Origin of the sequence: Prevotella sp. RM4, from assembly GCF_000701965.1 — a bacterium.
GTDB classification, from domain to species: Bacteria; Bacteroidota; Bacteroidia; order Bacteroidales; family Bacteroidaceae; genus Prevotella; species Prevotella ruminicola.
This window is the reverse complement of record NZ_JNKG01000007.1, coordinates 749,728-865,070: the sequence shown is the minus strand read 5'-3', so window position 1 is coordinate 865,070 and position 115,343 is coordinate 749,728. Positions and strand designations below refer to the sequence as shown.

At 50.3% G+C, this 115,343-nt stretch carries 88 protein-coding genes, 1 tRNA gene and 4 pseudogenes (2 of these 93 only partly in view); 54 read left to right on the top strand and 39 right to left on the bottom strand.

The genetic code is table 11. The features are described 5' to 3' along the window. From T499_RS0104690 to T499_RS0104650, 9 genes are all read left to right on the top strand, one after another. Positions 1 to 847: the 3' portion of an anthranilate synthase component I family protein gene (locus T499_RS0104690; protein WP_033149906.1), read on the top strand. It extends 545 nt beyond the left edge of the window; the window shows 847 of its 1,392 coding nt (coding positions 546-1,392); its start codon lies beyond the left edge, outside the window; the stop codon is at positions 845 to 847. A gap of 33 nt (positions 848 to 880) precedes the next feature. Continuing rightward, entirely contained in the window at positions 881 to 1,444 is a 564-nt protein-coding gene (locus tag T499_RS0104685; RefSeq protein ID WP_033149905.1) for an anthranilate synthase component II, read from the top strand. 46 nt (positions 1,445 to 1,490) lie between these two features. After that, the gene (gene trpD, locus T499_RS0104680; RefSeq protein WP_033150216.1) at positions 1,491 to 2,489 is read left to right on the top strand and encodes an anthranilate phosphoribosyltransferase; all 999 of its coding nucleotides are present in this window, start codon (positions 1,491 to 1,493) and stop codon (positions 2,487 to 2,489) included. Positions 2,490 to 2,551: 62 nt separating this feature from the next. After that, a complete protein-coding gene (trpC, locus tag T499_RS0104675) occupies positions 2,552 to 3,337 on the top strand; it encodes an indole-3-glycerol phosphate synthase TrpC (protein ID WP_033149904.1) in 786 nt (261 codons plus the stop codon). Next, positions 3,334 to 3,972: a phosphoribosylanthranilate isomerase gene (locus T499_RS0104670; protein ID WP_033149903.1), complete on the top strand. Its 639-nt coding sequence runs from the start codon at positions 3,334 to 3,336 to the stop codon at positions 3,970 to 3,972. The genes trpC and T499_RS0104670 overlap by 4 nt, the downstream gene beginning before the upstream one ends. A gap of 28 nt (positions 3,973 to 4,000) precedes the next feature. Then, a complete protein-coding gene (gene trpA, locus T499_RS0104665) occupies positions 4,001 to 4,777 on the top strand; it encodes a tryptophan synthase subunit alpha (RefSeq protein ID WP_033149902.1) in 777 nt (258 codons plus the stop codon). Positions 4,778 to 4,884: 107 nt separating this feature from the next. Next, positions 4,885 to 9,675 carry a glycoside hydrolase family 88 protein gene (locus T499_RS15125; RefSeq protein WP_198021239.1) on the top strand — a complete coding sequence of 1,597 codons (4,791 nt, stop codon included), beginning with the start codon at positions 4,885 to 4,887 and terminating at the stop codon, positions 9,673 to 9,675. Between the two features lie 205 nt (positions 9,676 to 9,880). Further along, the gene (locus T499_RS0104655) at positions 9,881 to 12,901 is read left to right on the top strand and encodes a SusC/RagA family TonB-linked outer membrane protein (protein ID WP_033149901.1); all 3,021 of its coding nucleotides are present in this window, start codon (positions 9,881 to 9,883) and stop codon (positions 12,899 to 12,901) included. A gap of 21 nt (positions 12,902 to 12,922) precedes the next feature. Further along, on the top strand, positions 12,923 to 15,037 hold the full coding sequence (locus T499_RS0104650) for a RagB/SusD family nutrient uptake outer membrane protein (protein ID WP_033150214.1): 2,115 nt from the start codon (positions 12,923 to 12,925) through the stop codon (positions 15,035 to 15,037). 100 nt (positions 15,038 to 15,137) lie between these two features. On the opposite strand, the gene T499_RS0104645 is transcribed toward T499_RS0104650, so the two are convergent. From T499_RS0104645 to T499_RS0104600, 10 genes are all read right to left on the bottom strand, one after another. After that, positions 15,138 to 17,951 (bottom strand): lipoprotein, encoded by a 2,814-nt coding sequence (locus T499_RS0104645; RefSeq protein ID WP_033149900.1) that lies wholly within the window; start codon positions 17,949 to 17,951, stop codon positions 15,138 to 15,140. Beyond that, positions 17,951 to 18,784, bottom strand: a complete 834-nt coding sequence (gene rhaD, locus T499_RS0104640) for a rhamnulose-1-phosphate aldolase (protein WP_033149899.1) — start codon at positions 18,782 to 18,784, stop codon at positions 17,951 to 17,953. Before rhaD ends, T499_RS0104645 begins: the two co-directional genes overlap by 1 nt. Beyond that, positions 18,768 to 20,099 carry an MFS transporter gene (locus T499_RS0104635; protein WP_033149898.1) on the bottom strand — a complete coding sequence of 444 codons (1,332 nt, stop codon included), beginning with the start codon at positions 20,097 to 20,099 and terminating at the stop codon, positions 18,768 to 18,770. Before T499_RS0104635 ends, rhaD begins: the two co-directional genes overlap by 17 nt. Before the next feature lie 4 nt (positions 20,100 to 20,103). Further along, positions 20,104 to 21,354: an L-rhamnose isomerase gene (locus T499_RS0104630; protein ID WP_033149897.1), complete on the bottom strand. Its 1,251-nt coding sequence runs from the start codon at positions 21,352 to 21,354 to the stop codon at positions 20,104 to 20,106. A gap of 6 nt (positions 21,355 to 21,360) precedes the next feature. After that, positions 21,361 to 22,845, bottom strand: coding sequence for a rhamnulokinase (locus T499_RS0104625; protein WP_033149896.1), 1,485 nt, complete (start codon positions 22,843 to 22,845; stop codon positions 21,361 to 21,363). After that, on the bottom strand, positions 22,838 to 24,157 hold the full coding sequence (locus tag T499_RS0104620; protein WP_033149895.1) for a glycoside hydrolase family 28 protein: 1,320 nt from the start codon (positions 24,155 to 24,157) through the stop codon (positions 22,838 to 22,840). Before T499_RS0104620 ends, T499_RS0104625 begins: the two co-directional genes overlap by 8 nt. A gap of 122 nt (positions 24,158 to 24,279) precedes the next feature. Then, positions 24,280 to 26,985, bottom strand: coding sequence for a sugar-binding domain-containing protein (locus T499_RS0104615; RefSeq protein ID WP_033149894.1), 2,706 nt, complete (start codon positions 26,983 to 26,985; stop codon positions 24,280 to 24,282). A gap of 1 nt (position 26,986) precedes the next feature. Beyond that, positions 26,987 to 27,304 (bottom strand): L-rhamnose mutarotase, encoded by a 318-nt coding sequence (rhaM, locus tag T499_RS0104610; RefSeq protein WP_033149893.1) that lies wholly within the window; start codon positions 27,302 to 27,304, stop codon positions 26,987 to 26,989. 14 nt (positions 27,305 to 27,318) lie between these two features. Next, a complete protein-coding gene (locus T499_RS0104605) occupies positions 27,319 to 28,935 on the bottom strand; it encodes a rhamnogalacturonan acetylesterase (protein ID WP_369793354.1) in 1,617 nt (538 codons plus the stop codon). Position 28,936: 1 nt separating this feature from the next. Further along, entirely contained in the window at positions 28,937 to 29,908 is a 972-nt protein-coding gene (locus T499_RS0104600; RefSeq protein WP_033149891.1) for an aldo/keto reductase, read from the bottom strand. Between the two features lie 170 nt (positions 29,909 to 30,078). Between T499_RS0104600 and T499_RS0104595 the strand changes: the two genes are divergently transcribed. From T499_RS0104595 to T499_RS0104575, 6 genes and pseudogenes are all read left to right on the top strand, one after another. Next, the gene (locus T499_RS0104595) at positions 30,079 to 32,370 is read left to right on the top strand and encodes a glycosyl hydrolase 115 family protein (RefSeq protein ID WP_084162891.1); all 2,292 of its coding nucleotides are present in this window, start codon (positions 30,079 to 30,081) and stop codon (positions 32,368 to 32,370) included. A gap of 114 nt (positions 32,371 to 32,484) precedes the next feature. Then, a pseudogene (locus tag T499_RS14955) lies at positions 32,485 to 32,571 on the top strand (RagB/SusD family nutrient uptake outer membrane protein); the annotation flags it as partial. Between the two features lie 136 nt (positions 32,572 to 32,707). Continuing rightward, positions 32,708 to 36,565 (top strand): hybrid sensor histidine kinase/response regulator transcription factor, encoded by a 3,858-nt coding sequence (locus T499_RS0104590; protein ID WP_033149890.1) that lies wholly within the window; start codon positions 32,708 to 32,710, stop codon positions 36,563 to 36,565. 198 nt (positions 36,566 to 36,763) lie between these two features. Next, positions 36,764 to 39,778, top strand: a complete 3,015-nt coding sequence (locus tag T499_RS0104585; protein ID WP_052173395.1) for a SusC/RagA family TonB-linked outer membrane protein — start codon at positions 36,764 to 36,766, stop codon at positions 39,776 to 39,778. 12 nt (positions 39,779 to 39,790) lie between these two features. Further along, on the top strand, positions 39,791 to 41,557 hold the full coding sequence (locus T499_RS0104580) for a RagB/SusD family nutrient uptake outer membrane protein (RefSeq protein WP_033149888.1): 1,767 nt from the start codon (positions 39,791 to 39,793) through the stop codon (positions 41,555 to 41,557). 113 nt (positions 41,558 to 41,670) lie between these two features. Beyond that, positions 41,671 to 44,073: a glycosyl hydrolase 115 family protein gene (locus T499_RS0104575; protein ID WP_052173393.1), complete on the top strand. Its 2,403-nt coding sequence runs from the start codon at positions 41,671 to 41,673 to the stop codon at positions 44,071 to 44,073. 80 nt (positions 44,074 to 44,153) lie between these two features. Here the strand turns inward: T499_RS0104575 and T499_RS0104570 are convergent, their stop codons facing one another. Further along, on the bottom strand, positions 44,154 to 44,705 hold the full coding sequence (locus T499_RS0104570) for a porin family protein (RefSeq protein ID WP_033149887.1): 552 nt from the start codon (positions 44,703 to 44,705) through the stop codon (positions 44,154 to 44,156). Between the two features lie 197 nt (positions 44,706 to 44,902). On the opposite strand from T499_RS0104570, the gene T499_RS0104565 reads away from it, so the two are divergent. Genes T499_RS0104565 through T499_RS0104550 form a run of 4 tightly spaced genes read left to right on the top strand, consistent with a single transcriptional unit; the run spans position 44,903 to position 50,666 of the window. Next, positions 44,903 to 45,958, top strand: coding sequence for a hypothetical protein (locus T499_RS0104565; protein WP_033149886.1), 1,056 nt, complete (start codon positions 44,903 to 44,905; stop codon positions 45,956 to 45,958). Next, the gene (locus T499_RS0104560; RefSeq protein ID WP_033149885.1) at positions 45,945 to 48,296 is read left to right on the top strand and encodes a C13 family peptidase; all 2,352 of its coding nucleotides are present in this window, start codon (positions 45,945 to 45,947) and stop codon (positions 48,294 to 48,296) included. Before T499_RS0104565 ends, T499_RS0104560 begins: the two co-directional genes overlap by 14 nt. 9 nt (positions 48,297 to 48,305) lie before the next feature. Further along, positions 48,306 to 49,007, top strand: a complete 702-nt coding sequence (locus T499_RS0104555; RefSeq protein ID WP_084162890.1) for a hypothetical protein — start codon at positions 48,306 to 48,308, stop codon at positions 49,005 to 49,007. An 18-nt stretch (positions 49,008 to 49,025) separates the two neighbouring features. Beyond that, on the top strand, positions 49,026 to 50,666 hold the full coding sequence (locus T499_RS0104550; RefSeq protein ID WP_157054510.1) for a hypothetical protein: 1,641 nt from the start codon (positions 49,026 to 49,028) through the stop codon (positions 50,664 to 50,666). Between the two features lie 64 nt (positions 50,667 to 50,730). On the opposite strand, the gene T499_RS0104545 is transcribed toward T499_RS0104550, so the two are convergent. Next, entirely contained in the window at positions 50,731 to 51,207 is a 477-nt protein-coding gene (locus T499_RS0104545; RefSeq protein WP_084162889.1) for a D-Ala-D-Ala carboxypeptidase family metallohydrolase, read from the bottom strand. 26 nt (positions 51,208 to 51,233) lie between these two features. Continuing rightward, on the bottom strand, positions 51,234 to 51,671 hold the full coding sequence (locus T499_RS14075; protein WP_084162888.1) for a BRO-N domain-containing protein: 438 nt from the start codon (positions 51,669 to 51,671) through the stop codon (positions 51,234 to 51,236). A 372-nt stretch (positions 51,672 to 52,043) separates the two neighbouring features. Here T499_RS14075 and T499_RS0104535 point away from each other — a divergent pair, with 372 nt between their 5' ends. Together T499_RS0104535 and T499_RS14625 are read left to right on the top strand one after the other, a co-directional pair. After that, positions 52,044 to 52,571 carry an HU family DNA-binding protein gene (locus T499_RS0104535; RefSeq protein ID WP_033149882.1) on the top strand — a complete coding sequence of 176 codons (528 nt, stop codon included), beginning with the start codon at positions 52,044 to 52,046 and terminating at the stop codon, positions 52,569 to 52,571. Between the two features lie 131 nt (positions 52,572 to 52,702). Then, complete coding sequence (locus tag T499_RS14625) at positions 52,703 to 52,807, top strand: smalltalk protein (protein WP_157054508.1); 105 nt, start codon at positions 52,703 to 52,705, stop codon at positions 52,805 to 52,807. A gap of 90 nt (positions 52,808 to 52,897) precedes the next feature. Here T499_RS14625 and T499_RS0104530 read toward each other — a convergent pair whose 3' ends face one another. Then, a complete protein-coding gene (locus tag T499_RS0104530) occupies positions 52,898 to 54,049 on the bottom strand; it encodes a GDSL-type esterase/lipase family protein (protein ID WP_033150209.1) in 1,152 nt (383 codons plus the stop codon). Between the two features lie 21 nt (positions 54,050 to 54,070). Then, positions 54,071 to 54,445 (bottom strand): thioesterase family protein, encoded by a 375-nt coding sequence (locus T499_RS0104525; protein ID WP_013063810.1) that lies wholly within the window; start codon positions 54,443 to 54,445, stop codon positions 54,071 to 54,073. Positions 54,446 to 54,563: 118 nt separating this feature from the next. On the opposite strand from T499_RS0104525, the gene T499_RS0104520 reads away from it, so the two are divergent. Next, positions 54,564 to 54,866, top strand: coding sequence for a nitrous oxide-stimulated promoter family protein (locus tag T499_RS0104520; RefSeq protein ID WP_013063220.1), 303 nt, complete (start codon positions 54,564 to 54,566; stop codon positions 54,864 to 54,866). A gap of 14 nt (positions 54,867 to 54,880) precedes the next feature. Here the strand turns inward: T499_RS0104520 and T499_RS0104515 are convergent, their stop codons facing one another. Further along, on the bottom strand, positions 54,881 to 55,174 hold the full coding sequence (locus T499_RS0104515) for a hypothetical protein (RefSeq protein WP_013065437.1): 294 nt from the start codon (positions 55,172 to 55,174) through the stop codon (positions 54,881 to 54,883). 59 nt (positions 55,175 to 55,233) lie between these two features. Further along, positions 55,234 to 55,869: a lactate utilization protein gene (locus T499_RS0104510; RefSeq protein ID WP_033149881.1), complete on the bottom strand. Its 636-nt coding sequence runs from the start codon at positions 55,867 to 55,869 to the stop codon at positions 55,234 to 55,236. Positions 55,870 to 55,979: 110 nt separating this feature from the next. Here T499_RS0104510 and T499_RS0104505 point away from each other — a divergent pair, with 110 nt between their 5' ends. After that, positions 55,980 to 56,456: a GNAT family N-acetyltransferase gene (locus T499_RS0104505; RefSeq protein WP_033149880.1), complete on the top strand. Its 477-nt coding sequence runs from the start codon at positions 55,980 to 55,982 to the stop codon at positions 56,454 to 56,456. A gap of 18 nt (positions 56,457 to 56,474) precedes the next feature. Here the strand turns inward: T499_RS0104505 and T499_RS0104500 are convergent, their stop codons facing one another. Further along, positions 56,475 to 57,377, bottom strand: a complete 903-nt coding sequence (locus T499_RS0104500; RefSeq protein WP_033149879.1) for a helix-turn-helix transcriptional regulator — start codon at positions 57,375 to 57,377, stop codon at positions 56,475 to 56,477. A 158-nt stretch (positions 57,378 to 57,535) separates the two neighbouring features. On the opposite strand from T499_RS0104500, the gene T499_RS0104495 reads away from it, so the two are divergent. The 10 genes and pseudogenes from T499_RS0104495 to T499_RS0104450 all read left to right on the top strand — a co-directional run bounded on the left by T499_RS0104495 (position 57,536) and on the right by T499_RS0104450 (position 65,524). Next, positions 57,536 to 58,471 (top strand): EFR1 family ferrodoxin, encoded by a 936-nt coding sequence (locus tag T499_RS0104495; protein ID WP_052173386.1) that lies wholly within the window; start codon positions 57,536 to 57,538, stop codon positions 58,469 to 58,471. A 32-nt stretch (positions 58,472 to 58,503) separates the two neighbouring features. Then, a complete protein-coding gene (locus T499_RS0104490) occupies positions 58,504 to 58,950 on the top strand; it encodes a putative quinol monooxygenase (protein WP_232221047.1) in 447 nt (148 codons plus the stop codon). A 2-nt stretch (positions 58,951 to 58,952) separates the two neighbouring features. Next, positions 58,953 to 59,528: a cyclophilin-like fold protein gene (locus T499_RS0104485; protein ID WP_157054507.1), complete on the top strand. Its 576-nt coding sequence runs from the start codon at positions 58,953 to 58,955 to the stop codon at positions 59,526 to 59,528. Between the two features lie 32 nt (positions 59,529 to 59,560). Beyond that, on the top strand, positions 59,561 to 60,664 hold the full coding sequence (locus T499_RS0104480) for an alpha/beta hydrolase (RefSeq protein ID WP_084162923.1): 1,104 nt from the start codon (positions 59,561 to 59,563) through the stop codon (positions 60,662 to 60,664). Between the two features lie 238 nt (positions 60,665 to 60,902). Beyond that, on the top strand, positions 60,903 to 61,811 hold the full coding sequence (locus tag T499_RS0104475) for a hypothetical protein (RefSeq protein WP_033149878.1): 909 nt from the start codon (positions 60,903 to 60,905) through the stop codon (positions 61,809 to 61,811). Next, on the top strand, positions 61,808 to 62,485 hold the full coding sequence (locus T499_RS0104470; RefSeq protein ID WP_052173383.1) for an ABC transporter ATP-binding protein: 678 nt from the start codon (positions 61,808 to 61,810) through the stop codon (positions 62,483 to 62,485). Before T499_RS0104475 ends, T499_RS0104470 begins: the two co-directional genes overlap by 4 nt. 98 nt (positions 62,486 to 62,583) lie before the next feature. Next, positions 62,584 to 63,126 (top strand): beta-class carbonic anhydrase, encoded by a 543-nt coding sequence (locus T499_RS0104465; protein WP_033150203.1) that lies wholly within the window; start codon positions 62,584 to 62,586, stop codon positions 63,124 to 63,126. Between the two features lie 259 nt (positions 63,127 to 63,385). Next, positions 63,386 to 63,610: pseudogene (locus T499_RS14950) on the top strand (hypothetical protein); the annotation flags it as partial. 21 nt (positions 63,611 to 63,631) lie between these two features. Continuing rightward, on the top strand, positions 63,632 to 63,892 hold the full coding sequence (locus T499_RS14945; RefSeq protein ID WP_232221065.1) for a DUF4298 domain-containing protein: 261 nt from the start codon (positions 63,632 to 63,634) through the stop codon (positions 63,890 to 63,892). A gap of 363 nt (positions 63,893 to 64,255) precedes the next feature. Next, on the top strand, positions 64,256 to 65,524 hold the full coding sequence (locus tag T499_RS0104450; protein ID WP_369793366.1) for an ATP-binding protein: 1,269 nt from the start codon (positions 64,256 to 64,258) through the stop codon (positions 65,522 to 65,524). Positions 65,525 to 65,598: 74 nt separating this feature from the next. Here the strand turns inward: T499_RS0104450 and ppdK are convergent, their stop codons facing one another. Continuing rightward, on the bottom strand, positions 65,599 to 68,319 hold the full coding sequence (gene ppdK / locus T499_RS0104445; RefSeq protein WP_033149875.1) for a pyruvate, phosphate dikinase: 2,721 nt from the start codon (positions 68,317 to 68,319) through the stop codon (positions 65,599 to 65,601). 201 nt (positions 68,320 to 68,520) lie between these two features. On the opposite strand from ppdK, the gene rlmD reads away from it, so the two are divergent. Together rlmD and T499_RS0104435 are read left to right on the top strand one after the other, a co-directional pair. Further along, positions 68,521 to 69,972 (top strand): 23S rRNA (uracil(1939)-C(5))-methyltransferase RlmD, encoded by a 1,452-nt coding sequence (rlmD, locus tag T499_RS0104440; RefSeq protein ID WP_033149874.1) that lies wholly within the window; start codon positions 68,521 to 68,523, stop codon positions 69,970 to 69,972. A 116-nt stretch (positions 69,973 to 70,088) separates the two neighbouring features. Beyond that, a complete protein-coding gene (locus T499_RS0104435; protein WP_013063537.1) occupies positions 70,089 to 71,267 on the top strand; it encodes a porin in 1,179 nt (392 codons plus the stop codon). Here the strand turns inward: T499_RS0104435 and T499_RS0104430 are convergent. Next, entirely contained in the window at positions 71,228 to 72,685 is a 1,458-nt protein-coding gene (locus tag T499_RS0104430; RefSeq protein WP_033149873.1) for an oligosaccharide flippase family protein, read from the bottom strand. The two genes, T499_RS0104435 and T499_RS0104430, sit on opposite strands and share 40 nt — an antisense overlap. A 95-nt stretch (positions 72,686 to 72,780) precedes the next feature. On the opposite strand from T499_RS0104430, the gene T499_RS0104425 reads away from it, so the two are divergent. Both T499_RS0104425 and T499_RS0104420 read left to right on the top strand, forming a co-directional pair. Next, on the top strand, positions 72,781 to 73,731 hold the full coding sequence (locus T499_RS0104425) for a glycosyltransferase family 2 protein (RefSeq protein ID WP_033149872.1): 951 nt from the start codon (positions 72,781 to 72,783) through the stop codon (positions 73,729 to 73,731). Next, entirely contained in the window at positions 73,728 to 74,843 is a 1,116-nt protein-coding gene (locus T499_RS0104420) for a glycosyltransferase family protein (RefSeq protein ID WP_033149871.1), read from the top strand. The genes T499_RS0104425 and T499_RS0104420 overlap by 4 nt, the downstream gene beginning before the upstream one ends. Here the strand turns inward: T499_RS0104420 and T499_RS0104415 are convergent. Together T499_RS0104415 and T499_RS0104410 are read right to left on the bottom strand one after the other, a co-directional pair. Continuing rightward, the gene (locus T499_RS0104415; RefSeq protein WP_033149870.1) at positions 74,791 to 75,963 is read right to left on the bottom strand and encodes a glycosyltransferase; all 1,173 of its coding nucleotides are present in this window, start codon (positions 75,961 to 75,963) and stop codon (positions 74,791 to 74,793) included. The genes T499_RS0104420 and T499_RS0104415 overlap by 53 nt on opposite strands. A 9-nt stretch (positions 75,964 to 75,972) precedes the next feature. Next, the gene (locus T499_RS0104410; protein WP_013063861.1) at positions 75,973 to 76,515 is read right to left on the bottom strand and encodes a 30S ribosomal protein S16; all 543 of its coding nucleotides are present in this window, start codon (positions 76,513 to 76,515) and stop codon (positions 75,973 to 75,975) included. A gap of 132 nt (positions 76,516 to 76,647) precedes the next feature. Between T499_RS0104410 and T499_RS0104405 the strand changes: the two genes are divergently transcribed. Next, on the top strand, positions 76,648 to 77,559 hold the full coding sequence (locus T499_RS0104405) for a glycosyltransferase family 2 protein (protein ID WP_033149869.1): 912 nt from the start codon (positions 76,648 to 76,650) through the stop codon (positions 77,557 to 77,559). Here the strand turns inward: T499_RS0104405 and T499_RS0104400 are convergent. The 3 genes from T499_RS0104400 to rsmA all read right to left on the bottom strand — a co-directional run bounded on the left by T499_RS0104400 (position 77,536) and on the right by rsmA (position 82,490). Beyond that, entirely contained in the window at positions 77,536 to 77,994 is a 459-nt protein-coding gene (locus T499_RS0104400; RefSeq protein WP_198021238.1) for a hypothetical protein, read from the bottom strand. The two genes, T499_RS0104405 and T499_RS0104400, sit on opposite strands and share 24 nt — an antisense overlap. A 172-nt stretch (positions 77,995 to 78,166) precedes the next feature. After that, positions 78,167 to 81,337 (bottom strand): glycoside hydrolase family 2 TIM barrel-domain containing protein, encoded by a 3,171-nt coding sequence (locus T499_RS0104395; protein WP_369793365.1) that lies wholly within the window; start codon positions 81,335 to 81,337, stop codon positions 78,167 to 78,169. Positions 81,338 to 81,695: 358 nt separating this feature from the next. Beyond that, entirely contained in the window at positions 81,696 to 82,490 is a 795-nt protein-coding gene (gene rsmA / locus T499_RS0104390; RefSeq protein ID WP_033149866.1) for a 16S rRNA (adenine(1518)-N(6)/adenine(1519)-N(6))-dimethyltransferase RsmA, read from the bottom strand. A 411-nt stretch (positions 82,491 to 82,901) separates the two neighbouring features. On the opposite strand from rsmA, the gene T499_RS0104380 reads away from it, so the two are divergent. From T499_RS0104380 to T499_RS0104360, 5 genes are all read left to right on the top strand, one after another. Next, complete coding sequence (locus T499_RS0104380) at positions 82,902 to 83,903, top strand: lysylphosphatidylglycerol synthase transmembrane domain-containing protein (protein WP_033149864.1); 1,002 nt, start codon at positions 82,902 to 82,904, stop codon at positions 83,901 to 83,903. Positions 83,904 to 83,906: 3 nt separating this feature from the next. Continuing rightward, on the top strand, positions 83,907 to 85,364 hold the full coding sequence (locus T499_RS0104375) for an aminoacyl-histidine dipeptidase (protein WP_033149863.1): 1,458 nt from the start codon (positions 83,907 to 83,909) through the stop codon (positions 85,362 to 85,364). A gap of 287 nt (positions 85,365 to 85,651) precedes the next feature. Continuing rightward, a complete protein-coding gene (locus T499_RS0104370) occupies positions 85,652 to 86,578 on the top strand; it encodes a magnesium transporter CorA family protein (protein WP_013064835.1) in 927 nt (308 codons plus the stop codon). Between the two features lie 114 nt (positions 86,579 to 86,692). Next, positions 86,693 to 88,531, top strand: coding sequence for a DUF349 domain-containing protein (locus T499_RS0104365; protein ID WP_033149862.1), 1,839 nt, complete (start codon positions 86,693 to 86,695; stop codon positions 88,529 to 88,531). Between the two features lie 6 nt (positions 88,532 to 88,537). Next, positions 88,538 to 89,014, top strand: coding sequence for a nucleoside deaminase (locus T499_RS0104360; RefSeq protein WP_013063926.1), 477 nt, complete (start codon positions 88,538 to 88,540; stop codon positions 89,012 to 89,014). A gap of 39 nt (positions 89,015 to 89,053) precedes the next feature. Here the strand turns inward: T499_RS0104360 and T499_RS0104355 are convergent. From T499_RS0104355 to rlmN, 8 genes are all read right to left on the bottom strand, one after another. Beyond that, positions 89,054 to 89,136: transfer RNA gene (locus tag T499_RS0104355), tRNA-Tyr, on the bottom strand. Positions 89,137 to 89,294: 158 nt separating this feature from the next. Further along, entirely contained in the window at positions 89,295 to 89,675 is a 381-nt protein-coding gene (gene secG, locus T499_RS0104350; protein WP_013064528.1) for a preprotein translocase subunit SecG, read from the bottom strand. A gap of 4 nt (positions 89,676 to 89,679) precedes the next feature. Next, the gene (locus tag T499_RS0104345; RefSeq protein ID WP_033149861.1) at positions 89,680 to 90,456 is read right to left on the bottom strand and encodes a hypothetical protein; all 777 of its coding nucleotides are present in this window, start codon (positions 90,454 to 90,456) and stop codon (positions 89,680 to 89,682) included. A gap of 23 nt (positions 90,457 to 90,479) precedes the next feature. Then, entirely contained in the window at positions 90,480 to 90,998 is a 519-nt protein-coding gene (gene lptE / locus T499_RS0104340; RefSeq protein ID WP_013063325.1) for an LPS assembly lipoprotein LptE, read from the bottom strand. Then, positions 90,982 to 92,223 carry a sigma-54 interaction domain-containing protein gene (locus tag T499_RS0104335; RefSeq protein ID WP_033149860.1) on the bottom strand — a complete coding sequence of 414 codons (1,242 nt, stop codon included), beginning with the start codon at positions 92,221 to 92,223 and terminating at the stop codon, positions 90,982 to 90,984. Before T499_RS0104335 ends, lptE begins: the two co-directional genes overlap by 17 nt. Positions 92,224 to 92,287: 64 nt before the next feature. After that, a complete protein-coding gene (locus T499_RS0104330) occupies positions 92,288 to 93,292 on the bottom strand; it encodes a lysylphosphatidylglycerol synthase transmembrane domain-containing protein (protein WP_033149859.1) in 1,005 nt (334 codons plus the stop codon). 21 nt (positions 93,293 to 93,313) lie between these two features. Further along, the gene (locus T499_RS0104325) at positions 93,314 to 94,348 is read right to left on the bottom strand and encodes a PdxA family dehydrogenase (RefSeq protein ID WP_198021237.1); all 1,035 of its coding nucleotides are present in this window, start codon (positions 94,346 to 94,348) and stop codon (positions 93,314 to 93,316) included. 17 nt (positions 94,349 to 94,365) lie between these two features. Beyond that, positions 94,366 to 95,406, bottom strand: coding sequence for a dual-specificity RNA methyltransferase RlmN (rlmN, locus tag T499_RS0104320; protein WP_033149858.1), 1,041 nt, complete (start codon positions 95,404 to 95,406; stop codon positions 94,366 to 94,368). 102 nt (positions 95,407 to 95,508) lie between these two features. Between rlmN and T499_RS14410 the strand changes: the two genes are divergently transcribed. Together T499_RS14410 and T499_RS0104310 are read left to right on the top strand one after the other, a co-directional pair. Further along, on the top strand, positions 95,509 to 99,183 hold the full coding sequence (locus T499_RS14410) for a DUF4922 domain-containing protein (RefSeq protein ID WP_084162885.1): 3,675 nt from the start codon (positions 95,509 to 95,511) through the stop codon (positions 99,181 to 99,183). Positions 99,184 to 99,214: 31 nt separating this feature from the next. Further along, entirely contained in the window at positions 99,215 to 100,489 is a 1,275-nt protein-coding gene (locus T499_RS0104310; protein WP_033149857.1) for an MFS transporter, read from the top strand. A 127-nt stretch (positions 100,490 to 100,616) separates the two neighbouring features. On the opposite strand, the gene T499_RS0104305 is transcribed toward T499_RS0104310, so the two are convergent. Both T499_RS0104305 and T499_RS0104300 read right to left on the bottom strand, forming a co-directional pair. Then, positions 100,617 to 101,537, bottom strand: coding sequence for a serine O-acetyltransferase (locus tag T499_RS0104305; protein WP_013063536.1), 921 nt, complete (start codon positions 101,535 to 101,537; stop codon positions 100,617 to 100,619). A 104-nt stretch (positions 101,538 to 101,641) separates the two neighbouring features. Continuing rightward, positions 101,642 to 102,568, bottom strand: coding sequence for a LysR family transcriptional regulator (locus tag T499_RS0104300; RefSeq protein ID WP_033149856.1), 927 nt, complete (start codon positions 102,566 to 102,568; stop codon positions 101,642 to 101,644). Positions 102,569 to 102,706: 138 nt separating this feature from the next. Between T499_RS0104300 and T499_RS0104295 the strand changes: the two genes are divergently transcribed. From T499_RS0104295 to T499_RS14935, 9 genes and pseudogenes are all read left to right on the top strand, one after another. Further along, positions 102,707 to 103,402: a 4Fe-4S binding protein gene (locus T499_RS0104295; protein ID WP_052173379.1), complete on the top strand. Its 696-nt coding sequence runs from the start codon at positions 102,707 to 102,709 to the stop codon at positions 103,400 to 103,402. A 19-nt stretch (positions 103,403 to 103,421) separates the two neighbouring features. After that, positions 103,422 to 103,745 carry a thioredoxin gene (trxA, locus tag T499_RS0104290; RefSeq protein WP_052173377.1) on the top strand — a complete coding sequence of 108 codons (324 nt, stop codon included), beginning with the start codon at positions 103,422 to 103,424 and terminating at the stop codon, positions 103,743 to 103,745. Between the two features lie 107 nt (positions 103,746 to 103,852). Further along, positions 103,853 to 104,479, top strand: coding sequence for a Crp/Fnr family transcriptional regulator (locus T499_RS0104285; RefSeq protein ID WP_033149855.1), 627 nt, complete (start codon positions 103,853 to 103,855; stop codon positions 104,477 to 104,479). Positions 104,480 to 104,568: 89 nt separating this feature from the next. Continuing rightward, on the top strand, positions 104,569 to 105,114 hold the full coding sequence (locus T499_RS14065) for a hemerythrin domain-containing protein (protein ID WP_052173376.1): 546 nt from the start codon (positions 104,569 to 104,571) through the stop codon (positions 105,112 to 105,114). A gap of 7 nt (positions 105,115 to 105,121) precedes the next feature. Beyond that, on the top strand, positions 105,122 to 105,637 hold the full coding sequence (locus T499_RS0104275; protein ID WP_033149854.1) for a pyridoxamine 5'-phosphate oxidase family protein: 516 nt from the start codon (positions 105,122 to 105,124) through the stop codon (positions 105,635 to 105,637). A 99-nt stretch (positions 105,638 to 105,736) separates the two neighbouring features. Next, complete coding sequence (gene nrfH, locus T499_RS0104270; RefSeq protein ID WP_033149853.1) at positions 105,737 to 106,354, top strand: cytochrome c nitrite reductase small subunit; 618 nt, start codon at positions 105,737 to 105,739, stop codon at positions 106,352 to 106,354. Positions 106,355 to 106,397: 43 nt separating this feature from the next. Further along, a complete protein-coding gene (gene nrfA, locus T499_RS0104265; protein WP_033149852.1) occupies positions 106,398 to 107,957 on the top strand; it encodes an ammonia-forming cytochrome c nitrite reductase in 1,560 nt (519 codons plus the stop codon). Positions 107,958 to 107,959: 2 nt separating this feature from the next. Beyond that, positions 107,960 to 108,709, top strand: a pseudogene (locus T499_RS15120) (cytochrome c biogenesis protein ResB); the annotation flags it as partial. Between the two features lie 138 nt (positions 108,710 to 108,847). Then, positions 108,848 to 109,354: pseudogene (locus T499_RS14935) on the top strand (cytochrome c biogenesis protein); the annotation flags it as partial. Here the strand turns inward: T499_RS14935 and T499_RS14055 are convergent. From T499_RS14055 to T499_RS0104235, 4 genes are all read right to left on the bottom strand, one after another. Then, positions 109,355 to 110,974 (bottom strand): alpha/beta hydrolase, encoded by a 1,620-nt coding sequence (locus tag T499_RS14055; protein ID WP_052173372.1) that lies wholly within the window; start codon positions 110,972 to 110,974, stop codon positions 109,355 to 109,357. Beyond that, positions 110,971 to 113,313 carry a beta-galactosidase gene (locus T499_RS0104245; protein WP_033149851.1) on the bottom strand — a complete coding sequence of 781 codons (2,343 nt, stop codon included), beginning with the start codon at positions 113,311 to 113,313 and terminating at the stop codon, positions 110,971 to 110,973. The genes T499_RS14055 and T499_RS0104245 overlap by 4 nt, the downstream gene beginning before the upstream one ends. Before the next feature lie 183 nt (positions 113,314 to 113,496). Beyond that, positions 113,497 to 115,113 carry a RagB/SusD family nutrient uptake outer membrane protein gene (locus T499_RS0104240; protein ID WP_033149850.1) on the bottom strand — a complete coding sequence of 539 codons (1,617 nt, stop codon included), beginning with the start codon at positions 115,111 to 115,113 and terminating at the stop codon, positions 113,497 to 113,499. 14 nt (positions 115,114 to 115,127) lie between these two features. After that, positions 115,128 to 115,343, bottom strand: the 3' portion of a protein-coding gene (locus tag T499_RS0104235) for a SusC/RagA family TonB-linked outer membrane protein (RefSeq protein WP_232221046.1). Its footprint extends 2,892 nt past the window's final position; 216 of the gene's 3,108 nt are visible here — the last part of the coding sequence; the start codon falls outside the window, past its right edge — the gene reads right to left on this strand; it ends in the stop codon at positions 115,128 to 115,130.

The following is a 115,343-nucleotide window of genomic DNA, read 5'->3' as shown; positions in this document are numbered from 1 at the left end:
AGCATACGATTTCCACCCTGTAGGCAATGTGCGCTCTACCTTGACAGATGATGAGCATCGTGAGAACATCCGTCGAGGCATTAAGCACTGTCTGCGTGGCGATGTGTTCCAGATTGTGCTGAGCCGCCGATTCATCCAGCAATACGAGGGCGACGATTTCAAACTGTATCGTGCCCTGCGTTCAATCAACCCAAGCCCCTATCTGTTCTACTTCGACTTTGGCGGTTTCCGTATCTTCGGTTCAAGTCCCGAAACCCACTGTCGTATCGAAGGCCATAAAGCCTATATCGATCCGATTGCCGGTACCACCAAACGTACAGGCGATGCCGAGGCCGACCGCAAGGGTGCAGAGTACCTGCGCAACGATCCTAAGGAGAATGCCGAGCACGTGATGCTGGTTGACCTGGCACGTAACGACCTGAGCCGCAACTGTCATGGTGTAAAGGTAGATTTCTATAAGGATTTGCAGTATTACAGTCATGTCATCCACTTGGTATCGCGTGTATCAGGCGAGCTCGATAACAACGCTGATCCTATCAAGGCTTTCATCGACACCTTCCCTGCAGGTACCCTTTCAGGTGCACCCAAGGTACGCGCCATGCAGCTTATCAGCGAGTACGAGCCACATAACCGCGGTGCATACGGCGGTTGCATCGGCTACATCGGACTGGATGGCAGTTTGAATCAGGCCATCACCATCCGTACCTTTGTATCGCGTAATGGTGAGTTGTGGTTCCAGGCAGGTGGTGGCATCGTTGCTAAGAGCGATGTAGAGTACGAACTGCAGGAGGTGAACAACAAGCTTGGCGCCCTGCGCAAGGCCATACTGATGGCGGAGAAAATGTAAGGCACGGATTACACGGATTAACACGGATTTATTATGAAAATAGTCATTATTGATAACTACGACTCGTTTACATATAATCTGAGTCATTTGGTAAAGGAACTGGGCGCAGAGGTAACGGTGCTGCGTAACGACCAGTTTAAGCTTGAGGATTTGGAACCATATAGCAAGATTATCCTGAGTCCGGGTCCAGGAATCCCTAGCGAGGCAGGTCTGCTGCTCGACGTGATTAAGACCTATGCCGGCAAGAAGCCTATACTGGGTGTGTGTCTGGGACATCAAGCCATCGGCGAGGCATTCGGTGGTAAGCTGGAAAACCTGAGCGACGTGTTCCACGGCGTAGCAACACCTTGTCATATTACCGTAGAAGACCCCATCTTCAGTGGCATCGAGCGAAATATTACCATCGGTCGCTACCACTCGTGGGTGGTATCAAAAGAGAACCTGCCCGACTGCTTAGAGGTAATCGCCGAGAGCGACGAAGGACAGATTATGGCCCTGCGCCACAAAACGATGAACATCCGCGGCATACAGTTCCACCCAGAGAGCGTACTGACACCCGACGGCAAGAAAATGCTGCAAAACTGGATGTTCTTGTAAAATGTAAAAATTAGAAAATGTAAAAATTAGAGATATGGCACAGACAATGAAGGACATCCTGAACAGGATGCTGAACCACGAGGAACTGTCTCGTGAAGAAATGAAAGAAATTCTGATTGGTATCACCCAGAGCGAGTATCCCAACGAGCAGATTACTGCTCTGCTCACCGCGCTGCAGATGCGTGGCGTAACAGTCGACGAACTGTTGGGTTTCCGCGATGGTATCTTGGAAACAGGCGTGCCAGCCATTCTGAATGCCGATCGCTACATCGACGTGGTAGGTACAGGTGGCGACCGCAAGAATACTTTTAATATTTCGACTACGAGTTGTTTTGTGATTGCCGGTGCTGGCTACAAGGTAGCAAAGCATGGTAACTACGCAGCCACATCGGTATCGGGTGCATCTAATGTGATTCAGCACCACGGCATTAAGTTTACCGATGATATAGACAAACTGAACCGCAGCTTGAACGAGGCTGGCATCGTATATCTGCACGCCCAGCTGTTTGCCAAGGCCATGAAGTTTGTAGGCCCCATCCGCAAGGCCCTACAATTCCCTACCATCTTCAATCTATTAGGTCCGCTGGTTAACCCCTCACAGCCACAGTGCCAGTTGTTGGGTGTAGCCAACCTCGACCAGATGCGCCTGTACAACCAGGTATACCAGAAGATTGGTATCGACTACGGTATCGTGAACTCTATCGATGGTTACGACGAGATCTCGCTGACAGGCGACTTCAAGGTAACCACCAAGCATTACGAGCGTATCTTTAAGCCCAGCGACCTTGGCTTTGAAATTGCCAAGCCCGAAGAGTTGGTTGGCGGTGCTACCGAAGAAGAGGCAGCACAGATCTTCGACAGCGTACTGGAGAACCGTGCCCTGCCCGCTCAGAAGAATATCGTACTGGCCAATGCAGCCTTCGGTATCCAGGTTCTGGAGAAGGGTGAGAAGAGCATCGAGGAGTGCATAGAGATTGCCCGCAAGAGTATCGACAGCGGTGCCGCCCTCCGCACCTTCAAGAAGTTCGTTGAGTTGAACAGTTAATTTTGGGCAACGGACTACAGGACCTAAAGATTATGCACTACCTATTGTAAATATAAATAACAATGGATATATTAGAAGAGATAGTAGCGAACAAGCGCGTGGAAGTTGAAGCAGCCAAGATGGCTGTAGCACCAGCAGTGCTGCACAAACAGGTGGAGGCGATTCTCGACTTTAGCGTGGCTTCGATGAAAAATGCCCTCACCGCATCCGACTCAGGCATCATCGCTGAGTTCAAACGCAAGTCACCTTCAAAGGGTTGGATCAAAGAGGAGGGCCAACCCGACATCATCCCATTGAGCTACCAAAAGAATGGCGCTGCTGCACTGAGCATACTTACCGACCATAAGTATTTTGGCGGTTGCGACGACTTTATTCGCACGGCCCGTCACAGCGGTGTAAACATCCCCATCCTTTACAAGAACTTTGTGATAGATGAGTACCAGCTGTTCCAGGCACGCTTGTGCGGGGCTTCGGCTGTACTGCTGATTGCCGCCGACTTGTCGATAGCCGAGTGTAAAAGTCTGCTGAACACCGCCCACCAGTTAGGTCTGGAAGTTCTTTTAGAGATGCACTCCAACAAAGAATTGGAATACGCTGGGTTAGAGCCAGATATGTACGGTATCAACAACCGTAATTTAGGTTCGTTTGTGACCGACGTAGAGAACTCATTCCGCTTGGCAGAGCTATTACCAAAGGATGCCGTAAAGGTGAGCGAGAGTGGTATTTCGAACCCTGATACGGTGAAGGCTTTACGTGAGGTTGGTTTCCGTGGTTTCCTGATTGGCGAGAACTTTATGAAGACAGCCGATTCAGGATCAGCATTACGTGAATTTATTGAGAAGCTATGATAATCAAGGTTTGTGGTATGAGAGAGGCGGAGAACATCCGCGAGGTTGAACAATGTTCAATGTTAAATGATCAATGTTCAATTGATTGGATGGGCTTCATCTTCTGGCCTAAGTCGAGTAGGTTTGTGAGCCAAGTGCCAGCTTACTTGCCAAAGCACTGCCAGCGCGTGGGTGTGTTTGTTGATGCCAGCATCGGCGACATCATGTCGGCCGTTGATAGCTTTGCACTCAACTATATCCAGTTGCATGGTCAGGAGTCGCCTAGCTACATCATTCAGTTGAAGCCACATCTACCCGCCGATGTAAAAATAATTAAAGCCTTCAACATCGCCACTACCAACGACCTGGCGCAGACCAAACCCTACGAAGGATTGGCAGATATCTTTCTCTTCGATACGAAAGGAAAGTGCGTGGGTGGCAACGGTGAGAAGTTCGACTGGACGGTACTCGACGCCTACATAGGCAACACACCTTTCTTGCTGAGTGGTGGTATCGGTCCCGATGATGCTGAGCGTGTTCGCAACTTCCATCACGACAAATGTATCGGCATCGATTTGAACTCACGTTTCGAGTCAGCCCCTGCTCTCAAGGATGCCGAAAAACTCAAGGCATTCTTTCAGAATGTAAAAAAGTAAAAATGAGATAATGTAAAAATGTAACAAGATGAATAAGATCAATCAACTTTTCGCAAACAGTCAGGACCAGAAACTCCTGTCGCTGTACTTTTGCGCAGGCTGCCCCACACTCGAGGGCACAGGCGATGTGATTCTCGCCATGCAGCGTCGTGGTATTGCCATGATTGAAGTTGGCATTCCGTTCAGCGATCCGCTGGCCGACGGTCCTGTTATTCAGACTGCCGCCACCCAGGCCCTGAAAAACGGTATGAACCTGCATATCCTTTTCGATCAGCTGAAAGCCATCAAGGATCAGGTGCAGATTCCACTGGTACTGATGGGCTATCTGAACCCTATTCTGCACTACGGTATCGAGGCTTTCTGTCAGAGTTGTGTAGAGGCTGGCGTGAGTGGTGCCATCATCCCCGACCTGCCATTCAAGGATTATCAGGAAGTAATAAAACCCATTGCCGATAAGTACGACCTGCGCATCATCATGTTGATTACCCCCGAGACCAGCGAGGAGCGTATTCGCTTTATCGATGATAATACCGACGGCTTTGTATATATGGTATCGAGTGCTGCCATCACTGGTGCCCAGCAGAGTTTCGACGATGCCAAGCAGGAGTACTTCCGTCGTATCAACGCCATGAATCTGCGCAATCCACGCATGATTGGTTTCGGCATCAGCAACAAGCAGACGCTCGAAGCCGCCCAGCAGAATGCCGCAGGTGCCATCATCGGTTCGAAGTTTGTAACCTTGCTTAACGAGAGCAAGAACGCCGACGAGGCCCTCGACAAGCTTTTCGATGCCCTCGAAAGATAACGTTTACGTAGATTTTTACGTTGCTATTAGTTTGTAGTTTAGCGCTTTTGTTGTATATTTGCAGCAAAATTGCGAGACTGCAAACTAATAAACGTTACTAAATACAGATGATTAAAAGAATTTTTCAGATTGCGATGCTCTGCGTGCTGACACCCCTGTTAGCAGCAGCTCAGCAGTGGGACGAGGCTCAGTACCGACAGATTGAGCAGAGTATCCGCACACCGCATTTTGCCGACAAGGCTTATGTGATTACCCAGTATGGCGCAAAGACAACCAACACAGCCGCCAAGAACCAGAAGGCTATCCAGAAAGCCATCGACCTCTGCTCGAAGAAGGGCGGCGGTCGCGTAGTAATTCCCGCAAATCAGAAGTTCCTGACAGGTGCCATCCAGCTGAAGAGTGGTGTAAACCTGGAGGTGCAGGAAGGTGCCGTACTCGAGTTTGCCTTCCAGCCCGAGCTCTACCCCATCGTAGAAACCTCATGGGAGGGTTTGGAGTGCTTCAACCTCTCGCCTTGTGTATATGCTTTCAAGGCTAAGGATATTGCTATTACCGGTAAGGGAACCATCGACGGTGGCGGTAGCAACGACACTTGGTGGCCTTGGAATGGTAATCCCCGTTTTGGATGGAAAGAGGGCACCATCAGTCAGCGTGGCGGTTCTCGCGCGCGCCTGTTAAAGAATGGTGAAGACGGTGTACCTATGTATAATGAGAAAGGTGAGCGTAGCCCCGAGCGCGTGTTTACAGCTCAGGATGGTCTGCGCCCACAGCTGGTTAGCTTTAACAAGTGCGAAGGCATTCTGTTGGAGGATGTAACGCTGTTGCGTTCGCCTTTCTGGGTGATCCATCCTCTGCACTCCACCGATATCACCGTTCGTCGCGTAAAAATGATTAACGACGGACCTAACGGCGACGGCTGCGACCCAGAGTGCTGCGACCGCGTGCTGATTGAGGACTGTTTCTTTAACACCGGCGACGACTGTATCGCCATCAAGAGCGGACGTAACCGCGACGGACGTGAGCGCAACATGCCTTCCAAGAACATCATCATCCGCAATTGCGAGATGAAGAACGGTCATGGCGGTGTGGTAGTAGGCTCAGAGATTTCGGGCGGTTGCCAGAATGTGTATGCTCACGATTGTGTGATGGATTCGCCAGAGCTGGAGCGCGTGCTGCGTATCAAGACCAACAGCTGCCGTGGTGGTATCATCGAGAATATCAACATGCGTAACATTACCGTTGGCAAGTGTAAGGAGAGCGTACTGAAGATTAACCTCGACTACGAGCACAACGAGATATGCTGCCGTGGCTACTACCCCATCGTTCGCAACGTTTATATGGAGAATGTTACCAGTCAGCAGTCGCAGTATGGTGTGCAGATTATCGGTCTCGACGAAGATACATTTGTTTACGACATCAACGTTAAGAACTGTCACTTCAACGGCGTAAAGAGCGGCAACTTTATGAGCGGCAAGACCCGTAACGTCAACTTCGACCGCTTGTTTATCAATGGTTCGCTGGCACTGCTCAAGGCTCCTTACCAGAACTATTCAGAGTGGATGACCTACAGTGAGATGCAGCGCAACCCCAAGAGCTACCTGCTCGACTTCTCACAGAAACCCAAGTGGAGCTACGTGATGGGCATTGAACTGGAAGGCATGCTTGACACCTATCTTAAATATGGTGGCGACAACATCCGCAAGTACTGTCAGGAATATACCGACACGATGATTAACGCCAAGGGCGGCATTCGCAACTATGACATCCTGGAGTACAACCTCGATAACGTGCGTACCGGTCATTTCGTTACCCGTATGTACCAGCAGTGGCCCGAGGCAAAGAACCTGGCTGCCATGAAGACCATGATGAAGCAGTTGCAGAACCAGCCCCGTACCATCGCCGACAAGGTGTTCTGGCACAAGGCCATCTATGCCTACCAGGTATGGCTCGATGGTATTTTCATGGGTCTGCCCTTCCGCACACTCACTGCCCCCATCACCACCACCGCCAAGGAGGCTAAGAAAGGTGCTATCAACAAGATTTACGACGATGCTGTAAACCAGCTGAAGATAACCTACGAGCGTACACTCGACCCCAAGACAGGTTTGAACCGTCATGCCTACGACGAGACCCGTAACACCTTCTGGGCCGATAAGACGACAGGACTTTCACAGCACTGCTGGGGCCGCGCGCAGGGTTGGTTCTCGATGGCACTCATCGAGGTGCTCGATGCCCTGCCCGAGGATTACGCCCGTCGCCAGGAGGTGATCGACCTGCTGAAAAAGGATCTGGACGCTGTTATCAAATGGCAGGACAAGAAAACAGGTGTTTGGTATCAGGTGATGGATCAGCCTGGTCGCGAAGGCAACTACTTAGAGTCAACCTGCTCGTCGATGTTTGCCTACGTGCTGCTCAAGGCTTACAACAAAGGTTACCTGGGCACCAAATATCGCGATGCCGGTATCAAAGCCTATAAAGGTATCATCAACAACTTTATCCGCGTCAACGAGGATCAAACCATCTCGCTCACCCAGTGTTGTTCGGTAGCAGGACTCGGTCCGGCAGCCACACCCGAGGTACAGGCGGCCTTGAAGAAGATAAACCCCAAGGCAACGGTAAATGAGAATACCCGACGTGATGGCGGTTTCAACTACTATCTGTCGGAACCTATTCGCGACAACGATGCCAAAGGTGTTGGCCCGTTTATCTGGGCCTCGCTCGAAATGGAACAATTAGGATACAATATCAACAACGTGACGGCCTCTATAGACCGTCACGCTGTTGTTAATCGCAATAACCCAATTATCACCAAAGCCGATGCCCTGTCGTCGTTATCAGTGGGCAACGGCCACTTTGTAACTACCGTGGATGTAACCGGTTTGCAGTCGTACCCCGAGGCTTACAAACAAGGTGTATCCCTCTGTGCCATGAGCGATTGGGGCTGGCACCAGTTTCCTAACATCAAAGGATTGAAACCTTCGGAATCGGAAAAAGCCTACGACTTTGGGCATGGGCATCCTGAGGTATATGCCGTAGAATACAAGAAAGCAGAGGACGGTCGCCACAAAGAGGCAACCGATTTTTTTCGTATTAGCCCCCACCGCTTAAACTTAGGCGCTCTGGGCCTGCACCTTACCGATGCCAACGGCACACCTATCGCCTTGAATCAGCTTACCAACATTCGTCAGGAACAGAAACTGCTGGATGGCGAGATTGAATCGGTGTTTATAGCCGATGGTCAGAAGGTTGAGGTGACAACAGGCGTTCACCCTGCCAAGGATGCGGTGTATGCCCGTATCGTAAGCAAGTTGCTCAAAAAACAGCAAGCCACCATCCGCCTGCGCTTTCCCTACCCCACCGGTAAGCATGCCGATGATGCCAGCGACTGGACCAAGCCCGAGAAGCACCAGTCGGAGATTATAGAGCAAGGTGCACAGAAAGCCTTGATTAAGCGCACCCTCGACAGCACTACCTATTATGTGCTGTTGCAGTGGGAAGGTCAGGCCACACTCAGCAGATGCGATAGCCATGAGTTTGAGCTGGCAGCCAACGAGGATGTGCTCACCGTATCAGCCGAATATCTGAGCAGTCTGCCCACCAGTCAGGCTTTGGCTTTTGAGTACGACCAGTACCATAAAGCCACGTTGCGCCATTGGAATGCCTGGTGGAAAGCAGGTGCCATCGTGGATTTCTCGCAGTGTACCGATCAGCGCGCCAAGGAGTTGGAGCGCCGCGTGGTACTCTCACAATACCTCACCCAGATTAACTGTGCCAACAACATGCCGCCACAGGAAACAGGACTTACTTACAACTCCTGGTTCGGTCGCCCACACTTAGAGATGACCTGGTGGCATGCCGTAGATTTTACTCTTTGGAACCGTCCGGAGGTGGTTGCACAGATGCTACAGTGGTACAATACGGTAGCCTATCCCGTGGCCCGACAGATTGCCGAGCGACAAGGCTTTAAGGGTGTGCGCTGGATGAAGATGACCGACCCATGGGCTGGCGAGGCTCCATCTAACACCGGCTCGTTCCTCATCTGGCAGCAGCCCCACTACATCTATCTGGCCGAGGAGATGTATCGCGCCAATCCTACTGCCGAGACACTGAAAACCTACGGTGAACAGGTAGAAGCCACCGCCGAGTTTATGGCCGATTACGTTACCTACGATGCCCAGCAGAAGCGTTACATCCTGAAAGGTGCCACCGCTATGCAGGAGTGCATGACCAAGGACATCTCGTACAATCAGCCCTTTGAGTTGGCCTACTGGCAGTACGGTTTGAAGGTGGCACAGCAGTGGCGCGAACGCCAAGGCAAGGCACGTATCGCCAAATGGGATGATATCATTGCCAAGCTGTCGCCCCTGCCTGAGACCGATGGCATCTATACCGCCGGCATACAGATAGGTAGCGACAAGAACCACGAGGCATTCGACCCCTTTGATGCTACCAGCAAGAAAGTTGAGACCTTTGCCGATAAGTGCCGTAACGACCACCCTGCCGTGCTGGGTGCCTGCGGCATGCTGCCATACACCTCTTTATATAATAAGGAGCAGATGCAGCGCACACTCAACTGGGTGATGCAGAACTGGAACTGGCAAACCACCTGGGGATGGGATTACGGTATGATTGCCATGACCGCCGCCCGCTTAGGCGAACCCGAGACAGCCCTCAATGCCCTGCTCATCGATACCCAGAAGAATACCTATCTGCCTAGCGGTCATAATTTCCAGACCGCCGACCGCTTGCGCATCTATCTGCCAGGTAATGGCGCCTTGCTTACAGCCGTGGCCATGATGTGCGCCGGATGGGATGGTTGCAGCCAGCCGCTGAACCCAGGATTCCCCCAAGATGGCCGTTGGAACGTACGTTGGGAAGGACTACAAAAAATGCAATAATTGCGTAATTTAACAGCGCCATTTTGCTGTGTGCGATAACACCCCTGCATAACGTAAACGTTTGCAGGGGATTTCTTATAAAAAAGTATACATTGTTTCACAATTAATAATACTTTTGCACCCGTAAAGTTCTGCAAGGAGCTTAAAATGCTAAATATTTAACTCTATAAAAATAATATTAAGTACAACTAAAACTAACGTTCGTATGAATCATCAAATCAAAAGAGCCTCTATGGCTTTGCTTTTGTCTGTGTTCTGCTTCGTGGCCTATGCCCAGAAGACTATCACAGGTACAGTGAAGGATGCATCAGGTGAACCTATGATTGGTGTAAGCGTAGTTGTCGATGGTACCACTATCGGTGGTGTAACCGACTTCGACGGTAATTTCACCATTCAGAACGTATCTGAAAAGGCCGTCCTGAAGATTTCTTACATCGGTTTCAAGGAGCAGAAGATTTCTGTAGCCGGTAAGAACAGTTTTAACGTTACCATGCAGGAAGATGCTGCTGCACTCGACGAGGTGGTAGTAGTAGGTTATGGTACGATGAAGAAGAAGGACCTGACCGGTTCGGTTGCTTCGGTTAAGACCGAAGATCTGGCTAAGGTGGCAGGTGCCAACGCCCTTTCGGCCATGCAGGCCAAGGTGCCAGGAGTTGACCTCCAGCAGAGTGGCGGTGGTGAGGCCGGTGCCGGTGTGAGCATGACCCTGCGCGGTAACCGCTCACTGTTGGCAGGTAACGGACCACTGGTTATCGTGGATGGTGTAGAGTATGGTTCTACCCTCGACATTCCAGCTACCGATATCGAGTCGATGGATATTCTGAAGGATGCTGCTTCAACAGCTATCTATGGTACCAAGGGTGCTAACGGTGTTATCCTGATTACCACCAAGCGTGGTTCGGCCGGTAAGACCAAGGTTAGCTTCAATGGCTACCTCTCATTCAATGGTGCTACAGGTATTGTTAAGCCTATGTATGGCGACAAGGAAGTACAGCGCCTGATTGACAAGAAGAACTACGAGACAGCCGCTGCCAATGGCTGGGCCTTCAGCAACACAGCTACTGCTGCCGACGTGCTGACCTTCAAACTGGATGATGGTACAGAGACCCTGTCTATCTACAATGACAAGTCATATACCGACTGGCTCGATATGATTCTTGACAACAGCGTATCTCAGAACTATGAAGTATCTGTTCAGGGTGGTAACGAGAAGACCAACTTCAATGTGTCGATGGCCGCTATGGATGATAAAGGTTTGATGAAGGGTGATGAGTTCAATCGTTACACCGGCCGCATCAACCTGGATCACAATATCAACCGCATCGTGAAGATTGGTGCCAGCCTCTCTTACGCTTACAAGAGCAACGACAAGCGTAACGGCGGTGTTTATAACCAGGCTCAGAAGATGACCACCATCACTCACGCCTATCTGAATGACGGTTCTATCAACGCTACTCCTAACCCATGGTATGCAGCTCACTGCTCACCTCTGCTCGACGAGGATGGCGCTTACCAGCGCAATATCGAGAGCAGCCGTTTCTTCGGCAGTGGTTATCTGCAGCTCAATCCTATCAAGGGTCTGATCGTGAAGTCGCAGTTCACACTCGACCGCAGCACCTCGCGCACAGGTACCTATCAGGACTACCACAGCCAGGCACGCTATCAGTCGCCTACCACTACTTATATTGCCAACGACCGCAGCACTGGTACCAAGTATGTATGGCAGAACACTGCTAACTACAACAAGACCATTGCTAAGCACGATATGACCTTCCTGCTGGGTCATGAGATGTCGCAGTACGTATCTGAGAGCAGCAGCATCTCTGGTGTTGCCGGTTCTGAGAGCTACAAGAAGAGCGGCTTCTACGATGTCAGCAAGATTCAGTCACCTCTTGTAAGCACAGGCTACACCAAGAGCTCTATGCTTTCATTCTTTGCCCGTGCCAACTACTCATACGATGGCAAGTACCTGTTGCAGGCATCGGTTCGTGCCGATGGTTCTTCAGTACTCGCCGAAGGTCACAAGTGGGGTTACTTCCCATCAGTAAGTGCCGGTTGGCGTATCTCCGAGGAGAAGTTCATGCAGGGCACCAAGTCATGGCTCGACAACCTGAAGTTCCGCGTATCTTGGGGTCTCTCTGGCAACTCAGCCATCTCTGCCTACCAGACACTGGCCACCATCCAGAGCATCGTGCCTAACTCTACCGACAAGGCTCCTATGACCATGGCTAATCCTAACCTGACATGGGAGAAGACCGCTGCCCTCGACTTTGGTCTCGACTTCTCGTTCCTCAATGGTCGCATCTATGGAGGTATCGACTACTATAACAGCAAGACCTACGACCTGCTGTACTACAAGACCGCTCCTGCCTCATCGGTATTCACCAGCACTATCTCTAACGTTGGTAAGACCAAGGGCCACGGTCTCGAGATTTCACTCGGTGCAGTACCCGTTAAGACCAACGACTTTACTTGGGATCTGAGCGCATCTGCCACCTTCGCCCGCGACGAGGTTTCTGAGCTGGCCGACGGTATCGAGCAGGTAGTATCAGGCACCAGCATCCTGAAGATTGGCGAGCCTGTTTCAGCTTTCTACAGCTACGACATGGACGGCTGCTGGGGCATTGGCGAGTTCGACAAGTATCTGGCTGCTCACCCCAACTTCGAGAAGCCACAGGCCGACTACGGTAATCCTGGTACACCAAAGGTGATTGACGTAAACGGCGACGACAAAATTGACGATAGCGATAAGATTATCTACAACCGCTCGCCCAAGGCTATTCTTGGTTTGAACACCACCTTCACTTACAAGGACTTCTCACTGAGCGTTCAGACCATGGCCCGCTTGGGTGGCTACCTGAACTACAGCGGTTACGGACTCTATCTGTACGACAACGCCAACTGGGGCGACCTGAGCTACTGGACACCAGAGAACCAGGGTGCCGACATCCCATCTCCAGGTGCCACAGGTGCTACTCCTACATTCTACAAGAGCGCCATTCAGATTCAGAAGGCCGACTACTTCAAGATTAAGGACATCACCCTGTCGTACAACCTTCCCAAGAACCTCATCAAGAAGGTTTACATGAGCAATGTTCGCATTTACGGTTCACTCAAGAACTACTTCACATTCAGTCACTTCGACAACTACGACCCAGAGCGTGGCGGTTCAGTCAACTTCCCACTGATGAAGCAGGTTGTAGTAGGTCTTAACGTAACTTTCTAAATCAAATAATTGATTATCGATATGAAAAAGATATATAGTATGTTATTTGCTGCCGCTGCCATCAGCTTCGGCGCAACCTCCTGCTCCGACTTCCTGGACGAGGACAACAAGACCGGTGAGACTGCCGACCTGGCCTACAACACCGTTTCGGGTATCGACGGACTCATCCAGTCGGCTTATACCTACACACACGGTTGGTGGGGTAAGGAGCCATCACTGGGTCTTGCAGAAATGGGCTCAGACCTGTTCTACTTTGGCTACGACAACAAGCAGAAGTCGATGCTGAAATACGATATCTCTGCCGAGGCTCTTGGTAGCAACGTAGCCGACAACCCTTGTCTGGACGAGTATTGGGAGATGTTCTACGCTGGCGTAGATGTATGTAACAACGCCCTGAAATATGTCCCCGAGTGCAGCGTGATTGATGACAACAAGAAGGCTGCCTACCTGGGCGATGCTTACTTCCTGCGCGCTCTGTACTACTCTCAGATGGTAGCTATGTGGGGACCAATCCCTTACAATGCCGAGCCCATCAACGCGATTAACAACAACCCTGTTCGTGTGCCCGAGGCTGAGGTTTATGGTAACATCCTGAACGACCTGAAGCAGGCCATGGACAACTATAAGAAGGCAAACATCATGGATGGCAAGTCGGCCACTGCCGATGGTCGTGCCTACTACTATTCTGCCGAGGCCCTCTATGCCCGCGTAGCCCTCTACGCTGCATCTTGGTTGGGTGCCAATGCCGTCAGCGGTTATGGCAATCTCTATACCGAGGCTCTGAATGCTGCCAATGATGTGATCAACAACTCTGGCGCGAAGTTCTACAGCCGTTTCAGCGACACTTGGAATATGAACAATGAAGAGGCAACCACCAATACCGAGAACCTCTTTGCCGTTCACTACTCTAACGATCTGAACGCCGGTCGCGACAACTGCGTGCCTTACCGTTTCTCAAGCGAGGGTACTGGCAATTTCAACTCACTCATCACCCGTACCGGTTATGGTCGTAACGGTGGTAGTGCCTCACTGCTGATGTTCGTATCACTCTGGAACAACGGTTGCGACGATATCGGTCCTAACGGACAGAAGAACAACTCTATCTTCTTCCGTATGGCAGCCGGTAAGACCACCATCAAGAGCAAGAGCACAGGTAAGGATGTTGAGGTTGGTAAGTACTACTCTCCTTACGGCCGTGGCTTCACCCGCTACCTGCCTTCACTCTATCTCTGGCAGATTCTGGATGAGATCAAGGGTACCGACCAGCGTTACAATGGCACCCTGCTCACCGAATATCGCGTACATCCCGACCTGGCTGGCAATGCTGCCAACTATCCTAAGATGGCCGATCAGACTTACAAGACCTACGACGAGGCTTACGCCGAGGATGGTAACTACTTCAACGGTGGTGTGATTGGTATCCAGTACGCCCTGATGGATGGTAACTCAGCCGAGGGTCAGGCTCTGCAGGCCGAGGCCAAGGACAAGTATCGCTTGCAGTTCGCATTCGGTGGCGACATTCCTGTTTACACCTCTGGCGATCCTGCTACAGCCCTGCCTACCGAGGGTGGAAAGGCTAAGAGCGATGTATATGGCGACGCCCGCTACAAGAGCGAGAAGATTGAGGGTCGCCGTTCGTTCCCTGGCATCAAGAAGTTCCTTGATGATCAGTACGAAGAGGATTATCCTACCTTCGATATCTCACACCGCGACATCATGGTACTGCGCTTAGCCGAGATGTACCTGATTAAGGCCGAGGCTGAGCTGGCAACAGGCGGCGATGCCCTGAAGACCATCAACCAGCTGCGCGCAGCCCGCGCCATCGCTGGCAAGGACAACAGCATCAGCGGTACTGTAACCATCGAGACTATCCTGAAGGAGCGCGCCATCGAGCTGTGCGGTGAGTACCAGCGCTGGTTCGACCTGAAGCGTACCCACACCCTCATCGACCACGTGAAGAAGTACAACGCCCAGGCCAGTGGCAACATTGCCCTGAAGCACTACTACCGTCCTATTCCACTCTCTGAGCTGGAGTCGGTTACCAACCGTGGCGACGCAGCTGTGACACAGGATGCAGGTGGTGTACTGCAGTACGCCTCTACTCAGGAAACCATGTGGCAGAACCCTGGTTATTAATCCTATAATAACCATACAAATAAAAAGTAGCTTTCCGTCTATCGGGAAGCTACTTTTCGTTTATCAATAAGTTACTTTTTACTGATCAAAAAGCTACTTTTCAGGGCTGCAGGGTTACGGCCATCAATCCGATGATCACATCGTTGGATAGCGTTCGGATGGTGAGCGACTGCAAGCGTTTCTGCTGATCGAGCGGCATCTCTAACATCTGACCAGCACCACCGGGGATTTCTCTACCGTACTCACCACCAAGCTGGATGATGCTACCTAAGTTACGGCTCACATCGCCCGTGCTGAAGCAGACACGATACGGACGGGGCTGCGGCGCGTTAAACGCCATGCCGTCCACATAGTAGTCCTGCTCGATGGGGCACCAGTTATCAGGATTACGCAAAGCGAGCGTGTCGGTCGTACCGTCGGTATAGGTCACAATCACCAAGCCGTTGTCAATCCTGCTCTGCATGTGGTTAGTAGAACCAGCCATCAGCAGATAAGCCTTCTGGGCCTTACCCTTCAAGGGGACGGTAACGGCATCGGGGTAGTTATCCCACAAACTGGTGTAGATGATGTTCTCACCCTTTTGCGGGGTACTGAAGGGGATGCCAACCATGTTAAACACACCGTTCACGATTTTGGTACGGAACACCGAGTCGTTAATCTCAGCAGTCTTCTTAGGATGGCACCACTCACCAATGCCCTGCACGGGTATCTGCAACGTGGTGGTTTGTGGACGCGGACTGAGATATTGGTTCTTGAAGATATCAGTTACATTGGCATTGTAATACTTCGCAAGCTTAACGGGATTCAAGTCCACATCATATTCAAGAACCTGCGTTTTGGCTGTTGAACCAACCACATCCTTAAACGCGCCACCACCTAAGTTCTGACGGAAGATAATTTGCAGAGGCTGACGGAAGTTCTGGGTGATTTCAACACGCACCTTACCATTCTTACGCACGAATTGGTAAGACAGATAGGGCGTTTTTACGCTGGCACTATCCCACTCTGCGGGGAACCCCGGACGGATGATGCACTTGCCATCGAGCGCCTGGGGGATGATGCCAAACAAGCCTTGCAACAGCGTACGACTGCTGATGCCGATACAATCACCAAAGTCGCGATAACACTCTCCACGGGCCGCATCGTAATGACTAATCTGACCGAAGTTGGCCGGACTCTGTCCGTAGTACATCTGATCCATGATGTTGGCTTTCATCAGCTGGTAGCCCTCGTCGGCACGCCCGGCCTCAAAGTAAGCCAACGCCGTGTGCATCACTTCGGCAGCCGCCACGTTGTTAATGCTCCAGCTGTAGGGCATCCAGTTGCTGGTTGAGATGGTTTGTAAACCCGACTGCTCCACGGGGATGTGCGGAATGTTACGGGTTACCCAGTTAGTAGCCTGGTAAGCCTGTTCGGTGATGCAGGCACCACAGTCAATCGGGGTATAGATGCTCCACACGGCAGGATTATCGTGGGTGCGTTTCAAGCCCATGCCATCCTGATACTCGGCCCACACGCCTGCTTTCGACAGCCACAAACGCTGGTTCATGGCCTGCAGGATAGCTTCGGCCTCATCACGATAGGGCTGCGCATCCTCGCCAATGATTTCGGCGATACGGGCAGCCAACTTGTTGCCGCGATAGTTGTAGGCCGAACTATGAGTAACGGCACCACCACTGTAGTAGAGTGCATCGCTGGCCCAGATGCAGCAGTAGGCATCGTACAGATGGTCGCCATCGGCATCGTAGTTGCGTTTCTCCCATGCCAGATGCGACTTGAGTACAGGCCACATCTTACGCATATAAGCGGTATCGGCATCGTATTGGAAGTGCCACAGCAGCTCGTCGATGTAGTTCAGGTTCATATCGTAATGGTGCATCTGATCATTACGCTCTGGATTTCGACAGATGTAACCATCGCTGTACATCTGCGTGCCCCAACGCTTCTCGGCACGCGCCATGTTTAACGTTGAATCCTGCGAGGGATGCGGGATGGTGGCAGGCACATGGGTTACCTGACTCTTGGCGTAGGCATCGAAATGACTCACTGCCCTATCCTGCCAACCCAACACATCGCCCAAGTAACCGGCACGCCAACCAGCCAGCGGCATACGCCAACCAATACAACCGTGCAACCACGTTTGTCCGTCCCAATCGCCATCAGCAGCCAGCACCAGGGCACCACCTAAGGTATTGATGTAGGCATCGGGCGTAGTAAACTGTATGCGCGCAGCCAACTGCTCGTAATACTGCTGGGCAGCGGCAAACTGCTTGGCACCATCGGCAGCCGCCAACGGTTTCATCACGTTCACATTCACCAGCATGTAAGCCGTGTTGCCATCCAGCGCCACTTCGGCGGTTTGCAGCACCTCGCCTTTGGGTTCCAGCACGCCTGGCTTGTCGGCACCGATATCGCCATTGCGACTGAGCTTAGGCTGAGCTATCTCGCACACCAAAGCCTTGATACGAGCCTTGCCAGCCAATGCGGGCGACGAGAACTGCCAGATGGCCGCCTCGCTATCGGGCAAGGCGATAACACGAATGGTTAGCTGCACCCCACCCCAGCCCGTAAGCTGATAGGTACGCTGGCCATCCACGTAGCTGGCCGTACAAGGACTCACCTGCTCTAGCGGATAGTCGATGCCATCCACCTGAGCCACCAGTCGGATGTTACGATGATAGCCTTTCTTTACCACGGCAAATATGGGGCGGTCGCTGGTTTCCAAGCGCCAGTCGGTATGACTGCCGTAGAGAGCACGCGTGTAACGGTTGTTACCATCTGCACAAACAAAAGCGCCCCCCGCACCTGGCTGGTATTGCAAGGTGCGAGGAGCGGGTGTGCCATGGGTTTGGCACATAGCGGATAGCGGGACCATGCCCACTAGTCCGACTATAGCTATCTGTAGCTTATTCATTAGCAGGGGCGCTTCTTGGGCAGATTGAATGCGTCCTGCACTTCCTTCATCTGTGCGTCGGTCATGCCATCGGGCTCCGAACCCATCGACTTGGCACACATATAGATGTTGGCTGCCTTACAGAGCACGTCGGTCTGGTCGAAGGCATCCATGATATCGGTACCAACAGCCACGGTGCCATGCTTCTCCCACAGCACCACGTCGTGGGTCTTAATCTGCTCGAGTGTAGCCTCGGCCAGTGCTACCGATGATGGCATAGCGTAAGGTACGATACCGATGCCGAGTGGTGCGAATGCCAGTGTCTCGGGAATCATCGACCACAGCACGCGTGTCATCTCATCGCCCTTCAGGAAACGCTGGATATGACTCATAGCCACCAGCTCGATGGGGTGCGTATGCAGGGTAGCCTTGTAGGTAGAACCTGTCTCCAACAGATAGTTGTGCAGAGCCAGGTGTGTGGGCAGCTCCGATGTGGGTGCCACGGCCTCGTCAGCAATAATCTCGTAGCTGGCGCAGTCGTCGCAGATACGGATGATACTACCGTTCTGCATGGGCTGCTTAGCCAGATCGCGCATACGCTTGCCTGTACCCTTGCAATAAAAATACTTTCCCTTAAGCTGAGGCAGCGTCATACCAATCTGCTTCACAGGAGCGATGGCAGGCATCTGCTTGCAAGCATCGTCCATATACTCGGTTACGTTCACGGTAATGTTACCACCGTTACGCTCAGCCCAACCTTTCTGCCAAAGATAACCTGTTACCTCGGCTATCTGGTCAACAACCGCTTTCAAACCTTCGCGGCCGTCCAAAATGCTATTAAACTGTTTCTCCATATCTTTCTTTTGTTATTTGTTCCAATGATTTACCACGGGTGTTAGGCATGCCGATAAGACCAACCACGAGCGATGCCAGCAGCAGGGCCACCATGCAGTAGGCTGCCAGTGTAAAGCCCTCGCCATTGTCGCCATAGATAAAGGTGAACACCAGTCCCCATACAGCCGACAGGCCACGAACGATGAAGAACATCAGTCCCTGCGCACCGGCACGGAACTTGGCAGGGAACAGCTCCGAGCCCCACAAGGCGTAGAACACCTGTACCGAGCTACCGTTGTTAACACCCCACAGGATGGTGAACACCCAGATACCAGCGATGGTTGACACGCCACCACCGATGATAAGAATCCACGCGGTGAGCGCTGCTGCCAAACCGAACACATAGAAGAAGCGGTGTGCCACCTTATCAACCATAAACGAGATGATAAACGTGGTTACCACTACAAACACCCAACTAATGCAGCTCAGCATGTTGGCTGCCTCGTTGCTCAGTCCGCCAGCGGTCTCGTAAATGTGTGGCATAAAGAATCCCATCACACTGGCCACCAGGTTCCAGGTAAGGTAGATGGCTGCCAGGAAAGCAACTGTCTTCACAGCAATCTTATTGGTAAAAAGCAGCTTGATGTTATCTACTATACTGCTCTGGTCCTTCTCCTTGTTGGCGGTAAACTCGGCGCTCTCCTCCAGCTGGCGCTGCAGGTTCCAGGCAATGAAAGCCACCACAAACAGGGTAGCGAACACCACACGCGAAGAGAATACCTCGACAGCAGCCTGAGCCGCATCGGCACCGATGATATCGTGGGCGATGGCCTCAACAGGACCGTACAGATAACCGCCCGGCGCAAACAGCATACCGAACAGCAGGATGCACATCGGACCTACGCCCCACGACATCTGCGAGATACAGATGTTACGACCGCGGTTGTTCACCTCCGAACTCTCAGAGATATAGGTCCACGAGGCGGGAACACCGATACCTACCGAGATACCTGTTACCAGGAATCCAGCCAGCAGCATGGGGAAGTTCATCGACAGCATGATGATGAGCACACCCGTCATATACACCAGCAGGTTGTAGGTAAAGATGAACTTACGACCGAACTTATCGGCCAGGAAACCACCGATGATAGCACCGATGGCGGCACCCAGCGCATTGGCACTGAGTGCGTTCAGCCAACCTAAGTGCATCTCGCTCAAACCTAAGTAGTTCTGCCACAGCGTTACGCCACTGGCACCAGCAACGATGGCGCCTGCATCCAGGTAGTTATTGAGAGACACGGCCAGCGTGCTCTTCAGCGAACTCGACTTAGCCATCGTCTTAGCGTTTTGAAGTCACATCCTGCTCGTACTGCTGGATGGCAGCGATAAACTCCTCGCCTACAGGCACGTTGTTCTTCAGGTTGAAGTAGTCGAACACAGCACCGAAAGGCAGACTCTTAGCCTCTTCCATCAGGGCCAGACGCTCAAAGTTCTGTCCGTTGTCCTCGTACTTACGCAGCAGCTCCTTGGGCTCCAACAGGGCCTGCAGGATGCACTTCTGAGTGGCACGGGCACCGATGATATAAGCACCGATACGATTGATTGAGGCATCGAAGTAGTCGAGACCCACGTGGGCGCGATCGAGTGCATCGCTACGTACCAGCTCCTTGAACAGGTCGAGTGTCTGGTCGTTCATGATGGTTACGTGGTCAGAGTCCCAACGTACTGGGCGACTTACGTGCAGCATCAGCTCGGGCACATACATCAGCAGGGTTGATACAAAGTCGGATACGTTCTCGGTCTGCTCGTAGTGACCGGTATCGATGGTGTACATCTGCTTGCGGGTAGCACAGTAGGCGGTGTAGAAATCATGACTGCCCACGGTGTAGCTCTCCAGTCCGATACCAAAAAGTTTGGCCTCGAAGCAGTTCTTTACGCCATCCAGCTTCTCCTCCATAATCTCATCGAGCGAGGCAGCCAAGATTTCGCGGTACTTCTTGCGCTGTACGGGCATGTCCTTGCTTCCATCGTGTACCCAGATGTTCATGATACAGGGATCGTTCTGCGCCTTACCCATGGCATCGGCGATACGACGGCAACGCTTGGTGTGCTCAATCCAGAAGTCGCGGATGGCCTTATCGGGGTTAGAAAGAGTGAGACAGCCGCTCTTGGGGTGCGAGAAGCTCGACGAGTTGAAGTCGAGTTTCATGTTCTGCTCCTTAGCCCAGTCGATCCAGCTCTGGAAGTGCTCCACGCCACACTGGTCGCGATCTACGAACTTTCCACCAAAGTCGCCATATATCTCGTGCAGGTTCAGGCGGTGGTTACCAGCCAACAGGGTCTTTACAAATTCGATATCCTGGCGCACCTCGTCGATATTACGGGCACGTCCGGGGTAGTTACCAGTGGTTTGGATACCACCACTCAGGGCCTCGTTACGCTCAAAGCCCACTACATCGTCAGTCTGCCAGCAGTGCAGCGAAATCTGCTGTGCCTGCAGTTGGTTCAACACGGCGTCGGTATCAACGCCTACGGCAGCGTAGCGCTCTTTGGCTACGGCATACGCTTTTTCAATTAGTTCTGTTTTCATTGTTTTCTATTTATTATTAGTTATGTTCAGATATGTCTCGTAAGCCTTATCCCAAGCAGCCTGGTCGGTGGGTTCGTACTTCACCAGATCAAGACTGTTGGCAATAATGCGGCGCATCTCCCAGATATCTTTTACCAGTCCGGCAGCCTGGGCCTGCAGCATGATGTTGCCGATGGCGGTACCCTCTTGCGGACCGGCCAGTACGGTTGCACCGGTGGCGTTGGCGGTAAACTGGTTCAGATACTTGTTCAAACTGCCACCACCAATCACGTGCAGTGTCTTTAATTCGAATGGAGCAAACTCCTGCAGCCACTGGAACACCTGCTTGTAGCGCAGAGCCAGCGAGTCGAAGATACAACGACAGATTTCGGCCGGTGTTTCGGGCACAGGCTGATGGGTGTCGCGACAGTACTGCTGGATGGCACCAATCATGGATTTGGGCGATGCAAACAGCTGGTCGTCGGGGTTGATAATTGAGCGGAATGGCTCAACCTGCATGGCCGAACCCTGCAGCTCGGGATGCGACAACTTACGCACCTCGTCGGGCCACTCCAGTCGGCAGCGCTCATACAGCCACATGCCACAGATATTCTTCAGGAAACGGGTGGTACCCTCTACGCCACCCTCGTTGGTAAAGTTGCGATCGTACGAGAGGTCGTTGATGATAGCATCCTTGGTTTCGATACCCATCAGGCTCCAGGTGCCACTGCTCAGGTAGGCAAACTGCTCGTTCTTGGCAGGCACGGCGGCCACAGCCGAACCGGTATCGTGACCAGCCACAGCTATCACGGGCACGGCGCCCAGTCCTGTCAGTTGCTGCACCTCTTCGGTCAGTACACCAATCTGGGTACCAGGCATCACCATCTTGCCAAACTTACTGCGGTCTAATCCTACCGATGCCAGCAGGCGCTCGTCAAGCTGCTTGGTACGTGGGTCGAGCAACTGCGAGGTAGATGCGATGGTATATTCGCACACGGCCTCGCCCGTCAGCATCCAACTCAGTGCATCGGGCACAAACAGTATCTGCTTGGCGTGCTTCAGCGCGCTGTTATCCTCCTTGCGCATGGCGTAGAGCTGGAACAGCGAGTTAAAGAACATAAACTGTATGCCTGTTACATCATACACCTCTTTCTTAGTAACAACATTCTGCAGATAATCGTCCATCGCCTCGAAGGTGATGGGGTCGCGGTAGGCACGCGGATTACGCAGGATGGCGTTGTCCTCGCCTATCATCACAAAGTCCACACCCCAGGTATCGATACCGATGCTCACTATATCCAGTCCGCGGCGTGCCACCTCTTTCAGGCCCTTGATAATCTCGAAATACAGGGCGTAGATATCCCAGTAGTAATGACCGCCCTGCACAATCAGGTTATTGGGAAAGCGGGTCACCTCTTCCAGTTCGAATTTGTTATCGTTGATACGGCCGATGATGGTTCGACCGCTGGTAGCACCAAGGTCTACCGAAAAAAAGTATTTTTGATTATTCATATATCATATGTTGTAGTTGTTCTTTCGAAACGGGGTTCTTGGCAAAGGCCAATGGCTTGCCGTCGATGGTAAAATCTACCAGCTCGTACTTATCCGATGTCTTCACGTCGTAAGGCGTCGGGGTTTCCACCTGGATGTTACGCATCACGATGTTGTTGCATCTCGACAGCGGCATGTCGTCGCGCTGCTCGGGCTTGAAGAACTGTGTCCAGGGGTGGATAAACAAAAAGCGCTTGCAGTGACCGGTGATGTTCTCAACCAGCACATACTCGTAGTGCTGCGGCGTGTCGGGACGCATTTTCAACCACAGCACACGGTCGGCGCGCTCGGTGTAGCAGTTACGCAGAATCACGTTGCGGTCGTGCAGCGACTCCGAACCCAGCGTCAGGCAGCCGTGTACCTTTCCGTAGTGACAGTTCTGAATCAGTATGCGCTCGCAATCGCCGTTGGTCTCGTCCTTGTCGGCCCAGGTTCCCTTACCGCCTTTCAGCACCACGGCATCATCGTTCACGTGCATATAGCAGCCGTTGATGAGCACATCGGTGCAGGCGTCGATATCGATGGCATCGCTCGATGGCGCGCCACGTGTGGGGTCGGGCTCCCAGATATTCTCGGTGGGGGCATAGATGTAGCAATCCAGATAGCGCACGTGGTTGCTCTTGTACACATGGTTGGTCCAGAAGGGCGAGTTAACCAGATGCACATCCTGAATGGTGACGTTTGTTGAGTTCGACACATAGGTGAGTCGTGGGCGCTGCGCATCCTTGTTGGTACACTGGGGGTTCCACTTGCGACGAATCCAGAACTCCTGCCAGTAGTTCAGTCCGTTACCATCGATGGTACCCTTACCACTGATGGTAAAACCGTCCAGTCCGTCGGCATTCACCAGGGCACAGAAGTAGGTGCAGGTTTCGCCCTCGATACGGGTCTTGATATAGGGGAAATCGATGATGCGATCGGAGCCCTTCAATCGTCCGATTACATGCAGGTGCGTACCCTGCTTAAAGAACAAGGCGCCTGTAAGGAAAGTGCCCTCGGGGATAACCACCACGCCACCACCCTCTTGGGCAGCACGGTCGATGACAGCCTGGATGGCCTTGGTCTGCACCACGGTAGAATCGCGACGCACACCAAAGTCGGTAATCACATACTGCTTACCCAGCTTAGCCACATCAACTTTAGTAGTATCCTTAAACCACGCGTCCATCACGGTCTGGTCGGGCCAAACCTCAACGGCGGTTTTCTTCTTGGGTTTTGCAACTCCCGTAGCAACCAGCGCCACGGCAAGCAACAAGAGCACTATTCTTCTCATTTTTCAGTTATTTGTTTTAATCGCCTACAAAATTACGGATTATTTCCGAATTAGCAGCGATACAAATTGTACTAATTGCTATCTTATCGTACGGATTTAGTTATTTTTGGCGTACAATACGCTTAATTTAACTTAGGTTTCAGCTCGTCGGGACTCTCTTTCGTAAACATATCCACTCTGGGTGCCTCGCGCTCAAACAGGTGCTGAATCACCTCGGGTGCCACACGGATGGCGGGTTTGAAATCGTCCGATGCCATGTAGCGCAGTATGCTGTAACGCAACTGTCGGGCCACGGGTCGGCGGTCCAGATTGCGGGTAATGTCCATCGTGGTCATCAGCAGGCGGCCGTTCAGTACGCGCGCCTCTAACAGCATACCCAGTTTACGACTTACGTGCCAGGTATCGATGGGCTGCACGATGGGCTGATAATCGGCGGGGAACTCGGCCATGTTGATTACCTGCGCACGGTTGGTCAACTCCCACCAGTTCAGGTTCTGCCAATCGTCGGTTGGGAAATAGCCGAACACGGGATGGTTGCTCTGGATATAGGCGCCGGTGGTGTGCGGCGGGCGCATCTTAAACCACGACGTGTTCCAGAACACAGGCAGGAACGTGTGCTTTACATCGTTGCCGTAACGTATCTTGCCAGCGGCCGTCAGCAGCACATCGCCACCATCAGCCAGCACTTGCAGGGCCTTGGCATCGAGGGTATCAGCGAAAAACAAACTGTCACACTGTATTTTGTCACAATTCAAATCGTTGGGGTACACCCAGAAATCCCACTGATTGCTGGCCTTACCGTTAATGGCCACCTGCAGCGTAAGTTTGGTGGGCTGCTGATAAGCGGCCAAATCCAACTGCACCTTACCTAACTGGATGTTCTTACCAAGGGGGATGGTGGTTACAGGCAGCGTGCCAGTGTGGCCGGCTACGCGCCATGTTACCTGGGCACCACGCAACGCAGCAGCCGAGGCATTATACACCTCGATGGGCACCTCCAGGCGTTCGTTGTTGGTATATACAAACTTGGGGAACTTGGCCAGGGGCACTATGGGCGAACAGAACTGCGCCCACTCCTGCTGACTGCAGTAGCCTTTCTCCAGCCAATGCACATTGAGCACACCCACCAGCGCGGTTCCCTGACCCGAATAGTCGTTCAGGCCCAACAGCTGGAAACCGGCATAATCCTTGGTACGCAGGTTGCGCTCAATCTCGTATTTATAACACAGCGTCTGCAGTCGTCCACTGGCCTGCAGGAATTTCTCAGCCTGACTGGCCATGCCGTTATCGGCCAGCAAATCGCGGAATATCTCAAAGTTCCTGGCTTTGTAGGCACCGGTGTATTGCGGTATCTCCTTGAAATCGGGGAAGGCGCACCACTGTCCCTGCTCGTGGGCAATGATGGGCGAGTTATTAGGTTCGCTTGACTTGTAATTGCGAGGGAATAGCAGCTGCTGATAATAATCATCATCGCTGCTGGGTGCATGCTTGTCCCAATCCAGTCCGCGGGCACCTGCTTTTACGTGATACTCCGAACCATCGTCCCAAGCCCAGCCGCCACCTACCGATGCACCGCAGTACAGTCGGGTTGGGTCGTAGGCTTTCATCTGCTGCACCCACTCGTTGGTGTAAGGCACCCAGTTGCCAGCGGGCTCGTTGCCAGCCGCCATCATGCAGAACGAGGGATGATGACCATACTCATCAATCATCCTCCGGCCCTCGTCCATCAGGTACTGATCGATGGCCATACCACTGCGCAGTTTTACGCCATGGTTGGGCCACGACGGACCCTCGGGTTGCAGATACAATCCCAGTCGGTCGGCCACGGCAAAGGCGGCTTCGGGTGGACAATACGAGTGGAATCGGATGTGGTTGATGCCCCATGCCTTGCACTGCCCCAGCACACGCTCCCACGAGGCCTCGTCGGTTGGTGGATAACCCGTTTCGGGGAAACAGCAGTTGCCCACCGTACCACGCAGGTACATGGGGTGGTTGTTAATCAGCATGCGGGCGCCGTCAATCTTCAACTCGCGCAGACCGAACGTTACGTTCACAGAGGTGCCCTGATAGTTTACGGTGCGGGTGTATAGCTGCGGATGGAACTCGTCCCAGCGCACGGTATCGCTACCCAACGGCAGGCGATAGGTAGTCTCGTTGATGGTGATGTCCACCATGCCGTTCTGCATATCGGGCACCACGCGTTTGCGCCAGATGTGCGGCCCCTGGCGCAGTTCTATCTTACCCACAATACCGTTCCAGTTGCCTTGCGTCTGGTCGGTTACGCTATGCGAATCCTGACCCACGCACACGTTCTCGATGCCATTGTACACCTGGATGGTAAGCTGGTTGGGCTTGCCGTATTTTATATAAGGTGTAACATCGTAAACATGCGGCACCGACAGCGACTGCTGATGCCCTACCCGCTGACCATTCACCATTACCGTGGTCTCGATATGCGGGCGCTCCAGGTACAGCATCACCGGCTTCCCTTTCCATTGTTTGGGCACCATCACCGTGCGCTCGTACCAGGCATTACCCACGTAATGCTTGTCGGGGGTTAGGAAGAACGGAAACTTCATCTGCCCTGCCTGGCGATAACGCGCCATGTAGGGGTTAAAATAGTAGGATGAGTCGTAGAGCGAGCTGGTCCACTTGGTGTTCACGGTTACCTCGTCGCCCTTGCCGTTTGTCAGCATCGAGCCGGGCAATCGCACCACTCCTGTTTCGCGTTCACTACTGAACTGCCACTCGCCACTCAGGTCGATATGCTGCTGGGCCAGTGCGGGAAGCACCAGCATCAACAAGCAGCCCATTAACTTCAGTTTCATATCAATCGAGATGGAACACCTCCTGCAGAGGCTTGGTTACAGGCGAGTTGTCGGGGTTCACGTCCATAATGTCGGCCATCATGTCCCACCATTTCTGGGTGATGGGATCCACGTTGTCGGTATCCTGCGAGTTGCCCTCGCCCGAACACTCCTGATAGCCAAACAGTATGTTGGTTTCTTTGTCCCAATAAATGCTGTAGTTGCTCACGCCGCCATCCTTAATCATTTTTACTAATTCGGGCCAGATGGCAGCATGCCTACGCTCGTATTCCTTTTCGCAACCGGGTTTCAGTTGCATCTTAAATGCAAATCGTTTCATTTGGTTTTACGTTATTATTTCTTCTTTAGGTACTTTGCTAATGCACTATGGTTGGCGCGCAAACCCTTGGCCACACACTGGGCGCTGGTTTTGGCACCCAGCAGCGATGTGTGGGTGTGGTCCTGCTTAAAGTATTTCTCGGCTTTGGCCTTGCTGCCACATTTCTGGTCGTAGAAGTCGGCAGCCAGATTGTGCAGATCCACAAACTCTACGCCCGTTTCGTTCACCACCTGATGGTACCAGGCACCATACGAGTCGTTGCGACGCTCTATCTTACCGCTCTCCCACTCGTTGCGCGGGGTGAGTGATACCAGAATAGGTGTAGCACCTTTTTCGCGTACGTCCTGAATAAACTTTTTCAGATACCAACCAAAGCTGTAAACCACCTCGTACGAACCATTCTGAAGGTGATATACATGACAGCTGTCCTTGCCTGTGGCGATGGCTGCACGATATTTGGGTGCATCGATGGCGCCCGTATCGTTATGACCAAACTGGATGAGCACGAAATCGCCGGGTTGCAAGCTGTTATACACCTGCTCCCAACGGCCCTCGTTCAGATAGGTACGACAGCTACGACCTGCCTTGGCGGCATTCACAATACTAATTTTGTTTTCATCAAACACCGTATTGGCCACGGCGCCCCAGCCCCACATGCCGTCCTTATCCTTATCGGCATTCTTCACGGTGCTGTCGCCAGTGATAAACACCACGGGCTTGTCATCGGTACGGTCCACCTGCCAGGTGTTCAGTTCCACGTTCTGCATCATCGCCTTCAGCGGGTTCAGCGCAGGGTTGCGGCTGGCCATCAGGCCCTCGGCAGCCGAACGGGCATTCATCATCGCACCAAAACGACTGGTATGAATCTTATCCAGGAAGAAGTGGTAATCGGTTTTCCAGGCACCATAGCTATCCAGCTTTCGGCCCGATATCTCGTTCAGGTCGATAAAGGGCACGCCCTCTTCGGCAGCCACCTGCATCAGCCATTGAGTGTGGGGTTTGCGCACGATCTTGCCGTTCTCGTCGTAGGCATTACGCGGGGTGAGCGACATCAGGATGGGGTTGCCGCCCTGCGCACGTACATCATTAATATACTTACGCATGTAGCCGCCGTAGGTATATACGGTTTCGTGTTCGCCCGTTTCCTTAATCACCACGTTCAGCGAATCGTCGCCCACGCCAGGGATACTGGCACGCGCGCGGCCCTCGTCGTAGGGTCCGTTATCGTTATGGCCGATACTGATAATCACCCAGTCGCCCGGACGGATGGCCTGCTTGATGGGCTGCCACAACTTGTTGTAGAAGGTACGACTACTCATACCGCCAAGTGCCTGATTCTCAACGGTTATCTTATCGGCATTAAAGTATTCGTGTGCATAGTAGCCCCAGCCCCACTGACCGTTGTTACCATTACCCAAGGTACCCGTACGCATGGTTGAGTTACCTATCAGAAACAGCACGGGATTGTTACCTTTTCTACTCGAACCGGGCACGGGGCGTGCCGTCATCGCCTTGGCTATACTGTCGGGCGTGTTGTCCACCACCCCATTCACATCCTTTGGTGCCTCGGCCACCTGTGCCTGCGCGCCCAGCGCGCAAGCCATCATGCATAGTGCAAACAGTCGTTTCATCTTACAACACATCATCAAACGGAGCAGCACTTACACACTTCAGGTTCTTCTCTAACTGTGCGGTTGAGCTGGCACCTACCAATACCGATGTCACACCCTTCTGGTGCAGCACCCATGCCAGGGCCATCTCGGCCAATGTCTCATCGCGACTGGTAGCTATCTCGTTATATCTCTTCAGCTTGGCCAGCAGCTCGGGTGTCAGCATCTCCTGCTTCAGGAACTTACCCTTCGACATACGGCTGTCGGCAGGCACACCATTCAGGTAGCGGTCGGTGAGCAATCCCTGCGCCAATGGCGAGAAAGCGATAAAGCCCACACCCTTCTCGGCACAGAAATCCAGAATGCCCGTTTCCATCGGCTTACGGTCCAGCATGCTCAGTCGGCCCTGATAAATCAGCAGGGGCACGTCGTGTGCCTTCAGGTACTCGTAACCAAACTTCAGCGGCTCCAAAGGCCAGTTCGAGATACCCACATAGAGCGCCTTACCCTGACGCACGATATCCACCAGCGCCTGCAGGGTTTCCTCGAGCGGGGTCTCGGGGTCGTAACGGTGACTGTAGAACAAATCCACGTAATCTATCTTCATGCGTTTCAGACTCTGGTCCAGGCTCGCCATCAGATATTTGCGACTGCCCCAGTTGCCATAAGGTCCAGGCCACATATCGTAACCTGCCTTGCTCGATATAAACAGTTCATCGCGATAAGGACGGAAGTCCTCATCCATCAGGCGTCCCATTGTTTCTTCGGCCGAGCCGTAAACAGGACCGTAGTTGTTAGCCAAGTCGAAATGGGTGATACCATGATCAAAGGCATAGTGCGTTATCTCACGACTGCGCTCATAGGGGTCAACACTACCAAAGTTATGCCAGAATCCTAAGCTCACCTTTGGCAGCAACACACCCGAGCGTCCGCAACGCTCAAACTCCATCCCATTATCGTAGCGGTTCTTATCCGCAAAGTAATTTTCCTTCATAGATAGTTAATGTTTTAGTAATTTTGCTGCAAAGATAGCGAATTTTGGCTATACCTAATAAGAATATCGTTCATTTTTGTACAAATTTGTATCTTTTCGGATAGTTTTCGAACTATACTACCATGTTTATATCTAAATTTGCAGCAGGATTATCACTCATACGAAGGAATATGAAGAGAATTATCATAACATTATGCCTACTAACGGTCATAACGACCATAGAAGCCCAGCGTAAATATGAGTTGGGCGAGCCCCATCAGGTGACATGGTTCGACGGACAACATCCGATAACGTATCAGATACCCAAGAAGGTAGAACCCGTGGTGAAGACAGCCCTCGATATGTGGATGGGCGACATGCAACAAGTAACGGGCATGCGCCCTCAGGCTTCGGCAAGCGGAATCATTAAAGTTTCCCATAACGCTTCGTTACCTCATGACGGTTTTCGAATTCAGGTAAAGAAAGGAAGGATTCTGATTGAAGGCGGTAATGGTCGTGGCATGGCCTATGGTCTGCTGGAGCTATCTCGTCTGGCAGGTGTATCACCTTGGGTATGGTGGGGCGACGTAGTGCCTGAGCAGAAGAATCATCTGGCTCTAAGTGATGATTTCAAAACAGAGCAACAGCCCAGCGTAGCCTATCGCGGTATATTCTTGAACGACGAGGACTGGAGTCTGCGCCCTTGGAGCCACAAAACCTATGAGCCATCAGAAAAAAAGCAGATCGGCCCGAAAACCTATCGGAAAATATTCGAACTGATGCTACGCCTGCGCGCCAACACCATCTGGCCAGCTATGCATCCTGGCACCATAGCCTTTTTCAATATTCCAGGCGCTAAAGCCATAGCCGATTCGTGCGGCATCGTGATTGGAACTTCGCATTGTGAGCCACTGTTACGCAATAATGTTGATGAGTGGAATACAACCGAGCGTGGCGCCTTTAACTATCGCACCAATCGGCAACAAGTGCACCAATATTGGACAGAGCGCCTACAAGAGGTTAAAAAGTCGAAAGACAATATGTTCACCATTGGTATGCGCGGCATACACGACAGCTCGATGGAAGGCTACAAAACCGAAGAAGAGAAATTCGAAGCCCTGCAGCAGGTTATCAACGACCAGCAGGAACTACTACGCAAACATATTGGCGACCCATCAAAACTCATGCAGGTATTCGTACCTTATAAAGAAGTATTACAGCTATACGAGAAGGGATTGCAAGTACCCGATAATGTGACGCTAATGTGGTGCGACGATAACTATGGCTACATGACGCGCCTGTCGGATGCCAACGAGCAGCAGCGCCCAGGCGGTGCAGGTGTGTATTACCACCTGAGCTATTGGGGCCGCCCTCACGATTACCTGTGGCTAACCACTACGCAGCCAGGGCTCATCTATCACGAAATGTGCGAAGCCTACCATCACAACGTACGCATACTTTGGATAGCCAACGTACACGATCCGAAGGTGGCTGCCTACGATTTGGAGTTGTTTCTCGATCTGGCCTGGAACATCAACTGTGTTGAAGGTCATACACTCACCAAACATCTGGAGTCTTGGCTATGCCGACAGTTTGGTCAAGAAGCCGGAAAGCGCCTCCTACCCGTGATGCACGAGTTTTACCGCCTTTGTGGTGAGCGCCGACCTGAGTTTATGGGCTACACACAAGTGGAACTCGACAAGAAGAAATACCCTCGCGGACTCTCTACTGTTGGCGATATTCCCCTTTCAGCTATCGAGGCAGCCCAGCGTCTGTCAGCATTCCAACACCTCAAGGCCGAAATTATGGCCATTCGTATGCTCGTTCGTTCTGAATTAAACGATGCATTCTTTGCAGCTATCGAGTATCCTGTATCTGCAGCCGCAGCTATGAGCACCAAGATTCTAAGTGATTCCATAGAAAGCCATCGCGCTTACGAAGAGATACAAGCACTTACCAAGCGATACAACGATATGAACGGTGGCAAGTGGCGCCATCTGATGGATGCCGCCCCACGCAAACTGCCGGTATTTGATAACGTACATGCCCAACTTACTGGTGCCGACCAACCTTGCATCATGATGCTTAAAGCCGCTGATTACCAATCAGCCTCCAATGGCACACGCATCATCCAGATGTTAGGGCATACTATGAATGCAGTAGCCATGCCAAAGGATGGGCATATGACATACGACATTATGATTGAAGATGAGGGAGATTACATATTGCAAACAGCCCTCATCCCTACCCAACCAAACGATGATGGCGACTTGCGATTCTGCGTAAGCGTTGATGATAGACAATCTGTGGTCTATTCATTCAAAGAGCCTTTCCGTTCTGAACGATGGAAGCAGAATGTTTTGAGCGGACAAGCTGTACGCAATACGAAAGTACATCTGCATCAAGGGCATCACACCATTACGTTGCGTGCCCTCGATAACCATATTGTTTTCGATCAACTACGTATATTCAAATCATTCTAACTTATGATAAAAAAGGAAACGATACTATTTCTATTGATGATAGCAGGTCTGACTTAAAGGAATATACCAACAAGCAGCTTACTCATACGCCACCACAGATTGGATGCTACTACCTTCTGGACCAAGCTGCAGAACTAGCGCTTTGTTGAGTTAGCTTTCGAGGGTCATCGTTTCTGGGATGTACGCCGTTGGAAAGAGGCCGCAACAGAGCAGAACAAGCTTTTTTTACGTATTGACTTGCACTCATGGCTGTTCGAAACATTTTTCCATGTCTATGAAACAAAAACCTATGGTAGTTCCAGGAATTTTGTTTAATTTTGCAGCAAAATGATACGATATGAGACAAATATTACTATCTTTGCTACTAATCGTCATGCCATTGATGGCGCATGGACAGGCAGGCCAATTCTTCCCGTCAGAACGTTTTTCAAGCGGTCTGATTAACGATGTGTGCCAGGACAAATATGGCTACATCTGGATTGCGACCGAGAACGGACTCAACAAGTTCGACGGCTATCGGTTCACCACCTATCTGTCGCTTCCCGACGATTCTACCACATTGAGCAGTAATATCGTTACCAGACTCTATTGCGACAAAAAGGGGCAGCTCTGGGTGGGGACAAGAACCGGCCTCTCGCGTTACGACTACGCCAGCAATCGTTTCATCCAATACACATTTCCTACGCCAAACAAACCACGCATCATATCCGTCCTTGAACGTAAGAACGGCGAATTTCTGTTTGGCACATCAGGAATGGGACTTTATGATCTGAAAGACAACACCCTGCACAAAGTGCCGGATGGGCATACCACCCAAAGTGGCAACTGGTATTTCAATCAGATGATGGAAGATAGTCACGGCCGTTTCTGGAAGTGTGGCTATGGCGAAGAAATCACGATGAAGGATCAGCATCAAGTACATCAGTTCTTTGTCCAACAAGGCATTGTGGTCAAGATGGTGGAGATCAATGGCGACATTCTCGTTATTTGTCAGCATGGCATCAATCGCTATCACCAAGGCAAAATGACTAAGGCTGATATCGACCTCACAGCCCTTGGAGGCGACAATGTGGGTATCAGTAGTGCATTCCAAAGTAGGAATGGCAACATATATATTGGTACGCGAGGCGACGGTCTGTTCATACTGAAGAAAGGCAGTAAGAAGCTGGAGCGCGTTGAATGCCAACTAAACGGTTTGGATCTGAACACGGCCAAGATCTGGTGTATCTACGAAGACCGCATTGGCAACATTTGGTTAGGCTGCCAGTCAAAAGGTCTGGTCATGATACCTCGCATCCAGCCCCAGTTCTCGTCATGGAGTTTTTCGTCGCAAGGCTATCGCATCAGTTCCACCATTACCTCCATCTGCAAAGGCGATCAGGACATGGTTTGGGCTGTTGTACAAGGCAACGGCGTGTACGGATTCGACAAGCGTGGGCATATTGTGTCACACCCTGCCTCACCGCCATCGGCCGAGTTAATCTACCGCGACCGAAAGAAACGCTACTGGATAGGCACCGACAAAGCGCTTTATTCGTACGACCCGCTGACAGGCAGATCGCAATATCAGGCATCCTTTGTTTGCGACAAGCTGAACGACATGACGGATTTAGGCGATGGGCGATTGTTTATTTCCCTATACTCGCGTGGTTTCTGTATTTACAACCCAGAAGACCACTCCGTACGCAAATTTCTGGCCACAGATTACGACGCTGTACGAGGACAACTTCATAACAACTGGATTATGGCGATGATGCCCGACAGGAATGGCTATATCTGGATGGCCACATCTGCTGGTATCTCATGCTACGCCCCACAAGACGACAATTTCCATCCTTACGGTTGGAATAGTCTACTTGAAGGCACCATGTGCTATTCGCTTTGTGAGACCCAAAACGGCGATATACTCATCGGCACCGACCAGGGGCTTTTCACCTACCATCTTGGCGACCAGCAAGTATCCCGATTCGGTTATGGCGAGGGTCTGTCCAACAAAGTAGTGGGTTATATTGTAAAAGCCAACAATGGCGACATCTGGTGCGCCACCTCAATGGGTATCTGGCAGTTCGATCAACAAAGAAAGAACTTCATTGGCCATGTTATCGGTAACGGACTTACCACCAAGGAATACATTAACTGCGTTGGCATGCATACCAGCGACGACATGATATACTTTGCCAACAACGACGGTTTAACGGTGTTCAACTCCACACGTGCAACCGGCTGCCACAAAGATCTGCCCCCCATCAAGCTAACAGGTTTCTTCGTTGCAGGCAACCCCATGACCAACGGCCCCGTGATTGAAACCGACGCCTATCAGGTATCGTATCTTGACAACAGCATTACACTCGAGTTCTCGCTGCTTGATTTCGTAAGTCCCTACAATATTATTTACGAATATCAAATCAACGGTTCGAAATGGATACAGAAAGCCGAGGGCGAGAACAGTATCCAGCTAAACCATCTGCAGCCAGGCATATACAAGATTGAGGTAAGAGCCCTCTCAGCGGGTGTTTACTCTGAGATAAAAACCATAACGGTTAAGGTAACCCCTCCCTGGTATCAGTCAACCTGGGCCCATATCTTCTATCTGTTAGTTGGTGTGTTATTATTGGTAGCCCTGGTGTTGAGCCTTCGCCGCAAGGCCCATCAGCGAATGGACGAGGAGAAGATGAAGTTCCTGATGAATGCCACTCACGACATCCGCTCGCCGCTCACACTGATTATGGGTCCTCTGGCCAAGTTAAAAAGCATTGCCACAAACAGCGAAGAGCAGGTTTATATCGACACGATCGACCGTAATGCCCAGCGCCTGATGGTACTGGTGAACCAGATTCTGGACGAGCGACGTATCGACAAGAACCAGATGCAGCTGCACTGCAGGGAGACTAATCTCGTGGAGTTTATCAGCGGCATCTGTAAGCTATACCAATACAACGCCAACCAGCGTAACATCACCTTCCTGTTCGAACACGAGAAAAACCATGTATTGGCATGGGTAGATCGCATCAACTTCGACAAGGTTATCTCTAACCTACTCTCAAACGCCTTCAAATACACCTTCGACGGCGGCGAGGTAAAAGTGGTTCTGCGCGAAACGGAGAAAGAAATCGAGATACAGGTGATCGACTCTGGTGTGGGCATCAAAGAAGAAGAGGCCGAAAGACTGTTCGACCGCTTCTATCAGGGACGTAATGCCGACGACCTTGGCATGCAGGGCACAGGAATTGGACTGAATCTCAGTCGCTCCATCACCCAAATGCACGGCGGCAAGATAAAAGCCACCAATCGTAAGGATGGCGAGCGAGGTGCCTGCTTCACGGTAACCATTCCAAAGGGATATGGCCATCTGAAACCTGAACAGATTATCACCGACGCCCCTGCCCGCGAGATTCTGTCTAGAGGTGCAAGCGCCCGACAAGCATTCCACCAGTTCCATATCCTTGTGGTTGACGACGATCAGGAGATTGCCGACTACATCAACAACGAACTGGGCAACCACTACAAATTCGACCATGCCCCGAATGGAAAAGAGGCGCTTAAAATCCTTCTCACCCAACAGTACGACCTGGTTATCAGCGATGTGATGATGCCCGAGATGGACGGACTCACCTTACTGAAACGTATCAAAGATAATCCTCAGATTTCGCAGATTCCAGTAATCATGCTCACCTCGAAAGCCGAAGTAGAGCACAAGCTCGAAGGTCTGAAGTCGGGTGCCGACGCCTATATTGCCAAGCCGTTCAGTATGGAGGAGCTTCATATCCAGATTGACAATCTGATTGACAACGTCCGCCGCCTGCGTGGTAAATTCAGCGGAGCCATGCAACAGGAGGAGCGCGTGGAGAAAATTCAGGTTAAAGGCAACGACGATGCGCTGATGGAACGTGTGATGCACTCAATCAATGCCAACCTGTCGGATCCCGAATTCAATATCGACACGCTGGCTGCCGACGTGGGTATCAGTCGTGCACAACTGCATCGCAAGATGAAGGAGATTACCGGCATCTCCAGTGGTAAGTTCCTGCGCAACCTGCGCATGGAGCAAGCCGCCCGCCTGCTGCGCGAAAGCAAGGTAAACGTTTCACAGGTTGCCTTCAAGGTAGGTTATGCCGATCAGGCCCATTTCTCGACCGCATTTAAGACACATTTCGGCATGTCGCCCTCGGAATACATCGAGACACATAAGGAGTAGCATCCTGCAAGAACAGGGACATTTGTATCGGTATTTTGCGATTTTGTTGCAAAATACCGATATATTATATATTGCACAATAATCGCAGGGCTATGCAACAAATTCCTTGCAACAAAAACATATTTTTGCCTTACCTTTGCGGCAGATTTACCCAAATTTACTAATAATTAAAATCATTTGTGTATGAAAGAAAAAACAATGAGAAGAATCTTAATGATGCTCACGCTGCTGGCAGCTCCTATGCTGCTTTCGGCCCAAAGCATCATTAAAGGTGTTGTGAAAGACGATGCGGGCGAGCCCGTTATCGGTGCCACTGTAAGAGAAGTTGGTACATCGAATGGTACCGTGACCGACTTCGACGGAAAATTTGAACTGAAAAACATCACAAAAGGTGAGATTCAGATTTCTTTTGTAGGCTTTCTTACTCAGAAAGTATCGGTAAAAGGCAAGAGCTTTTTGGAGATTAAGATGGAGAACGACCAGAAGCTGCTCGACGAGGTTGTTGTAGTAGGTTATGGTACCATGCGAAAGAGCGATGTTACCGGTGCAGTGAGCCGTGCCAACATCCAGGCCTTCGAAAAGAGTCCTAACACTAACCTTCTGCAGTCGTTACAGGGAACAGTACCTGGCTTGAATGTAGGTCAGGCCAGTTCTGCCGGTTCAAGTCCCGAGCTTTCTATCCGTGGTGCCAATACCATCTCGGGTAACACCAGCGTACTGATCATCCTCGATGGTATCATCTTCACAGGTAATCTGTCGAGCATCAACCCTGCCGATATCGAAAGCGTAGACGTACTGAAGGACGCTTCGGCTACAGCCGTTTACGGTGCACAGGCAGCCAATGGTGTACTGCTCATCACCAGTAAGAAGGGTGCCAAGGGCAAGGCCAAGGTATCGTTCTCGAGCAGTTACAGCTTCCAGACACCTACCAAAAAGATGCACACCATGAACCGCAGCGAAATGCTGAACTTCGACAATGAGTGTTTGTGGCAGTACTCTAAGACGGCAGAGTCGGGCTACACCCAGCAGAATCCCAACTTCAAGCTCTCTGAGCGCATGCCGGATGCCTGGATGACCGACGACCAGGGCAACATTGTTCCTGGCGACTACGATTGGTGGAGCGACTTTACCCGCAATGGTTCTATCTGGGAGAACAAGATGAATATTTCGGGTGGTAGCGATGCCATGTCGTACCTGATCTCACTGGGTAATACCAAGCAGAAGAACTATCTGCTTAACGACGACTACAGCCGTAACTCAATCCGCGTTAACTTAGACATCCAGCCAGTAAAATGGCTGAAGGCAGGTGTACAGGCATTCGGTTCGTTCGAGAACCGCGATGGCCAGGAAACCTATCTGCCATTCCTCATCGAGTGCAGCCCACTTACCAAGCCTTACGATGAGAACGGCGATATGATTCACTATCCCGCTCACGATGCCCGCGAGAATCCATACCATGGCTCGCTGGTTGACGACTACGATCGTTCTAACTCATTCTTTGCCAACCTCTACACCGAGGTGCAGCTGCCTCTGAAGGGCCTCACCTATCGCCTTAACTTCGGTAACAACTACCGCATTGGCGAGCATAACTATGCCAGCGAGTTTGCCGAGAACAACAATGGTCAGGCTTACAAGCACCACACTACCTATTATGATTATACGCTTGATAACATTCTGAATTATATGAACGACTTTGGCAAGCACAGTGTTGGTGCCACATTGGTTTACGGTGCTTCACGCCGCAAGTACAGCTACACTGGTGCCGATGCCAAGCTGTTCCCACGTATGACGCTGGGTTACAACTCACTGGAGCTGGCTTCTACTCAGAATACAAATTCGGATGCCTGGCTGGAGACATTGCTCTACCAGATGGCTCGCGTAAACTACTCTTACGACGGCCGTTATCTGCTGACCGCCACCGTACGTCGTGATGGTTACTCAGGCTTCTCGGCCAACAACAAGAGTGCCGTATTCCCATCAGTAGCTCTGGGTTGGGTTCTCACCAACGAGGAGTGGTTCAAGGTGCCACAGCTGGATTACCTGAAACTGCGCGCCGGTTGGGGTATGAGCGGAAACCAGACCTCACGCTACTCTTCACTGGCCCGTGTTAACTCTTCTATCGGCTACATCTTTGGCGATGGCGTTAGCGGATCTATGCGCCAGGAGCTGGCTTCGATGGAGAATGCCAACCTGAAATGGGAGAAGACTGCAGGTTTCAACTTTGGTATCGACTTTGCCCTGCTGAACAACCGCATTTCGGGTAATATCGAGTACTACACCACCAAGACCAAGGATCTGCTCTATGCTGTACAGATTCCTTCAATCACCGGTTTCACATCTATCATGTCGAATGTAGGTGAGATTCAGAACAACGGTTTCGAGATTACCATCAACTCTCGCAACATTGTGACCAAGGACTTTGAGTGGACATCAATGTTCAACCTCTCAACCAACAGCAACAAAATCAACAAGCTGGCAGGTCTTGACACCAACGGCGACGGTAAGGAAGACGACCTCACCTCATCATCACTGTTCATCGGCGAGTCGCTCTCGGCTATCTACGACTACACCATCGATGGCATCTGGCAGGTAGGCGACAATATCCCCGAGGGCTATCACCCAGGTAACTACCGCATTGTAGATATCAACGATGATGGCGAGATTAACGAGAAGGACCGCAGCATCATCGGTAAGACCGATCCATCGGTACGCATGGGCTTGCTCAACTCGTTCAAGTACAAGGACCTTACACTGAGCTTCTTCCTCAACGCCGTTCTGGGTGGCAGCAAGAGCTTTATGGGTAAGAACTCGTTTGCCGAGCTCGTCAACGATAACACGCTGCGTCACAACCGCTTGACCCAACAGGTGGACAATTTCTGGACACCAAGCAATCCTGGTGGTATCTACGCGCTCTACAATGCCAACCCTGCCATCAATCCTTATCGCTACGAGAACCGCTCGTTCTTGCGCCTGCAGGATATCACCCTCTCTTACGACCTGCCCAAGCAGTGGATGCGCACCATCGGTATCGACGGCATCAATGTTTACATGAGCTGCAAGAACCTGCTCACCATCACCGGCTGGCATGGTTGGGATCCCGAGCCTAACATGACCTATCAGGACATCAACGGCCAGAACCGTACAACCGGTAGCTGCTACGACAACCGTCCGGTTATGAAGAGTGTGACATTTGGTCTCAATATCAATCTTTAATTGCCATTACACATGAAAAAGATATTATTATTCACAGTTATCTCAGCTTTGACGCTGACAGGATGCAACGAAGACAAGTTCCTGGAGGAGAAAGCCCTTGACTTTAATTCGGCATCCAACTCATACAATACGAAAGCAGACTTTGATGCTGCTACCACCGAACTCTATTACCTTACACGTGAGGAGTTCTACACCACATACGACCGCACCACCGACCTTTCGAAGTTTGCAGATATGTGGATTACTGCCGACCCGCTCAAGTCGAACATAACTGCCGACCTCTCTCCCTCGGGCGCCATTGCCAAGTTCTACTGGGACGAGAACTACAAACTGATTGCCCAGGCCAACACCGTTATCAGCCGTGTGCCTAACGCAACCGCTCTGACCGACGATCAGAAGAAAGAGTTCGAAGCCAAAGGCCGTTTCTTCCGCGCATTAGGTTATCGCACGCTGGTTCTGCTCTATGGCAATGTGCCCCTACAGATTGAGGAGGTAACAGCCCCCAAGACCGATTTTACACGCGAGTCGAAAGACAAGGTATGGGCTCAGGTGATCGAAGACCTGGAGTATGCCGCAGCCAATCTGCCCGAGATCAACGCCGTAAAGGATGGTGAGATCAGCAAACCAGCCGCCAACATGCTGCTGGCCGAGGCCTACCTGGCAACAGGCGCTAACGACAAGGCTGTGAATGCCGCTTCGGCTGTTATCAACAACACCAACCTGGCCCTGATGACCCAGCGTTTCGGTTCGCAGGCCAAGGAGGATGGCGACGTGTTCTACGATCTGTTCCGCCCCAACAATCAGAACCGTTCGGCAGGTAATACCGAGGGTATCTGGGTGATTCAGTTCGAGACCAACGTTGATGGTGGTGGTAACAACACCAGTCATTTCTTCTGGAATCCCGGTAGCTTCTGGGGCGAGCGTTTCTTTGCTCCTCAGGTCGACAAGTTCCAGCTCATTGCCCCCGACGGCACCAACGTGCAGCTGTTCAACTGGCCTATCGGCGATATGACCGGTGGCCGTGGTATCGGTACACACTATGCTGTAGATCATCTGTATAACGGCATCTGGGCCGACGACTTCAACGATATGCGTAACTCAGAGTTCAACTGGCCTCGCCGTTTCAAGATTCATCGCACCAACGTGCTGGCCGACCGTCCTGAGCTGGCAGCTGCCATGCCTGATGGCTATTTCGACCTTGAGCACACCGTACTGCCCGCTGGCTACTCGATGACCACAGGTTTCGACGGCGGTGTAAATGCCACCAACCAGCTGCCTAACCGCTTTATGTGCGGCTACTCTACCAAGATGACCACACCATTCCACTATCCCGATGCCCAGTATCAGGACAAGGCCACCTACCAGCTGGCAGGAACCGGTGGTAAGACTTTCACCGATCAGTATTTCTTCCGTCTGGCCGAAGCCTATCTGCTGCGTGCCGAGGCATATGTAAATCTGGGTAAGAAGGCCGAGGCTGCAGCCGACATCAACGTGCTGCGCACCCGTGCCAAGGCCAAGGCTGTAACTGCCGACCAGATGGACATCGACTTCATTCTGGATGAGCGCCTCCGCGAGCTGGTTTGCGAGGAGAAGCGCCGCCTCACCCTGTCGCGTGTAGGCAAGCTGGCCGAGCGCATCAAGAAGTACAATCCTTACTTCAACGCAGCCAACAGCGCCGACAAGAAGGATTACGATGCCCACTTCGACCTGTTCCCCATCCCACTGTCGGCCATCCAAGCCAACAAGGACGCTGTACTCGAACAGAATCCTGGCTATTAATTTGAATAATTAATATAATTAGTTAGTAATTGATAAAAAAAGCCTAGGCTTGTGAAAGTCTGGGCTTTACTTTTAATTTTTTTCTATCTTTGCACTCAAATACTAGATTTGTTATGAAAAGATTTTTATGGTTATTACTACTTGTTCCGCTCTGCATACAAGGCAGAACATTCAAAGTTGCAAACGCAACTGTAAGTTACGACAAGACTGAATCACCACAGGTAATACGTGCCATCGGCGACCTGAAGCACGATATAGCCATGGTTACAGGTTCTGCCGGTAGCGGAGCGTCGCAAATCATCGTAGGCACCTATGGCAGTAAGACCATCAAGCAGCTTATTGCCAAGGGCGTACTGAAGGATAAGGACCTGAGAGGCAGATGGGAAAGCTACGTTATCAGCATCACAAACGAGAAACAGCCGCGCCTGGTGATAGCAGGCAGCGATAAGCGTGGCACCATCTACGGCATCTACGACGTGTCGCAACGCATCGGCGTATCGCCCTGGTACTGGTGGGCCGATGTGCCTGTAGCCCAGAACCCCGATGCTGCCGTAGAATGCGATTACTATGCCTCGGGCGAGCCTTCGGTGAAATACCGTGGTATCTTTATTAACGACGAAGACTGGGGCCTGAAGCCCTGGGCCGCCAAAACTTTCGAGAAGGAGCTGGGCGATATAGGTCCCAAGACCTATGCCAAGGTTTGCGAGCTGCTGCTGCGCCTCAAGGCCAACATGCTGGCCCCGGCCATGCACTCATGCACGGGTGCCTTCTACAGCCATCCCGAGAGTCAGCAGGTGGCCGATGCCTACGGCATTATGATCACCACCAGCCACTGCGAGCCCCTGCTGTTCAACAACGCCGCGGAATCGGAGTGGAACAAGCAGCGCGATGGCGAGTGGAACTACGAAACCAACAGTGCCACTATCCTGAAGAAACTCGACGACCGCATTCGCGATACCAAGGCCTTCGACAACATCTACACCATGGGCTTGCGCGGATTGCACGACGAGGCGATGAAAGGCAGTACCAATCCCAAGGATCGCGCCCGCACGCTCGAGCAGGTGTTTGCCAAGCAGCGCGAGATTCTCGAGAAATATAAGGAAAAGAAAGCCACACAGCTACCGCAGATATTCGTGCCCTACAAGGAAACGCTCGACATCTACGATGCCGGACTGCGCGTACCCGACGACATCACCCTGGTATGGCCCGACGACAACTACGGCTATATGAAACGCGTGAGCAACAGCCGCGAACAGCAGCGCAGCGGTGGCAGCGGCGTGTACTACCACCTGAGCTACTGTGGCGTGCCCCACGACAATCTGTGGATTTTCTCAACAGCCCCCATGCTGATGTACGAGGAGCTGCTGAAGGCCTATACCGCTGGTGCCGACCGCTACTGGCTGCTGAACGTGGGCGATATCAAGCCCATGGAGATCGAGACACAGATGTTTATGGACATGGCCTACAACTTCAAGCAGTTCAGCTACGCAAACGCCAACGCCTATCAGGCCGAGTGGCTGGCCAAAGTGTTCGGCCAGCAGCATCAGGAGGCGTTCCAGTACATCCTCGACAACTACTACCGCCTGGCGTGGGACCGCAAGCCTGAGTTTATGGGCTATGAGATGGAATGGGACACCCCCGAGTATGCCCGACTCTACGATACCGACTTCAGTTTCGAAACCGGTACAGCCCAGAAACGATTGGTCGACTATCAGAACATCTGCTTTGCCTACGATGCCATCGAGCAGGCGCTCGCACCCGAGCAACGCCCTGCCCTGTTCGAGATGCTGGGCTATGCCGTACATTCGGCCTACCAGATGAACCGTAAGTTCCTGTACGCACAGGCCAACCACGAAACAGGCAACGTGCTGTATGCCGAGCAATGCAGGGATGCCAACCGCCAGATAAACCTGCTGTTGGAGCGCTACAACACACAATTAGGCGGCAAGTGGAACCAGATGATGTCGGAGGTTACACCTGGCTATACCGCACTCTACCATCAGATGCCCACACTTACCAACCGCCCAACCACGGCCTATCGCCTGCCCGACAACCAGCGCCATCCCGAGTTCGAGCATCAAATCAACTTGGGCGGTCTCGATGTCAAAGCACCCTTCAGGTTGCTCACCGGTATGGGTACCGACTGGCAGGTGCTGCAGATGGGACAGCCGCTCGACCAGAAAGCATCGGGCAGCATCAATATCCCTATCCCATCGCTGCCAGCCAGTGCCGACTCCATCCAGCTGTGCATCTCGGTGGTACCCATGTGGCCCGTTTCTACCGATCGCAGCAACCGTTTGGCCGTGAGCATCGACCAAGGTAAGGCCGCCACCTTAGAGAATAAATTCAAGGAATGGGGGCGCGAATGGAAGATACAGATTCTTGAGAACCGCAAGGATTTCGTACTTACGTTGCCGCTTGACAAGGCCCGAGGGCAGCATGTCATCACGCTCTCGATAGTAGATCCAGGACAGATAGTACAAAAAATCACCTATCAACCTGTGCTGAAACAGTAAAAAATAACAGAGGCTTGCAATCGCTGCAGGCCTCTGCCGAATTTATTTACATTATTCTCTTCTAAAAAAATGAATGCTTTTTAGAATGGGATCTTGTATCCCAGAGTCAGCATAATCACGCTGTTCTTGTTGCTGCTGGGAGTGTACTCCTTCTTACCTACATTAGTAAGACCGAGGTTGTAGCGAGCGTCGATGACAAAGTCGCTAAACTCGTACGAAGCTCCCAGAGGAATTGAGAAATCAGTCTTGTTGCAGAGCTCCTTAAAGTCAAGACCTTCAGCCTTGGCCTTGGTCAGGAAACCAACCTGTACACCAGCCTTGAGGGCCAAACCGGGAGCTACATAAACGTTGGCCAGAACAGGCACGTTGATATACTCCAGATTGTTTTTCGTGCCGTCGGCCTTAGCACCCTGCTGGGTGTAGAGCAGACCGGCTGTCAGTCCGAAGTTATCGGTGCACATATAACCCACCTCGGCACCGGCCACCAGACCAAACTTCATGTCGTTGTCGTTGTTAGTCACAGTAGCCAGTGTAGCACCTACCATAGGCTTCAAGTATGCCTTACCAGCCACCTGGGCGTTAACAGTAACAGCTGCAATCATCATAGCAGCAATCATCATAAGCTTTTTCATAATCTTTCCTTGTTTGTTAATAAATAATATTGTTAATAGGATTGTTTCATCACCTTTTTAAGTTTCGTTTGCAAATTTAGACATTTCTTCGACACAATTGAACAATATTTGTGTTAATAAATATTAATCACCCCAAAATTCTTATATTTATGTCAAAAACTTTGTATATTTGCAGCATTATTACTAACGATGGAACAATGACGAGAAACAATCTTTTGACACTATTACTGGGTATTTTTATCATTTTAACAGGCTGTACGAAAGACGGCGATACGATATACCAGATAAATCCTGACGAGGAGAAGCCAAGCACGGCGCCGCTCGTGACGGTGATCTACGGGCCAAACAGTCTGGGCGACCGCTCGTATTGCGACAAGATATACAGGGGTATTGAGGCTTCGGCCAACAAACACGGCATCAGAACCCTGCAGTTGATGCCTGAGAGCATGGAGCAGGGCCTGGCCTATCTCGAGATGATGTTCCAGCAGATGGAGAATGCGAAGGACAGCGTGCGCCGATTGTTTATCACGCCCAGTCCAGTTTACGATGCCTATATCCGTGCCAATAACAAGCGCTTGGAGAACAACCCTAATGCCGACCTGCTGTATATGGAGACCACTACACCCCTTGAGGGCAAGGGCTCCACGCTCTACATCGACTATTATGGTGCGATGTATATGGCAGGATGCTTCAGCAAATATACGTTCAATTTTGATCTGTTGCTTTTGATACTGGCCAATCCTTACACGCAATCGGTGGTAGAGGCTGGAGAGGGCTTTGTGGATGGTTATAACGATACTACCGATTCTAAATGGGAAAAAATACTCAAGATAAAGTATTTGAGCGACGAACCCGGTGGCGGATTCCAACTGGCTGACACCACTGCACTGCGCATATACCAAGAGGCTGCTAACGAAGATGAAGATATTTGTGTGGTGCCCGTCTGCGGCGGTGCCATGAATGCCTTCTACCGCATCCTACCTCTTTTAAGTAAATATATATGCATTGATGATTATATCTCCCTGAATGGTCCATTTAACTACGCTAACGTCATCAAGCATATAGACAGGGTGCTGGACGACTATATAGAGAAATGGTTAAACGCCACGATGCCCAAACACCAGACGTTTGGACTGGCTGATGGTGGCACGGAGTTCAATTTTGGCGAAGATTTCGGTTTCATAGATCGAGTAGTGGACAGTGTGCGCCAAGTAGCCATCAGAAAGGAGGGGGAACGGTATGAAAAGAAGTAAGAAGATATTATCATGGCTGCTGGCTGCAGCCATCATCATACCAACAGGCTGTAAGACCGAGGATGATGTAATCGTATATAAGGACTCGCGGCGATGGGTGGAGAAGACGGTGGCTGTGGTGGCGCCGTTGAACGATCCCATCATGAAGGCCCGTCTGGAGCGCACGGCTGAGTGGATGCTCAGCAGTCTGCACAACGCCCAGTTGCACGACACGCTCTGCATCGACCTCAAACTGGAGTGGTACGATGAATACGGCAACGACCTGAAAGCGTTAGGCGAACGGTTGGCTAACCGCGATGACCTGATGGCCGTGATAGGCCCCTTCGACAGCGACAACGTGGACATTCTGGCTCCCTACTGCCAGCAGACCTTGAAGCCGCTCATCCTGCCCACTGCCACCTGCGAAACCGTGATACGCCGCTTTGCCATTACCAGCACGGGCGATGGGCAGCAGCCCTTCCTGTGGTCGCTCACTGAGACCGATGTGTCGCTCTCGGAGGTGATGTTGAGTATGTATGCAGCCAACATCCAAAGGGGCAAAATGTATGCTAAGTTTTCTGATTATTCCGCACTGTTCACGCCCGACGGCAAATTCGGTCAGACATTCTTTGAATGGGGACCTTTCTCGGCTACCGAACTGGGCATAGGCTTCAAGTATAACGAGCAATATTCCAGCCCGGACATGCTCATACAGAAAATGAAAGCGTATTACGATGATATCAGCGAAACGTTCGGCCTCTTGACTATACCTGCCTTTGTGGTTTTGGAGAAACCAGAGCCTCTTCCACAGATCAGGAGAATCCAAGCTCAACGTTGGGGGGGGATGGATATTATCGAAGAAATAAAGGAGTGGGAAGCTGATGGCGAGGATATCTTCGAATACAGCAAATCTTCTCTGTATAAATTAACAAACATGTTCTCACCCGTCTATTTTGTATTATCGAATCTTACTGATGAAGCGATAGCGGCATTCGATATTTACGACAGGACCATTATAGAACTCTATGAGGGCTTCTCGCCCTATGCCGACCCGATGACAGGCTTTGAGATGAGCTACGAGGCGCGCTACAAGACGAAGCCTACCTTTGCCGAGTGTAAATTCTACGATGCCCTGCTGCTCTCGGCCTTTGCCGCCAACTATATGGAGCACCATCAGGAGGTGGATAACCTCAACGACGCCATCATCGCCATCACCACCACCGACAACTTCCTGTCGGGCTATGCGTGGAGCGAAACGGGTATGGAACTATACCTTGCAGCCTTGGAGCAGGGACAACTGATTGGCTTTAAGGGTGCTTCAGGGCCTGTGCAGTTCGACAAGGAGTGCTACACCGCAGCCCTCAACACCACCTATGTGAACTGGATAATTAGAAACGGGCATGTGTATCACTCGGGCTATTACAGCCGAACAGGCAATGCTCAGACGGCGAAGACGCTGGCCTCGTGGAACTGGCTGGTGGAAAATGCCGAGGAGAAGTTCGACAGTACCTACGGCAAGAACGTGAACCCCATCAACTATCCCGCGCTTACCGACCAGTATGCCGTGCTTGTGCAGGGCAGTAATGGCTGGTTGGACTATCGCCACGAGGCCGATGTGCTGAACATTTACCAGATGCTGAAGGCTGGCGGCTACGACGACGACCATATCATACTGGTGAGTGCCGACGATGTAGCTAATGCCTCGGAGAATACCGACCGCGGTGCCGTGCGTACCGATCCTAATGGGGGCAATCTGCGCGAGGGCGCTGTGATAGACTATAAGAATGCCGACCTGACACCGGCCGACATCGTGAATATTCTGAAGGGCAACAAGACCGACCGCACGCCTGTGGTACTGCCTAATGACGAGGGGCAGAACGTGTTCTTCTTCTGGAGCGGCCACGGGCGCAGCAAGGCCACCAACGGTGTGAACGAGATGGCGTGGCGCGACGAGACGGCAGGCAACGGCATGACAGCAGACCTGCTGAGCCAGACACTGCAACAGATGGCCGACCAGAAGCAGTTCCGACAGATGCTTGTCTGCCTGGAGCCCTGCTACTCGGCCAATATGGGCAAGGCCCTTGAGGGCATCCCCGGCGTACTGGCCATCTGCTCGGCAGGTGCCTACGAGCAGTCGTTTGCCGACTCGTGGAGCAACGACCTGGGCATCTGGATGTGCGACCGCTTCAGCCGCAACCTCGTGGGCCATGCCTCGGCCAACCCCAACGGCACCTACCGCGACCTCTACCTCTACTGCGCCCAGCACACGCTCGGCTCGCATGTGGGCATCTACAACTACACCAACTTCGGCAACCTCTACACTACGAGCCCGAAGGATTTTTTTGTAAAACGTAAATAATGTAACGATATGAGAAAAAAATTATTATGGGTGCTGGTCATCCTTATTTGCGGATTGGCTACAGCAATTTTAACCGGCTGCTCGAGCGACGACGGCGGTGTAAAGCCTGAGCCCCAACCCGAGGCTAAGACCGAAGTAACAATGATGTACTATCTGAAGGTAAGCAGCGATGTGCTGCAGGTGGCCGACGTAGAGGTGAACTACGTGGACCAGACGGGCGCCAAGAAGAAGGAAGCGCTGACATCGGCCGAGTGGAAGAAAACTTTTAGTGCCAACGCACTACCACTTACCGAGGGCCTCTGGGCCAAGATAACGCCTAAAGCATCGATAGCCGAAGGCTCTTATCAGCTTAACCTCACTACAGCTGCTGGCTACGAGGCCAAACTACCTACTGGTAAGACCATCGCCGACGCCTTTGGCAGCAGCGCCAGCAAAACACCCAGCACCGCCAAAACGGCCGACAACGTAGCCACCTGGTGCGCCCAGAGCACCGCCATCGCCTTTACGGTAGGAGCCGAAGGCTATGCCAAAACCACCACCGTGGATTTCGGAGGCAATACCTACACTGATACCTCATCGCTGTTTCCCGAGTGCTTTACTCTCTCGAGTATATTTAATTTCAGTTCAGCAAACTGCAACGAAGAAACAAACAACGAGAAAGCAGGTACTTTGAACGATTACGACGTTAACGACAACCGCCTATGGTGGTAACATAAAAACCCAAACGATATGAAACATATAAGCATAACCGCACTCGCAATAGCAGCTATCATGATGGCTGGCTGCACTAACGGCTACGACGATATGATGCCGCAACAGCCCGGACAGCAGGCACAATCAGCCAACCGGGTAGTAACGCTTACCACCACCGTTGGTTTCGACGGCAGTGCACAAACGCGCAGCCTGTACGACGACGGACTGAAGATATTTGCCATAGGCGACAAGATAGCCGTGGCTTACCAGAACACCAGCGGCGAGATGGTGAAACAGGAAGTAACCCTTGCGCTGGCCGACATTAAGAACAACGGCAAGTACGCCCGACTGACGATAACAGCCACCAACCCACAGAGCGATGGCAAACTAAGGATAGTGTACCCTGCCAGCATGGCCAACGACGACGGCACGGTGGATATGAACCAGATATACAACGAGCAGGACGGCACACTGGCCACATTCGGCAATAAATACGACGTGGCCGCTTACGATGGTAAGCTGGATGGCGCGGCACTGCCCAAAAACGCACCACTAACCAACCAGCTAGCCGTTTGTAACTTTACCATCAAGGACGATGGTAATGCATTCATAACCAATAGCATTACCAAACTTACCATCAAGAACGGAAAGGATGTGTATCACGTTGTCACCTCGAACTTAAACAACATCTGGGTGGGTATAAAGCCCATCACCTCGGGTGATATCGAAGTCTATGCAGCCAAGCGCAACGAGCTGTACCGCAAAAAGGTTACCAGCAACACCAGCCTTGCTGCCAACACCATCACCCCCATCAACATTAAAGTATCGCTGATTGAGGGTGCCACATCGGGCTTGTTCACCGCTAACGAAGATGGCGACCTGATTTATTTCTCACGGGGTAACCTGACAACGATGTACACCAGCCACTGGAACAATTGGAGCTTTGCCGATAAGCAGTACGGCTATATAGGCCAAGCCCCGGGCAACACCTGTATCGACATCGACGACCGCTATTATGGCTGCGTGGTCGACCTTTTTGGCTGGAGTACAAACGCCAACACCAACTATTTTGGCGTTAACGTGAGCGATGAAGACGAAACTTACATGGGCGACTTTTACGATTGGGGAATAGCCGACATTCGTAATGGCGGCGGCAGGAACAAGTGGCGAACACCCAGCGCTACGGAGTTTACCCACATGCTGTTTCAGCGCTCGGGCACAACTATCAACGGCGTAAGCAACGCCCGCTTTGTAAGGGCCTACATCGGCGATCGCAAAACAGGTGGTCTGATTCTATTCCCCGATCACTATGTGCATCCTGACGAGCTGAAGTTGCCCGGATCGCAATTTATCAACAACAAAGCACACAGCGAGGCAGATGGCGCCGGAACATACGACTTGTATACGACTTACGAATGGTTGCAAATGGAGGCCGCAGGTGCGGTGTTCCTGCCCGCTGCAGGATTGCGCGTGGGTTCCGAAGTGGCCGTGAGATACTACGGGCAGCGACAAGGCTACCATACATCATCCATATACGCTGGCGTCTACGTTTGGACCATGGGCACCGACCTGCGACGCTTAGGTTCCAGCACCGAGTGCAGTTTCGAAACCGGTATATGGGAAAAGAACCGCCACGTAGGCTGCTCGGTACGCTTGATAGGCCCTGTTGAGCAGTAAGCATTGCGCTTTTTCTTGCTCACGTTGAGAGCCGTGCCGCTGGGGCATGGCTCTCTGATTGTTTCTAGGCTTGGATAAACGCAACCTTGCGGCGATTGCTGAATGGGCGCACGGCGAAGTGCAGCCACACGGCACCATAGCGATTGCGTTCGATTAGCAATTCATCGAAATCCTGACGGCTCTCATCTGCATAATCCAGCAGGATGGTGGCATAGCGTATCAGCTGTTCCATCCCCAGCACGCGGATATCCACCGCGCATCCAGTGAGGTGGTTGCTCCCCGCCGCTCCACCAATCTTCTTATTTAATTGCGGGCTGCGATACCCCGAGTTAATACGGATGGGTTCCTCACCCACTCCATATTTATCGTTATAACGCTTGCGCAGCACTTCCAGCCATGTGCATAGGCGTTTTAGATTTGCTATCGCCTCATGACTAGGGATGTTATACACTTCGGGATGACTACTACTCTTTGTCATCTCACCTAGAGTGAAGTGATCACTCAACTTAGCTTCACTGTTTAATTGTATGATTGGTTCCATATTGTTTAATGTTTAATGTTTAATGTTTAATTTACCTTTCTCTTCTTGTTCACGTTCAGTGGTGTACTATGGGGGAAGGCCTCGCTGTAGGCGGCATCGAGAACTTTCAGATTTATTTTCCAAAAGCTGATGCCTGTACGTACAGCTACAATAGCGCGCAGCAGTTCGCGGTGCTTGCGCGGATAGAGACTGGGCAGAGGCAACTCGTTCCAACCTTCCTGCTCGCACAGGTGGCATACCTCCCAAATCATATCATCGGTAGCCTGTGGCAGCTTAGAGCTGAGCACCAAAGAGTAAAGACCGCTCTCGTTGATAAACAACGTGTTTGTCTTATAGTTAGAACCAGATACCTGAATCAGGTATGAGGTTTTGTCCTCCGAATCTACGTGTGCCTGAAGTGCGTTAGATGGATTCTTATACCCAAGTGCACTAGCCACATCCTTACCTACAAAGAAAGTCTCCAGTCCATTAAACTCGCACAGTGATACAGTGTGACAGTTAGAAAAACAAGGGTGTTATGGCACAAAAATATATCTATATATTTATATATATAAATATATATAAATATATAGCAGTACAGGCGGTAGTGGAAGGGCGAGAATTTTAACTGTCACACTGTATTTTTGTGCGGATGATTCGTGAACCGCAATCAAAATATCGTACCTTTGCAGTGTTGAAATGAATGAGACAGATGGCGGCCGCGCGCGGCAAAATAATTTCCCACGTGCACTAAGAAATTCTCCCACACGAGGGCGCAAGAAGCTCATTAAACATGAAACATTAAACATTAAACATTAACTATTAAAATTATTTTTACAAACTTAAAATTTAGCATTATGGCACTGAAAGTTAAAGCACAGGAAAAGTTGCAGAAGATTGGCAAGTATGAGGGCACTTATCGCTACATCATGATGCCGGAGTTGTACACCTCACTCTCGCAGGACAAGGTGATTAAGGAGGCTGCTCTGCGCAGCGGAGTTAGCAAGGGTATTATGCAGGCCTGCTGGGATGCGGCTGGCGAGGTGATTAAGGCTTGGGCCACAGAAGGTCACTCGGTTGCGCTGCCAGGTTTGGGAACCATGCGATTCGGTATCCGCGCCAAGAGTGTAGCCAAGGTGGACGAGGTGAAAGCCGGACTGGTAACCAGTCGCCGCATTATCTTCACCCCTGCGGTGGATCTGAAGGAGGAGCTGGCAGGCACAGCCATCCAGATTACCTGCTACGACCGCGATGGCAAGGAGGTGAAGCGTGTGACCAGCACCGACCCAGGTACGGTTGAAGACAACGAGAACACCCAGCCAAGCACTGGCGGCAATACCGGTGGCGGAAACCAGGGCGGCGGCCACGAACCTATCGGAGACTAAGTTTTAGGCACGGATTAACACGGCCTTTTTAAAAAAGGACACGGCTGTTATCATCGAAAAAGAGCAGCGTTTCTCTAAAAGAGAGCCGTGTTAATCCGTGCCAAATTATTAACCATCAAAAATTAAACATTATGAGTAAGAAAGAAACATTAAAGTTTATCGTACAGATGATTGCAAGTATCGCAACGGCGATAGTAACGGCGCTGGGCGCGACATCGTGCATGGGCGCCATGTAAATAGCCGAGGACCTGCACTTGCGCGGCCCGCCACGCATACTGCAGCAGGCTCTATTACCCCCAGGTTTCAAATCGAAGCCTGGGGGGATTTTAGTACTGCTCCTCGTGATCGTAGGTGGATGGGATGTGGCGGATGAGCTTGTGGGCTGCGGCCTGGGCCATGGCCTCGTAGGCGCGCTCGCTGGGGTGCAGATGGTCGCCACTATCAAAACCGTCGGCAAAGGCCTTGGGGTTAGTGGCACAGCGCACGGCGGCATCGAAATCGATACAGCCATCGAACACAGGCGAGGTGCGCAGCCACTCGTTAAACTCGCTGCGCATGGCGTCGCGCTTCTCGTTATAGGTACGCCAGCCGTAGATGGGCAGCAGGGTACCACTCCACACCTTGAGGCCCATGGCCTTGGCGGGCTTTACGTAGATATCCTCTACGCCACGCTGCATCTCCTCGACGGTAGGCAGGTCGCTCCAGGGGCGGAAAGGATTCACATCCTCGCCCACGGGGTGGATGATGTCGTTGATGCCGTGCTGGATAATCACATCGGTGGCACCGGCCACACGCATCTCGATGGGGAAACGGGTGGCGCCTTTTAAGCCATAAGCCTGATAGGTAATACAATCGTACTGGCGCAGAATGCGGGTACCGCTAACGGCGCGGCGGATGATGGACACGTTGGTGCCAAAGGCGAGCTGTGCCAGATAATCGGGCCACGACTGGGCGGTGATAGAGTCGCCATAGCACACTACGGCGTGGTTATCGGGCGATGTAAGTACATCGATGGTGTTGAGGAAATAGAACCAGTTGGTATGGCGGGTAAGGTCGAGGGGCAGCTCGTCGGCCTCGGCAAAATCGCCATAGGCATAGAAGCCTTTCGACAGCGGACCGGTGATGAGTGTGCCGCTATTCATCTGGGTGTAATCGGCCAGATACATGCTTACATCCACGGTATCGCCACGATGAACGGCGTAGCTGATGGCATCGCTCTCAACCTCGTTACCAGGCTGCAGCGTAACGCTGATGGCACCACCAAAGGTAATGGGGGTGTGACCTACAAACACCTTCGAAAGGGTTACGGGTTCGGTGCCTGTGAGATTGGAGAAACGGAAACGCAAGGCGCTACCTGCAAACGGCATGCGTACAGGATAACGCAAGGTGAGATTCTTGGCATATACGGCCTCGCGACGGTCGGTAATTGAGGTGGCATTACCCCAACAGGCCACCCACTTTAAATCGGTATTATTCATATCAGTATGATTTGTAATCACTTAACCAAGTTTCGACATAAAACGCTCGCGATCCACCACGAATCGCAGATGACTACCCTCGCCTATCAGCACATCGCCCTGATAGGCCGAAACCTTGAACTCTATCTTCTTGCCATCCACTTTCACCACTTCGGCAGTAGCGGTAACTGTGTCGCCCACCTTAGAGGGTTTGAGGTGCGACGAGGCGATATGGCCGCCAACGGTGGTACTACCCTCGGGCAGGGCATCGGCCACAGCCAGCATGGCCGCATTCTCCATCAACGCCATCATAGCGGGGGTGGCCAGCACAGCCATATCGCCCGAACCAATCTTAACGGCGGTAACATCATCGGTTACCACCAAAGTGCTTGTATGTTTTAATCCTACTTCGATCATTACAACTAAACTTTTGTTAATCTTTGGTGCAAAAGTAGTAAAATTACATTAGAATAATGTATCTTTGCAGTCCATTTTAATAAGAATTGTGAATTAGACTTAGAAGGAAACTACAAACATGAGTAAAATTGAAAGAGAAAAGCAGACCGTAAGAAAGATGATTGAACTTTATTGTCGCCATCATCTGCATCAGGAAACAATGACAGAAGAATACCAGCATCTGGCCGACTATGCGTGCCAACGACTGGACCACTGCCGATTTGGCGAGAAGAAAACGGTTTGCAAGCGATGCCCGATACACTGCTATGCCCCACAGGAGCGCGAAGCCATACGTAAGGTGATGCGCTGGACGGGCCCCAGAATGATGATATATGCACCGAAAGCTGCTATCATACATACTTATTATATGTTGAAAAGATAATAAAATGGAACCGACTACGTCCAGAACTCTTTTTCGCCAGTCGGTTCCATTTCACCATTACATTTGGGGCAGGTGTGCTTATCCCACACCCTGATTTTATCACTGCCGCATTGCAGGCACAGGCGCCCCACCTCACTGCGGTACGACGGAGCCACATCGGCTATGATGCCACCCACCACCAGGTTCTGGATAGTGTGGCAGTCGGGGCATGATACGGCCGTAATTTCCTGACGGAAGAGTCCGCGCCCCTCGTACACCTCGGCCTCGTAGCCGCATTGCTTACAGCGATATTTCAGTTTCCAAGCCATAATTTCATGGCAAAAAACACGAATGTAAAAACAGTGTACTTCATCTTATATCAAAACAATTAATACCCGAGGGTTTCGCCTACCAATACTACTACATGGCGGCCTTGGGGTGAGTTACGGAGAAAATGAACGTAGTTGCAGATACACTCCGGCGAGTTGCAGTTATGGCACACGCCATCCGTATGGCAAGGCGTATGAATATCGAAACGGGCCGCATTGATGGGCGATGCCGTGCTACGCGCCCTTGCGAGGGCAGCCTCTACATTCTGAGCCACTTTATTCAGACCGATAACGAAGATTACCTTCTTAGGTCCCCAGGTGATGGCAGCCACACGGTTTCCGTTGCCATCGATATTCACGATAACACCGTCTTCCGAGATAGCGTTGGCACTCGACAGGTAAACATCGGCCGAAAAAGCCTTGAGATAAACGGATTGTTTCTCTTCAGGCGTTTCTGCCAGGTCGCGATCCAGAACCTCCAGTGTCCCACGATCTTTCAGATATTGCGGGATACCCAGGTCGCGTACGGTCATCGTACCGCCCCAAGTCACACTACTTCCGTCGGCGATAAGGTCCGAAACTTTCTTCACGGCCTCTTCTGTCGTCGCACAATAGAAACCCTCTATGTGGCGACGCTTCAGATTCTTGATAATCGTCTGAGCCAGGAGCTCATTTCTTTGCTTTTGTGGTGTCATAACTTAACTCTTTATTTCACAAAACATACTGATTTCATGGCAAAGATACATATTTCTCCACTTTTTTTCGTACTTTTGCAACCAAGTTTACAATACTTTAAGATAAGGAAATGGTACAATTAGAACCGATACTGCATAAGAAAACGTTTCAGGAGCTGACCACGGATGAGCTGTACGAATTACTTAGAGTGCGTAGCGAAGTATTCGTGGTTGAACAGAACTGCGTTTATCAAGATATGGACGGAGATGACCAGAAATCCATTCACTTGTGGCTGACAGTAGCCGACAAGATTGTAGCTTTGGCTCGTGTATGCCCCGCCGGTACTCACATGAAGGAGATATCTATTGGCAGAGTGATCACCACCGAGCGTGGTAAAGGCTATGGCAAACAAATCATGCTTCATGCCATCGAAGCAGCTGTAAACCATTTCGGCGCAACACTTATCGACATAGAGGCACAGGAATATGCCAAGGGATTCTACGAAAACGTAGGATTCGAGCAGTCGTCCAACACCTTCATGCTCGACGGCATTCCTCACATCAAAATGACTTGGACTAAAGATCTGGCCGCCGTCTCACGGGGATGACACCTGGAGAGTATAAAACTACAGTTGATTTTTCCCTAAGAACTCGCTGGGAGTAAGCCCCGTGATGCGCTTGAAGAGACGAGTAAAATGGTGGGGGAAATCGAATCCGAGCAGGCGGGAGGTCTCGCTGATGTTGTGACCCTGCATCAACAGACTTTTCGCCTGATTGATAATGTAGTTGTGGATGTAGCCAATAGCTGTGCCACCAGTGGCCTTGTGGACAATATCGCCAAAATAACGAGGCGAATAAGCCAGTTCGGAGGCACACCAAGCGACGGTAGGCAAACCCAGCATCAGCTGACGGTTCTCACGAAAATAGGTCTGAAGTAAGTTGTGAAAGCGCTTCAGCAGGTCAGCCTCTCCCCTGTCCTCTTCGAAAAGCTGGCGCTGATAGATACGATTACAGTATTCCAGTATCAGGCGCAGATAAGCCAGCAGCACGCTTCGGAGTGAAGGTGAATCCTCGTGCGTCTGCAACTCTTGTCGCATCTGTGCCACCAACTGCGTGATGCAGAGCCATTCGTCGGGCTCCATGCGCAGCGAACCATCAAAGAAATACGAGAAGAACTGATAGCGGTCTATCTGGCGTTCCAGTTCAGTGCCGTGCAACAGTTCAGGCGACCACAGCAATACCCAACCACATAACGAGATACGCTCGCCATTGTCTTCCAATCCGCCTATCTGTCCTGGTTCTACAGCTATGATGGAGGCATCGCTTACCTGCAGCGTCTTCATGCCGTAAGAGAGCGTATTGGGAAACTGTCGCTGGATAAACAGACCATACACGCCATAGTTGTTCAGGCTATGACGGAAAGGTGGCAACTCGTCATAATGAATGATGCTCACTAACGGGTGCAACACCGGAGCATCCACAAAACGAGCATAGTCGTTGGGGCTGTCTACCTTCAAAATATTCCTCATATCGGGAACAAAGATACACAAAATAATCTAATAATGGTAGAAATTTAATGGTTTTTTAGCACTTTCTGCGAAATTGGTATATAATCAGCCAATTTGTGTAATAGCTATATAATATATAATGTGTACCTTTGCACCCAGAAACTTAAAACAGTTATCCTATGAACATCAACAAACCTATCAGTCGAAGAAAAGCACTCAAGGTCATGGGCCTTGGAATGTTTGCAGCCTGCGTTCCGACGCTTCCGTCGTTTGGAGAGTCCCCAAAGGAAAATGAGAAGAAGACCAAACGTCTGATCTTCTATTTCTCTGCAACCGGCAATAGCCTTTATATAGCCAGGCAGTTGGGCGGAGATGAAGCGACCTTGCTGAGCATCTCACAGGAAATTCACAACGAGCATCCTGATTATGAGGCAGAAGAAATAGGATTCGTGTGTCCCGTCTACTGTTTCATTCCTCCTGCCATTGTCCAGGATTTCATTGCTCGTTCATCTTTCAAGGCCGATTATTTCTTTACAGTGGGCACTTATGGAGCCCATAGCACGATATTCCCAGAGTTCGTTGATGACCTTGCCAAGAAGCACGGTTTTCAGATGAATTATATCTCCACCATCCAGATGGTCGATACTTACCTGCCGTATTTCGACATGGAAAGGGAATTGGCCGACCCCAAGCTTCAGCGTATTCCCGAAAGAGTTGCCACAGTTCTTGCTTCTATCAACAATCGCGAAAACTATATTCAGGAGGTTACAGAGCAGGACAGGATGATATGTGACGGATATTACCGCATGTCGGGACGCGACCGCCAGCGCCCGACTGTGACAAGATCGGAGAAGATTGTCTTTGCCACGGATGACTGCATCGGATGTGGAGTTTGTACTTCGGTTTGTCCGCATGGCTCCTGGAAAGTGATTGATGGTCATTCGGTTGCCAATGGGGAATGCGAAAATTGTCTGGCATGTGTTCACAACTGCCCGAAGAAAGCAATTTCAATCATTCCCACGCCTCCAGAACCCGAAGAGGCAAACAGGAATGCACGATATCGTAATCCGAATGTCAGCTTAGCTGATCTCATCAAGGCCAATAGTCAACAATAATATGAAAGTAATTTCTTTAAAGAGAATCTGAAATGAAGAGATTGAAGATAATGATTATCTCAATGACTTTAGCTACAACAGCAATCGCTCAGGGCGTGATGGATGTGCACTCACACCTAGGAGACAAGCCATCAGCAGCCATCGCCACAGCAAACATGATTGTCCGCATTGCTGAGATTGAGGTCTATCCGCAGTATATGAAGGAATATCTCGCCTTTGCTAACGAGGTGGATCGCCTGAGTATAGAGCGCGAGCCTGGTGTCATCTGCCTGTATCCCATGCAGAGTGCCGAAGACTCATGCCAGATTCGCATCCTCGAAATCTATGCCTCCGATGAAGCCTATCAGCAGCATCTCAAGACCGACCACTTCCAGAAGTACAAGCAGGGTACACTCCACATGGTGAAAGACCTGAAACTGCCCACCATGAAGCCACTCGACCCAGAGACAATGAAACTGATATTCAAAAAACAGAGATAACGATGTATAAGTATTTATTATTTTTAGCCGCCATGCTGTTCTGCAGCTATTCTGCAGACAACGAAGCGAAAGCAGAAACACCTACTATGAATAAAATTTATATCACTATCGGTGGACAAACGCAAAGCGCGACACTTGTGGACAATGATGCCACACGCGAGTTGGTTGCTGCTCTGCAGGATGCGCCCATAACAGTGACTCTCAACGACAACGATTTTGAGATATGGGGTTCTTTAGGCAAATCGCTGACAACGAAAAACGAGCAGATGACAGCCCAACCCGGAGACATCGTTCTTTATAACGGCAGCAACATATGCATCTTCTACGAGTCAAACTCCTGGAGCTATACTCGTTTAGGACATATCGACGGACTGTCAGAGAGTGAGCTTCGCACATTCCTCAAAGCAGGCGAAAGCAACATCAGTGTGACACTTTCGCTTACTTCAAGTACGACCGCCATCAAGAGCGTCAATGGTAATCGTTTGAAAAATGGAGATTATTATTCTCTGAATGGCGTGAAAGTGGAGAACCCTTCAAAAGGTATCTATATCAAGAACGGTAAAAAAGTTATATTATGAGAACAATAATCATCACAATGCTGCTGGGCGGAATGCTCGTGGCGTGCAACAACAAACAAACTATTAATAACGATATGGAACAGAAGTTAGAATTGACGCAGGAGTGGGATAAGGTGTTCCCGCTGAGCGAGAAAGTGAACCACCACAAGGTGACGTTTAAAACACAGTATGGACTGACGCTGGCAGCAGACCTTTATACGCCTGCGGCGAGTGAAAAGTTAAAAGTTAAAAGTGAAAAGTTGCCTGCCATCGCTGTCTCTGGTCCTTTCGGAGCCGTGAAGGAGCAGTGCAGCGGACTCTATGCCATGAAGATGGCAGAGCGTGGTTTCGTAGCACTCGCTTTCGACCCTTCATATACGGGTGAGAGCAGCGGTGAACCGCGTCGTACAGCTTCGCCCGACATCAATACCGAGGACTTTATGGCTGCGGTCGATTTTCTGTCGAAACAGGACAATGTGGATGCCGAACGTATTGGCATTATCGGTATCTGCGGTTGGGGTGGCATCGCACTGAATGCTGCCGCCGCTGACACTCGCATCAAGGCAACCGTAGCCTCTACGATGTATGATATGACTCGTGTCAGTGGCAACGACTACAACGATGCTTTCGACAACGAGCAGTGGCGTCACAGAAACCGCGAGAATCTTTCAAAGCAACGCCTCACCGACCCCAACGCGATGGCTGGAGGTGTGCTGGACACCGTTCCCCCACAAGCGCCTAACTTCGTGCACGACTACTACGACTATTACAAGACCCCACGCGGCTACCACAAGCGCTCCGGCAACTCTAACGACGGCTGGCGCGTCATCGGTACACAGGCCTACGCCAACAGCCGCTTCCTCTACTACATCAACGAGATCCGCTCTGCTGTTCTTGTGATGCACGGTGCCGATGCACACTCACGCTACTTTGGCGAGGCTGCCTATCACTATATGGTGGATGGCAAAGCCGATGGTTATAAGTTTGTTGGCGAGCCAAATCCCAACCCCGAGAACAAGCAACTGCTCATCATACCAGATGCCTCTCACTGCGACCTCTACGATGGCGGCTACGAGGAAAAGGCAGGTCAGGGTCAACCCAAGAACATGATTCCGTGGGATAAACTGGAGGAGTTTTTCAAAACGTATTTGAGATAGGCTTAGGCACAAGCCACACCAATAAGCATCTCCCAAATCTTTTCGATTTGGGAGATGTTTCGATAAATCTCATTGCCACAAAATAACATAATGATAACATACGCTTAACCAATCTTTTTCTTGAGAGTACCTATCTTTGCACCATCAAATAAACAACTAATAAAAGACATAAGCAGAATATAACATGTACGACATATTGAGGCTATATGGGGGACTTAGAATCAGATGCCTGTGGCGGATGATTAGGGAGCTGAAACTCGCGGCTATTTCCGCCCTGTTGCTCCTTATGTTATTGGGAGTAATAACATGGAAAGAATTGGGGACGGCTCCCGTCTATTATAGCATGCTGGTTGATGTAACCCTGCTATTGGCCTGGCACCTCACGCGCAGCGATAGCGTGTTTCTCTGCTCCATCTTTTGCGAAAGATGTACGAAGATGTTGTTCTTCGCGGAATACACGCTTCTGTCCGCCCCTTTCCTGTGTTTCTTCCTCTATCGTAGCGCACCTTGGGCTGTAGCCATCGTTCTACTGGCATTGGTGATCGTGTGCTTCTTGCCTTGCGGAGGCATCTCCTTGCGCCTGCCCACATGCCCGTGTCTGGCCTCCGGCAGTTACGAATATCATCGGGCAGCGCGCCTCACGCTCCCCCTACTCTTGCCACTCATGGCGGCAGGAGCCATTGGTGCCTACATCGGCAACCGCCATCTGGTCATCGGTGTCAGTATGATAGCCGTTTCTGTCTTCAGCATGTTGATGATGCGCGAGTGGCATATGGAGTATCTGTTTCATTACAAGAGTGCTGCAAGGTTTCTCCGGCTGAAATTGCTGTTTGCCCTGAGAAATGCGTGCATCATCTTTCTGCCTTTTATCGTATGTCTGCTACTTGTTGCCCCCAGTTGGTCGCAGTTGCTTTTAGGCGAATCCTACTGCCTTGGTGCAAGTCTTCTGCTGTTTCAAGTAGAAATGCTTTGCTTCGTAAGCGGCGGAACCAACAGTGGCAACGATCTCATATCAGCCCTTGTGTATGTGGCCTTGAATGTCATTTTCTGCGTGTCGGCACTGGTGCCACAGGCCTTAGTGCTCTCCGTCATCGTGTCCGTCATACTGGCTTATCATGCCTATTTAGTAATCAAGAAATATAAATGATGATTGAAATCAGGAACTTAACAAAGAAATATCGTGAGCTCACGGTCATCGACAACTTCTGCCACTCGTTTGATGGCGGCAAGGTGTATGGCATCATGGGCGAGAACGGCGCAGGCAAGAGCACGCTGTTCAGATGTATTGCCGGAATCGAGTCGTACGACGGTTCAGTCGTCGTCAACGAGAACAAGCAGATTGGTTACATGAACGATACGCCCTTCTACTACTCTTACGTCACAGGCATGGAACACATCGAGTTCTGTCTGCGTGCCAAGGGTAAGACCATCAGCCGAGACGAGATTGAGCAGTTGAATGAGAAGTTCGCCCTGCCGCTCCAGAGATACGCCAGCAGATACTCCTTAGGCATGAAAAAGCGCCTGATGCTGCTGACGTTGATGCTGCAGGACAACGACATCGTCATCATGGACGAACCCTTCAACGGCATCGATCTTGCCGGAACAATCATCCTAAGACAGTGGCTCAAGGACCTAAAGGCCCAGGGCCGTTGCGTCATCCTTTCCTCACATATCGTTGCTGCCATCGCTGACATCTGCGACGAGATGACCTACATCCACCAGGGTAAGGCCGTCTGCGACTTCTCAGGTATGTCAGCAGCATCTATCGAGCAATATATCATGGAAGAAATCCTATCATCGCATGCACCAGGTCAGGTTTGATTATAAAACTATCATAAATATCGGCACAAATATAGCAAAAAGTCAGCAACAATTCGTATTTTTGCCAGCAGTTTTAAATGTATTTAGGCATTATGTGTATGATAGACCAGATTATTGATTTCAATAAGGAGTTTGTGGCTCAAAAAGGCTACGAAAAGTATCTGACAGACAAGTACCCCGATAAGAAACTGGCGGTACTTTCATGCATGGATACCCGACTGACAGAACTACTCCCTGCGGCTCTCGGTCTGAAGAACGGTGATGCGAAGATTATCAAGAATGCAGGTGGCCTGGTTATCTCTGCTTTCGACTCAGCCATGCGTAGTTTGATTGTCGCCATATATGAGCTTGGTGTGCAGGAGATCATGGTGGTTGCACACTCTCACTGTGGAGCCTGCCACATGAGCTATGACCACTTCCACCACGAGATGATTGCCCGTGGCGTGACAGATGAAACGCTCGACACCATACGTAAGTGTGGGATCGACCTCAATCAGTGGTTGGAAGGTTTTAAAGACACACCTACCTCTATTCGTAAGACCGTTGAGACCATCAAAACTCATCCGCTTGTACCGAAGGACATAATGGTTCGTGGTTTTATCATTGACTCAGAAACAGGAGCATTGGAGGAAATACAATGAAGAAACGAAAAATCAAGTTTTCTGCTATATTTTCTCTTTGCTGGTTTGCCCTTTTAGTCTTGCTGGTTGATGGAATCATAAAATTCCAAACACTGGTAGATTATTTCGGGTCGTACGTATTGGTAGAGATTGCATTATTGCTATTAGTTATTCTGCCAACAATGGGCGTTTACGCATTTACAAAGGAAAAACAGTAAAGTATTCTAATCTTGAGAGCAAAAACATGATATAACAGAGAGAATACGTTTGATTGAGTATGATAACCATCGATACTATAAACATGTGCTCGCACCTGCAACGCAAGCTATTCGAAAAGGATGGCCAATATCATTCTCTATGGATAGCCATACAGGATGATTCAGAACTGACTGCCGTAGTCCGTTCTCGCCAGCTACATATTTATCGCAATGGCAAGAAAGTGCTTGTACTGGCAGGAAAGTCTGCACCAAAGATTATCAGAGAGGACCCGATTTGCAAGCTGTTACAAATTGAGCGTATCAAGTGGATGGAGCAACGTTTTAATTATGCCTTGGCTGCCATCAAGGATGGGACTGTAGATTCGCAGAAGGCTATCAAAGATGATATTGCCGAACTCAGCAAATACTATGGTAGTGAGTTGTGGAAATTGGACTTTGCTGCTGATGAAGCAGGAAAACTTCCCCCAGACCTCAAACGCGGAGTTCTATCAGAAGACGGCATTTGGAACCTGCTCGCAGACTATCATGAGACTCAAAAGAAAATCGTAAAGCCGTACAGTCAGCCGTAGTGCTCATCATTTTACTAATACTTATTGCTCTAATGATATGGGCTTTGGCAAGTTTTGGTAGTTACTTTTATTCACTAATCACCTAATAGTCAAGCATTTAGAATTAAATTAAAATTTTACTCAGTGGTGTGAGTAATTTTACTCAGTGCAAATAAACTACACTTTTCAATGAGTTTTAGCACCCAAAAACTACACTTTTCAATAAAAATCCCCATACAAAATTACAAACAACCGAACCAAACTTTCACAAACGACCGAACAAAATCACCACAAACAACCGAAAAATCAAAAAAAATTTGGACAATTCAATATAAATCTGTAACTTTGCGCACAAAATCAACAACGAATAAAATGATGGATAATATGTATAAACCAAGAATTGTTGACAGACTTTTGGCTCGCAAGCTGGCAGGTAAGGGTGCAGTGTTGATTGAAGGACCAAAATGGTGCGGCAAGACAACGACAGCGCGCCAGCAAGCTAAGAGTCTGCTTGATTTAGGAGACACAGAAGTTTTAAAACAGAGCAAGCTGATGATGGAAATCAGTTCAAAGACGCTCCTTCAAGGCGAAACACCCAGACTGATTGACGAATGGCAGACGATAACAGAACTATGGGATACTATCAGAAATGAAGTGGATAAGCGAAATGCGTTTTCTCAATTCATCCTGACTGGTTCTACAGTTGCACCACAGGCTGAAGATACAGTTCATAGTGGGACGGGGCGTATTGGCAGAGTCAAGATGCGTCCGATGAGTCTATATGAGTCTGGAGAATCTACGGGTAGCGTCAGCCTAACAAATCTCTTTGATGGCGAGACGTTTGCTCCCCAACCCAATAGCATCGATTTGGAGCGCATTGCCTATCTGACTTGTCGTGGCGGTTGGCCTCAAGCAACAATGCTAGAAGGTGATATTGCACTGGATCAGGCTTTTGGCTATGTTGATGACATAGCAGAAAGAGATATACAACGAGTAGATGGTGTAAAACGCAGCCCAGAACGTACGCGTCTGTTGCTTCGTTCTTATGCCCGTAATATTTCTCAGCAAGTGCCCTATAGTACCATTAAGGCCGATATGCTATCAAACGACGCAAAAACACTTGACGAGGATACCGTCGCTGACTATATCAAAGCTCTAAGAAAGCTTTTTGTGATTGAAGACCTCGATGCATGGAATCCTAACATCCGCAGTAAGGCTGCGATTCGTACTAGCGATACTCGTCATTTCGTTGACCCAAGCATTGGTACGGCATCATTAGGTTTAGGTCCAAAAGACCTGATAAACGATTTGGACTCATTTGGTCTTATCTTCGAAGATATGGCTGTACGCGACCTACGTGTATTTGCTGAAGCACTTGATGGGAAGCTCTATCATTATCGCGACAGTTCAGGGCTTGAGTGCGACACCGTGCTACATCGCCGTAATGGAACATATGGACTGATAGAGGTAAAACTTGGCGGCGAAAAGCTGATAAACGATGGTGCTGATGCATTGAATACGCTTGCAAACACCATTGATACAACGAAAATGAAAAAGCCTTCATTTAAGATGGTTCTTACAGCAGTTGGGCCTTATGCATACCAAAGGCCAGACGGCATATTTGTGGTTCCCATTGGTTGTTTAAAAGATTAATATAAACAAGACAAACAAAAAATCCCCGCCAAGGTAAAACTTGACGGGGTTCTTTTTTATAGTGATTGAAGGGATTACTCCTCAACTGCTGCCTGTGCGGCGGCGAGGCGGGCGATGGGCACGCGGAATGGAGAACAAGATGCGTAGTTCATGCCAATCTTAGCGCAGAACTTAACTGAGCTGGGCTCACCACCATGCTCACCACAGATACCGCAACGCAGGTCAGGACGAACCTCACGACCCTCATTAACGGCAAACTTGATGAGACGGCCAACACCCTTCTGGTCGAGTACCTGGAATGGGTCAACCTTCAGAATCTTCTTATCGAGGTAAACAGGCAGGAACGATGCGATATCGTCGCGGCTGTAACCGAAGGTCATCTGAGTAAGGTCGTTAGTACCGAATGAGAAGTACTGAGCCTCTGAAGCAATCAGATCGGCTGTGAGGGCAGCACGTGGAATCTCAATCATTGTACCAATCTCGAACTCAACCTCGATACCATACTCAGCGAATACCTCCTTAGCGGCATACTGGATAACCTCCTTCTGCTGCTTGAGCTCGTTGATAGTACCAATCAGCGGAACCATGATCTCAGGCATTGGGTTCTTACCCTCCTTCTTCAGCTCACAAGCTGCAGAGAGGATAGCCTTGGTCTGCATAGCGGTAATCTCAGGGAATGTGATACCCAAACGGCAACCACGGTGACCCAGCATTGGGTTGTTCTCAGCGAGTGAGTCGACACGGCGCTGGATTTCCTCCAAGCTTACGCCCATCTCCTTAGCCATGGTCTGCTGACCAGCCAGATCGTGGGGAACGAACTCGTGGAGAGGGGGATCGAGCAGACGGATGTTAACGGGCAGACCGTCCATAGCCTCGAGGATACCCTTGAAGTCAGCCTTCTGGTAAGGCAGCAGCTTAGCAAGAGCCTTCTCACGTCCGGCAACGCTGTCGGCCAGAATCATCTCGCGCATAGCAACAATCTTCTGGTCTTCGAAGAACATGTGCTCGGTACGTGTAAGACCGATACCCTTAGCACCGAAAGCGCGAGCTACCTGTGCATCGTGTGGAGTATCAGCATTGGTACGAACCTGCAGCTTGGTGTACTTGTCGCACAGGTCCATCAGCTCCTTGAAGTCGCCAGAAAGCTCGGCAGCCTTGGTTGGAACCTCGCCAGCATATACCTGACCAGTTGTACCGTTCAGAGAGATGAAGTCGCCCTCCTTATATGTTACACCGTCGATCTCAACAGTCTTATCCTTATAGCTTACATTCAGAGCACCAACACCCGATACGCAGCACTTACCCATACCACGAGCCACAACGGCAGCGTGAGATGTCATACCACCACGAGCGGTGAGGATACCTTCAGCAGCAGCCATACCAGCCAGATCCTCAGGAGAGGTCTCGATACGTACGAGTACTACCTTGTGGCCATTCTCGTGCCACTCCTTAGCGTCGTCAGCGTGGAATACAATCTGACCGCAAGCAGCACCTGGAGAAGCAGGCAGACCCTGAGCGATAACCTTAGCCGAAGCCAAAGCCTTCTTATCGAATACGGGGTGCAACAGCTCGTCGAGCTTCTGAGGCTCGCAGCGCAGGATAGCAGTCTTCTCATCAATCATACCCTCGTGCAGCAGGTCGATAGCAATCTTAACCATAGCAGCACCAGTACGCTTACCGTTACGTGTCTGGAGGAACCAGAGCTTGCCCTCCTGTACGGTGAACTCCATATCCTGCATATCGTGATAGTGATGCTCCAGCTTATCCTGGATACCATTCAGCTCGGCATAGATCTCAGGCATAGCCTCCTCCATCGAAGGATACTTGGCAACGCGCTCCTCCTCAGAGATACCAGCGCGCTCAGCCCAACGCTGAGAACCAATCTTGGTAATCTGCTGTGGTGTGCGGATACCGGCAACAACGTCCTCACCCTGAGCGTTAACCAGATACTCACCGTTGAACAGGTTTTCACCGTTAGCAGCATCGCGGCTGAAGCATACACCAGTAGCTGATGTATCGCCCATATTACCGAATACCATGGCCATTACTGATACGGCTGTACCCCACTCGTCGGGGATTCCCTCCATCTTACGATACAGGATAGCGCGCTCGTTCATCCAAGAACGGAACACAGCGCAGATAGCACCCCAAAGCTGCTCGATAGGATCGTTGGGGAAGTCCTTACCAGTGCGCTCCTTGATGGCAGCCTTGAACAGCTGAACCAGCTTCTTCAGGTCCTCAACAGAGAGGTCCTTATCGAGCACAACACCACTCTCCTTCTTAACCTTCTCGATAATCTCCTCGAATGGATCGATATCAGTTTTATTTACGGGCTTCATCTCGAGTACAACATCGCCGTACATCTGTACGAAACGACGATAAGAGTCGTACACGAAGTGAGGATTATTTGTCTTCTTAGCCATACCCTCGGCAACCTCGTCGTTCAAACCAAGGTTCAGGATGGTGTCCATCATACCAGGCATTGAGGCGCGGGCACCAGAACGAACAGATACCAACAGAGGATTCTGGGCATCGCCGAACTTACAGTTCATCAAATCTTCAATGTGCTTCACGGCAGCCATCACGTCATCGTTCAGCAATTCCATAATCTTCTGCTGACCAACCTGATAGTACTCATTACAACAATCTGTGGTGATTGTAAAACCTGGAGGAACAGGCACACCAATGTGGTTCATTTCAGCAAGGTTAGCACCCTTACCGCCAAGCTCCTCACGCATCTTTGCGTTTCCTTCGGCCTTTCCATTTCCGAAGAGATAAACTCTTTTCTGACTCATACGTAATATTTATTTTTGTTGATGATAAATTATTTTTGATTAGATTCTGCAAAGATATTAAAATTCCATCAAATACACAAGAAAATAAAGCAAAAATTGCAAACTCGACCTTACATTTTTGTTTTTTTGACCTTTAAGGCATTAATAAATTTGGTTTTTCGCTCAATTTGCACTACCTTTGCAGCCAAATTAAGAAAGATTATGGCAAGAAACAAGAAACCATTACCGCTCCTTGAGGGCGTGGTGATTGAAGCTGTGGCTGCCGAGGGCAAATGTTTGTTCCACTGGAACGATCTGGTGGTGTTTGTGCCTTTCTGTGTGCCTGGCGACGTGTGCGATGTACAGATTCGCCGCAAAAAACACTCCTTTGCCGAGGGCGAGGTTGTTAGATTTATAGAATTAAGTAAGGTACGCGCGACCCCCTTCTGCGCCCACTTCGGTGTGTGCGGTGGTTGCAAATGGCAGAACCTGCCTTACGAAGAGCAGCTCAAGTTCAAGCAGCAGCAGGTGTACGACCAGCTGCACCGCATAGGCAAGATAGAACTGCCCGAGTTTATGCCTATCCTAGGTAGCGTTCACACTCAGGCGTATCGTAACAAGCTTGATTTCGGATGCGCCAACAAGCGCTATCTCACCAAGGAGCAGATTCAGACATTGCCCAACGACCAGAGCCAGAGCTTGAAGGACGTACCAGCTATCGGATTCCACATCACAGGTGCTTTCGATAAGATTCTGCCTATTGAGAAGTGCTGGCTGATGGACAACCTGCAGAACGAGATTCGCAACGAGGCCCGTGAGTATGCGATGGCCAACGGCTTATCGTTCTTCGACCTGCGTGCCCAGGTAGGACTGCTGCGCGATATCATCATCCGCAACAGCGCCAGTGGCGAGTGGATGGTCATCTTCCAGTTCCACTACGACCGCACATCGGCCGAGGCGCTGGCCCAGAGCGAGGAACAGGCCAAGGGACTGCTGCAGCACATCGCCGACAAATTCCCACAGATTACCTCGCTGATGTATCTCGACAATCAGAAGTGCAACGATACCATCGGCGACCAGGAGATATTGGTATTCAAGGGTATCGACCACATCTACGAGTTGATGGAGGACCTAAAGTTTAAGGTTGGTCCCAAGAGTTTCTACCAGACCAACACCGAGCAGGCCTACCACCTGTACTCGGTAGCCCGCAACTTTGCCGGACTTACTGGCAACGAACTGGTTTACGACCTTTACACAGGTACAGGAACCATTGCCAACTTTGTAGCCAAGAAGGCACGCAAGGTGATTGGTATCGAGTATGTACCCGAAGCTATCGAGGATGCCAAGATCAACTCTGAAGTAAACAAGATTGGCAACACCCTGTTCTATGCAGGCGATATGAAGGATATTCTGACAGAAGAATTCATTGCCGAGCACGGACGTCCGGATGTAATCATTACCGACCCACCACGTGCCGGTATGCACCCCGATGTGGTAAAAACCATTCTTGGAGCAGCACCAAAGCGCATAGTTTACGTAAGTTGCAACCCAGCCACTCAGGCTCGCGATTTGCACGATCTCGACGTAGATTATCGCGTGGCAGCTGTTCAACCCGTTGATATGTTCCCCCACACACCACACGTAGAGAACGTGGTGCTGCTGGAGCGCAGATAAAATAATTTGGGGCAAATACTTGGGAGTTTCAATAATTTTTCATATATTTGCCCCAAGTTTAACTAAAAACATTTTTGACGAGCAACTACATTACTAATTTTTAAACTCATATTACAATGAAAAAGGTATTTTGGATGATGGCGCTTATGGCGTCGATGACAATCACAGCTAACGCCGAAAATCTGGTTGAAGCAAGTGATAATCTGGAGCCCTTATCAGATGCTGACGTAGCACTTCTCAACTCTATGGAGGCTACACAGCAGAAGGCTACCATCGAGGTACCCGCCTGGGTAAACAACATCAAATTCAGCGGCTACGGCATGCTGCAGTATCAGGCCGAGGACAAGGATAATGCGCACAGCAATACATTTAATCTGCGTCTGGCCCGTTTCATCTTAGATGGTAAGATTGGTGATTTCGACTGGCGTGCCCAGATTCAGGGCACCAACGCTACCGGTCCTGGTCAGCCTACCGTTCAGTTGGTCGACCTCTATGCTGAGTGGCGTAAGTATCCCGAGTTCAAGATTCGTGCAGGTCAGTTCAAGCGTGCCTTCACTTACGAGAACCCCACCCACCCCATCACACAGGGATGGCGTAGCTATGCCGACGTAATCAACAAGCTCTCTGCTTTTGGTGACCGTACAGGTGAGAAGTCGTCAGGTGGTCGTGATATCGGTATCCAGTTCTCGGGTGATCTGTTCCCCAACGCCAATGGTCGCCGTGTGTTCCACTATCAGCTGGGAATCTACAACGGTGAGGGTGTGAACCAGAAGGATATGGACAACCGTAAGGATATCATCGGTGGTGCATGGATTATGCCTATCAAGGGCTTGCGCATCGGTGCCTTCGGATGGACAGGTAGCCGTGGTGGCATGCTGGATCCTAATACTGGCAAAACCATCAGTATTAAGAAGAACCGTTATGCCCTGTCAGCCGAGTACGACCTGAACGATTACACCTTCCGCGCTGAGTATATCCACAGCCAGGGTTGGGGTGCTAAGTCGCCTGGTAACAACGTACGTGAGATCGACTACAGCAAGGGCGACAAGGCCGATGGTTGGTACGTATTTGGTATCGTGCCTCTGGTTAAGAGCAAGCTCTACGCAAAGGCTCGTTATCAGACCTACCGTAATCAGAAGGAATGGGCTACATCAGTTAATCAGGTTGAGTGCGGTTTGAACTATCGCTTTACCAAGAATCTCGAGCTGCATGCTGAGTATTCACGTGTAAACGATCGCTCGCTGGCTAAGCACAACTACAACTTGTTCGACATGGAGCTCGACTTCAGATTCTGAAGCGCATAAAGAGCACTCGCCACGATAGCCACCAGCTCTACCAACCAGTAGACGATGCCATCCAAGAAGATGGTGCAGGCATAGGCGAGAAATCCAAACAAAAGCAATACGATTGCATATCGATATACGGCTGCCGACATACGGTAGCCGTATTTTTTATAAGCATAACCGTTAATCATCAGGCACTCGAACACATGCGCCAATGTGATGGCAATACCAGTACCCAGCAAGCCCCAATACTGATAGCCCACTACCATCAGCAGCACAAACGCCACATAATACGCTGCCTCTAACATCAGATAGGTCATCGAATAGCCTCGTGCCAACGTGATGTAAGCCACAGGCATTGTGAGCACCTTGAAAAACATGGCCAATGCAGCCACCTGCGCCATAGGCACTACGGGCACAAACTCGCTGGTAAAAAGATAAGGAATAAGTATTGGCAACAAGGCGATGAGGGCTGTAAGCATGGGGGCCACTATCAACAGCGACACCTCCATCTGGCGATTCACCGTAAGATTGGTTGCTGCCACATCATGGTTAACAGCCGAGAGACGCGGATAATAATCGGTTTCCATAGCCGAGAACACCATACCTGCATAGGTAATGGTAAGCATATAGCCTGCATTATAAAGGCCCAGCACTTCAAGATCGCCCATCACATTCAGGTACGAGCGCACAAACATCTCGGCCCCGCTACCCACAATGCCTGCCAACGTAAATGCCACACCCAGGCGTACCATTTCCATACCCTCGCCCAGAATGCCTCGCGTGCCTCGCAACTGCAACGGAAATATGCGCCACGAGAACCATAATGTGGCACTCATGGTAGCAAACGCCATCAGCACAATAACAGGCACGATACCTGCCTGACCGAACATATAATAAATAGGTATGGCGATAACCAACGACGCCAAGGCAGCTACAATTTGTACCAAAGCCAAGGCCCCCAGCTTTCGCACGCCTTTCAGGATAGCCGTTTCGCCTCCCGTAATAGCCAGCATACCAATGGCAGGCGCCAACAACACAAAATGCAGGGTGTGATTGCCCCACGAGAAGGTGGCATTACTGAAAAACGGACCTAAAACCACGCATACCAGCATACCCAGCAAAGCAGTAAGTAAGCACCAGCCACGCACCACTTTTACATAGTGGGCAGTATGCTCGGTATCGCCGGCATCGTAGCATTCCGATATATGGCGCACCGCACTCATGGCAATACCTAAGTTAGTGGCCTGTGATATCAGCTGCACCGTGGTATTAAAGAGCGACACCAAACCCATACCACCAGGACCCAGCAGCATGGCCACGAATTTATTGCGCACAAGACCTATCAACACATTCAGGCCTTGCACCCCGCCAAATACACCCGTGTACTTCAGCACGTGGCTATAACTCTCGTTGCGCTCTTCGTTCATAATTCCTTAAAAACAAACGCAAAAGTAAGCAAATTATTATGATTATCCAAATTAATTTGGAATTTTGCTCGCTTATTCGTACCTTTGCAGCCATAATGGTAGCAAATCAACAAGAATCAACACCGATGGTGAGTTTTATCATCACCTATTACGAGTTACCCGTAAAACTGCTTTGCGAGTGCCTCGACAGTATCTCTGCGTTATCGCTCAGCGACCAGGAACGTCAGGTTATCATTGTCGACGATGGTTCCGAGAACAGTCCGTTACCAGCCCTCCAGCGTTATGCCGATAAAGTGATTTATCTGCGACAGAAGCATCAGGGACTGAGTGTGGCCCGCAACACAGGTATCCAGATGGCTACCGGCAAATATCTGCAGTTTGTGGATGCCGACGACCAACTGATTACATCGGGCTACAATGCTTGTCTCGACATCATCCGCAAGCATACCGATGCCGACATGGTGCTGTTTGATTTCGCCGACGAGCCAGCCACCAGTGGTACCAGTTTTATGCGTCACCACAACATCCACGGATCAGCCTGTGGCTACCTGTTCCGCCGGACTACCTTAAGCGATTTGCGATTTACACCAGGCATCTATCACGAGGACGAGCTCTTTACCCCTCAACTGCTGATACGTGCCGAGGTAGTTTATCCCACCCAGGCAAAAGCTTATAGCTACAATAAGCGCCCCGACTCTATCACTACAAACCAGGATGCAACCCACATAGAGAAACGACATACCAATGCCCTGCAGGTGATTTTTGAGTTGAACAAGATGGCCGACCGTTTGCCCAAGAACGATCAGCTGGCTATGGATCGCAGAGTGGCCCAGCTTACGATGGACTATCTCTACAACACCATCATCCAAACCCGTTCGCTATCCGTCACGCTGCAACGTATCCAAGTGCTGCGTGCCGAGGGTTTGTTCCCCCTACCCAATCGCAACTACACCAGCAAATACCAGTGGTTCCGCCGCCTGTCGAACAGTAAATTAGGTTTGGCCACCCTTGTCAAGGTGCTGCCACTCATGAAGCGAGAAAGATGAGGATACTACTCTTTGAGGATTATAGCACGCTGCACACTCTACTGGCAAAGGGACTGCGCGAGTTAGGCCATCAAGTAACACTGGTGGGCAATGGCAATATGTTTCACGATCTGCCGCGCGACATCGATATACGGCGCAGCGATGGTCCTTTTTCCGGCATCCGCCACATGGCCCGGATGCTCAGTCTGCTGCCACGCTTCACAGGCTATGACATCGTGCAACTCATCAATCCCGACTGCTTCGGCTTAAAGGCAGAAAGAGAGTATTTCTTCTACGATTTTCTGCGCCGTCACAACCGCAAAATGGTGGTGGGGGCTTTTGGTTGCGACTGGTATTGGGTGGACGATGGCTTGCACCACAAGACCTTCAGATATGGCGATTTCTATATTGGCAACCAGATGCGCAACGACGCTGCTGCCCAACAGTTTATTCACGAATATGTAAACACGGCCAAGGGCGACTACTGTCGCTATGTGATGGAAGATGCCGACCGAATCCCCACCTGCCTCTACGAATACCAGGCTTGCTATGCCCATTATTTCCCCGAGAAGAGCGAATATATCCCGCTGCCCATAGAGATAGAGAACGACACCCCAACCCACCTGTTCGATGGTAAACGCCTACGTTTCTTCATCGGCATCGACAAGGCTCGCAGCCAGTACAAGGGCACCGACATCATGCTGAGTGCTCTGGAGCACATAGCCGCCAAGCATCCCGACTCCTGCGATATCATCAAAGTGGAGAACTTGCCCTATGCCGACTATCAGCAGTCTATGAATAGCAGCGACGTAATGCTCGACCAACTATACAGCTACACCCCTTCCATGAACTCGCTGCTGGCCATGAGCAAGGGCATCATCGTGGTGGGCGGTGGCGAACCCGAACAATACGACCTGATTCATGAAACCAGTCTGCGCCCCATCATCAATGTTGAGCCCACCTATGAGAGTGTGTGCGCCCAGTTAGAGTGGCTGATAACCCATCCTCAAATAATCAACCAATTAAAGGCCGACAGCATCAGCTACGTCAAGAAACATCACGATTACAAACAGATTGCCCTCAGCTACGAGGCCATGTACCAGTCATTACTTCAGCAATCTGAGCGCCGATAACACTTGGCGCGAAACGCCTTTCCACCAGTTCTGCCAAACGTCGCCCTTCCTCTTCTGTCACAGGTCGGCCGACGGCTTTCTGCATCTCCTTCATCAAAGCTTCGGCATCGCCTACTGGCACATAGCGAAAACCAGCATCCAACTGCATACTCTTGGGCACCCCTTGGGTTGATATGGCAGGTATGCCAGTGCTCATCGCCTCGGCTATCACCAGTCCTTGCGACTCATTGCGAGTGGCCAGCACCAAGGCATCCGACTGATAGTATAGCCGTTTCATCCCCTCGGCATCCAATGCGCCATGACATGTCACGTTGCCTTTCAGTCCATAGAATCTCATCAGCTTTCGGCAGTCCTTACTATCAGTACCACGTCCAGCGATATGCAATTCTGTTTCAGGACACACCTTTGCCAAAAGGGCAAAGGCCTTGAACAGCACGTCATAGCCTTTGCGATGGTTAAACACCGCAGGGCAACAGAAAACAAACGGACGGCCATCCAAGGGTTGTCGTTTCTTGAATGCATAGAAGTCGGTATCCACCACATTGCTGATGGTGACATGGCAAAAATCATGTCCAAAATAGTCAGCCAACTCAGCCACCAGCTCATCCGACACGGTAATCACCTGGGCAGCCTCATGATAAGCCTCCTTCAGCAGCGGCACCTGCCAAGCCGTCGAAGGTGCAGGCCCCAATTCGGGTTCCAGAATCAGTTTGGGCAGATGTTCGGTGATAACATATGGTATGCCATACTCCCTACTGATAATCATGGCAGCATAGCCAGCCCATTTAGCACAGTGGGCATGCAGAATATCCGGTTTGCCGTATTTAGCTACATACTCGGTAAACATCGAGCACACTATATCCACCCAACGCATGACATTGTGGTGTACCATGCGTGGCAAACCACGCTGAAAGCTCTGATAAATGGTAATGCCATCGCGCTCGTGCTCAAAACGACAAGAGGGAAGGACCAGAAAGTCCTTCCCTCCGATGGTGATACCTAATTGCACATTACTTAAAATACGAACCTCATGTCCTAAAGCCTTTAAAGCTTTAGCCTGCTCCAAACAGAACTCGCCTCCGTAAGGGGTAAAGAATGAAGGGATTTCGAGTATGTGCATAGCATAGCCTTATGCCTCAGCAGGAGCCTCCTCAGTAGCGGGAGCCTCAGCAGCGGCAGCAGCAGCCTCGGCCTCAGCCTTAGCAGCAGCCTCAGCAGCCTTCTTATCAGCTACCTTCTTAGCAATTGCCTCGTTAACAGCCTTCTCAGCCTTCAAAGCGTTAGCAGCAGCGTCCTTCTTTGCCTTAGCCTCAGCCTCAGCGATCTTGTTCAGACCGTTCTGCTTGTCAGCCTTCCAGGCGTCGAACTTCTTCTGTGCAGCAGCCTCATCGAAAGCGCCCTTCTTTACGCCACCCTTCAGGTGCTTCATCAGGTAAACGCCCTCACGGCTCAGGATGTTACGTACAGTGTCAGTGGGCTGAGCACCTGTCTCTACCCAGTACAGTGCACGCTCGAAATTCAGGTCAACTGTGGCAGGATTGGTGTTAGGGTTGTAAGTACCAATCTTTTCAGTGAAACGACCATCACGTGGTGCACGAGCGTCGGCGATTACGATGCTGTAGAAAGCATAACCTTTGCGACCACCGCGCTGCAATCTGATTTTTGTTGCCATTTTTTAAATCTTTAATTTTTTGTTAATAATTTGAATTTCATGCTCTTAACTCGTAAAAGCGGGTGCAAAATTACAACTTTTCCGTCAATCCACAAAATATTTTCATCTTTTTTTGTATTTTTGCACTCTGAAATGTCACAACGTAACGAAAAACAGTTATCCATTCTGATTCCAGTGTACAATCAGGTATGCGTGGAACTGGTAAACCGATTGCATGAGCAAGCGGTAAATCTTGGCATTGATTTTGAGATACTTGTAGCCGATGACGGGTCGACAGATCCAAGTTGTATCGAGGCTAACAGTGCGATAGATAATCTGAGTAATTGCAGATTCCTAAGGCAGCCCGAAAACATGGGGCGTGCTGCCATCCGTAATTATCTGGCTCGCGAGTCATCCCTCGCGTACCTATTATATATAGATAGCGATATGAGTATCATCAGCCCCGATTTTCTTTTGCGCTATTTATCATGCTTACCAGCTACTGTGGTAGATGGTGGTGTGGTAATCAAAGCCACAAACGATAAACAGAAACAATTGCTACGCTATCGTTATGAGAAATCCGAGGAACTGAACCACATAGCAACAGAACGCCAGAAGCGCCCCTACCAGCATCTGCACACTGCCAATCTGCTGATAGAACGCCAACTGATGTTGCAACACCCTTTCTGCGAACGCATCAGGCATTATGGCTACGAAGATGTGTTGTTAGGCAAAACGCTGCAGCGCCATCATGTGCCCATTGTTCATATCGATAATCCTGTTGGGTTCTGCACCTTCGAATCGAATGCCGATTTTGTGGCAAAAACCGAAGAAGGTCTGCGCACACTCTGCGAATTCCGCAACGAACTGAGAGGCTATTCGCGTTTGCTCACATTAGTTCAGGGTATCCATATCCCCGCCATTCTGTGGCTCATCCGCCTGTGGCACCGATTGTTTGGAGCAACAGAAAAGCGGAACCTTTGTGGATCCCGCCCTCTACTCTCTCTTTACCAATTATACCGCTTGGGGTATTTCCTTACTCTACTCAAGCACCGAGAAGGTTAGTTTCTCGTAACCTTCAAAGTCGTCGAACTGAATCTGGAAGTCGGCATACTGGTAGTAGTTACCGCCAGTATTATGCGTATCCTTCAGTGAGTTACTCTTAGCCAGTGTGTTCAGAATCTGATTGTAAACCACCTTGTCGTTGTTATCATCAGCAATCTGAATGGCCATAGATGTAACAATTCCACCTACTACCTTATAGGTGTAATCACCTGCAGCATAGAGCTGGAACTCATCAGTTTCCAGGATTGTCTCCAGTTCACCAACCTTCTCTACGAGTTCGTCGTATGTCAAGTTTACATGTGTAATGGGCACGCGATTCTCGTCGAGCTTAATATAAGTGGTGTCACACTCACTGGTGACCTGAGCATCCTCTGCATAGCTTACGATCGGACCCATCATCAGGGCGATCAGTAAAATTGTAACTTTTTCTTTCATCTTCATATCAATCCATCTTTGTTTCACGGTGCAAAGGTAATAATTTATAAGGTACCCTCCAAGCGTTTTTGGCTAAAAATTCATAAAATAACCGCCTGCGGGCTACTTTTTGACCGAAATCAAGCCGCAGGCGGTTACACTTTGCTATTTAAACGCTTAAAATGCGCTCATTTTATTTTTTCACTGGTCGGATAGCGAATGTAAAGTCATAATCCTTATACTCCATCATGTACTCCTTTCTGGGCCATGCACCCCATGAGTTTACGCATCCCAGTCCCATCTGGCGCTGCTGGATATGCACCTGAGTCAGTGGGCGCTCAACCAGGTCGCCAGAGTGGCGTCCAATCTTCTTGTCCTTCACAGCACCGTCGTCCAGATCCTCTGTCAGGAACTTCAGCGCGCTGGCCTCCATAGGCGCATTGCTGTAGAACTCCAGTCCGTTGCCCTCAGCATTCACTACGCGGAACCAACGCACATCGGTGTGGTTACCAGACTCCTGTGGACGGATGTAAGAGAAGTACTCGTTCGAAACCTTATTTTCATACACACCGATAAACTCGCTCGAATTGCGGTCGATATAGTTCTCCACCGGACCACGACCATAGTAGCAGATAGCATCAAACTCCTGAGGCATCTGCAGCTGCACACCATAGCGGAACATAGGAGCCACTTTGGCATCCTTATCAGCAGCCAACTGCTGGCGAACAATCACCTCACCCTCGGCAGTCAGTGTATAGGTCATGGTCAGAGTAGCCTTCACATCAGGCATATCAAATACCGATGTCACGGTGTTGCCATCAACCTTGCAGTCCTTCAGTTTCATCTGTGGGTTCTTCCAAACACCAAAGCGGTTCTGCAGTCCAGCACCGTAGTCGTTATCTGTTGGTGCACGCCAGAACTCAGGAACGATGCTCTCGCGATCCACCAGCATGGCCTTACCATCCACATCCAGATAGTCAATCCAACCACTCCACTTTCCAATGGTCAGTGTCGTACCGGCAGCCTCCATCTTCACGTAGCTCTCGGTTTCTTCAGTGTTTATTGTTTCATGTTTAATGTTTAAAGTTTCATGTTTCGCTCGAACTTGTTCGCTTTGCTTGCAAAGAATGTTTAATGTAGGATACTGATAGTTGTTCAGTGCAAACTGCTGACGCGCCATCACCTGTCCCTTCTCTACCAGTGGCTCAGCCTCCTTGGTCTTGAACTGGAAGATCACAAAAATCTCCTGATCGCCATGGTGACCCAGCACACGCTCGATGGTCTTTTTCAGTGTCTCATCAGTAATCACCTTACGCTGCTGTGGAGCAATACCGCTCACATCAATCTTACCACCGTGTCCGAAGGTCATACCCTCAGGACGGTTGCCATCGTGATGATGTGCGCCTGCACCACCAACAAACCACTCCAGCTCCAGGTCGTCGAGTGTCTTAAAGAAGTTCTCGTTGTAAACCTCAAAGCGTCCTTCTTTCAATCCCTTATCAGCAATCCAGGCGTTCTGATAGTAGTAGCGCACCTCATAGGCATGAGGATTCAGTCGGCGGTCGGGTGCGATAATACCATTACAGTTAAAGTTGTAGTCGCTGGCAGGATAGCGGCCATAGTCGCCACCGTAAGTAAATATCTCCTTACCAGTAATCTTACTCTTATCGCGCATACCCTGGTCCACGAAGTCCCAGATATAACCACCCTGGTAGTGAGGCTCCTTGCGAATCAGGTCCCAGTACTCTTTGAATCCACCCATCGAGTTACCCATGGCGTGAGCATACTCACACTGAATCAGTGGTTTCTCAACCTTACCGCCAGTCACTTCGCCCTTCGAGTATTTCTCGCTCCAGTTATAGTCGGCATACATGGGGCAGTAGATATCTGTAGCACCCTCGATGCCTGCACGCTCATACTGGCATGGACGTGTCTTATCGTATGCCTTCACCCAAGCGTAAGCCTTCTCAAAGTTGGCACCGTAGCCAGCCTCGTTACCCAAGCTCCACACAATAATGCTGGGGTGGTTCTTATAGGTAATCATGTTACCCTCCTGACGCTCAATGTGAGCCTTCTCAAAATCAGGACGGATAGCCAGTGTCTTCTCATTGTAACCCATACCATGGCTCTCCAGGTTGCTCTCAGCAGTCAGGTAGATACCATACTCATCGCACAGATCATACCAACGTGGATCGTCGGGATAGTGACAGGTACGCACAGCATTGATGTTCAGCTGCTTCATAATCTTGATGTCCTGAATCATGCGGTCCACACTTACGATGTAACCACCATCAGGATCCAGTTCGTGGCGGTCGGCTCCCTTAATCAGGATAGCCTTACCGTTCACCAGCAGTTGTCCGCCCTTAATCTCAATATGGCGGAAACCAATCTTCTTCTTGATAACCTCAAGTGTCTTGTTACCCTGCTTCAGATATATAAATAAGGTGTACAGGTTAGGTGTCTCAGCAGTCCAAGCCTTTGCATTAGGTACATTAAACATTAAAGATGAAACATTAAATTTCAGTCCTTCAGCCACTGCATTTCCCGCAGCATCGTATAGGCTTGCTTCAAGGTTAGCCTTACCTGCCAGTTTCACATCTACATTCAGCACACCATTGCCCTGCACGTAGTCCTGACCGATGGTAATATCCTTGATGTGTACCTTTGGTGTAGCATAGAGATACACCTCGCGGGCAATACCTGTAAAGCGCCAGAAGTCCTGGTCCTCCAGATAGCTACCGTCGCACCAACGCATAATCTGCATGGCAATCAGGTTCTTACCTGGCTTCAGATACTTGGTGATATTAAACTCAGCAGCCACCTTCGAATCCTCCGAGTAGCCCACGTACTTACCGTTCACCCAAACAGCCAGGTTACTGGTAGCCGAACCTACATGGAAGAAAACCTCCCGTCCTTTCCAGTTTGCAGGCAGGTCGAAAGTGCGACGATACGAACCCGTGTAGTTGTTCGTCTCGCCAATGTATGGAGGTTCGTTCTTAAAGGTTGTGCTCCAAGCATATCCCATGTTCTTATAGGTCTTGTCGCCATAGCCCTCAATCTCAAACAAACCGGGGACAGGAAAATCCACCCATTTAGAGTCGTCATACTTCAGGGCATAGAATCCCTTAGGCGCATCCTGATGGTTCTTTACGAAATTGAACTTCCACTTACCCTCCATCGACAGGTAGCGGTCGCTCTGCTTTTTGTCGCCCTTAGCTTTGTCCTCATTCTCGAAGGCAAAGAAGTGTGCCCTACGCGCTTCGCGGTTCTGCTGGTTCACACTGGCGTCCCTCCACACGGGTGTTTTCTGTGCACTCGCAACTGTGAATGCACCACACACACATAATAATACAAGTTTCCTAATCATATTGGTTGTTCATTAATGAATTTTTTGATAATCCGTGCAAAGATAGCAAGAATTCATCAAAACACCAAGCAAACTCCCTATTTTTTAACATCCTCTTACAGGTTCCGTATGTTACGTGTCCCCAAGGGGACATAAATTTTATTAGTTCATATCCTTATTAGTTTTCATCAAAAAACAAATTGATTAGCAATCATAATCAAGTTGTTTTTGACTCAAAAACAAGTTAGAATTTACTGACTATCAATTTGGCAAAAAACACGTGAATTAATTCAAAAGGGGCAATGAATTAATTCATGAGAGGTTTTGAATTAATACACAAAAAACTCCTGCCTTGATTCATAGCAGGAGGATTACATTATTTTATAACACTTGCAACCTTGTTTGTTAATTCGATGAACTGGGGGATGGAGAGCTGCTCGGGGCGGCGGGTCATCATCTCGTCGTCGAAGAAACCTGCGGGGGCAGGATGGTTGGCATCGAAAATCTGACGAAGAGAAACACGCAGCATCTTGCGACGCTGGTTGAAAGTGGCTTTTACCACACGACGGAACAACTGTTCGTCGCAACCCAGATCGGTCACCTCGTTACGCGTCATGCGGATAACGGCACTCTGCACCTTGGGAGGCGGATTGAATACGCCTGGCTCTACGGTAAAGAGATACTCCACATTATACCAAGCCTGAATAAGTACCGACAGGATACCATACTGTTTGTTGCCTGGCTGTGAGGCCATGCGAACTGCCACCTCGTGCTGAATCATACCTGTGCAACAGGGAATCAAATCCTTATTGTCGAGCATCTTGAAGAAAATCTGCGACGAGATATCGTAAGGATAATTGCCTGTAAGCACAAACTGCTGACCATCAAACACCTCACGAAGATCCATACGTAGGAAATCGCCACCAATGATGTTATCATTGAGACGTGGAAAATTCTCCTGCAGATAGGCTACACTCTCGCGGTCGATTTCGACGACCTTGAAGGGACGGGGCTTCTCTACGAGATATTGAGTCATCACACCCATGCCAGGACCAACCTCCAGTACAGGAATGTCGGGACAGGCATCTACGGTATCGGCAATACGCTTGGCGATATTCAGGTCGGTCAAGAAGTGCTGACCGAGATTTTTCTTGGGTCGAACTTGTTTCATGGGTGCAAATATAAAAAAAAAATCGCAGATTAGAAAATCTGCGACTCCATTTTTCAATTTTTTGTTCAATTACTTATTGTTGTCTACATTAACAGCAACGGTTACTACCAGTGATACAGCTAATGCGAAGGCAGCCATGGTCATTAATAAAAAACTTGTCTCTAAAGTTACCATAATTAATTCCTTTCTCTAATCTTTTATTTATTTGTTATCCTTAAAACCGCTGCAAAGGTACGACTGTTATCGCACACAGCCAAGAAAATAGTAGAAAAAAGCCAAAAAAGTGAGCTTTCTTTGACACGTATCAATTATTATTCGTACTTTGGCTTCGCCGAAGGTACTTCCACTCGGAAATAAAAATAAATTCGGATTTATTTTGTATTTCACTCGTTTATTCGTACCTTTGCCCCCATGGAATTAAAAAACATCATCAGTAGCGTTGCTAAAGTGGTACTGCCTTTTATACTTGGCGGCGCCATTTTGTGGTGGATGTATCGTGGTGAGGACTTCTCGACTATCAGTCGTGTGCTGACTGAGGAAATGAACTGGACTTGGATGCTGCTATCATTCCCCTTTGGAATCTTGGCACAGATGTTTCGCAGTTGGCGATGGAAACAGACATTGGAACCGATGGGCGAGCACCCTCGTTCGTCGGTGTGTCATCATGCGGTGTTTATATCGTATGCGGCCAGTTTGATCATTCCACGTATCGGCGAGTTTTCACGATGCGCCATACTTAAGCGCTACGACGGCATATCATTCTCGAAAGCCTTAGGCACAGTAGTTACAGAGCGTGCCGTGGATACGCTCATCGTGATGATATACTCGGGTATCATCCTGCTTGTAGAGATGAGCGTGTTTGGCACCTTCTTCCGCAAAACAGGCACATCACTCGACAGAATATTAGGAGGTTTCTCGGTAACGGGATGGGTGGTAACAGCCATCTGCGCTGTGGCAGTACTGATACTGTTGCATCTGCTACTGAAAAACTTCTCTATATATAATAAGGTAAAGATGACGTTAGGTGGCATCTGGGAGGGTGTGCTCTCGCTGAAGGGGGTACGCAACCTGCCACTCTATCTGTTTTTCTCGATAGGCATCTGGGTGATGTATTTTCTGCATTACTACCTCACCTTCTTCTGCTTCGACTTTACCGAGAACTTAGGTATCGGCTGTGCATTGGTATCGTTTGTGGTAGCCAACTTTGCCGTTATCGTGCCTACGCCAAATGGTGCTGGTCCGTGGCATTTTGCCATCAAGACCATGCTGATTCTTTATGGTGTGGCTGATGAGCAGGCCCTGTGGTTTGTACTGATAGTTCATACCGTACAGACGATGTTGGTGATTGCATTAGGCATCTACGCCTGGGCAGCCTTACTGTTTACGAAACGTTTTAACCCAATTAAAAAATAAACTATGAGTGAGATTAAAAATCTGAACCCAGTGTGCATCTGGAAGAATTTCTATGCACTGACACAGGTTCCACGTCCTTCTGGACATTTGGAGAAAGTACAACAGTTTCTGCTTGATTTTGCCAAGCAGGCAGGTGTAGAGGCCTTTAAGGACCCCGCTGATAACATTGTGATGCGCAAACCCGCCTCGCCAGGTATGGAGAAGAAGAAGGGTGTGATTCTGCAGGCACACATGGACATGGTTCCACAGAAGACACCTGAGAGCACTCATAACTTTGAGACCGACCCCATTGAGCCATGGATTGATGGTGAGTGGGTAAAGGCCAAGGGTACTACCTTAGGTGCCGACAACGGCTTAGGCGTAGCTGCCATCATGGCTGTGATGGAGGATAAGACCTTGAAACACGGACCTATCGAGGCACTGATTACTGCCGATGAGGAGACTGGTATGTTTGGTGCCAACGCCCTGCCCGCAGGTGAACTGAATGGCGACATTCTGCTGAACCTAGACTCTGAGTGCTGGGGAAAGTTTGTGATTGGTAGCGCTGGTGGTATTGATGTAACTGCTACTCTGGATTATAAAGAGGTAGAGACCGAAGCCGACGACGCTGCTGTAAAGGTAACCGTAAAAGGACTGCGTGGCGGACACTCAGGATTGGAGATTCACGAGGGTCGCGGTAATGCCAACAAGCTGCTGGTTCGTGTGGTTCGCGAGGCTATCGAGGAGTGCGAGGCCCGTTTGGCCTGCTGGCAGGGTGGCAACATGCGTAACGCCATCCCATTCAAGGCTGAGGCTGTGCTCACATTGCCAAAGGAGAATGTAGCAGCCCTGAAGGAACTGGCTGCCGACTGGCAGGACGATTTCCAGGACGAGTACAAAGGCATTGAGAGTGGCATCGAGGTACTATGCGAGGATGTAGAGACACCAAAGATGGAGGTTCCTGTTGAGATTCAGGACAACCTGATTAACGCTATCTATGGCTGTCATGATGGTGTGATCCGTATGATTCCCAGCTATCCTAACGTGGTAGAGACATCAAGCAACCTGGCCATCATCAACATTGGCGAGGGTAAGGCTTCGCTGAAAATTCTGGCTCGTTCAAGTCGTGAGGATATGAAGGACTATATTGTAAAGACTTTGGAGAGCTGCTTTAACATGGCAGGCATGAAGGTTGAGACTGCTGGCAGCTACGGCGGCTGGGATCCCAACCCCGAGAGCGAGATTCTGAACCTGCTCTGCAAAGAGTATAAGGCGCTGTTTGGCCAGGATGGTATCATCCAGGTTGACCATGCCGGATTGGAGTGCTCTATCATCTTAGGCAAGTATCCACACCTGGATGTAGTAAGCTTCGGTCCCACCATGAAGTCGCCTCACACCACTACCGAGCGTGCCCTGATAGCTACTGTAGATCCATTCTGGACACTGCTGAAGCACACACTCGAGGTTATTCCTGAGAAGTAGTTTTTTGGCACGGATTACACGAATTAACACGGAGTATTTTTATACACAATCGAAAACTTTCGTGTAATTCGCGTAATTCGTGCCTTAAAAATTTGTTTTTTCAATTTTTCTTTTTACCTTTGCACACGATAAATTAATTTAATAACAAACATTATGGACGATTACCCGGCGAATAGTTACAACTGTTAGGCTGGAGGGTGGCAGGCAAGACCGCTAATCCTCTTGCCGCTAAGTCAATTATCAATTGTCAATTTTCAATTGTCAATTTAAAATGAAGGATTAGCAAAATGAAGACATTCTGGAATACCCAAGGCGGACTGACCCAGATAAAGGACTGGCAGCCCAATTGCTGGATACAGGTGACATGCCCCACCGAAGACGACCAGCGCGAACTCGAAGAGAAGTTTAATATCCCCGACTACTTCATGTCGGACATCAGCGATACCGATGAGCGTGCACGTTATGAGTACGACGACGGTTGGATGCTGATTATTCTGCGTATCCCTTACGTAAAAGAGATACGATCGCGTACGCCATACACCACAGTGCCCTTGGGTATCATTCATAAACGTGATGTGACTATTACCGTTTGTTTTTACGAAACAAACGTGATGATTGATTTCGTGAGTTTCCAGCAGAAGCGTGGCGAGGGCTTTACCGACCACGTAGATATGATTTTCCGTTTGTTCCTTTCGAGTGCCGTTTGGTACCTGAAGCGACTGAAGCAGATTTCGATGCTGGTAGATAAGGCCAAACGCAACCTGGATAAGGAGGTGAACAACGAGAGCCTGATAGGCTTGAGCCGACTGCAAGACTCGCTCACCTACTTCCAGACCTCTATCCGTGGTAACGAGACCCTGCTGTCGAAACTGAAGTTCAAACTGCAGATTGACGAGCTGGATGCCGACCTGATTGAGGACGTAACCATTGAGATGACACAGGCTCGCGAAACCACCATGATTTACTCGAACATTCTCGAGTCGACTATGGACACTTATCAAAGTATTATCAATAACAACATGAACACCGTGATGCGTACACTTACTACGGTAACCATCCTGATGATGATACCTACGCTGGTGACGTCGATGTTCGGTATGAACCTAATCAACGGCATGGAATCCAAACCATGGGGATTCATCTTGGCAGTCATCATTTCTGTCGCCATTTCGGCTATTGCATGGGGTATTTTCCGTCATAAACGACTGGTTTAGGCCTCAAAAACGCAAAAAAACGCCAAAAAATTAGGTTAATTAAATAATAATGTTTAATTTTGACCCCAAATGTTGATGATGCTAAGCATCATTTAGTAATAATTTAATAGTTAAATGATGGACTCTCAAGAGAATACCCTCGAACTGGGTAAAAACGAAGAAGTAGTTAACGAAGAGGTTACCTCTCAAGTAGAAACAACTGAAAACTCGGAGCCAGCAGCTGAGCAGGCCGAGGAGCAGACTCGTGTGGTTTATGAGACCAAAGCCGATGTACTGCACCGTTTGCAGGACATTGCACATGGCGAGGAAGTTCCACAGAAGGACGAAGTAGAGTATCTGAAGTCGTCGTTCTACAAACTGCACGTAGCTGAGCGCGAGGCTAAGCTCAAGGCTTATCTCGATGCAGGCGGCGATCCTGAGCAGTACCAGTACACGCCTGACGAGCAGGAAGAGGCTTTCAAAGCCGAGATGGGCATCATCAAGGAAAAGCGCGCCAAGGTTTTCAAGGAGCAGGAGGCTGAAAAGCAGGAGAACCTGACCAAGAAACTGGCTATCATCGACCGCATTAAGGCCATGGTAACTACCCCCGACGAGGCCAACAAGAACTACAAGGAGTTCAAGGCCCTGCAGGAGCAGTGGCGCGAAATTAAGAATGTGCCAGCTGATAAAGCCAACGAATTGTGGCGCAACTATCAGCTGTACGTAGAGCAGTTCTACGATATGCTGCGCCTGAACAGCGAAGCACGCGAGTACGACTTCAAGAAGAACCTGGAGCTGAAGACCGCTCTTTGCGAGGCAGCCGAAAAGCTGGCCGACGAGGAGGATGTGATCAGCGCCTTCCACCAGTTGCAGAAGCTGCACCAGGAGTATCGCGAGATTGGTCCTGTAGCCAAGGAGCAACGCGAGGAAATCTGGAACCGCTTCAAGGCTGCATCAAGCGTTATCAACAAGCGCCACCAACAGCACTTTGAGGGTGTTCGCGCCAAGGAGGAAGACAACCTGGCCCGCAAGACCGTACTCTGCGAGAAGGTAGAGGCTATTGCTGCCGAGGAAAACAAGGGCAGTGGCGACTGGGAGAAGCACACCAAGCAGATTATCGATATTCAGACTGAGTGGAAGACCATTGGTTTTGCACCTCAGAAGATGAACGTGAAGATATTTGAGCGTTTCCGCGCTGCCTGCGACGATTTCTTTGGTCGTAAGGCCGCTTACTTCAAGGGCTTGAAAGAAACCTTCAAGGAGAACGCCGAGAAGAAACGTGCCCTGATTGAGAAGGCCAAGGAGCTGCAATCGTCGACCGAATGGAAATCTACCAGCGACAAGTTCATCGCCCTGCAGAAGGAGTGGAAGACCATTGGTATGGTGCCTAAGAAGTTGGGCGACCAGCTGTGGGAGGAGTTCCTGGCAGCTTGCAACACCTTCTTCGAGGCCCGCAACGCCGCAGGTGCTGGTGCACGTGGTGAGGAGCGCGAGAACCTGGAGAAGAAGCAGGGTATCATAGAGCAGCTGAAAGCTTTGGCTACAGAGACTGGTGAAGAGGTGGCTGAAAAGGTACAGAAGCTGGTAGATGAATACAACACTGTAGGTCATGTACCTTATAAAGAGAAGGACAAGCTCTACAAGGAGTATCACGCAGTGCTGGACAAGCTGTATAAGGATTTGAACATCAGCGTGGCTAAGCGCAAGCTGAACAACTTTAAGCAGAACCTGAAGAGCGTGGCTGAGCGTGGCGAGAATGCCCTCGACAACGAGCGCACACGCCTGTTCCGCCAGTACGAGAACCTGAAGTCGGAGATTCAGACCTACGAGAACAACCTCGGATTCCTGAATGCCAGCTCGAAGAAAGGAAACAGCCTGATTGACGAGATGAACCGCAAGGTGCAGAAGTTGAAGGACGATATGAACCTGATTCGCGAGAAGATCAAGGCTATTGATGCAGAAAACAAACAATAATTGCGGATGATAACAGAACAAGATAAGAAATTTATGAGGGAAGCCATCCGCCTCGCCAACGAAAGCGTTGAGCGAGGCGGTGGTCCCTTTGGGGCTGTCATAGTAAAGGACGGCGAAATCATTGCTGGTAGCAGCAACAGTGTAACCATTGATAACGACCCTACAGCTCATGCTGAGGTTAATACCATCAGAAAGGCATGTTTTAAGCTGCGCACGTTCGATCTCTCGGGATGTACTATCTACACCTCGTGCGAACCATGTCCTATGTGCTTAGGCGCCATCTATTGGGCTCGTATCGGCAAGATATTCTACGGTAACACCCGCAAGGATGCCCGCGATATCCAGTTTGCCGATGATTTCATCTACGAGGAGCTGGAACGCCCTATGGACAAGCGTACGGTGCCCATTGTGCCACTACTGCGCGACGAGGCGCTACACACCTTCCGATTGTGGACAGAGAAAACAGATAAAACAGAGTATTAATAACAAAAAAGAGACCTGCGTTGCAGATCTCTTTTTTTGTGGGTGCTGATGGATTCGAACCACCGAAGTCGAAAGACAGCAGATTTACAGTCTGCCCCATTTGGCCACTCTGGAAAACACCCATCGCTCAAATGCGGGTGCAAAGGTACTAAGATTTTTTGAGCTGTGCAAATTTTCGAGCAAGAAATTTTAGAAATAATGCATATTCAGCTAAAAAAACAAGAATGGAGAGCTTGCATGGGCAAACTCTCCATTGTTTTTGTTAGGCGAAAAGAAGTTTTTACTTCTTCTCAGCAGGAGTCTCAGCAGCGGGAGCCTGAGTAGCAGGAGCTGCAGGAGCTGCAGCATCCTTCTGCTGACTGGCACCGAAACCAGGCAGGTTGTTAGGATTGGTAGCAGGAGCCTGATAGTTCTCCATAACAGAGGTGTCGCCACCAGCCTGAGGAGCTACATAAGCGCAGCAAACGCTAACGAGTACCATAAAACCAGCGAGGAACCAAGTGGCCTTCTCGATAAAGTCGGTAGTTTTACGAACACCGCCAATCTGGTTATAACCTGAGAACTGAGAAGCCAGACCGCCTCCCTTTGACTCCTGGATGAGCACAATGCCAATCATGAGCAGTGCTGCAACCACAATGAGAATTACAAATAATGTGTACATTTTTTTATTTATTTTTTTTGTTACTATTTACTATTAATTTCTCTAAGAAACGTATTTGATCTGCAAAGTAAGCATTTTTTTTCGGAATTTGCAAACTTAATCGCTGAATTATTTCCAAAGCTTTCGAATATCTACCCTGTTTGATGTAAATTCGTGCCAAAGTTTCGGTAAAGTACTCACTTTCAACCCCATTTTCTTCCTCAGAGGGCTCTGGTTGGGGCTCAGGACGGTACTCAGGTACCTCGCGCAGCTGGAACCCACCTTTGTCATCATTTATGAACGAATCAATCAGGTCCTGACCAAACATTTTTGGCATCTCACCAGGCATCTCCTGACCACCATCGGGCTCGATATCCATCAGGTAGGCCACATAATCTACAGCAGCATCGGCAGGCGTAGGCTTGCGCTTGGGCTTCAGTGTCTCGGTCTTGGCCTCCTCGGGGATACTATCCAGGAAGTTATCAATCAGCGAGATGGTACGATCTTCGGTTGGTTCAGCTGGCTGCTGAACAGGTTTTGCTGCAGGTGCAGGCTTAGCCACAGGATGATACTCGTAATGGCGCCCCTCGATCATTTGGAACAGCACGCGGCGATCGGTGATATAGGCCGATGCACGGCGCAATTCTTCGTCGAATGTAGAATCATGCAACAGATACAGATTCTGCAGCATCAACAATCGGGCTGTCTGAAAATAGGGATACAGAGCCAGCAGCGAACGCAACTCGTAGAGCGTTTCGCGGTCCATCTGTTCAGGATGCTTAATGAGTTCTGTAATCTCCATTACGCTATTATCTTAACTTAAAATTACCAGTTGGCTACGGTACGGTTGAAGATCTGATCGCAGAGGTCCTTCACCATCTGTGTTACCAGTTCCTCCTGCACAGCATTCAGACTCTGTGTAGTCTCGTAGCTCTGCGTGGCAGTAAACTGCTGCTCAAAATCTTCGTTATGGTTCTTATTATTCGTAAATCGTACGTTCACAGTCATGGAGAGCTCGGTCATAGCCGAATATCCCTCGGCACTCACGCTCTTGTTACGCTGCTCGTAGCGTATAATCTCACCCTCAATCTTCAGGTCGCCATTACGCTTAACCTGCTCCAAGCGGGTATGGTTAGCAAACTGATCCTTCAGCTGATTGTTGAACATCGGGCCCATGGGTCCCCACACATAGCTACTGCGAATGGGGAACTCGGCAATGGTGATGGTCTTGGTCTGCGAATAGTCGATGCTGGCACCGTTGAACTTATAGCTTACGGAGCAGCTTGTTACAACTGCAATGGCAGCAACAAACACGATTGTTTTTATCTTATTGATCCAAGCCATACTGTTTCAATCTGCGATAAAGGGTTCTATCACTAATACCCAGTTCCTGGGCGGCTTTCTTACGATTGCCATGGTTGCGCTCCAAGGCCTTCTCCAGCATCTGCTTACCCATGTCGTTCAGGTTCAAGCTCTCGAGTTCCTTCTCGGGCTCGATGTACTCCTCGGCAACTGCGTCTTCGACAGTTGCCACGGGTGCTGGGTGCTGGGTGATAGGTGTTGGGAATGTGGTGGCTGGCATATGCTCAACCTGAGGTGCAACTGGCGATGCAGTCTGCACATCGTCGAGCTGCTTTTTCAGCGCACTCATCTCGCGACGCATATCGTTCACGTTACCACGAAGCTCGAACAGAATCTTATACAGAATCTCGCGTTCGTTCTCAAAGCTATGATCGCCACTGCCATCGCGATGGATGGTGGCCAGCTGTGTGGTTTCATGATCCTGAGGGATGAACTGACTGAGCACCTGAGCGGTGATGGTACGTTCGGGCGAAAGCACACTAATCTGTTCAGTGATATTCTTCAACTGGCGAACGTTGCCCGGCCACTTATAGTGCAACAGCATCTGCTTGGCACCCTCGTCGAGCACCACGCGGTCCATCTTATATTTTTCGGCCATCTGCAAGGCAAACAAACGGAACAACAGGATGATATCCTCGCCACGCTCACGTAGAGGAGGCATCTGGATGGGTATCGAGTTGAGGCGATAGTAGAGGTCTTCGCGGAAGCGACCCTCGCTGATGGCCTGACGGATATTCACATTGGTAGCGGCTACAATACGTACATCGGTTTTACGAATCTCGGTGCCACCCACAGGGATATACTCACCTGTTTCAAGTACACGCAGCAATCGCGCCTGGGTGGCCAAAGGCAACTCGCCCACCTCGTCCAGGAAGAGCGTACCCTTGTTAGCTACACCAAAGTAACCTGGCGAATCGTTGATGGCACCAGTGTACGAACCCTTTACATGTCCAAAGAGTTCTGAGTCGATGGTACCCTCGGGGATAGAGCCACAGTTGATGGCAAAATACTTTTCGCGACGGCGTGGTGAGTTGTCGTGAATCACCCTTGGAATGATTTCCTTACCTACTCCGCTCTCGCCTACGATAAGTACACTAAGGTCGGTGGGCGCAACCTGCAAGGCTACGTCGAGCACGTGGTTCAATGCGTCGCAATTGCCAACGATATTGTACCGCTGTTTGATGTTTTGAAGTTCTGATGTCTTCATTGAGCTGACAAAATTACATATTTTTTCTGAAACATCTGCAATTTTGGCAGAATTTTAACGCTTATTACTTTTCTTTCTTGTCCAACTTGATTAAAAGCAGTCCGATAGCCGTCCATATCAGTTCGCGCAGGCGCACCAGCAGGGCTACAAAAATACCAGCATTAGCCGTCATACTCAAGCCCTCGGTACTCATCAGGAAGCCACCTTCGCGACCACCCAGTTGCAGGGGCATAAAGAACAGCATATTGGCAAACAGCGTGGTAAATGCGTAAATCAGGATACACTGCGGAATGGTAACCTGAGGCATAATCACCAGCAGGATAAAATAGATTTCGAACGTAGAGGCCACACGGCACAGCAACTCCAGCACCACAGCCAGTTTAAATGTACGGGGGTTCTGATTGTGCAAGGCAGCTATCTGCTCATCCACCTCGGCCAGTTTTTCACGGTTGCGCTCGATAAAGGGGGCTGCCCACTTCTTTACCATAGGGAAATGACTCAGGATGGTCATACCCGTCATGGCAATACCACGCTTGTAGCCACGCAAGAAGAACCAGATGGCCAACAGTGCCACTGCAGCGATGATGGGCAGCAGGATATAGGTAAGCGGCGTCATCTTCTGCGTGATAATATAAAGAGGTACGCTAAGCAGCCAGAACCAGAAGTGACTGTAGATGTGCGTCATCACATACAGTATGACTGACGATGATGCACGCTGGGTGCCCACCTTGGGCGACAGCGACATGATGCGGTAGGGCTCGCCACCCATCAGTCCACCAGGGGTAGCATAATTCAAGGCAAAGGCCGAGATAGTGATCTTATAGAGCCACCAGAAGCCCACCTTGCATTTGCGGCACACGCCCATCTCGTTACCGATGGTATTGATAATCAGATACCACGAGGCGGTGTTCATCATATACAGGAAAGCCCAAAGTACCAGCACACCTACGAACCAATAGCCCGCATGCTGAATGCCCTCCCAAGCCTGACGGAAGTCGAGCTGCGAGGCCATGATAATCAGTACCAATAATCCGAACAGGAAAAATCCGTTCTGATATTTTTTATTCATTTTGTCTAGTTTCTCGTGGTTTTATTTAAAGATATCCTTGGCACGAGGCATCTGGAAACGTGCCTTGTCGCCATCCTCACGCTTCTCGTGATACAGTTTTGGCAGTGGATTAGCCAATGGCTCATCGTACTCGGCACGATGGCGGAACATATCTACAGCCGTATAGATGGCATGGCGCAACGAGGTAGCATCGGCAATTCCCTTACCGGCTATCTCGAACTCAGGACCATGAACGGCAGTAGTGCAGATGGCAGTCATACCAGCCTTCAGCTTTACGCCATACTCGGTAGCCAGCGCATTAAATGGCAGTGTGCCCTGATCGTCGTACATAGCCAGCACACCATCAAACTGCTCGTACTGGTTGTTGGCAAAGAATTCCTCGGCAGCATAAGGACCAAAGGCCATCATGTTCTGCTTCTCCAGCTCGGCAATGGCAGGGGCGATAATCTGCTCCTCCTCGGTGCCTGGCTGTGGATTCAGTGCCAGCACAGCGATACGGGGATTGTTTACACGGAAATCGCGCTTCAGACTCTTAAAGAAGATGGTTCCCTTCTCAACGATTTTCTCAACGCTGATGCTCTGAGCCACCTCCTTGATAGGCAGATGGTTGGTAAGCAGACCGATACGTACACGCTCACTGAGCATGATGGTAAGCGGCTTTTCGTCGCGATTGGGGTTGGCATTTGGTACCACTGGGCCCAGCACCAGTACATCAAACAGGTGCTTCTGCATATCCTCTTTAACACGCTGCATCACAGCCTTGGCAGCCTTATCCGACTCATCGGTGGGCTGTCCGAAATCTACCTTCACCTCCTCGTCGAAGGCGGCCAACAGGTTCACACGCCCGTCCTTGGCCTCGGCAGCGTCGTTAATAATGCTATACTGGGTTTCTATCTCCATAGCCTTACGATGAAAGGCTGCGGCTTTAGGCGAACCATAGATGATAGGTGTACACATATCCAGCATCATGGGGTCTTCGAAAGCACGAAGTATCACCTCATAACCAATGCCGTTGGTGTCGCCATGCGTGATGGCCACGCGAATTTTCTTATCCATAGATATATTTGACAATTTTACGATTTACTATTTGACAATTTCTTGGCCGTACTCAGCAGACCACAGGCTGCAAAGATATCCTGACCACGACTGGCGCGGATAGTGGTAAACACACCATGGGCGGTGAGATAGTCACGCAAGGCTTCCATGCGCTTCTCGTCGGCACCAGGCAAATCCACACCAGGTATCTCGTGGAATCGAATCAAATTTACACGACAGTCCAATCCACGCACCAGCTTCACAATCTCGCGGGCATGCATGGTGGTGTCGTTCAGTCCGGCAAAGCAGATGTACTCGAACGAACAACGGCGCTGGTGCGAGAAGTCGTACTGCTTCAGCAGGTCAACCACCTCGGTAATCGACATCTGCTTCTCGGCAGGCATCAACATCTGGCGCTGTTCGGGCAGTGGCGAGTGCATCGATATAGCCACGTGGCACTCACTCTCGTCGAGGAATCGCTTCAGCTTGTTCTTCACACCCACACTCGATACTGTGATGCGGCGCGGACTCCAGGCATAGCCCCAATCGGCAGTCAGCACCTGAGTGGCCTGCAGGATAGCGTCGAGGTTATCCATGGGCTCACCCTGACCCATAAACACGATATTGGTCAGTGTGTCGCGCTCTGGCAACGCATATATCTGGTTCAGGATATCAGCAGCAGTCAAACTGCCCTCAAACCCCTGTTTACCAGTCTGACAGAACAAGCAATTCATTTTACAACCCACCTGGCACGATACACACAGCGTGGCGCGATCGCCGTCTGGTATATACACCGTTTCAACAAACTTACCACTACGGGTTGGGAACAGATATTTGATGGTTCCATCCACCGAACGCTGACAGTCGATGGGCGCCATGCTGCCCACCTCGTACTGTTCGGCCAGTTTTTCACGGTTTGCCTTCGACAGGTTGGTCATATCGGCAATACTACCAACATGTTGCTGGTAGAGCCACTTGGCAATCTGTGCAGCCGTAAACTTGGGCATTCCCAATTCGGTTACCACTTGCTGCAATTCGCCAGGCTGCATGCCTAATAATACCTTCTTTTCGTCGTACATCTTTACTTTTTGGGTGCAAAGGTAGAAAAATTTCCCTAATTTATTTGGTTTTCTCGGAAAATATTACGAATTTTGCGCTTTATAAATCACTAATTACACGTAATGAGAGAAAAAATTGACTGTTTTTTGCCTTGCAACGACCTTGAGACAGCGCGCGATGTGATAGCGCAAATCAAGGGTAGCAAGACTATCCAACATATCTGTTTGCTGGTAAACCAACCCCTTGAGGCCATAGACGAGGCCCTGAGCGATTGCGAGCAAATAGTAGTTAACGACCTGACAAGCAGCACAACCCTACAGGCTATTTCAGAACATGCCAAAGCTGATTACGCCCTGTTGCAGATTCGTCCACGACAGATACAGATGGCCAAAGGCACACTCGACCGCATGCTGCGTATCGCATCCGATTCGGATGCTGCCATGATCTACGCCGACCACAACGACCTGATTGATGGCAAGCTGCAGCCCCATCCTGTTATCGATTATCAGATTGGTAGTATCCGCGACGATTTCGATCTGGGCTCGCTCATCCTGGTTAAAACCAGTCTGCTGCACTGCTTTACCATGCAGTGCAACGAGCACCCCTACCAGTATGCTGCTGTTTATGCCCTGCGCTTGTTCCTGAGTCGTAAAGGCCGCATCTTCCACATTAACGAGAAGCTTTATACCGAGCAGGAGACCGATACCCGCGCCTCGGGCGAAAAGCAGTTCGACTATGTGAACCCACGCAATCGCGAAGTACAGATTGAGATGGAGCATGCTGCCACCGCCCACTTGGCTGCCATCGGCGCCAAAATCGACCCCACATTCTATCGTCGCCCCGACTTTAACGAGCAGGAGTTTGATGTAGAAGCATCGGTGGTTATACCTGTTTACAATCGCGAAAAAACCATTTGCGATGCTGTTAACAGCGCGCTGAGCCAGAAAACCAAATTTAAGTATAATGTGATAGTGGTTGATAACCACTCTACCGATAAGACGACCGAGTTGCTGCGTGGTTTCCACGACGAGCGACTTATCCATATCATCCCCGAGCGTAACGATTTGGGTATTGGTGGCTGCTGGAACATGGCCATCCACGACGACCGTTGCGGACGTTTTGCCGTGCAGTTGGATAGCGACGACCTGTACTCGTCGCCCAAAACCCTGCAGCAGATTGTAGATACCTTCTACAAGCAGAATGCCGCCATGGTGATTGGTTCGTATCGCATGTGCGACTTCGACCTGAACACCCTGCCACCAGGACTCATCGACCACGCCGAGTGGACGGATGAGAACGGCCCCAATAACGCCCTGCGTATCAACGGTCTGGGTGCGCCACGCGCCTTCTTCACCCCCCTGTTACGCCAGATAGGATTCCCCAACACCTCGTATGGCGAGGACTATGCGTTGGGATTGATTTTCTCGCGCCACTACCGTATCGGTCGCATCTTTACCGAACTTTATCTCTGTCGCCGCTGGGGTGGCAACAGCGATGCAGCCCTCTCTATCGATAAGGTGAATGCCAACAACCTGTATAAGGACCAGTTGCGCTCGTTAGAGATTATGGCACGCCAGCAGATGCTGCAGGGCAAGCAGGAAATGCTGAACGATTCGCCCCTGATGCGATTCTTCAACCGCCAGTTAGAGAAGTGGGACGATGCCCGTCGCCGCTATCACGACCTGCGCAACGTGAAGACCCGCGAGTTGTCGGTAGGCACTTCAACCATGAAGGTGCAGTATAACCCCGCCCGTATCGTATCAACAGGCGCTAAGATTGACAAGCAGACACTGGCCGAGCGCCCCTGTTTCCTGTGCGAGCAGAATCGCCCCAAGGAGCAGGTTAAGAAATCTATCGATGGACAGTTCGACCTGCTGGTCAACCCCTTCCCCATCCTGCCCATCCACTTTACCATTCCATCGGTAAAGCACGAGCCGCAGTTGATTCGTAATGCCTATGGCGAGATTCACAAGCTGCTTACCGAGTATCCACAGATGATGGTATTCTATAACGGACCAAAGTGCGGTGCTTCGGCTCCCGATCACGCCCACTTCCAGGGTGGCACATCAGGTGTATTACCCCTGCAGATGGCATGGGGCCGCTTGTCGCGCAGTCTGAAACCCATCCTGGATCTGAATAACGAGGAGGGCATCTCGCTGATTGAGGAGTATCCATGCCCCGCCCTGCTCATCCACAGCAAAACGCAATATGGCGACGAGCAGTTGTTCCGTCGTTTGTACGAGTCGCTGCCCATCAAAGAAGGCGAGCCCGAGCCAATGCTCAACATCGTAAGCTGGCGAAACGATGCCGATTACTACTCGGTGGTATTCCCCCGCGACAAACACCGTCCCGACTGCTACTACAAGGAGGGCTGCGAGCAATACATCATATCGCCAGGTGCTCTGGACATGGCAGGTTTCATCGTTACCCCACGTAAGGAGGATTTCGATCGCATTACCCCCGAGGTAGCCCTGGGCATACTTAACGAAGTATCGCTGCCAGCCGATGCGCTTCAACAGGTTATCGAACGCCTGAGAGCCACTCAAAATTCAATGGTCAATGGTCAATGTTCAATGAAAAAAGAGCCAAACGTTACCGTGGGTATCGTCAGTGGCGAAAAGATATCGTTCAGCCTTAACAAACCTTACATGGCTAAGGGCGAGGTGATTACCGGCGACCAGGTAGTTGAGTTTAGCGATGGCGGTATTCTATGGCGTGGCACCCAGTATCGTAACCTGACATTTACCCCACAGACCGACGATGCCTCGTTCTCGCTCAACGATGTGACTATCGGCGTTAACTTCCACTGGGAGCGCAAGGAAACCCAGACCTTCGAGGGTACCCTGCGCATTGTGGTTGAGGCCGATAAGATTGTGGCCATCAACGAATTGCCGGTCGAGAAGTATCTTACCAGCGTGATATCAAGTGAAATGAGCAGCACCTCGAGTGTTGAGTTCCTCAAGGCCCACGCCGTTATCTCGCGTTCGTGGCTGCTGGCACAGATTGAGAAACGCAAACAGCACGAAAGCGGTGGCGACAATTTCTTCTCGTTTACTAAGAGTGACCAGGAGTTTATCCGCTGGTACGACCGCGAGGATCATACCATCTTTGATGTATGTGCCGACGATCACTGCCAGCGTTACCAAGGCATCACCCGCGCCAACAACACCCATGTTGAGGAGGCTATCAGTCAGACCCGCGGTCAGGTACTGATGTATGACGATGAGATTTGCGACGCCCGTTTCTCAAAGTGCTGTGGTGGTCAGACCGAGGAGTTCCAATACTGCTGGGAAGATACCCCTAAGCCATATCTCGTTTCGTTCCACGATCCTTACTGCAACACCAGCGATAAGCACATCCTTTCGCAGGTACTCAACGATTTCGATCAGGAAACCCCCGATTTCTATCGTTGGACGGTAAGCTACACCCAGCAGGAACTGTCGGAGTTGGTAAACCGCAAACTCAAGATCGACTTTGGTACCATTACCGACCTCATCCCCGTTGAGCGTGGCAAGAGCGACCGTATCTGGAAACTCAAGATTGTTGGTACCAAAAAGACCCTCACCATCGGTAAGGAACTTGAAATTCGTCGTGCCCTGAGCGAGAGCCACCTCTACTCATCAGCCTTTGATGTTGAGAAAGATGGCGATAAGTTTGTGCTTAAAGGCAAGGGCTGGGGCCATGGTGTTGGCTTGTGCCAGATAGGTGCCGCTGTGATGGGCGAGCAAGGTCATCCTTACGATGATATCCTGCTGTTCTACTATCGCGGTGCCCAAATCAAGCGCCTCTACGATTAAAAAATGTTTCATGTTTAATGTTTAATGTTTCATGAACAATAAGAATCCTTGGGCATGGGTGCCCACCCTTTACTTTGCCGAGGGCGTTCCCTACGTAGCTGTGATGACCATCTCGGTTATCATCTACAAACGCCTTGGTTTGTCGAATACCGACATCACGCTCTACACCTCGTGGCTCTACCTGCCTTGGGTTATCAAGCCCCTTTGGAGCCCGTTTGTAGACATGTTACGAACCAAACGCTGGTGGATACTCAGTATGCAGATACTGATAGCTGCAGCCCTGGCAGGTGTGGCTTTTACCATCCCGGGACCGTTTTGGCTGCAAGGCTCGCTCAGCTTTTTCTGGCTGTTGGCCTTTAGCAGTGCCACCCACGATATTGCTGCCGACGGCTTTTATATGTTAGGACTGGAGCAGCACGAGCAGGCCTATTTTGTGGGCATCCGTTCCACGTTCTATCGCATAGCCACCATTTTCTCGTCGGGCTTGCTGGTAGGCTTGGCAGGTGTGTTGCAGGTGCTCACCCGTAGCATCAGCTATGCCTGGAGCCTGGTGTTCTATCTCATAGCCGGTCTGTTTATCGCCTTGTGGCTCTATCATAGCTGGGCACTGCCCCGCCCCAGCGAGGACACCCATCGCATACAGAAAACCGCTGCCGATATCATCACCGAGTTCTGGAACACACTCGTAACCTTCTTCCAGAAACCACAGGTATGGGTAGGCATCTGCTTTATGCTGTTCTATCGTATGCCTGAGGGACTGCTGGCTAAGGTATCGGCTCTGTTCCTGGTTGATAAGATGGCCAATGGCGGTCTGGGCCTGAGTGATGTAGAGTTTGGTATGGTTCAGGGCACCGTAGGTGTTATCGGCCTTACCTTAGGTGGTATCTTAGGTGGTATCGCCGCCAGCCGCGACGGACTTAAACGTTGGCTGTGGCCTATGGTGATGGCTATCACCATTCCCGATTTGGTATACGTATATCTTTCGTGCGCCCTGCCATCCAGTCTGCTTATCATCAACATCTGTATCTTCTTAGAGCAGTTTGGTTATGGTTTTGGTTTCTCGGCCTATATGCTATACCTTATATATTATAGTCAGGGCGAGCACAAAACAGCCCACTATGCACTGTGTACCGCTTTCATGGCCCTGTCGATGATGATACCAGGATTGTTTGCCGGCGCCCTGCAAGAGGCAGTGGGCTATCGTGCATTCTTCGTGATCGTCGTGGTTTGCTGCGTGATGACCTACATCGTAGCCAGCTTACTGAAGATAGATCCCGAGTTCGGAAAGAAAAAAGCAGACGAGTGATTGTTTTTGGGGCACGGATTAACGCGGCTTTAACAAATTAAAAACACGGCTTTAGCATTACAACTAAGGCCGTGTTCCTTTTTATAAAAAGAGCCGTGTTAATCCGTGCCTAAAAAAGAGAAAAAAATTAAATTCCGGCGCCGTCTTGGAAGGCGACATCCACTGCTTTACTCTGCTGAATGCGCGAGTAAGGCGGCACGCTGTGCGTTACCCAGATGTTACCACCAATCACGGAGTCGTGACCGATGGTGATACGACCTAAGATTGAGGCATTGGAATAAACCGTCACATGGTCTTCCAGGATGGGGTGACGGGGGATGTTCAGCATGTTACCATTCTCATCATACTTAAAGCTCTTAGCACCCAGTGTTACACCCTGATACAGCGTGACATGATTGCCGATGATAGCCGTTTCGCCGATAACCACACCCGTACCGTGGTCGATGGCAAAATACTCGCCAATCGTAGCTCCTGGGTGTATGTCGATACCCGTTTTGCTGTGTGCCTGCTCTGTAATGATACGTGGGATGACGGGCACCTGCAGCTCGTGCAACTTATGTGCTATGCGGTAGTGCGTCATCGTGTTCATTGATGGGTAGCAGAAGATTACCTCGCCAAAGTTAGGTGCAGCAGGGTCGTTATCAAACATCGCCTGTATGTCGGTATAAAGCAGTCGTTTAATCTCGGGCAATGCATCAATAAATGCAAGTGCTTTCTCTTCGGCTATGCCATAAACCTGTGCCTTGGTACTGTTAGCCTCGCAGTCCTCGCAGAACTGCAGTCCGTGTGCAATCTGCTTGGTAAGCAGTGTTGTCAACTCCTCCATCCACACACCTATATGATAGGCGCGGATAGCCTCGTCGGGCTGTCGCTTTTCAAAATAATCAGGAAAGATAATGCTCTTTACCAGCGTTACGATACGCTTCACCATCTCTACCGATGGCAGCGGTGCCACCGTGGCTGGCATCATACCCAACTCTCTTTCCGATTGCTTCGACAGCAGCGCCACATTCCTGCGCAATGTCTCGTTTATCTTTGTTTTGTCCATACTTACAACGTTAAAGTTCGGGGGCAAAGGTACGAATAAGTGAGCGAAATACAAAATAAATCGACAAATATTTTTATTTCCGAACGAAAGTACACTCTTATCTACTACAATCTGATTCCGTACTTAGCTATCCGCTCCTCCATCATTCCTTCGGGCATGAATCGGAGGAGCGTTTTTGTGATGGTATTCAGCATGGCCTGGCGGATGTAGTCCTCGCGGATGTAGAGCGACACACGGCGCTGCGACAGATAATCGCCCTCGATGCGGCGCACATTCTCGCGCTGTGCATCAGAAAGGAACGGCAGGTGCATCTCTGGGATAATGGTAAAACCGCCATTCTCGTCAACAATGCGTATCAGGGTATCGATACTGCCGGCCTCGTACACCCTGCGGCCCTTGGTGCGCGCCTTGCAAAAGCTGAAAGCACTATCGCGCAGGCACTGGGCATCGCGCATAATCCACATTTTTTCGTGCTCCAGATTCTCGGGACGGAACACGGGCAGCTTGCGCCAACAGTCGGCCGAGAGATACACCATAAACCGCTCGGTATAAAGCGGTATCTCGAGTATGCCCGGGTGTGCATGTCCGCCAGTGGCGATAGCACCATCGATATGTCCCTGCTGCAATTCGGCCATAATGGCATCGCCCTTAAGCTCGATAATGGAAAGTCGCACCTGCGGATAATCCTCGGTATAAAAACGGATAAACTTGGGCAGGATATAAGGCGCGATGCTGGACACAACGCACAGGCGCAGATCGCCAGCCACGTCGCCCTTGTCTTCGCTCACCAGCTCGTTGATTCGCTCGGCCTCAGCGATGGTACGCTCGGCCTGACGGATAATTTTCTCGCCGGCAATCGTGGGCGTAACACTCTTGTTGCTACGCTCAAAAATGCGCACGTCGAGTTCGTCTTCCAACTTTACCAACATGGCACTCAGGGTGGGTTGCGAAATGCCTAAGGCGTCGGCAGCCTTGGCAAAACTGCGGTAGCGATCGATGGCTACAATGTACTTAAGTTGCTGTAATGTCATACGTTCCTGATATTTATAATAGATTATATCGATGCAAAGATAGATAAAATAATTCGTATATCTATCAAAATATGCGTAATTTTGCACCGTGAAATAATAAAAATGGTAAAAAGGTAACTATTTAATAAGGTAAAAAGTATGGCTAAAAATTTTCATCGACACTTTAAAACGCCAGGTAAGCCACTCTACTGGATTATCATCGCCTACATCCTGCTGGGATGGTTTTTCCCAGTGATTGGTCTGGTGGCAATCATCTGCATGATTGGTCCGGTGCTATTCAGTATCTGGAAAGGACGATGGTGGTGCGGCAATGTTTGTCCGCGCGGCAATCTGTACAGCCGACTGCTGTCGAAGTATTCGCCCCACCGCGAGATACCTAAGTTTGTGCGCACCTTCGGGTTCCGATTGTTTATGGTGTTCTTTATCTTCACCATGTTTGGCATACAGCTGAGCTTTGTGCCCTGGAGCGAGGGCGGACTGCCCATGTGGGCTGGCATCGGTAAGGTGTTCTGGACCATCATTGTGGTAACCACCATCGTGGGTGTGGCGCTGGCATTCATCTATGCCCCACGCACCTGGTGTACATTCTGCCCCATGGGAACCATCTCGAACTGGGTATCGCCCAAGCACGCACCACTGCCCAAGGCATTTACTAATGTACACGTATCGAGTGCCTGCCAGATGAAGTGTAAGAGCTGTGCCCGCGTATGCCCCATGCAGCTCACCCCGTACGACTCACGCGGTCAGGAATCGGGCTATCTGGATGCCGACTGCATTAAGTGCGGCAAGTGCACCCTGGCCTGCCCTATCAAAATTGTTGAGATTAAACATTAATAATTAAACATTAGACATTATGGAGAATATTAAAGATTATCAGCAGTATCTCGAGGGATACGGTTTCGAGGGTAACACACCCACAGTTATCGACTTTTTTGCCACATGGTGTGGTCCTTGTCAGGCCATGTCGCCCATGCTTCAGCGCCTGGCTCAGGAGTACGAGGGTCGCCTCAAGGTCATCAAGATTGATGTAGATCAGAACCAGGAACTGGCAAGCGCAGCCCGCATCATGTCAATCCCCACCCTGTTCTTTATTAATAAGGATGGCGAGATTCAGCGCTATATCGGCAGCATGCCTTATCAGCAGCTCAGCGCATTAGCCGAACAGATAGTTGACTAACACAAAAAATCATAATAAAGCATTGAAATAATGCGAATGAAAGTCTCAGACAGGATTGTATGTCTGAGATTTTTTGTATATTTGCGGCCAAATAACAATTGATTGCAATGACAGAGATTGTAGATAAGCTGATGCAGGCGCCCATGTTTCAGGGTTGCGACAGAGGGGTGCTGGAGGATTTTCTGAGTACAGCTCACCACCGCTTGCGCCGTAGGGATACCGATGAGATGATAGCCTACAGGGGCGACAAGTGCGACGAGGTGTTGCTGTTGGTTGACGGTTCGGCCTACAGCACTATGAGCGGCGACGACAAGGAGGTGGTAGTTGAGCAGTTTAAAGGTCCGTTGGTGCTGGCGCCAGCCTTTGTGTTTGCCACCAAGAATGTGATGCCGGTAAACGTTACCGCCCAATCGCCCTGCACCATATTATATATTAATAGGCACGATTTTCTGGAACTGCTGCATCGCGACAGCACGCTGATGATGAACTTTATACAGATTATCTCCAACCGCTGCCAACGACTGAGCGAGCGTCTGAACGATTTTGCCGTACAATCGCTGAAGGAACGCGTGATGGATTATCTGCAGCAGCACGAGCGCATCGACAACGTGGGTTGGCTGAGCCGTGTGCTGGGTGTGGCCCGTCCGTCGCTATCGCGCGTACTGTCCGAACTCAAGTCCGAAGGCATTATCGAGCGCACCATTGATGGTATCGAACTAAAAAAGTTGCGTTAAAAATCCCAAAATGTAACATACGTTACCACACGCCATAAATACAAGGTATATTTTTGCAGCATCGAAAAGTATTAATTGGAAACGTTAAGATGAAAGATTTTAAGCAAACAATGACCGAGGCCCAGGCATGGCCAATGGACAAGCTGGTAGATTACATTATGGACAACTACCACGAAGGATGTGTGATGCGTGTGGACAGTATGCGCCGCGAGGCTGAGATGCAGAAAAACCAAGAGGGTGCCGTAGATATAGAGCTGGTAGCAACGCTGCTGGGCGAGAGCTATGAAGACCTGTCGAACCATTTCCAGAAGGAAGAGGGCATCCTGTTCCCTTACATCTGCGAGCTGCAGATAACACTTGATGGCGGCTACGAGGTACAGGCCTTTCATTGCGGTTCGGTGCAGTACCCCATCCGCGTGATGATGACAGAGCACGGCGGCGAGTTAGACCGCTACGATCGCATCATGGGCATTATGAAACAGCAGCAGGAGCCCTTCGCATCGTCGGAGGCATGCAAGCAGCTCACCAACAAACTTGAGGAATTTACAGCGTGGCTTGGCGAACATATTAAACTTGAAGATGAAATATTATTCCCACGAGCGATTGCTGCCGAGGGAATGCCAACAATAGAATAAAAGAAATATGAGAAAAGTTAGCAGACAGATGGATGCCGCCTTTGCACTGGAGGTGCTGGATAAGGCGCCATATGTAACAGTAAGCATGACGCGACCCGACGGGACTCCTTATGGATTGCCCCTGTCGCTGGCACGAACTGATGAGAAAACATTTTATTTCCACTGTGCCTTGGAGGGCGACAAGCTGGACTGCATAGCTCATCAGCCGACGGTATTCCTGTCGGCAGTTACCAAATGTGCACCAACTGTAGGACCGAAGGACGGAAGTTTTACCATACAGTTTAAATCGGCCACCGCCGTAGGTAAGGCTGAGATGGTGACCGACCGCGACGAAAAGATAGCCGGATTGCGCGCCATCTGCGAGCGATTCCTACCCCACCACATGGATGCGTTTGATGATGCCATCGCCCGTAGCCTTGACCATACAGCCGTGGTTCGCATCACCCTGACCGAGCCACCCGTTGGCAAGCGCAAACAGTACGACAAACAGGGCGACGAACTCAAATACGGCCGTATGGAGTAGCAAAATTTGCGAATTATCATCATTTTCGCCCGAAAAGTGAAAAAATATTTGGAAGTTTAGAGTTTTATTCGTATATTGCACCCCAAATACCAATAACGAATGAAGCTGAAAGATTTCTTTGCGTTTAAGGACTGGCTATCTTATCGACAGAAGGTGGGTTTGCTGGTTATAGCGGGCGTCGTATGCGGCCTCGGCGGATTATTTATGTATCTGCTCAGGGCGCATACCTATTTTATAGGCGATAACCCGTCGGCCTGCGTTAACTGCCACATTATGACCCCTTACTACGCCACATGGAGCCACTCCTCGCACGGACGTATCGACAACCAGAAAAACGGTGCTACGTGCAACGATTGTCATGTGCCTCATCAGAACTTAGCTTTTTATTATGGTTTCAAGGCGGTAGACGGCTTGAAGCACACGGTTTATTTCGTGGGTCACATGGAGCATCAGGCTATCAAGGCCGAGACCCTGACTGGGCAGGTGGTAATGGATAACTGCATTCGTTGCCACACCCAACTAAATACCGAGTTTGTTAAGACAGGACGCTTGGGCTATATGCAGCAGCTGGCCACAGGCGGCAAGGTGTGTTGGGACTGCCATCGCAACGTGCCCCATGGCGGCATGAACTCGCTGATGGCCACCCCAAATGCCGAAGGCGTAACGCCGCTGCCACCCTCTCCAGTACCTGAGTGGCTACAGAAGATGATGGACTAAGGCAATTGATAATTGAAAATTGATAATTGAAAACTGGAATATTATGGCTAAGCAATTGAAACAATGGCAAGGTTGGATTCTCTTCGGAGGATCGATGGCAGTGGTCTTCATCCTGGGACTGCTCGTTTCGTCGCTGATGGAGCGCAGAGCCGAGGTGGCCAGTGTGTTTAACAATAAGCGTACCGTGTTTGAGGATGAAATCGTTGCACAGAACGAAAAGTTCAAGGCCGACTACCCACGTGAGTACGAGACTTGGGCGATGACGGAGGACACAACCTTTAAGTCGAAGTACAACTCATCGCAGGAAGTAGATGTGCTCGAGCAGCGCCCAGAGATGGTAGTGCTGTGGGCTGGCTATGCCTTCTCGCGCCATTACAACACCCCTCGCGGGCACAAGCATGCCCTTGAGGATATGCGTAAGATTCTGCGTACAGGTAATCCGGGCATTGTGGTTAAGACTGCCGATGGTCGTGACTCAATTGCTGGCGATATGCAGCCAGCTACCTGCTGGACTTGTAAGGGTCCGGATGTACCTCGCATGATGCGCGAACTGGGTAATGGTAAGGATCAGTTCTCTCCCGCCAACTTCTATGCCAAGAAGTGGAGCGAGCTGGGTGCCGAAGAGGTGAACACCATTGGCTGCAGCGACTGTCACGATGCACGCACCATGGACTTGCGCCCTGCGCGTCCTGCCCTTTACGAGGCCTTTGCCCGTCGCGGTCTGAATGTAAAGAACGCTACCCATCAGGAAATGCGTTCGCTGGTGTGCGCCCAGTGTCACGTGGAGTACTACTTCATCAAGCCTAACGACGAGAAGAATCCTGGCAAGGCCAACTATTTGGTATTCCCACACGACAAGGGTTTGACTTGCGAGGCTGCCGAGGAATACTACGACTCTATTGGTTTCTACGACTATATCCACCCACTGTCGGGTACCAAGATTCTGAAGGCCCAGCATCCTGGCTGGGAGATGTCGCAGCACGGCATCCACGCCCAGCGCGGCGTATCGTGTGCCGACTGTCACATGCCTTACAAACAGGAGGGCGGCGTGAAGTTCAGCGATCACCAGATACAATCGCCTTTGGCTAAGATTGATCGCACCTGCCAGACCTGTCACCGTCAGGATGCCGAGGTTCTGCGCCAGAACGTTTACGACCGTCAGGAGAAGTGTAACGAGGTGCGCAACCGTGCCGAACAGGAGTTGGCCCGCGCTCACTTCGAGGCTAAGTTCATCATCGACAAGGGTGCTACCGAGACCGAGATGGCGCCTATCCAAGCTCTACTGCGCAAGAGTCAGTGGCGTTGGGACTATGCTATCGCATCGCATGGTGCCACCTTCCACGCTCCACAAGAGGTTACCCGTTTGCTCTCGCACTCGGTCGACTATGCTCAGCAGGCCCGCTTGCTCATAGCTCGCGTAGCTGCCAAGCACGGATATCTGGGCGATATCCCTGTGCCCGACTATAGCACCAAGGCTAAGGCTCAGGCAGCCATCGGACTGGATATGCAGAAGTTGAACGCCAATAAGCAACGCTTCCTTGAGGAGATTGAACCTAAATGGATTCAGGAAGCTAAAAAGAACGGTAAACTGATTGAGATTTAAACATGTGGAATAAACCATGGACTATGAAAGAAGGCTTCCTCATCGGAGGAGGCCTTATCGTTGCAGGTCTGATGCTTGAACTGAGCGTGGGCCCTGTAGTTTGGGATGCATTTGCGTGGCCTTTAAACGGCATTGTGCTGGCAGGATTCTTTGTGATGTTAACAACGATGGCGTACTTGCGCAAGAAAGTATATGCCTTCCAATGGATGTCGACGTATCAGGCCGCCATCCCGGCCATGGTGTATGCAGTGGTGCTCACCATCATTATGGGTGTTACGCGCCAACAAGTAAACGGCACGTGGATTTACAACATGCTGTCGTTCTGGCCCTTTGTACTCATCTATCTGTATATCACCGTTATCCTCGGACTTACTATCCACCGCCGATTACGCAAAATATTCAGAGGTAAGGGTTCGTTGAAACGCGACGTGCCCTTTATACTAAATCATCTTGGTTTGTTCCTTGCTCTCACCACCGCCACCCTTGGCTGTGCTGATATGCAACGCGTAAAGATGATTTGTGGCGTTGGCGAACCTGAATGGCGAGTGCTTACACAAGAGCAAACTATCAAGGAGATGCCGATAGCCATCGAACTGAAGAAGTTTACCATGGAGACGTACGACAACGGCAGCCCCAAACGCTATGCCTCTGAAATACAGATACTCACCCAATCGGGCAAAAACATCGAAACCATCGTAGAGGTAAATAAGCCCTACGAGATAGACGGTTGGAAAATATATCAATACGGCTACGACACACAGATGGGCGCCCAGAGTCAGATAACGATACTGGAACTGGTGAGCGACCCGTGGCTGCCTTGGGTTTATGCAGGTTTTTATATGATGCTGGCAGCCGCAGCGTTCATAACGCTGGAGGTTTTGTGCCGAAGATTAAAAACAGCTACGCGTAAGGAGCTTGAGTGGTACATATTCTTCGCTGTCTGCGCCTCGTTCTTTGCCTATTTCTTCTTCGATAGTTACAACACCAAGACACTGGTACCAGCCCTGCAGAGTCCGTGGTTTGCGCCCCACGTGTTTGTGTATATCTTTGCCTATTGTCTGCTTGGCATAGCTGTAGTCATCGCCTGGTGGAAACAAGTTGACGATCTTGTGTATGTAAGCTTTGCCTTCCTTACCATTGGCATGCTGTTTGGTGCTCTTTGGGCCAAGGAGGCTTGGGGCCACTACTGGTCGTGGGACCCCAAGGAAACCTGGGCAGCCATCACTTGGATAGCCTACCTTATCTACATTCACTACCGTAGGTTGCCTCAACAACGCAGCCGTCTGGCATTCTGGATGCTCATTGGTTCGTTCGTCCTCCTACAAATGTGCTGGTGGGGCATCAACTATCTGCCCTCAGCCCAAAGCTCAAGCGTACACGTTTATAGCACAGACTAATCAATGCTTTAGGAATTTCTCTAGCTGCTCGGCCTCTTCCTGAAACTCTTTGGGTTTGAAGCCATGACCTGCACCTGGGATGATGTGCAGACGGGCATCCTTGTAGAGTTTCTGGGCACGCTTAGAATCGTCGATGAGTACCACCTGATCCTTATCGCCCTGCACAATGAGTACGGGGCCACGATACTTGCAGATGATGTCGAAGGTGTTCATATCGTGAATCTCCTCGAAAAAGCGGCGTCCCATCTTAACGCCCCACAACTCAGTAACCTCAGGAATATCCGACAGTTTGGGATAACGATCGCGCCAGTTCTGCGGAATGCATAAGGCGGGGAACACAAGTACCAACTGACTAACCTTATCTTTCATCTGAGCTGCTGTAAGGGCTGAAACCAATCCGCCCTGACTCTCGCCAACGAGTACGATGCGCTGATGCCCCTGACTGCGGAAATAGTTAACAATGGCACGCAGGTCGCTCTGCTCGTCGAGTATCGACATGTTCAGCGTGTTATTATCGGCACGACTGTTAACTGAGCCACAAGGGAAATCGAAGGTGTAGCACTGGTAGCCCAGCTTCTGCATCACATCAAAGTAGTTACGACCAAAGTGGTAAGTGCCATTAAAACCGTGGGCAATGATAGCAATACCATTGGGCTGACCAGCAGGCGTAAAGAGTTCGCCGTAAATCTGGCGGTCGCCATTCATAATCCAAAGGGGCTTTATGTTCTTAAAATCCACGAAGTGCTTAGCCTGAATGGTCCAGCCTGGATAGCCTTTAGCTTGTCCACCTATAAAGGTTTCGGCACAATCCTTTTTGCCCTTCAGCTGCCAGTCGAGCCAGTCGATAACCAATCGGCCATAGTCGCCACCATACTGCTCTTTATACGTGCCACCATGACCCGAAGCTGGATGGTTGGCCCATGCCACGGGCACATGACTGATGCGCTCGTAATCCTTCTTGGCATTCTGGTAGGCCACATCGCTCTCGCCACCGGTTACGTATAGAATAGGTGTATGTACCTTTGGCAACGAGACACGACTGGCACCAGCCATCTCCATATCGCCCATGCCGGCATTCATAATCATCAGTGTTTTAAAACGAGGGTCGGCAGCATTACAAAGTACCTGCGCACCACCACACGAGTGACCTGCAGCAGCAATCTTCAACGTATCAATATACTGATAGTAATTGCTACCCTTGGTGCGCGCCTGCTGCAGCATCCAGTCTAGTCCGCGCTTCAGTTCGCTCGACTCTGTAGGGTTCTGCTTGCGACTGTCGAGATAGGCCTCCATCTCGCCAATGGCCATCACCACGTAGCCATGCGAAGCTATCTCGGTAAGCATGCGCTCATAGCCGGCGCTGGTGTCCATACATCCGCCATTGCCCCACATCAGCAGTGGCAAAACGCCGCAACGTGCATGGGCATAAGCCATATCCTTGGGATGATACACCACAAAATCTTCGGCACCAGCCTCTTTTACAGCTATGGCCTTAAATGGTCCTGATCCACCCTCGTCGATGGTCTTTTGACTAGGCTGAGTGACCTTTGTTTGAGCATCCTGCGCAAAGCACGACAGGCTTATCAGGCAGGACAGGAATGGAAAAAGAAAATGCTTCATAATTTAATGTTGAACTTGTATTCGGGAATAACTTCTACGTTTTTAATTTCTACAACAGGACCATTGGCAAAATCGGGAACAGCCTGCTTGGGCAGATCGCCTAAGAAGGGGGCGTTCTTTCGCAGCGGACGGAAATAGAACGTCAGCGGGTCGGTCTTTAAATCGTTGGCATAGCGCTTCAAACCTATCGTCCAAGGCTCGCCATGATAAAACTCGTCCTGCACCAGCTGGCCCTTCATAAAGGCCATTGCCACATCGCCCACGTAATTCACTCGCAAGAAGAGCTCCTGAATAGTTGACAGTTGACAATTGACAGTTGATAGTTTTACGCTCATGCGGCGGGGACCGGCTTTCTTTACCTCGAACTGGGGCGTAACAGGTGCTACGCTGGCTGTCTGAGCCTTAAAGCCCTGACGGCTAGGATAAACCACGTAGTTTACCTGATGGTTACCAAGGCTTAGCAGCGTGGCGCCATTGGCTGCAGGCAGCACGGTGGCATCGGTTATCAGCAAACGGCCGTTAACCTTGAGCGCATTCAGCGCCTGCTGGCGGGTAAGCGTGGTTACCTTGATGGTGCGACCAGAAGCCGTTTTTAAGGCAAAAGTACTCTTAAAACCTGCAACAGGCTTAAAGAAATGCTTCCCCTTTACGGTGGTAGCATCAAAGAGATATTCGGTAGCCATACCATCGGGCGAAAAGAAGAAATAATGCTCGGCATCACCATCCTTCAACTTTGTAAGCAGCTGTGCGGTGGCGTATTTCAGCAACGCGCCATCCATATCTAGATTGAAAGGCAGGATAACACTCTGATCCTTGCCAAGCGTAAACCCTCCCTGAGTGGGAATGTTTAATGTTTCATGTTTCATGTTTAATCTAACCTGCAGGTTAGTCTGGTCGTGGCGCAGGGTGTCGTGGTCCTGAAAGTTAACCATAAACAGGAATCCGCTGCCATCCTTGATACGGGCGGCATAGCGCAGGTGGTCGCGGTTGTCGGGTGTCATCTGCTGCCAATCGGCTGGCAGAACGGGCTCCATGGGCGCCAGCAGATGGCCGAAATCGGCCAGGAAGGTGTGCAGCAGTCGCAGGTTGCGATACATCTTACCTTCCAATCCGAACTCGCCGATAGGTGCCTGGAAATCGTAGCTTACCTTGGGCATGCCCATAGGCTCGTCCTGGAACGAGCCCACACCACCAATCTGCTTGGGCGTGCTGCCACCATGATACATGTAATAGCCAATGCCATTGCTACCGCTACCCAAGGTGCGCACCATCAGGCCCTCGGCAGCCTGAGCCGTTACTATCGGACGCGCGCCATAAATCATCTGTATGCCAGCGCCCATCTCGGCACAGAACGAGGGGTAATCGGCAGGGTTATAACGCGTAGGCGCATAATCGGCCTCCTTGGTTAAATCCTTAAACATCAGGAACTTCGACATGTGAGGCTTAGCCCAGAAGGGATAGGTATAGGCTGCTGTAACGGGGATGGCCTCGCCCTCAATAACAGCCGCATTACCCCACCCTGTGGCGGTGTAGAAAGGCACATCGATACCAGCCTCAACGGCCATCTTTTTAAGCAGCTGCATGTGCAGGTTACCCATCTCGGCACCTGTGGCCTTACGCGCCTGGTTGCCCACACCTATCATGGCCTCGCCGGCATTGTAGCTGGCTGCCGTATTATCCTTGGGTTCGCCAGCATAGGTAATGGCCCATGGGGCTGCCGAATGCTGCATCTCGTTCTCAACCTGACAGCCGATAATCGGTCCGCCATCCTTGTAATACAGGCCCTGCAACTGCTTACCAATCTCGGTATAGAGTCGCTTAACAATCTTCAGGTATTCGGGATCGTTACTGCGCACCTCCAAGGGCTTGGCAAACAGCCAGTCGGGGAAACCGCCACTGCGAATCTCGCCATGGCAGAACGGGCCGATACGCACAATCACCTGCATATCATGCTTTTTACAAAGCTCGATAAATCGGCGCAGATTACGCTGACCATCCCAACGGAACTGCCCCTCGACCTCCTCGTGCAGGCTCCAGAACACATAGGTGGGGATAACGGTCACGCCACCCGCCTTCATCTTCAAGATCTCCTCCTCCCACTGCTCGGCCGGGTAGCGGCTGTAGTGGAACTCGCCCATCACGGGGATAACAGGACGGCCTGCCATCTCCATATAAAAACTGTTCACATCTATACGCTCGCCCTGCGGGTTTACACCACCCATACGCAGGTGGTTGCTACGTATAGCCTTGGGCTGCGCAGGCTCGTTAAGTTGGTACACCTGCTGCGCCTGAACCGAAGTTCCGACGGCCAACGCAGCTATCACAAAAATCTGTTTCATTGTTATTCGCTATTATTTGGATGCAAAAATACAAATATTTTATCACTAAACATTGCAAAATCGTACGCTTTTTATAAAAAATCCAGCGACTTTCACAAGCAGCCGGATTCTGGAATTACTAACTCTAACTAACTAAATTAAGTTAACCAACGTAATACCTATAAAACTGGAACTATGTTTCATTTATTTACGAGGTCCATCATAGTTGTCGCGAGTAAAGTACTGCGTAAGTGTTTTACCACTCTCCTTAGCCTGATTAACAGCATAGTCGGGCAATGGGAAGTACTCGCTTGATGGCTCGCGACCCGTGGCTTTCATGGCGGTATAATACTTATTGAAACGAATCAAATCTATTTTACGACAACCTTCATAATAAAGTTCATGACCGCGCTCCATGAGCAGGGCATCTAGGAATGCATCAACACTGGCAGTCTTGTCGGCAGTAAGACCAGCCAAGCCTGCACGCTGACGCACCTGATTTACGCAATCGATGGCTTGAGCCGAAACAGCATTATGAGCACGCACATCGGCCTCGGCATAAAGCAGCAGCACATCGGCCCAACGTGCCAAAGGAATATCTGTTCCCTGGAACGAGGTCTCGGTCTCGATAGGATATTTATTGATGATAAAACCATCCCAAACGCTACCCAGATGTTCCTCGGTTACCCAGTAGCCAAACACATGATAGTAACGGGTCTCGATAGTTTTGGCACGCAAGTCGCCTGGCTCGAAAGTATCGTAAAACTGCTTCGATACATTCATGGTCTGGCCCCAGCCGCCACCTTGCTTTACATAAGGCGTGGGGTTACCCTTATCATCGTACTTGCTAACCTCCCACGAAAGGGCATACCACGAGAATGGGTTAAAGTTACCCTCGTTGCCATTACCTGTGGCATTCGAGTTACAGCTTACAGCCATAATGGTTTCGCAATTAAACTTATTGGCAATCTTAAACTGATCGGCATAAGGGTTCTCGCCCTGAGCAAATAGCGAATAACCGCCCTTGAACTGCGCAAACATATCGTAAGCCTTCTGATAATAACCATTTACATGATAACCCTCGTTAAGATAATGGCGCATCAAGCAGAAACGAGCATAATCGGCTGTATAACGACCTTTCTGAGCCTGCTTTTCGGCTACATGAGCCACGGCATATTCCAAGTCGGCTGTGATATACTCGGTCATCTGGTCGAGTGTAGGACGCTCCAAACCAGCCTCGGCCTCATCGTTGCCAACAAGGGCAGGATCGAGGATAACAGGCACCGGACCGTACATATGCAACAGATAGTACATCATCATGCCACGGAGCAGATGAGCCTCACCCAAAAACTCCTGTTGCTGTGCAGTGGGCAGAATGGCAGGATCGGCCTTTTCTATCTCATCGATAATCTTTGTAAAACGCGTAATATCACGTACTTTCTCAAAGTGGTTGGTAGGCACCGTTGAACCGCGTCCGGCATACTTCATATCCTCGAACTGTGCCTCGCCATAGTAGGTCCAGGGACCGCCCCATGAGCCAATGCGCCAAGGTGCGCTCTCATCAGAAGGCATATCGAACAGGCGGTTCAAACCACCCTCAGACACATAGAAGTTATGCATATTTGAACCTGAGAGATTGTACGACCATGTTACGCAGAATGGGATGTAGCAATCCATCAAGTAGCTCTCGTAATCGGCAGCTGTTGCAGGAAAGTTGGTAGTAGATAACTGTCCGTAAATCTGGGCATCGAAATCGTTCTCACAGCTGGTGTTCATCAGTAGTCCTGCAGCCATTAATGCTGTATAAATATATTTTTTCATGTTGATTCGTAATTTTAGAATTGAACTTTAAGACCTAATGAGAATGTGCGGGTCATGGGGTACTCGGCCTTACCACCCTTATAACCTCCACCTGTTTGTACCTCAGGGTCGAAGTTATCAAACGATGTGAATGTGAATGGATTCTGGGCATCGGCATAGATACGGATACTCTGCACCTGCTTGCTGAGTTTACCCAGTGCGCGGGCATCGAAGGTGTAACCCAAAGTAAT

What these genes read in the sequence shown, in the direction of transcription:
- T499_RS0104685 (WP_033149905.1), top strand. Translation starts at nt 881, where the DNA reads ATGAAAATAGTCATTATTGATAACTACGACTCGTTTACATATAATCTG.
- trpD (WP_033150216.1), top strand. Translation starts at nt 1,491, where the DNA reads ATGAAGGACATCCTGAACAGGATGCTGAACCACGAGGAACTGTCTCGT.
- trpC (WP_033149904.1), top strand. Translation starts at nt 2,552, where the DNA reads ATGGATATATTAGAAGAGATAGTAGCGAACAAGCGCGTGGAAGTTGAA.
- T499_RS0104670 (WP_033149903.1), top strand. Translation starts at nt 3,334, where the DNA reads ATGATAATCAAGGTTTGTGGTATGAGAGAGGCGGAGAACATCCGCGAG.
- trpA (WP_033149902.1), top strand. Translation starts at nt 4,001, where the DNA reads ATGAATAAGATCAATCAACTTTTCGCAAACAGTCAGGACCAGAAACTC.
- T499_RS15125 (WP_198021239.1), top strand. Translation starts at nt 4,885, where the DNA reads ATGATTAAAAGAATTTTTCAGATTGCGATGCTCTGCGTGCTGACACCC.
- T499_RS0104655 (WP_033149901.1), top strand. Translation starts at nt 9,881, where the DNA reads ATGAATCATCAAATCAAAAGAGCCTCTATGGCTTTGCTTTTGTCTGTG.
- T499_RS0104650 (WP_033150214.1), top strand. Translation starts at nt 12,923, where the DNA reads ATGAAAAAGATATATAGTATGTTATTTGCTGCCGCTGCCATCAGCTTC.
- T499_RS0104645 (WP_033149900.1), bottom strand. Translation starts at nt 17,951, where the DNA reads ATGAATAAGCTACAGATAGCTATAGTCGGACTAGTGGGCATGGTCCCG.
- rhaD (WP_033149899.1), bottom strand. Translation starts at nt 18,784, where the DNA reads ATGGAGAAACAGTTTAATAGCATTTTGGACGGCCGCGAAGGTTTGAAA.
- T499_RS0104635 (WP_033149898.1), bottom strand. Translation starts at nt 20,099, where the DNA reads ATGGCTAAGTCGAGTTCGCTGAAGAGCACGCTGGCCGTGTCTCTCAAT.
- T499_RS0104630 (WP_033149897.1), bottom strand. Translation starts at nt 21,354, where the DNA reads ATGAAAACAGAACTAATTGAAAAAGCGTATGCCGTAGCCAAAGAGCGC.
- T499_RS0104625 (WP_033149896.1), bottom strand. Translation starts at nt 22,845, where the DNA reads ATGAATAATCAAAAATACTTTTTTTCGGTAGACCTTGGTGCTACCAGC.
- T499_RS0104620 (WP_033149895.1), bottom strand. Translation starts at nt 24,157, where the DNA reads ATGAGAAGAATAGTGCTCTTGTTGCTTGCCGTGGCGCTGGTTGCTACG.
- T499_RS0104615 (WP_033149894.1), bottom strand. Translation starts at nt 26,985, where the DNA reads ATGAAACTGAAGTTAATGGGCTGCTTGTTGATGCTGGTGCTTCCCGCA.
- rhaM (WP_033149893.1), bottom strand. Translation starts at nt 27,304, where the DNA reads ATGAAACGATTTGCATTTAAGATGCAACTGAAACCCGGTTGCGAAAAG.
- T499_RS0104605 (WP_369793354.1), bottom strand. Translation starts at nt 28,935, where the DNA reads ATGAAACGACTGTTTGCACTATGCATGATGGCTTGCGCGCTGGGCGCG.
- T499_RS0104600 (WP_033149891.1), bottom strand. Translation starts at nt 29,908, where the DNA reads ATGAAGGAAAATTACTTTGCGGATAAGAACCGCTACGATAATGGGATG.
- T499_RS0104595 (WP_084162891.1), top strand. Translation starts at nt 30,079, where the DNA reads ATGAAGAGAATTATCATAACATTATGCCTACTAACGGTCATAACGACC.
- T499_RS0104590 (WP_033149890.1), top strand. Translation starts at nt 32,708, where the DNA reads ATGAGACAAATATTACTATCTTTGCTACTAATCGTCATGCCATTGATG.
- T499_RS0104585 (WP_052173395.1), top strand. Translation starts at nt 36,764, where the DNA reads ATGAGAAGAATCTTAATGATGCTCACGCTGCTGGCAGCTCCTATGCTG.
- T499_RS0104580 (WP_033149888.1), top strand. Translation starts at nt 39,791, where the DNA reads ATGAAAAAGATATTATTATTCACAGTTATCTCAGCTTTGACGCTGACA.
- T499_RS0104575 (WP_052173393.1), top strand. Translation starts at nt 41,671, where the DNA reads ATGAAAAGATTTTTATGGTTATTACTACTTGTTCCGCTCTGCATACAA.
- T499_RS0104570 (WP_033149887.1), bottom strand. Translation starts at nt 44,705, where the DNA reads ATGAAAAAGCTTATGATGATTGCTGCTATGATGATTGCAGCTGTTACT.
- T499_RS0104565 (WP_033149886.1), top strand. Translation starts at nt 44,903, where the DNA reads ATGACGAGAAACAATCTTTTGACACTATTACTGGGTATTTTTATCATT.
- T499_RS0104560 (WP_033149885.1), top strand. Translation starts at nt 45,945, where the DNA reads ATGAAAAGAAGTAAGAAGATATTATCATGGCTGCTGGCTGCAGCCATC.
- T499_RS0104555 (WP_084162890.1), top strand. Translation starts at nt 48,306, where the DNA reads ATGAGAAAAAAATTATTATGGGTGCTGGTCATCCTTATTTGCGGATTG.
- T499_RS0104550 (WP_157054510.1), top strand. Translation starts at nt 49,026, where the DNA reads ATGAAACATATAAGCATAACCGCACTCGCAATAGCAGCTATCATGATG.
- T499_RS0104545 (WP_084162889.1), bottom strand. Translation starts at nt 51,207, where the DNA reads ATGGAACCAATCATACAATTAAACAGTGAAGCTAAGTTGAGTGATCAC.
- T499_RS0104535 (WP_033149882.1), top strand. Translation starts at nt 52,044, where the DNA reads ATGGCACTGAAAGTTAAAGCACAGGAAAAGTTGCAGAAGATTGGCAAG.
- T499_RS14625 (WP_157054508.1), top strand. Translation starts at nt 52,703, where the DNA reads ATGAGTAAGAAAGAAACATTAAAGTTTATCGTACAGATGATTGCAAGT.
- T499_RS0104530 (WP_033150209.1), bottom strand. Translation starts at nt 54,049, where the DNA reads ATGAATAATACCGATTTAAAGTGGGTGGCCTGTTGGGGTAATGCCACC.
- T499_RS0104525 (WP_013063810.1), bottom strand. Translation starts at nt 54,445, where the DNA reads ATGATCGAAGTAGGATTAAAACATACAAGCACTTTGGTGGTAACCGAT.
- T499_RS0104520 (WP_013063220.1), top strand. Translation starts at nt 54,564, where the DNA reads ATGAGTAAAATTGAAAGAGAAAAGCAGACCGTAAGAAAGATGATTGAA.
- T499_RS0104515 (WP_013065437.1), bottom strand. Translation starts at nt 55,174, where the DNA reads ATGGCTTGGAAACTGAAATATCGCTGTAAGCAATGCGGCTACGAGGCC.
- T499_RS0104510 (WP_033149881.1), bottom strand. Translation starts at nt 55,869, where the DNA reads ATGACACCACAAAAGCAAAGAAATGAGCTCCTGGCTCAGACGATTATC.
- T499_RS0104505 (WP_033149880.1), top strand. Translation starts at nt 55,980, where the DNA reads ATGGTACAATTAGAACCGATACTGCATAAGAAAACGTTTCAGGAGCTG.
- T499_RS0104500 (WP_033149879.1), bottom strand. Translation starts at nt 57,377, where the DNA reads ATGAGGAATATTTTGAAGGTAGACAGCCCCAACGACTATGCTCGTTTT.
- T499_RS0104495 (WP_052173386.1), top strand. Translation starts at nt 57,536, where the DNA reads ATGAACATCAACAAACCTATCAGTCGAAGAAAAGCACTCAAGGTCATG.
- T499_RS0104490 (WP_232221047.1), top strand. Translation starts at nt 58,504, where the DNA reads ATGAAGAGATTGAAGATAATGATTATCTCAATGACTTTAGCTACAACA.
- T499_RS0104485 (WP_157054507.1), top strand. Translation starts at nt 58,953, where the DNA reads ATGTATAAGTATTTATTATTTTTAGCCGCCATGCTGTTCTGCAGCTAT.
- T499_RS0104480 (WP_084162923.1), top strand. Translation starts at nt 59,561, where the DNA reads ATGCTCGTGGCGTGCAACAACAAACAAACTATTAATAACGATATGGAA.
- T499_RS0104475 (WP_033149878.1), top strand. Translation starts at nt 60,903, where the DNA reads ATGATTAGGGAGCTGAAACTCGCGGCTATTTCCGCCCTGTTGCTCCTT.
- T499_RS0104470 (WP_052173383.1), top strand. Translation starts at nt 61,808, where the DNA reads ATGATGATTGAAATCAGGAACTTAACAAAGAAATATCGTGAGCTCACG.
- T499_RS0104465 (WP_033150203.1), top strand. Translation starts at nt 62,584, where the DNA reads ATGATAGACCAGATTATTGATTTCAATAAGGAGTTTGTGGCTCAAAAA.
- T499_RS14945 (WP_232221065.1), top strand. Translation starts at nt 63,632, where the DNA reads ATGGAGCAACGTTTTAATTATGCCTTGGCTGCCATCAAGGATGGGACT.
- T499_RS0104450 (WP_369793366.1), top strand. Translation starts at nt 64,256, where the DNA reads ATGTATAAACCAAGAATTGTTGACAGACTTTTGGCTCGCAAGCTGGCA.
- ppdK (WP_033149875.1), bottom strand. Translation starts at nt 68,319, where the DNA reads ATGAGTCAGAAAAGAGTTTATCTCTTCGGAAATGGAAAGGCCGAAGGA.
- rlmD (WP_033149874.1), top strand. Translation starts at nt 68,521, where the DNA reads ATGGCAAGAAACAAGAAACCATTACCGCTCCTTGAGGGCGTGGTGATT.
- T499_RS0104435 (WP_013063537.1), top strand. Translation starts at nt 70,089, where the DNA reads ATGAAAAAGGTATTTTGGATGATGGCGCTTATGGCGTCGATGACAATC.
- T499_RS0104430 (WP_033149873.1), bottom strand. Translation starts at nt 72,685, where the DNA reads ATGAACGAAGAGCGCAACGAGAGTTATAGCCACGTGCTGAAGTACACG.
- T499_RS0104425 (WP_033149872.1), top strand. Translation starts at nt 72,781, where the DNA reads ATGGTAGCAAATCAACAAGAATCAACACCGATGGTGAGTTTTATCATC.
- T499_RS0104420 (WP_033149871.1), top strand. Translation starts at nt 73,728, where the DNA reads ATGAGGATACTACTCTTTGAGGATTATAGCACGCTGCACACTCTACTG.
- T499_RS0104415 (WP_033149870.1), bottom strand. Translation starts at nt 75,963, where the DNA reads ATGCACATACTCGAAATCCCTTCATTCTTTACCCCTTACGGAGGCGAG.
- T499_RS0104410 (WP_013063861.1), bottom strand. Translation starts at nt 76,515, where the DNA reads ATGGCAACAAAAATCAGATTGCAGCGCGGTGGTCGCAAAGGTTATGCT.
- T499_RS0104405 (WP_033149869.1), top strand. Translation starts at nt 76,648, where the DNA reads ATGTCACAACGTAACGAAAAACAGTTATCCATTCTGATTCCAGTGTAC.
- T499_RS0104400 (WP_198021238.1), bottom strand. Translation starts at nt 77,994, where the DNA reads ATGAAAGAAAAAGTTACAATTTTACTGATCGCCCTGATGATGGGTCCG.
- rsmA (WP_033149866.1), bottom strand. Translation starts at nt 82,490, where the DNA reads ATGAAACAAGTTCGACCCAAGAAAAATCTCGGTCAGCACTTCTTGACC.
- T499_RS0104380 (WP_033149864.1), top strand. Translation starts at nt 82,902, where the DNA reads ATGGAATTAAAAAACATCATCAGTAGCGTTGCTAAAGTGGTACTGCCT.
- T499_RS0104375 (WP_033149863.1), top strand. Translation starts at nt 83,907, where the DNA reads ATGAGTGAGATTAAAAATCTGAACCCAGTGTGCATCTGGAAGAATTTC.
- T499_RS0104370 (WP_013064835.1), top strand. Translation starts at nt 85,652, where the DNA reads ATGAAGACATTCTGGAATACCCAAGGCGGACTGACCCAGATAAAGGAC.
- T499_RS0104365 (WP_033149862.1), top strand. Translation starts at nt 86,693, where the DNA reads ATGATGGACTCTCAAGAGAATACCCTCGAACTGGGTAAAAACGAAGAA.
- T499_RS0104360 (WP_013063926.1), top strand. Translation starts at nt 88,538, where the DNA reads ATGATAACAGAACAAGATAAGAAATTTATGAGGGAAGCCATCCGCCTC.
- secG (WP_013064528.1), bottom strand. Translation starts at nt 89,675, where the DNA reads ATGTACACATTATTTGTAATTCTCATTGTGGTTGCAGCACTGCTCATG.
- T499_RS0104345 (WP_033149861.1), bottom strand. Translation starts at nt 90,456, where the DNA reads ATGGAGATTACAGAACTCATTAAGCATCCTGAACAGATGGACCGCGAA.
- lptE (WP_013063325.1), bottom strand. Translation starts at nt 90,998, where the DNA reads ATGGCTTGGATCAATAAGATAAAAACAATCGTGTTTGTTGCTGCCATT.
- T499_RS0104335 (WP_033149860.1), bottom strand. Translation starts at nt 92,223, where the DNA reads ATGAAGACATCAGAACTTCAAAACATCAAACAGCGGTACAATATCGTT.
- T499_RS0104330 (WP_033149859.1), bottom strand. Translation starts at nt 93,292, where the DNA reads ATGAATAAAAAATATCAGAACGGATTTTTCCTGTTCGGATTATTGGTA.
- T499_RS0104325 (WP_198021237.1), bottom strand. Translation starts at nt 94,348, where the DNA reads ATGGATAAGAAAATTCGCGTGGCCATCACGCATGGCGACACCAACGGC.
- rlmN (WP_033149858.1), bottom strand. Translation starts at nt 95,406, where the DNA reads ATGTACGACGAAAAGAAGGTATTATTAGGCATGCAGCCTGGCGAATTG.
- T499_RS14410 (WP_084162885.1), top strand. Translation starts at nt 95,509, where the DNA reads ATGAGAGAAAAAATTGACTGTTTTTTGCCTTGCAACGACCTTGAGACA.
- T499_RS0104310 (WP_033149857.1), top strand. Translation starts at nt 99,215, where the DNA reads ATGAACAATAAGAATCCTTGGGCATGGGTGCCCACCCTTTACTTTGCC.
- T499_RS0104305 (WP_013063536.1), bottom strand. Translation starts at nt 101,537, where the DNA reads ATGGACAAAACAAAGATAAACGAGACATTGCGCAGGAATGTGGCGCTG.
- T499_RS0104300 (WP_033149856.1), bottom strand. Translation starts at nt 102,568, where the DNA reads ATGACATTACAGCAACTTAAGTACATTGTAGCCATCGATCGCTACCGC.
- T499_RS0104295 (WP_052173379.1), top strand. Translation starts at nt 102,707, where the DNA reads ATGGCTAAAAATTTTCATCGACACTTTAAAACGCCAGGTAAGCCACTC.
- trxA (WP_052173377.1), top strand. Translation starts at nt 103,422, where the DNA reads ATGGAGAATATTAAAGATTATCAGCAGTATCTCGAGGGATACGGTTTC.
- T499_RS0104285 (WP_033149855.1), top strand. Translation starts at nt 103,853, where the DNA reads ATGACAGAGATTGTAGATAAGCTGATGCAGGCGCCCATGTTTCAGGGT.
- T499_RS14065 (WP_052173376.1), top strand. Translation starts at nt 104,569, where the DNA reads ATGAAAGATTTTAAGCAAACAATGACCGAGGCCCAGGCATGGCCAATG.
- T499_RS0104275 (WP_033149854.1), top strand. Translation starts at nt 105,122, where the DNA reads ATGAGAAAAGTTAGCAGACAGATGGATGCCGCCTTTGCACTGGAGGTG.
- nrfH (WP_033149853.1), top strand. Translation starts at nt 105,737, where the DNA reads ATGAAGCTGAAAGATTTCTTTGCGTTTAAGGACTGGCTATCTTATCGA.
- nrfA (WP_033149852.1), top strand. Translation starts at nt 106,398, where the DNA reads ATGGCTAAGCAATTGAAACAATGGCAAGGTTGGATTCTCTTCGGAGGA.
- T499_RS14055 (WP_052173372.1), bottom strand. Translation starts at nt 110,974, where the DNA reads ATGAAGCATTTTCTTTTTCCATTCCTGTCCTGCCTGATAAGCCTGTCG.
- T499_RS0104245 (WP_033149851.1), bottom strand. Translation starts at nt 113,313, where the DNA reads ATGAAACAGATTTTTGTGATAGCTGCGTTGGCCGTCGGAACTTCGGTT.
- T499_RS0104240 (WP_033149850.1), bottom strand. Translation starts at nt 115,113, where the DNA reads ATGAAAAAATATATTTATACAGCATTAATGGCTGCAGGACTACTGATG.